Genomic DNA, 112,355 nt, shown 5'->3' with positions numbered 1-112,355 from the left:
ACCCCGGGGGAGCGAGCTGCGGTGCTGTTGCATATGGCCGACGTCATCGACGCGAATGTCGAGCTCTTCGCAGCCGTCGAGTCGTTGAACGTCGGCAAGCCGCTCGCAGCGGTAATGGAAGAGATCCCGGTCGCCTCCGACTGCCTTCGATTCATGGCGGGCGCGGTCCGCACCGCGCAGGCTCCGGCCACGGCCGAGTACGTGTCCGGTCACCTGTCGACCATCCGCCGGGAGCCCGTCGGAGTAGTCGGAGCAGTGGTTCCGTGGAACTACCCGCTGATGATGGCCGCCTGGAAGATCGCACCGATTCTCGCGGCCGGCAACACTCTGGTCCTGACGAATCTGGGCGCCCTATGGCGGAGCACCCGATGACGAGACATTCCAACGATTCGGGATGTCACGACCACGTTTCGTCGACAAGCTTTGGCAAAGCGTTCGAGACAGCGGATGCGGCCAGCATCTCGAAAGCCAACTCGCCCTTGCCTATCCCCGCCCAACGTTCCGCACACTGAGCCAGCACGATCCGACCAACACCACATCCGATTACGAAAGACCACTCCGGGTGCCGAACCCAGATCCACAAGTTGGTTCGGACTGAGTTCATCACCCGCCACAGTCAATCTTCGGATACTCCGCCGCCTTCCGACTCTGTCAACCGAACGCCCTCGCGCCGCAGTACAACCGGTGGTCACGGCGACGATCCAACACCACAAGGCCCTCGCCGCTACGGCGCAACTCTGTTTCATGGTGACTACGCCTACGGGACAGTTCCTCGACCGAAACGCCCACAACCTCGCGCCCCGTCTACCCGCCGACGTCACACCTTGCGCGAACCGTAACAGGATGAAAGAAGCGGTCCATGCCACTCCTTACCCTCTCGAGGGTAGGAAACCTACCCTCCGAGCTGTCCAGCTTTGTCGGTCGCCGAAGCGAAGTCTCCGAGGTCAAACACCTTCTCAGCGCATTCCGGCTCGTCACCCTCACCGGGTTCGGCGGGGTGGGCAAAACACGACTTGCGCTGCGAGTGGCTACGGACGTGAGCCGGGCCTTTACGGACGGGGTATGGCTGATCGAACTCGGTGAGCAGCAAGACGACACGCGGTTCACCGAAACAGTAGCCCGCGCCCTCGGTATCGAGATGCCATCGGCCACGATGCCGCTCGAAGCCTTAACCGAGTACCTCGCCCCCCGACAGCTCCTACTCGTGCTCGACAATTGCGAGCACGTGGTTGATGGAATCGCTGCCCCGGCGACGACATTGCTCCGGAAGTGCCCAAGACTTCGCATTCTCGCCACCAGCCGGGAGACTTTGGCAATTGCAGGGGAGGCCGCGCTTCCCCTGCGGCCACTGACTTTTCCAGACCCGAACCCATCCTGCTCAGCGCAAGATCTGTCAAGCTATGAGGCAGTGCGGCTGTTTACTGAGCGTGCGCGCGCCGCCGTCCCAGGGTTCGGCGTGACCGAGGATAACAAGGCCGTCATTGCACGGATCTGCCAGCGGCTCGATGGCCTGCCGCTGCCGATCGAGCTCGCGGCAGCGGGGTTGCGGGTGTTGTCGGCGCAGCAGATCTTGCTTCGCCTGAGCGATCGATACCGACCTCCGAGCATCACGAACCGGGGTACACCTGCTCGTCAACAGAGCCTGCGAAGGTGTATTGATTGGAGCCACGAGCTCTGCACGGCACGCGAGCGTGAGGTGTGGAGAAGGGTCTCGGTTTTCACAGGAGGATTCGAGCTGGACGGGGCGGAGGCGCTCTGCGCTGGGGAGTTCAGCCCGAACGAGCTGTTGGAGGTGTTGGCCGCGCTTGTCAACAAGTCGATCCTGATCCCAGAGCAGACACACGGTGTCATCCGGTACCGGATGCTGGAAACGGTTCGCGACTACGGGCGGGACAGGCTTCGGGAGAGCGGCGAGTACTCGACGTTTCAACGACGGCACCGGGACTGGTTCGAACAACTGACCGTGCGGGCACACGCCGAATGGCTCGGCCCCAGGCAGGCAGAGTGGACCACCCGGTTGGATCGCGAGCTCCCCAATCTTCGCGACGCGATGACGTATTGCCTTGCTGATCCGATCCACGCTCCGGTCGGCTTGCACATAGCCAACGCTCTTCGCCGCTTTTGGATCTCCCGTGGCCTCCTGAGCGAAGGTAGGCAATGGCTCCGTCGGGCATTGACCTCCCAGGTGGAGCAACCAACCACATCGCAGGTCACAGCGCTCTGCACCGAGGGCATGCTCGCCGCGATGCAGGGCGATGTCACCGATCCCGTCGCTCTGGTGGCGAAAGCGCGTCACTATGCCGCGGGCGTGGCGGACCCGGGACTGGAACAGTTGGTTACCCGCACCGAGGCCCAACTAGCACTCTCGAGCGGCGATGCGGCACTGGCTGTCACCCATTTCGAGAAGGTTCTCGACGCGTGCCGAGCATCCGAAGACCTCGATACGCAACTCGAGGTGCTACTCGGACTGGGAGTTGCGTGCGGACGGTGCGGGGATCGAGCACGAGCGATGACCTGCTTTGAAGAAATCCTCGCCATCACCGAGCCTTTGGGTGACACTGTCCACCGAGCGCAAGCCCTAGCAGCGCTCGGGTCGACCATCTCGTGCACCGACCCCGTTCAAGCGGCTCACCTGCTGACACGCGGCTTGCAACTGAGTCGTAGCCTCAACACGCCTGGGACCGCAACCAGCTGCCTCTACACATGCGCGTGGATCGCCGCCACCGAGCACCGAACCGAGCACGCCGCGGTGCTGATCGGAGCAGTGGAGAAGCTGGCGGAATCCACGGAGGCCCACTGGCTGAATGGATACACCATCGACACGGGTCAGGAATCGAGCCTGGCCCGCGTCCGTCTCGTACTTGGTGAGCGAGCCTTCAGTAAGGCCGTCGAACACGGTCGAGGTCTTACCCTCAGAGAAGCGGTAGCCTATGCGCTCGGTGAGAACACAGCAGCCGACGACCCATCAAGATCCGGTCCGAGCAAAGACCTGACACCGCGTGAACGGCAAGTCGCGGACCTCGTGGCGCAGGGGCTGACCAATAGAGCGATTGCGGACAAACTCGTGATATCCCAGCGAACCGCGCAGGGGCATGTCGAGCACGTCCTCGCCAAACTCGGATTTGGCTCGCGGGCACAGATCGCGGCGTGGGTTGCGCCGAACGCAGGTGAACGATAGCGGACGAACTCGCCCCCACCTTCGACTGTCCGCTGTTCCGTAAGACGACCGGCCAGCGGAACACCGCCGCTGCGAATCGCTCCCCTGCTCACCACTGTTCCGTTCGAGTGTTCCGCGTATTGTTCCGGTGAACCCCCGCCCTATGGAACGCTGGATGGATGGGTGAGCCGTTCCGCGTCGGATCCGCCCGATGCTCCACCGACGAACAGGATGTCGGGATCCAGACCGAACAGCTGCTCGCGCTCGCAGTGCCGCGCGAGCGGATCTTCATCGACAAGGGGTTCTCCGGCACGACCCGCAAGAACCGGGCCGGGCTGGACAACGCGCTCGCCGCGGTCACCTCCGCCGCCGCGGCCGTCACCGGCCGGCAGGTGGTGCTGACGACAACGAAATTCGACCGGTTCGCGCGCAACATGGCCGAGGCCGGCGAGATCCTGACCGGCCTACGCGAGCGCGAAGTGCTGTTCGGGCTCGGTAATTCGGTGTACGACTGGAACGACCCGTTCGGCAAGCTGTTCCTGCAGACGCTAGCGATGGTTGCCGAAGCGAACCTGAACCACCTGCGGACCCGCGAGGGCATGGCGAAGGCCCGCGCGAAAGGGCGCCTCAAGGGTAAGCAACCGAAACTGCCTCTCGCCGCACGCAAGACGATCCACCGCCGGTACCACGACCCCGACGACGACGCGAGCTTGGCGGACCTGGCCGACGAGTACAGCGTCGGTCGCTCCACCATCCACCGTATCGTCAGCGGCACCACACCGCGGGCGTAACTCCACCTCGAGGCCCATCGCGCCGCGGCGCCACGTCACGGCAACGTGGCGCTGTCGAATTCGAGGCGTGCCAGCAGAATGGCCCGGGCCGCGCTCTGCCTGTCGGCGCATCGCACAAGTAGATGCCGTTGCGGTGATGCGCCCACCAGCTAAGTCACCCCCGACCAGCGGCTACGCCAAATCCGCCCGTTTTTCGGCGGATACTACGGCGACCCGCACCGCCGACACGAAGGAGACGCGATGACCACTCCACCCATCCCCGCGGGCCGGTCGATCCGATCGGCGCCGACCTGTTCGCCCTTCTCAATGCCCTCAAACTCGGTGCCCTCAAGGACACCCTGCCCGAGCGACTCGCCCTGGCCCGCCAACACCAACTCAGCCACGTCGCCTTCCTGGAACTGCTCCTCGCCGACGAGGTGTCACGGCGGGAATCGCGCTCGGCCATTTTGCGTTCGATGAAGGTCGGGTTGGATCAGTCGATGCGGATCGACACCTGGAACGCTCTCGACGACCTGCGTTATGACCGATCCCTGCTGTCGGATCTGGTGTCGTTGCGGTTCGCCGAGGCCGGCCACTCGGTTCTGGTTCTGGGTCCGGTCGGAGTCGGCAAGACGCATTTGGCGACCGCCCTCGGGCACGTCGCGATCCGGCGGCGGATGACGGTGCTCTGCGCCCGGGCCGACAAACTGTTCGCCCTTCTGCGCGCCGCCCGGCTGGACAACTCGGTCGAGGCGGAGATGCGGCGCATCGCCACCGTCGATCTCCTGGTTCGACGATTTTGCGTTGCGGCCCCTGGGCGCCACCGAGACCAACGACTTCTACGAGTTGGTCACCTCGCGCCATCGCCGCAAGGCGACGATCGTCAGCTCGAACGGGGAGCCTTCTAAAGCGCACAGGTTCGTGCGAACGTGTGCACGGTGACGCCTGAAATCTCACAGGTCCGCGAGCAGGGTGCGATCGACACGGTCGGCGAAGTATGCCAGGACGCCCTCGGCGCTCATGCCGTAGGTGGTGGCAATCAGATGGGGATCGTGGCTGTTGGCCAAGGCCAGCAATCGGGAGGCGCGCAGCGTGGAGATCGTGGCGTCGGCGGGGTCGAGGAGGTGGTCGAGGTAGGGCTGGGACGCCCGGTGTCCGCCCGGATCGGGTTCGGCTGGTGACGATGACATGGGGATTGTAGGTGCCGGATGTGCGGTGCTCAAGGCATCGGGTCAGTGCGGCCCAGGTCGCCGGGTCCAGCGGGATCGGATGTGGGCGGCGGCCGAGCCGATTGTTTCGGACAGGATGTGGATCTTCGATCCCTTCTTGCCGCGGTCAACGGGACTGGGGCCCGCGGCTACCACGGCACCCCCACCACGACCTCAAAGCGGTGTTCTTCAAAAGCGCGGCTGGACAGCGGCAACGCCGTCGCACACCGCATCCTGGAATGCAGTGGCGGAGCGCTGTCCCATTTCGAGGAACTTCAAGGTGCACATTGCACCATCGCTTCCCAAAACCCTCTAGCTATTGGCGTAGATTCTCGCCGCCTGACGGGCGCAGGCTGAGATCCGGTCACAGCGACTGTGTCACAGCACACTGCGATGTTGCCGTGCCCCGATGAATTCGGAAGCCCTCGGCGCCCAAGGAGCGATGAAATGAATGCAGCGAAGTTTGACTACGACACGGTGGTCATCGGAGGTGGCTTTGCCGGGGTGAGCGCCTGCCGTGACCTTGCCGATCAGGGCTACTCCGTGCTGCTTCTCGAGGCACGTCATCGTCTGGGCGGTCGCACCTGGTCCGAACAGCGAACGGTCGGCGACTTCGAGGGTGTCATTGAGCTCGGCGGTCAGTGGGTCTGGCCGGACCGTCAGGTGAACATGATGGCCGAGATCGAGCGTTACGGACTCAACCTGACGCACAGCGCAATGCCCGAGCGCTACCCCACTTTCCTGGCAGGAAAGTACAACGAGGGACCGCTTCCTGTGCCCGTCGAGGACGTCTACGACTTCGAGAAGGCGGCTTTCAAGTTCCTGACCGATGCCCATCGAATCCAGCGTGGAGTCCCCCTGGATCGCCAGAACCTCGACGACCTGGACATCCCGTTCAGCGAGTACCTGGACAACCTCGGCGTCAGTGACGCCACGCGAGGCTTCTTCACCTTCTTCGGGACCGTGTTCCAGGGCCGTAACCCGGAGGATATCTCGGCGCTTTTGCCGCTCGCATTCATTGCCCAGATGGACCACAGTCTTATCGGCGCCTGGGGCATCCTCGATGCGTACATCGTCGAAGGCACGAGCGCCTTGATCAACGCCATGGCCGAGGATTCCGGTGCCGACATCCGCTTCGAGACACCGGTCGCAAGGGTCGTTCAGGACGAGGACGGTGTGACAGTGACGACTCAGGCGGGCGACGCGTTCACCGCACGGACCGTAGTCGTGGCCACACCCGTTGCATGCTGGGCGGACATCCAGTTCGAGCCGCCGCTGAGCGAGGTGAAGTTCATCGTCTCCAGCGATGGCGGCGTGGCTAAGGTCTGCAAGGTTTACGCGCAGGTGAAGAATGCGCCTCGACTTCCGTACATGATTGCGGACGCGCCAGCGGCCAACGGGGCCGCGATCATCTCCGGCGCGTATGACCTGGACGAGGACGGCCAACTCATGATCGGCTTCTTCATCGACGACCCCGACAACGTGGATCGGTTTGGCGCCGACTTCGCCGGTATCGAGCGATTCGTCAAGACGATGTGTCCCGAGGCCGAGCTCGTCGCCTATGAGTGCCACGAATGGGTGAGCGACCCCTGGGCGGGCTACGGCGGATATCCGGCGTACAAGCCTGGCCGGCTCAGCAAGGGGCATTCCGAGCTGACGCGGCCGGAGGGTCGGCTGTTCTTCGCCACGGCGGACATTGCCAACACTTTCATGGTCTGGATGGAGGGGGCCGTCGAGATGGGCAAGAAGGCGGCACTGGACTCCCAGCGTCGGATGGAACGCGACGCCTTGGAAATCAAGGTCCACGCACGAGCCCGAGCATCGAGCGATGCTGCGTCGGCGCGGAATAACGCGTGAGGAACGACGGCGAAGCACCGGTGGCGAAGCAAGGGAGCCCGAGCGAGGTCGAGCCGGTGTTCAACCGGGACGCGTTGAGGTCCGGCTTCACCACGCGAGCGCTGGAGGCGCTGGACTGGGCGCAGGCGCAGAGCATTCCGGTCGCGACACGCCCAGAGCACGTGCTGATGGCGTTGCTGGATCAGGACGCCACCATCGTCGAACCAGTGTTTGAAGCATTGGGTGTGGACGCAGATGACCTGCGGAGGTCCTCGCCCAGCGTCACGGTCCGGCGGGGCGCTGCCGCCTCCGCGGCCGCGCCCGGGATCGACGCCGACATGGCGTCCCTGCTTCGCGCCGCTGAACATGAGGCGCGTCAGTTGAGTGATCACCTGGTTTCCATCGAGCATCTGCTCATCGCACTCGCGGGCCGCCGCGACGGCGTCGGGGAGGCGCTGCGAGCCGCTGGTGCGGACAGGAGCTCGATGTTGGAGGCCGTGCGCCGCGTGCGTGGACCTGCAGCAGTCGTGGACGCGGAGCCTGAACGCACCTATCTGGGCGTCAGGTGGCGTCCGCCTGCGGTGTCGAGCCAGGTCCTTCGGTACAGCCGAGACCTCACCGAGCTCGCCTTCCGGGCCGAGCTGGACCCGGTGGTCGGCCGCGATGCCGAGATCGAACGCGTCATTCAGGTCCTGTCCCGGCGCAGGAAGAACAATCCCGTCCTTATCGGCGACCCCGGTGTGGGCAAGACCGCGATCGCCGAAGGTCTGGCGCAGCGAATCGTGGCCGGCGATGTCCCTGCGGCGCTGCTGAACCGGAGGGTGATCGCGCTCGACGTCGGCGCTCTGGTGGCAGGGGCCACGTATCGCGGTGAGTTCGAGGACCGCGTCAAGTCCCTCCTGAAGGACGTGGTGGGCGCCGACGGCGGAATCATCGTCTTCATCGACGAGCTGCACACGATCGTCGGCGCGGGCGCGGCCGAAGGCGCTGTCGACGCCGGGAACCTCTTGAAGCCGATGCTGGCCCGGGGCGAGTTCAGAACGCTGGGCGCGACCACCCTGGATGAGTATCGGAAGCATGTCGAATCCGATGGTGCGCTCGAGCGCCGCTTTCAGCCGGTCCGGGTCGACGAACCATCCTCCGCGAACGCGCTCGAGATGCTCCGAGGTCTCCGCAGCAGATACGAAAGCCACCACGGCGTGGCCATCACAGACGCTGCATTGTCCGCCGCGGTATCACTCAGCGACCGCTACATCGCTGATCGGTTCCTACCGGACAAAGCGATCGACCTGATCGACGAGGCCTGCTCGCGGCGCCGCATCCAGAGCGATTCGCTGTCATCCGTCACGCGCGGGGCCGGCTCGTGCACGCCGCCGCTGGTCGATGACGACGACATCGCGCGCCTCGTCGGGCAATGGACGGGGATCCCGGTCTCACGGCTGCAGGAGGAAGAGCTCGAGCGGCTGGTGCACATGGAACACCGCCTCGCAGAACGTGTCGTCGGTCAGGCCAAGGCGGTCGTCGGCGTCTCGGCGGCACTGAGGAACTCTCGCACTGGCCTGTCGGATCCCAACCGGCCCATCGCGTCGCTGATGTTCTGTGGTCCTCTGGGAGTGGGGAAGACGTACCTTGCCCGCGTACTGGCAGACGTCATGCTCGACAGCGGCGAGGCACTCGTCCAGCTCGACATGTCCGACTACGCCGAGAAGCATTCCGTCACGCGACTCGTCGGCGCCTCTCCGGGATACGTCGGATACGAAGAAGGTGGACAGCTGACCGATGCCGTCCGCCGCCGCCCATACTGCGTCGTCCTGCTCGACGACATCGAACAGGCGCACCCGGATGTTCACGGCTTGCTTCGCCAGGTGATCGACGACGGGTCTCTGACCGACGGTCAAGGCCGCGTGGTGAGCTTCCGCCATGTGATCCTTGTCATGACCTCGAGCCTGCCCGATCTGGGTGCCGTCAACCAGCATTTTCGCGCCGAATTCTTGACTCGACTCGACGATGTGCTCGAGTTCGCACCTCTCCGCCGGAAGGATCTCGAGCAGCTCGTCGACATTCAGGTTCGATCCGTTGCCGCCCGGCTGTCGGATCGCGGCATCGCACTCGAACTCACCCACGAGGCACGGGCGTTGATCGCCGAGCTGGGCGACGACTCCCGCCAGGGTGCGCGGCCACTCGTGCGCGTCGTGCAGAAGGAGTTGATCTCCGCAGTCTCCCGCAGCATCCTCCTCGGCGATGCCTGCCCCGGGGACACGATTCGCGTCGACCAAGAGGGGACGTCGGTCACGCTTACTGTGCTCTCACGTCCCGCCGAGGCTGTGCCCCAACTCAGCTGACCGCAGGTCGCCGCAGCGTCGGCAGAACTGCACGGATACAACCGGGCATGCCACCGCGACGCGACTCCGACGAGACGCGTTTCGACTCAGACGAACCGGCGAAGAAGCCCGAGACCGCAGGCCTCTTCGCCGGTTGGGCCAAGGCGGACCGGTTCGGGATCGTCGTGGCGAAGCCCCTTCGGTGCCCTCATTCTCATTCTGCTTGCCGTCTCGGACTTCCTCGCAGCGTGCGCTGACCGAGACGATGTCGCGCCCGTCCATCCTGAGATCGGGGGTCAAGGAACAACCGAGCGTATTGATGCCGAAATGTAAACTCGAGCAACGTCAGTCGTGAGCCGGTGAACGAGCTGAAGGTCCATGTTTTGCACCATCGCGAGAATGGATGTCAGTCGTGCGAGGAGACGAGTGGCGCGAGGAGACGAGTGCTGCGGCGGCATCAATATGATTGCAGCGGATTCCGTCGACGTCTTGTGCCTATCGGCCGAAACGCGACCCCGACGCCCCACAGATCGTGGAGGGATTTCTCGACGGTTGGGACCCATGGGAATCGGTGCGCTGACATCCACAACCACAGCGCCCCCGTGCAACCACAAGGGTGAGCCGACGGCGCCACATGCACGCATCACCTACTCGACGACGGATTCCAGGTGTTGCACATCGTCGTCGGAGTCCACCCATACAATCGCCGCGCCACATGATCGCCGGTGAGAGCGGATCCGAGTTGCGCTTCCGCTCGTGCCCGCACGTTGTGGATGCTTCGCAGCAAAACTCCACGGTCACGTAGCTCTGCACATGGGCGCCAGGGGCGACCTCGGAGCACACCTCGTCAACGGCGCATTGGCAGCGTTGAGCTGCGGGGGTAGCCGGCGATTATCGCGGCGGCCGCATCCGCAGCCCACCCTCGTCGACAACCTCCGCTGCCTGCAAACGGTAGGAGCTTCCGGCACTAGTTCGGCTCCCTCGCACACCCGCTGCGAGGGAGCCGAACACAGCTTGTCGAAAGCATTCACTGTGCGCCGCACGGCACGATGTGAGCCGACAGCGACAACGTCACTGACCGGATAGGCAAGAGCAGCGACCGGGTGCGCTCACTCCACAAATCACCACCGTGTGATCGTCCGCTTCAAAACCTACATTTCATTCGATCCCGATTGCCACGTGCGGCAACACTGATCGCCGCGCCGCGATGACCGCTGCGGACGACCTCACCGACACTCAGCCGGCACGTCCAGCTTCGTTGATCATTTGTTCGACAGCTGCCTCGTCGGCGTAGTAGACGTCGCGAATGATCTTCATCGACGTGGGATCGAAGGTGAAGAAGGAGCTGGTCAGCCACCGCACCTTCGTACCGTCTGGGGACGCCTTCTCATCGGTCGCGGGAAGTTCCACAGTCGTCTCGAACAGCATTCCCAGCGTTGTCTGCTCCAGATGCGCGGCGACCGGCCGTGGCGTGTACTCGGGAAACGACGCCCAGATGTCGTTCAAGAAATTGACGAGCTCCGCCTTACCGGGCACCGTAGTTCCTGTCACCCCGTTGACGAATACGCAATCCTCAGCGAAGTGGTCCAGGACGCCTTCGAGGTCCCGCGCGACAACAGCCATGCATACGCTTTCGATCCGTTCCACACAGGCTTCGGTGTCCACCCGGTTTTCCGTGTTGGTCATACGAACTCCTTATCCATTTGCCGCACCGTCCTTGATCGAGTGCGTTGGTCTATTGCGTGCTTCTGGCGGGCGAGTGTTATGCAGGTCGTGGGTGAGGGCGGCGGCCTTTACCGCTTCCGCGCGGATGGCGTCAACCACTCTCTATGGCATCGGACGCGAGCCTTGGTCCCGCAGTTGTTCGTTGGACCGGTATCTGCCCACAGCGCGACCACCCCTTCACAGCAAACACTGCGCCACTAACCGCTTGCGGGTTCGGCGCATCAGTCACCACGTACCCCCACCGAGACTGGAGACGCGCCAGTCCGAGACGCAGCCCGGTGCTCGATGACCCGTCGCCCCACTCAGGCTCGTCGCACGCGCATCTTGATCAGTAGGCGGGCACGGTGCACCAGGTCGTCCGACACCGCGCCGGGAGAGATGCGTGCCAGCGCATCCCGCACCTCTTCCGGTCAGCGACCGCACCCCGCCGAGGGCACCTCAGACATCGGTCCCCCCGCCGAGGTATGATCTGCACCATCCTCGACACAAAGTCATGACATGAAGGCGTGGAGATTTCCACCCGATGACTGGACGATGACGCGGAAGGAATTGCTCACCGACACAGGAGAGTAGCGGGCATGGTTCACCCCGTCGTCGCCACCGAAAGTCGACATCTGCGTCATCGGGGCAGGCAATACGTCACCGGCGCTGCGCGGAACCTCCCACAGCAGTTCCCCACACCATCGAATGTCTCCGCTGACCCGGCCCAGAGGTGGACGAATCCATGAACACCCGCGAAAATCACCTCTGGCGCCACGGCCGTCGCGCCGCGTCGATCACTACTTCAGTTCAGATCTTTGCGGCGGCCTGACGTGCCTCGAAGATGCTTTGCTCGATTCCTCGGGGCGCGTACGCGTCGCCGATCAGGTCGATGCGGAGGTTGGTGTCGCTCAGCTGATGGAAGAGTCCGTCTTCCGCGACGGGAGGGGCGACCCACACGAGACCGTCGAGTTCTTCGATTCGCAACTCCGTCTTTGAGAAGCCCGCCCGCAGTCGAACTGCTGACGGCTCGACTCCCACGATCTCGCTGACCGGGTGGAACTCGACTCCCGCTGCGACGAGATTCGCGTACTCGATGCGCCAGTTTGTCATTTCGAGCGAGCTTCCGGGATACGGCGTCGGCGAGATGTATTCGACCTTAGCGCCACGTGCCGCCAGAACATGGGTCAGGCTGATGCCGTGCCAGTCGCCGAAGCTGTCGAACACCGCGATGCGCCCGGTGAAACTTGGGGTCGATAGGACACTCTCGGCGTCGATGATGGGCAGCGAGTCGCCGGCGAACGGGTTCTCTGGCAGGCGCGATCCCGTGGCGAGGGCGACGATGTCGGGCGACAGGTCGAGGATGCTCTCTCGCGATGCCGTGGTGCCGATTCGGAATTCCACGCCGAGCTCCAGGCACTGTTCATGCAGCCACTCGGTGATCGAGGAGAGCTCACCGCGGGTCGGCGCTTTGGACACCGCGAGCGCCCGGCCGCCGATCCTGGACTGTTCGACGACGGTGACCTGGTGCCCCCTGCGCGCTGCTACCCGTGCGTACTCGAGACCGGCCGGGCCTGCACCGACCACGAGTACCGTGCCCGGCTTCGGTGACGAGCCGACGTCCTCCGATAGCTCCCCCTCGTGACCGACCGCGGGGTTGTGAATGCAGCGGATTCCGCGTCCTTGGTCGAGCCGGTGGAGGCAGTTCATCGCACCGACGCAGGGCCGGATCTGTTCGACCTTCCCGGTCTTCGACTTCTGCGGAAGGTAGGGGTCGGCGATGAGTGCACGAACCATCGCGACCGCATCACAGCTGTGCGACTCGATCATCTCTTCCGCGATCCGCGGATGGTTGATGCGGCCGACCATGAAGGTCGGTACCTCCAACACGCTCTTGATGGCACGACCGTATCGCTGCCAGAGGCCCGGAGGAAACGTCATGTTCGGGATGTTCCGTGCGGTGTTTAGCGCGTCGGAGTACCGCCCCATGGTCAGTGAGACGTAGTCGAGCAGATCCCAGGATCCGACGGTTCCGATGATCTCGGTGGAGTCCATGACCCCGGGATCATCGGGTTCGAGCCCGGTGGCTGTCATTCTCGCGCCGACGGCCACATTCGGACCCACTGCATTCCGAACGGCGTTCAGGACGTGTTCGGCGAATCGCAACCGATTCTCGAGAGGACCGCCCCATTCGTCGGTCCTGCGATTGGTCCGAGGCGAGATGAACTGTTCGATGAGATTCCCGTGACCGAGGTGAATCTCGATGACCGACACCCCGGCATCGCTGCACCGTCGAGCGGCGGCTGCGAATGCGTCGACGATCTGGAGTATTTCCCGTTCTGTCAATGCGTGCGGTACTCGCCAGCCGGCATGAAAGTAGTTAGACGGCACTCCTGAAGGACCGACATATACGTCGGTGCCGGTTCCTTCGTAGCTGCCCTGGCTACCCGGATGGTAGAGCTCGACGCCGTAGTGTGCGCCGAACTCACCGACAGCTCGAACGGCTTCTCGATACTGGGGAATGATCTCGTCCGACACATTGTGCATGTCGAGATACCCGGGGACTACGGAGTTCGCCTGCGACATGATCAGCGCAGCTCCGCCGCGTGCGCGCTCGCGATGATACTCGATCAGCTGCGGCGAATAGCCCTTGTCTCGTGCGAATCCCGTTTGATGCGGAGCGTTCACGATTCTGTTCGGCAGGTCAATCGGGCCGATTCGGAGGGGTGAGAACAGAAGTGGGAACTCTTCGGTCTCTTCGGCGATTCGATCTGCAGAGGCAGAAGCAGTCACTTCTCGTCCTTCCTGAGGATGTCGGTGTTGAGTCATCACCCTGCTCTCTCGGGATGTTGTGCGCTACTGAAAGGTGCAACGGTTGGAACGGCGTGTGGGTGAATTGTGCACACCTTCCGGAACGACGTCAGACTGCCGGATGCGCGGACCTGCGACGGCACTTCGGAGGGGTGCACCCTGCACCGGGCCGCGCAGGAATGTGCGCCAAATCGTAATCGCCTTCACGATGCTGCCTGGTGCAACATGCTTTACGTCACACCCCGACGGTGGGCGACGGAAGCGAATTGAACGCGCGGAGGCAGTTCGTGGCACGGCAAACCAGCCCCCCCGGGTGTGGTGGTCATCCCCGGACTCTCCGACGCATCCGATCTTCAGAACAAGGAACCGAACTCATGCTGACTTCTGACACCCTCACCGCGGCGCGCGACCGGATCAAGACCATGCGAGTAACACACTTCATCGACGGTGCCTTCGTTGAATCCGAGAGCGGCTGCGACACCACAGATATCGTCAATCCCGCTGACGAATCGGTTCTGGCGACAGCTCCCCGGGGAGGCCGCGAGGAAGTCGGCCGAGCCGTCGACGCCGCCCGACGGGCGCGCCGACGCTGGGCCAAGACCACCCCGGGGGAGCGAGCTGCGGTGCTGTTGCACATCGCCGACGTCATCGACGCGAATGTAGAGCTCCTCGCTGCCGTCGAGTCGTTGAATGTCGGGAAGCCGCTCGCAGCGGTCATGGAAGAGATCCCGGTTGCCTCCGACTGCCTCCGATTCATGGCGGGCGCGGTCCGCACCGCGCAGGCTCCGGCCACGGCCGAGTACGTGTCCGGCCACCTGTCGACGATCCGCCGGGAGCCCGTCGGAGTAGTCGGAGCAGTGGTTCCGTGGAACTACCCGCTGATGATGGCCGCCTGGAAGATCGCACCGATCCTCGCGGCCGGCAACACTCTGGTCCTGAAGCCGTCCGAGCTGACGCCGCTGTCGATGGTGCTCCTCGCCGAACTGGTGTCGGACGTCCTTCCCGAGGGCGTCCTGAACGTGGTGCTGGGCCCCGGCCGCGTGGTCGGCGACGCGCTCGGCCGGCACCCCGGTATTGACATGATCGCGCTCACCGGCAGCACTCGCGCCGGTCAGGAGGTTGCCGCGGGAGCATCGGGGACAGTGAAACGGCTGCACCTCGAGCTCGGCGGCAAGGCGCCGGTCGTCGTGTTCGACGACGCCGATCTCGAAGCGGCGGTCGAAGCCGTCGTCGCCGCAGGCTTCGTGAACGCGGGTCAGGAGTGCGGTGCGGCGACGCGGGTGCTGGTTCACCGAGATGTCCACGACGAGCTCGTTGAACGACTCAGCCGCGCCGCCGCAGCGTTGATCATGGGCGATCCGGCGGACGGGTCGTCGATCGAGCTGGGACCGATGGTCAGTGGCGCGCAACGGGCCCGGGTAGCAGCGATGGTCGAGCGCGCGATCGTCGCCGGCGCCGTTGCGGTTGCCGGCGGTGCGGTTCCAGAGTGCCGAGGCTTCTTCTATCCGGCGACGGTGCTCACCGGCATCGAGGCGGGCTCGGAGATGGCTCGCGAAGAGGTGTTCGGTCCGGTGGTGACGGTGGAGACCTTCGAGACGGAGTCGGAAGCGATCGCCAAGGCGAACGATGTGGTCTATGGCCTTGCTGGGTCGGTGTGGACGCGCGACCACGGACGCGCACTCCGGGTCGTCGACCAGCTCGACTTCGGCTCGGTGTGGACCAACGCGCACCTGATCTTCTCCAGTGAGATGCCGTGGGTCGGCTTCTCGCAGTCCGGCTACGGGCGCGACAACTCCACGTACGCGCTCGACGACTACACCCGTACCAAGCACATCACGATGTCGATGGGTATGCCCGCGGACCAGGCCCGCTAGCGGGCCGCACGGTTCCGGATTCGTGACACCCGAGAAGAAGAGGAAGAACTGACATGAAGGTGAAGGCAGCAGTTTTCGAACGGGTGGGGGAACCTATCCACGTCGAGGAACTCGATCTGGAAGACCCCAAGCGGGGCGAGGTTCTTGTCCGGCTCGAGGCCGCCGGCGTGTGCCACAGCGACTACCACGTCGTGAAGGGTGAGTGGGAGTCTGCCGGACCGCTGGTCCTCGGACACGAAGGCGCCGGCGTCGTCGAGAAGATCGGCCCGGGTGTCACTTCGGTGTCCGTCGGCGACCACGTCGTCCTGTCGTGGGTCCCGTACTGCGGCACCTGTGCATACTGCATGGCCGGCAAACCGGCCCTGTGCCCGAAGGTCGAGGAGACCGCCTACCAGAACGTCCAGTACGACGGCACGTCCCGACTCTCCCGCGGCGACGAATCGGTACCGAGCTACCTCGCGACCGGTGCGTTCGCAGATCGGGTCATCGTCCACGAAACCGGTGCGGTGCCCATTCGCAAGGACGCCCCGCTCGACCGCGCCGCCCTGGTCGGATGTGCTGTCGCCACCGGTGTGGGGGCGGTCTTGAACACCGCAGACGTCCAGCCCGGCGACACCGTCCTGGTGTTCGGCTGCGGCGGCGTGGGCCTGTCGGTGATCATGGGGGCCGGCCTCGTGTCGGCGGGTCAGATCATCGCGGTCGACATGAGCGACAAGGCCCTCGAGCTGGCGAAGTCGCTGGGCGCCACCGCCATTATCAATCCGTCGCGCGATGATGTCGCGACCACTGTCCGGGGGTTGGTCGACGAGCGCGGCGTCGATTGGGCGTTCGAGGCGATCGGTCTCAAGCCGACCATCGAGCAGGCGTACGAACTCATCAGCCCGGGCGGCACGGTTGTCGTCGTCGGCCAGTCCGCGGACGGTGTCACTATCGAGATCGACCCGATGGTGATGTCGGACCGGGAGAAGTCGATCATCGGCTGCAATTACGGAAGCAGCCGCCCCGCAATCGACTTCCCGCGTCTTATCGATCTCTACATGCAGGGCAAGCTCGACCTCGACCGTCTGGTGGGTCATACGAGTTCCATCAACGAGGTCAACGAAGCCTTCACGCGAATGGGGCAGGGCGAGGGCGGACGCACTGTCATCCTCTACGACCACGCGTAATCCTGCCGACCACGCGCACGAGGTGTGCGGAAGTTTTCTACGAACAAAGGACGTCTATTGACTGCCAAGTACATCGATTTCAGAATACGGCCGGCTGATGAGGCCACGTCCGTGGACCTCGCCGGAACCGACAGTGAGGGCTACACGCGGGTATACGGCCAAGGGTTCACCGGCGGTCGTTCGCTCGATCACCTCGTCGGCGAGCTCGAACAACACGACGTCGCCGGCGTGATGCAGGCCGAGTGGGAAGAGGACGATCCGGCAAAGGTCAACACGCGGGTGGCCGAGGCGATCGCCACACACCCGGACCACCTGGTGGCCGGCATCGCGACGACGGATCCACGACTGCCGAACGCGCTCGAGATCCTCAAGCACGCCCACGACGAGCAGGGACTGCGCGGATGGAACTTCCAGCCTGGATTCCTGAAGGTCGCGGCGAACGATCCGAGTGTCGCCCCGTTGCTCGACTACTGCCAGGAGAACGGCCATCCGGTCACGATCCACTCGGGCATCAACTTCAGCGAGACCGGCCCGATCAAGTTCGGGCATCCCGGGGCGCTGTGTGAGGTCGCGTGCGCCTATCCGGACCTGACGATCGTCGCGAGTCACGGTGGCTGGCCGTGGGTCACCGAGATGCTCGCGGTGATGTGGAAGCACTCGAACGTCTACGCAGACTTCGGCGCCATCGCCCCGAAGCGCATGGTCGGACCGAGGGGCGGCTGGGAGCCTATCGCGCACTGGATGAACACGATGGTGGCCGACCAGGTCCTCATGGCCACCGACTGGCCGATGATCCGGCACGAACGACTCCTCGCCGAGCTCGACTACCTGGAGCTGAGCGACGAGTCGCGGGCGAAGTTCACCTTCCTCAACGCGGCACGCCTGTTGGACAAGCACTGGGGAATCAAGCTGACGAACAACGACCAGGTAGGAGAACTCTGATGCCGATCAGCGAAGCACTCGCACCGGACGAGACCGGGCCCGGAATCTTCGACCTCACGGAACGACGAGTAATCGTCACGGGTGCGTCCCGCGGCCTCGGACGCCAGCTGGCGCGGGGTCTCGCGGCGTTCGGCGCCTCGGTGGCCTGCGTGGCCCGCGACCAGGCCGCCCTGGACGAGACCGTGGCCCTCATCGAGGCTCAGGGCGGGAAGGCATCGGCGTACGTTGCCGACCTGGGAGATCCCGACGCAGTGACATCGCTCATCGAGCGAGTCGCCATCGACATGGGAGGCATCGACGTCCTCCTCAACAATGCCGGTGTCGATCACGACTCGCCGATCGAAGAGACGAGCCTGGAGACCTGGGAAAAGGTGATCGAGGTCAACAATCGGTCGGTATTTCTGATGATTCAAGCCGCCTCCCCGTACCTCCGGGCCTCGGGCGGCTACGGCAAGGTCATCAATATCGCGTCGATCCTCGGCACCGTCGCGATGCGCGACAACTCCGCGTACGTCATGTCGAAGCATGCGGCGATCGGTCTGACCAAGTCGATCGCCCTCGAGTGGGGTCGTCGCGGCGTCCAGGTCAACGCACTGTGCCCCGGCTTCCTGGTCACGGACATGACCATCCACTCCGTCAGCGATGAAGCCTCCAGTAAGTGGATCACTTCGCGCACACCGATGGGGCGCTGGGGCCAGCCGAGCGATTACGTCGGCGCGGCAGTGTTCCTCGCATCACGAGCTTCGGACTTCATGACAGGCCAGACGCTGTACATCGACGGCGGCTGGACGGCCCAGTAGGTGAAAGCAGCGAGCACCGACCACGAAACGAACTACGGAGAAGGAATAGTCGTGGAAAACAACCCGCAACCCGTCGTCGCGATCCAGCAGGATCGGTACACCTTCGACAACGGTCCAATGAAACTCGAACTGCGCAGTGCGCGAACAGGTATCGACCAGCTGGCGGGAGGCATTCTGCGGTTCGACGACGGTGGTGCCGGCGAGCCCTGGAAGCTTCCGTACGACGAGATGCTGTACGTGATCACGGGAACCCTCCGGCTGCGTTTCGCCGACCAGATCCTCTCGCTGGCGCCGGGCGAGGTCGCGGCCATCCCCCGCGGCGCAGAAGTGGTCTACGAGGGTGAACCCGGCACCACGGCCTTCTACGCGCTGACGCCCGCCGACTGGCACGTCGAGCATCCGGACGGACTGTAGCCGCTCCACCGAGGCCATCCCGACTCTGACGAAAGGTACCGGAGTGTATCGGACAATTCTCAGCACTCTCGATGACGCCGTGGAGCGCGAGCCCGACACTCCAGCACTGGTCTTCGAGGGCCGCACGTACACGAACGAGCAATTGAAGACCGCCGCACTCGTGCGACTCGGCGCGATCCAGGCTGCGGGGCTGCTCCCGTCCACTCCGGTCCTGGTGATGCTCGACAACACCGACGAGGCGGTCATCACCTGGCTCGCGCTCGCACTGGGCGGGTACACGGAGGTCCCGGTCAACACCGCGTACATCGGGGAGACTCTTGCGCATCTGTGCCGGGACTCCGGTGCGCCCACGATCATCACGGAAGGCCGCTTCGTCGAACGCCTTTCGTCGACTCTGCTCGGCGATGTGACATCGATCCTGCTGGTGCCGACCGGAACCGAGGCGGCCTCCGGACTCGGGGAGGAATCAGTCCTCCGGGATGATCCCTCCTCGCTGGGCAGCATCGTGGTTCGGGACGAGCTGGACGAGACCGCGGTCATGTACACCTCCGGCACCACCGGACCGTCGAAGGGCGCGGTGATCACGGAGCGTCACGCCTACACGTATGCGAGTTCCGTCGCGGAGACGATCGATCTGAAGCGCGGCGATGTGTACTACGCACCGCTGCCACTGTTCCACATCGCGGGCCGGTGGGCCGTGGTCTACGCGGCTCTCCAGCGCGGTGCGTGCACCGTGTTGGTTCGGCGCTTCAGCATCACATCGTTCTGGCAGGACGTGCGCCACCATCAGGTCACTGCGACGTTCTTGCTCGGAGCCATGGCCCAGTTCGTCCTCAGCGCACCGCCGCGCCCCGACGATGACGACAACCCGTTGGAACGGGTGCTGATGGTGCCGCTGATCGAGGGCGTCGACGATTTTCGCGCTCGGTTCGGTGTTCAGGTGGCGACGTGTTTCGGGTCGACTGAAGCCAACGTGCCGCTGGCGTCGGGATGGGACGCGGGCATCGACGACGGGGTCGGCCGGCCACGGGCAGGCTTCCGACTCAGGCTCGTGACCGCGGAGGGTGAGGACGCTATCCAAGGGGAGCGAGGTGAACTCCTGGTGTCGACCGATGAGGACGGGATCTGCCTCGCGAGGTATCACCACAATCCGGACGCGACGAGCCGGGCGGTGATCGACGGCTGGCTGCACACCGGCGACATCTTCGTTCTTGATGAGCAGGCCCGATATCACTTCGTCGACCGGCTCAAGGACGCGCTGCGCAAGCGCGGAGAGAACATCTCGACGTTCGAGGTCGAACGAGAAGTGCGATCACATCCGGGGGTCGCGGAGTGCGCGGTCGTCGGCGTGGCATCGGAGCACACCGAAGAAGACGTAGTGGCGTTCGTCCAGTTGCGCTCGGAGTCCGGCCCGGTCACGCCGCAGGAGATCCGGGAGCACGTGCTGGCACGAGCGCCGAAGTTCCTCGCACCGGACCACGTGATCCTCGTGTCGGACTTTCCGACAACTCCTACCGGCAAGATTCAGAAGTTCGAGCTCCGGGAGACCGCGCACCGCATGATGGCCGCCCCGACGGCGGCGGCGGACTGACCGGCCGGCAGGCGTGTGCGAAGGAAATCCAACAAAGAAATTCGAGGTGTCAATCGGCATGGGCAAGACCCGGGTCGTCATTGTCGGAGCGGGAGTCGTCGGACTGTCCGCCGCGCTGCAGTTGTCCGAGGCGGGAAATTACGACATCACGGTCGCCGAGACCGATCACATCGGATCGGGCTCGTCCTCGCGCTCCGTCGGAATCGTCGAGACCCAGTACATCGAGCACTTCGACATCGAGGTGCGGGCGTACGGTCACCGATTCATCCGTGCACTGGCGGAGCAGTCGGATCTGCAGTTGCACATGAACGGGTATCTGAGGCTCGCGGATTCGGATGCGACGCTCGGCCAGTACGAGCTCAGCGTGGCGCGGCAGCGGGAATGCGGCGTGGGCGACGCCCAGGTCCTCGACGTCGACGACGTCAAGGCGCTGATTCCGTTCATGGAGATGTCCGACCGCGCCGGAGCCCTGCTCGGCGCGTCGGACTTCTATCTCGACGGATACCTGTTCGCCAACCTGATGGCGGCACGCGCCCGCGACAACGGCGTCACTGTGCTGCAGCGGGCGCGAGTGCTGGAGTGTGAGTGGACCGCAGACGGTGAAGCCGAGCTGCGCACGGAGCGGGGAACGCTCCACGCGGACCTGGTCGTCAATGCCGCCGGAGCCTGGGCAGGCCGGGTCGGCGAGATCCTGGGCGCCCCGGTGACCCTTTACCCCGAACTGCATCACGCGGTGACGGTCGTGTCGAAGACCGCTGCGGCCTCCCGCATCCCGTCCGTCATGGACTACGTGCCGGGCGACGGCGCCGAGGGCGTCTATCTGCGGCCCGAGGGGGAGTCGGAGTTCTTCGCCGGACTTCACTCGGAGCAGGCGAGCCGTTCCGCGGTCGACCTCGACGACGTCCCGCTCAGTGCCGTCGACGGTGACTTCGTCGCTGCACTCGCCGAATCATTCTCGACCCGGTTCCCTGGGCTCGAGGACGCACAACTCGGTAGCGGCTGGTCCGGACTGTTCCCGATGTCATTCGACAGCCGGCCGTTGGTCGGCCCCCATCCGGCGAACGAACAGGTCATCTGTGCTCTGGGAAGTGGGGGAAACGGGATTCAGCTCTCGCCTGCGATCGGGCGGACCGTCGTCGAATACGTTCGCGGCGAACGCCCGTCGATGGCCGCCCCCGGATCGGACTGGGACCCACAGCGAATGCCGGCAAACCCCGGCGACATAGCCGGCATCCAACAATCGACACCAACGAGTGGAGTTCGAGAATGAAAGCCGAGAGTCACGGCATCGAATTCATCCCGCAGTCTGAGCGCTACGGGCATCCGCGCAGACTGTTCAGCATCTGGTTCAGCGCGAACATGCAGGTGACGACCATGGTGGTCGGTGCGTTGGGCGTGGTCGCAGGCCTGGGCCTCACCTGGGTCGTCCTCGGGCTGGTACTGGGCAATCTGGTGGGCGGCATCTTCATGGCCGGGCACTCGGCGCAAGGCCCGCACCTCGGCATACCGCAGATGATCCAGAGCCGGGCGCAGTTCGGCGTGTACGGCGCGGGGATCCCGCTCGCCGCAGTGGTGGTTGCGTACGTGCTCTTCTTCGCGGCGAACGCGGTCATGATGCGCGACGCCGTGGAACGAGCGCTTCCCGTCGGGGACAACACTGCGCTCATCCTGTTCGGCACGGTCACCCTCGTCGTCGCCTTCTTCGGATACGAGCTGATACACCGCCTCGGTGTGGTCATGGCGTGGGCGTCAGGCCTGCTGTTCGCGGCCGTGTTCGTGATCGTGTCGCTGTCCGACGAGCCGGGGGCCGCGATCGTCGAGTCGATTCCCTCGACATCGTTCTCCCTCCCGATATTCCTTCTCGTCTTCACCCAGGCGCTGTCGTGGTCGCTCGGATTCGGCCCGTTCGTCGCGGACTACTCGCGGTACCTGCCGGAGACCGTCTCGTCTCGGGCGACGTTCATGTACAGCTACGCCGGCCAGGTGCTGGGTGCTTCGATCGTGATGGTGATCGGTGCGGTGGTGACTTCGGCGGCGGTCGATGTCCAGGCGAGCCCGGCTATCGGCATCGCCGCCCTGTTCGGACCGCTCGGCTCTGTCGGTCTCATCGTGCTTCTGTTGGGCGTGGTGATGTTCAACGTCCTGTGTCTGTACAGCGGCTTCATGTCGACAGTGACGATCTTCAGCAGCATGCGCGGGTCGAACACGATCCGTCCGGGGACGAAACTGCTCATCATGTCCGCGATAGCGGCTGTCGGAACGGTTGTTGCGATCGCCACCCAGCACGACTTCTACACGTTCTTCGGTGACATCCTCGTCGCCCAGGTCTACTTCCTCGTCCCGTGGACCGCGATCAACCTCGTCGACTTCTACGTGGTGAGGAAGGGCAAATACCGGATCCGCGATGTGTTCGACCCCGACGGGACCTACGGCAGGTTCAATGTCCCCACGATCGCGATCTTCGTGGTGAGCGTCCTCGCCCAGCTACCGTTCATGAATCTGAATGTGTACCACGGGCCGGCCGCCCGATGGATCGGCGCGGACATCAGCTGCGTCGTCGGTCTGGTCGTGCCCGTCGTCCTCTATCTGGCAATGGCACGCATCGGCCGGCTCGATTCGCGAGGCCCGGCCGATGACGTGAGCGCCGAATCCTCAGCTGTTCCATCACCGTGAATCGGAGGGTCAGATGACCGAGAAATCTGAATCAACAGAGATGCTCGACCGGTATTGCGCAGTGATCAGGGAGTTGTGCGATGCTGTCGCCGCTCACGACACCGACCACATGCTCCGCTACTTCGACGACTCCTGTGTGTTCGTCAACGGCGTGGACGGACGACACACCGCGAAAGACGGGTTGGTCGAGTTCTTCCAGCAAGTCTGGGAGTCGTTCCCCGATTACGCTCCGGTGCCCGTCGAGATGCACCTGAACGGGGATGTCCTCGCGGTGATCTTCCGGACGACGGCGACTGTTCGTGTCGGGGAATCCGAGCAGATCGTCAGCTGGCTGATGACGTCGTTCTCGACGTTCGACCCGGAGACCGTCACAATCGTGCGCGACGTCTATTTCGCAGACGAAGAAGCGCTCGAAGAGACGATTCAGCGCCTTCACGAGGCCGCGACGGTCCAGTGAACACCGATACCGATTTCGTTGACGTCATCGTCATTGGCGGAGGTCTTTCCGGCCTGACCGCTGCGCGTCGTCTGATCCAGGCAGGGATCACGTCTATTCGCGTCCTGGAAGCCAAGGACCGGGTGGGTGGGAGAACGCGTCTGCGTACGCTGGGCGGCGGGCGCGTCGTCGAGGACGGCGGGCAGCTGATCGGTCCCGAGTACCACCGGCTCCAAGCGCTCGGTGAGGAACGGGGAATCGAGACCTGGCCTCACTACGACGCCGGCAAGTCCATCATCGAGCGTGATGGACGTGTCCTCGAGTTCAGCGGGTCCATGCCCTGGAGCAGCGATCCGATCGGCTCGGCAGACTTCGCCCAGTCACTGCTTCGCCTCGGACGATTGGTGAAGAGTGCACCGGCCGATGACGAACTGGGCACACTCGAGGCGGCGCGACTCGACTCGACTCGATGACGTTCATGTCCTGGGTGACACGAACCACCAAGACCGTCTTCGCCCGGACGCTGTGGAGCATCATCGGAGCGTTGACGATCGGCTCCCAGCCGGGCGAGATGTCGCTGCTGTACGTGCTGCGACATGTGCGTGCACTCGGCGGAATGGACTCGTTGTTCGCCTCACTGTCTGGTGGCAATGAACGCTCCTTCACCGGCGGCTCTGCCCGGCTGGCCGAGATGATGGCAGCCGACCTGGGAGATCGCCTCGCGGTCGACTGCCCGATCTCTTCCGTTCGCTACCACGACCAGAGTGTCGAGGTGACGACAGTCGAGGGTGAGGTGCTTCGCGCGCGTCATGTCATCATTGCGATGAGTCCGGCGGATCGTGAGTCGATCCGGTTCGATCCGCCGCTACCTGCGGCACACCGGACGCTGGGCGAACGAATGAGCATGGCACATGCGTACAAGGTGCATGTCGTCTACTCCTCGCCGTTCTGGCGCGACCGCGGACTCAATGGTTCGATCATGACCGATACCGGTCCACTGATCCTCACCTTCGACGACACTCCGCCGGATTCGCAGGAAGGAGTGATCGTCGGATTCGGTCGAGCTGACGGGGGACCGAACTGCTATCTGCCCGACGCCATGCCGTCCGATCCGGCCGAACGTAAGCGAGCGGTGCTAGCGGGCTTGGCGCGCGCGTGCGGTGAGCAGGCTATGAGCCCCACCGAGTACCACGAGTTCGACTGGACGCAGGAGCCGTACACGGTCGGATGCATCCCTGTCTGGCCGCCGGGGTTGGTCACCGCGGTGGGAGCGGGTTTTACCGACCCCGTGGGTCCGCTGCACTGGGCTGGATCAGAACTGTCACCGAGGTGGGCAGGAACGATGGAGGGTGCGATCGTTACCGGCGAGCGGGCGGCAACCGAGGTCGTCGTGCGCATGTGCACTGGTTAGCCTTGGAGAACCCCGAGTATCCGCGTCGCTGAGCGACATTCTCGTCGTCCTGGACGGTGCAGATGTCGCTGAGCGACGCGGTCCTTGTCGGTGGCCGGGCACCGACCGCGAGGCGCTGTCAGTGGCCGGTGCGGATGTTCAGCAGCGTGAGTGCTGCGACGACTCCAGCGGGGTCGCTGGCCAACGGTTTCGGCAGCAACTCGTCGATGCGCGCGAGTCTGCGGTCGATGGTGTTGCGGTGCGTGTAGAGGCGTTCGGCTGCGCTCGACCGGTTGAACCCCGCCTGAACGCAGGTCAGGACCGTCTGGTGCAGAACCGGATCCGCATCCGCGAACTCACCGAGAACGTCCAGGACGTACTGGGCCGCGAGGGCCGGGTCGGCCGACATCAGATCGACCAGCTGTACATCCTCGTATCGCACGATCGACAGTCTGGAATTGAGACGGGCCAGCAGTCGCTGAGCCGCTGCTGCATCCATGTGAGTTCGCCGGAACCCCGCGACGCTGGCAGACATCCGGCCGAAGGCCACACGGATCCCTTTGATGTGCTTGATGCGGTCCGCCACGTCCGACACCTCGGGGACGAGTCGCGACGGCATCCACAACCACAACGCTGCGGTGCCGGCCACCACGGTCAAACGTGAGACGGCGCCGCAGGCGCGCATGATCTGCTCCGCGGCCGGTTCGAGACCACCCACGTCCTCTTCGGAGTCCGCCCAGATGATGGCGCCGACATGCGACCCGGTCAACGCGTATCCCAGTTGTGCCTCCGCACGCGACGGCTCGATGTTAGATCCGTGCAACAGCAGTTCGACAGTCGCGTATCGCTGGAGTTGTGGTCCGCCGGCGAGCTCCTCGCGGACCGCTTGGATGTAGTCGGCGAGAGCGGCGATCGAATCGTCGACGAACGCGGTCAGCGAGTTCGCCGACACCTCGACCAGTTCGTGGAGGACGTCTGTGTCGTCGGTCGCGGCGAAGCACTCATTGAGCCACCAGTGCCAGGTGACCCGATGGGTCGCACGCCACGAGGCGACGTCGTCGGTGGTCAGCTCGCGCAGTACCACATCGCGAGCGTAGATCTTGATCTCCTGGCTCGCATGGGTCGGGACTCGGCGGCCCGGGTCGGCGATGTTGGAGGTCAGCCAGTGCTTGAGATTTGCGACGCTGAGGCGGGCATCGGCCTCGGCGAGGACTGGATCGGCCGCAATCTCGTGGTAGCGCGGATCAGCGAGCGACGCGGCGACAAGCTCGTCGACGACCTCGTGGTAACGGGGGATCAACGATTCGGCGATGTCGCGAATCAGGGTTCGAACGCTTTCCGACGGCGTCGGCCAGAGTGCTTCGGTCACGCGCGTGCGGCCTTTCGATTAGAACGGGTGCTCATTGACGATTGTGGCCGAGAAGTACGGCATTCGTCGGGAAAATTGCCTCGCGACCCTCCGAGGACCAGGAGGGGATGAGGATGCGTCGAACACGCAAGATTCCGGGTGAGCACGACGTGCCGTGCTCACCCGGAATCTAGTGCGGATTCCCGAACGAATCCACTGCCCGCTACTCGGCGATGTGACGTGTCCTCGACACATTGATCCTGACGACGCCGAAGAGCAGGGCGATCGCCACGGGTGCGACCCAGATCATCGAGTCCGCCGGCGCCGGCGGCGGGTTGACCAGACCGTTCGTGTAGGCCCACGTCATCGTCGCAGCACCGGCGACGGCGGCGATCCACAGCCCCGGCCGGAACTCACGCAGCCGAATCGACAGCCTGATGGCACCCACGCAGATGATCACGTAGGGCACGACCCACATATACACGAGCAGCGTCGCGTTGGGCGTGTAGGCGGAGATGATGTCGCCTGTCCAGAGCAGCATCCCGGAGATCGTCAGGAACGCGCACAACGTCATCAGCAGGACGGCGGCGGAAGGACTCTTGTGCTTGGGATGGAGGCGAGAGAACACGGAGGGCAGGAGGCCGTCCTCGGACAGTGTCATCGTGAATCGGGCGGCGTAGTTCAAGAATCCGACCAGCGAGGCGAACGAGGCCGCGGCGAGAACCAGATCTGTGGCGGTTGCGACCCCGTGACCGAGACCTGAAAGTTGAGCCAGAGCAGCCGGAGCGGAGACACCGGCGGCCAGCTCGTCGGACGTCGCGATGAGCCCGGGGACCTGCAGAATCGTCACGATCGGGAACAGGCCGCCGAGGATTACCGGCACTGCCATGATCGCCGTGGGTACGCTGTGCTTGGGGTCCTTGGTCTCGGTGGCCAGTGCCGCGCAGCTCTCGAAGCCTACGAGGAACGCGGCGCCCACCGCGATCCCCTGGAACACCGGGCCCACTTCGAAGCCGGTGAAGCTGAATTGCGTGCCGAGGTCGAGTCCGGTGTGTGCGGCACTCGCCACGGTGATGATCAAGACCAGTGGAAGGGCGATCACCGCAAGCGTGACAGCGACCATGACGGACGTGTCGAGACCCCGGATGGCGACAGCGGCGGCAAGGACCAGCGCGAGTCCGAACACGATGACCTGAGTGTCGAAGTTCAATGCGCCGTGGATGCCCCTCGCGTGGAGGAAACTGCCGACGAACACGCCGACGACGGCGGCGAGCGCCGCGACGCCGACAATGAACCCGGCGAGTAGCGACGCGGCCGTGAGATGGCGGGCCCACGGGCCGAACACTTCACCGACGTACGAGTAGAGCGAACCGGAGGCGACGTAACGGCGAGCGAACGCGATCACTGCGCGACCGATGCAGATCACACCGATCGTTGCGAGCAGCGACGACTGCCATGCATTGGTGCCGCTCGTCGTGAAGACCAAGAAGGGCACCATCGCGAACGACACTGCGGGAAAGAATGAGGCGAGGGAGAGCGACACCAGCGCGGTGGGGCTGAGACGGCCGGTGTCTTCGGCGGAGGTCTCGTCGGCGGTGGCAGCAGTTGCGGAGGAATCGGCGATACCGGCGCCCATCGACTTCGATGGGGGATTGGTAGCGGACATGTCTCGAGATCCGATCTGTGAATTGAGGCCGGCGTCGATGGGCGTGTGATGCCGGCCCTTCGGCTCTTTTTCCGAAGCCCGGAATTCGGTGATGAGCGCCATAGTGTTGATCAGATATGGCGTGCGTCTCACTATGGACTCCGGGTTGCGGCGGGGCTACGTCAACTCTCAGCCCGCGTCCGGCGCTTGTGGTGCACATTGCACAGTTGGGCTCCTTCGTTGCCTGCGATAGATCCATTGACCTGGCGTTTCATTCATTCTTGTGCGAATTGCACCGGGGCGTCCGGTAACACGATGCATTGCGGTATGGCGTCCGACACGGCTCGAGGGCCAATGTGGTGAACCACGCAGAAAGCGACTGGTTCATTTAACGCAGGAGAGGACGACATGAGCATTCCGGTAGACGACGCGGATCGCTACGACGTGGTCATCATCGGCGGCGGCATCTCCGGAATCGGAGCAGCCGCCTACATCACACGGGAGTTTCCCAAGAAGAAGGTTGCTCTGCTCGAGGCCCGTGACTCCGTCGGCGGAACGTGGGACCTCTTCCGCTACCCGGGAATTCGTTCGGACTCCGATCTGCACACATTCGCGTACGAGTTCAAGAGTTGGCGTCACGAGACTGCAATCGCGCCGACCCGGTCGTGCTGGGCGAGCGGGTGGCGGACACGGCGAGCACCGCGACAGCGATTCCCGTCAACGCGACCTCGGACCCGTCGGGCGGCCCGCTGGCGCGATCGTCGTGATTGTTCGTCACCGCCCACTTCTCTTTCCGGATCCGAGAGACGAATCTCCGCCGCTAATGACTCCAATGTATGTACTTTAGAAAATTCGCAACTAATACTTGTGCTGTCGGATTCTGGTTGGGTGGGCCCCGTCAGCCCGCGGTCTCGCCCACCAAGGCGGGAGGTGCGGGAAGGTCCTCGAGCACCTCGGCCTGCCCGGCGACCACCCCCGTCAAAATCCCGCGCGCGACGCGTAGCAGCTCGGCGATGCGGGGGGACGTCAGCGCGTAGGACACCGACAGGCCCTCGCGGCGGGCGGTGACCAGGCCTGCGCGTCGGAGGATCGACAGCTGCTGGGACAGGTTCGCCGGCTCGATGCCCACCTCGGGCAACATCTCGGAGACGGCGTGTTCGCGTTCGCTGAGAAGCTCGAGGACTCGGATGCGTGCTGGGTGCCCCAACGTTTTGAAGAAGTCCGCCTTCATCTGATACAGCGGTTGGCGCGAGTTCGCGGCCATGGCTCCTCCTGTCGTCCGGGTCGATCACGGTGCCGGCGAGATGTGTTTGGCCACTCGATGCGGCGCCGGGCCTGCTGCCTCGCCTGCAACCTACAGCGCCTGCAGATTGTGTTACTTGCGTATCTTAGCAAGTTGCTGGGGTTCGCGTTGCAGGGCCCGTTGTCACCCCGATCACGCCGACCGACTGCCCGCGCAGCGAGTAAGAACCCCCGACAACAGGATTACGAGGCACGTGCAGCCCGACGCGATCGGTGTTCGCGGTCGCCACGTGCTGCACCACCGGTGGCTCGACGAGGATGTACTGCCGGTACACGGAAAGGATTCCGTCACTCGTCGGGTTCGCACCACTGGTGACTGGGCAGGAACCGTGATCGCATGGTCAGGAGAAAACCTATCGTCAACACGAAGACGGAGGCGACGATCTTCCACCATAACGGCTGATCGGACACGACGGCCCCGACAGTCCAGCAGAGGACGCCGGCCAGGGCCAGGCCCATCGAGACCTTGTGTGTGCCGGGGTGAGCGGACGGGTTCAATCCCCGGATCAAGCCGTCGCCCAGTCCTCCGATGCCGATGAGGCTGAGTCCGGCGAAGTACAGCGCGGTGCTCACTGTGGATCCTCCGATCGTGCGGCGCAGCCCACTTACGGCATCGCCGGGTCAGGCTGCGCCACCCTGCCGCGCCGGTAGCCCCGGCCCGCGCTATCCGCCGGTGGTGAGTGATGTGGTGGTGTCGGATCCGACGGAAGTCGTCGTTCTGGGGAGTCAGTCGCCGGGCTCACCGATGTCTCCCACCGTCCCCTGAAGATGTATTCGGCCATCGGACAGCTTGTAGGTGACGCCCGCGATGGCGCAGGTACCGACCTCGATGCGTCCGGCGATGATACGTGAGCGCTGCGCAAGAAGTTCGCCGGTCTCCACCACGTGACGGACTTCGAGTTCGTCTGCGGTGCAGAGCCCTTCGCGACGTCCCGTCATCACTGACGGTGCCACGCGTTCGACGACGGTGCGAATGAATCCGTCCGGCACCGCGCCGTTGTCGAGCGCGTCGAGCGTCGCCTTCACGGCGCCGCAGCCGTCGTGGCCGAGCACGATGATGAGCGGAACGTTCACGATTTCGACGGCGTACTCGATCGAGCCGAGAACGGCGTCGTCGAGGACGTGGCCTGCGGTGCGCACGACGAACACGTCACCGAGACCCTGATCGAAGATGATTTCGGCGGCCACTCGCGAGTCTCCGCATCCGAACAACATGGCGGTGGGGTGCTGCCCGTCGGAGAGCGCCGCGCGGTCCGCGATCCCCTGGTTGGGATGCAGTGGGGTTCCGTTGACGAATCGCTCGTTTCCCTGCCGCAGGACCCTCCATGCGGACGCGGGGGTCGTAGGGTGCGGAGAATCTGTGTGCACTGAGGCCTCATTTCGTTTCGACCGCGCTGGGTACTCGTGTCGCCGCGCCGGGCCCGGATCGGGCCGAAGCTCGAACATCACTGACGAGGCCACGGCTCGGGGTGGTCCAGTACCCACCAAGCTACCCAAGTTCTTGCAGCATGCAAGGCTTAGCTTCTGCAATACTTGAGCTATGCGCAAACGCGGCGGTGACGACGAGTCGGTGAGCACGAGTCCCGAGGATCTGCGAGCATTCGAAGTCGCCACCCGAGATCTCGTGGGTGTGGCGCTGCGCAGCATCGAGGGCGGCGACGTCGACGTCACGTTGCCGCAGCTGAGGCTGCTGATGGTGCTCAGCGAGGAGGGCACAGTGAGTTCGAGTCAGGCGGCGCGAGCACTGGATGTTGCCGCATCGACGGTCACCCGCCTCGCGGATCGCCTCCTCGCCTCCGGGCACCTCAGGCGAGGCGCGGATCGATCGAATCGCAGCGTCGTCACCCTGGAATCGACGGCGCGGGGGCGCGCCGTCGTCGAGCAGGTGAATGCTCGACGGCAAGGGGAGTTACGTCGCATCCTCGACCAACTCGACCCCACCGAGCGGTCCGATTGTGCGGCCACCCTGCGTCGCATACACGAGTGCCTCGACGGAACGTCGACCCCACCCGCGCTCAGCTCGCTTTTGCGGTGAACTGCCCGCTCCTGTGGTCACCGGCTGGTGCGAACAGGTCACACGTGCGTTCCGATGGCGCATCGAGCACGACCACCGGGAACTGAAACCCGTTCTCGGACTGGACCATTACGATGAGCCCTCCTGGCTCGGCGGACACCACCACGCCGCCCTGGTCACCGCCGCCCACCTCTTCCTCGCCACCCTGCGATTGACTCACCCAAATTCGGTTCGGCAGAACCGGCCCGCTACGCCACCCGCCGCGAACGTCCACGCGCACTGATTCGTTGGGTCGGTACCTGCCGACTGTGCCACCACACCGCTTGGCGCAGCCCTACTAGGGGAGCGGGTGGGGTACGGGCCCGATCTCGATCGTCGACGACGTTGCCGCCAGGCCGATCCGGGCCCATTCCACGGTCACCATGAGCGACACCGGCGCCGGGATTCCGTCTATCCAGTACCGCGGCGTAGTGCGGAAGTCGATCAACCGCGTCGTTCCGGTCGACAGGATCGGGGCCTGGTACGGGTCGGCCTCTCCTGTGAGATCCCCGGCGCGCACATGCGTTCGGAGGAACGACCACCGCGGCGACGGATCCCCGGGATCGGTCAGCGGTCGTGTTTCATAGCGTGCCTGCTGGGCCGCGTGCCCGTAAGCGGTGAGGGCAAGACGCAGTTCCACCCCGGCCGGGTAGCGAAGAAGGTCGATGAGTTCGACGGTGATCCCGAGGCCCGCGGCGAGAACGGAACGCCCGTGAACAATACCCACCCCGCGCCATGAGGGTGGGGGTGCGGCCGGCCAGCGTCTTCGCATACTCGTCATACTTCCACTGAGACAGAACCTCGACGTGAGAATCCCATCGGAGGAGGGCTTTTCGCGTCCCACGGCACGCAAACGACGTTGGCATCCGTGCCGTGGTGTGCACGACAATTGTATCAAGCAACACCTGTACCGGGCGGTCTCACCTGTGTGCTCGGTAGTGTGAGTGGGCCGGAACGACAGTGCCTCTCAGCTATGCGACTGGTGGTGGCAGGGGGGAGTGGCACTGGAGGGGGCACCACCAGCACCAGGCGGTGGGTCATCCTGGGGATGTCGAACTTTGGGTTCCACCCTCTTCGGTGAGGCCGTCGGTAATCCGCCGAACTACCCGCGGACAGGAAACGGCACTGACCCCACCGTCTTGCGATCCTGCGAGCACGGGTCCCATTCACTCAGCGGTACGGACGCTTCTGCGCCGCGGAGTCGTGTATCACCAGGTCAATGGTGGAACAGATGACCGCGCCGCGACGCGCACGACTTCCGAGCGCAGGCGGAACTTCGCGTCCGTTGGACAACGTTTCGTGGGTGGCTCGACGGGCTGCTGTCGCACGCGTTGTCCACGAGGGCACTGGGTGCTGTCACCCTGACCGCCCGTTGTCGAGGATCACTGTGGCGGTGGCAGGGTGGACGGAAAGATGTGTGCCACCCCCGGGTCTCACTCAGCCGTGTCGCACCCGGTCGCTGTCGCCGGTGCGGCGCGGCCGCACAGACTTGTCTCCTCGGTGGTGTAGTGCTCCGCCTTCGGACTCCCAGCGGTGTTGGGCGCGCAGTGCCAGCCGGCGATCCTCGGCCTCGCGTGCACCGATCGCCAGCAGTTCGTCGGCGGTGGAGACGTCGCGCGGACTCGCCGCCGTCATTATGGTCGCGTAGGCGAAGACCGGGTCGGTGTACGGAGGGACCACCAGCAGGACCAGCCGTCCGAACTTCTCGCCGGTGATCGCCAGTGTATTGCTCGACTGGTCGCTGGAGTGTCGTAGGTCCACCGTGTTGCCTGCGTGGTCGATACGCGACGGTGCTGGCGCCCAGCCGTTCTCGTCGTAGATGATCCGGTCGATGTGGCCCAGCCGCCGCGAGAGGGCCGTGAGTAGGGCCGGAAGTTCATCGGTGAGGTGAGTCGATCGTGGCCACCAGGCGCCCTGTACGAATCCGCGGGACTGGACGGGCTTGAGCCGCAATCGCAGACCTCGACTGGTTGAGGGTGTCGCCTTCGAGGCATCCACATGCAAGGTTGGTGTGGACATGAGTGGCCTCCCGCCTGTTGATGATTGGTGAAACGGTTGTCGTGGGATTTACGGATTGGGGTTTCGTCGGCATGCTGTGGGTGCAGTGCTGGGTCCTACGCGAGTGTTGCCCTGCAACACTGCGTCAGTGAGATGTGTGGTGTTTCGGCAGACATCCACACCACCTGCCGGCGGATTTCGCACGAGCGGCCCGGCGGTCGAGTTGTGGGGTTTCCCGCAACGGTTCTGTGAGCGATCGCCATGATCGTGGTCGGTGGCCTCGAGGCTCAGTGGACCGTCGGAGTCCACCACCGACTTCAGGCCGGCAACTTCGTTGTGCAGCCGCTCCATCTTCCTGTCGAGTCGGTGTGCGACGTCGGCGGCCTCGGTCAACTCCTGCAACAGTCGGCGAGGTACGGAGCGCTTGTACTTGTAGTAGATCTTGTGCTCGAGGCTGGCCCAGAAGTCCATGGCGATTGTCCGGATTTGCAGCTCGACGGGTACCTGGACAACTCGGTCGCTCAAGAACACCGGGATCTCGATTGCCATATGCAAACTTTTGTAGCCATTGGATTTCGGCTTCGCGATGTAGTCTTCGACCTCGAGCACCGTGACATCGGGCTGACCGCCGATAAGGTCCGCAACGCGGTAGGTGTCCGAGATGAGACCGCAGGTGATGCGGACTCCGGCGATATCGCGGATGTTCTGACGAATGTGGGAGACCGTGAGCGGGCAGCGCAGGCGCTGCGCTTTGGCCATGATGCTGTCGGGGGATTTCACCCGTGCTGAGACGTGCTCGATCGGGCAGTGTCGATCCAGATGGGTGAAACCCTTTCGCAGGATGTGCACTTTGGTGGTCATCGTCGAGATTGCGCATTGGTAGGGCAACACGAACTGGGTGAATTCGGGACCGAAGAGCTCGACCTGCGTCGTCATCGGTATGTCGGGATCGCAGATGGTGTCGACCGTCATCTCCTACCTCTGCTGTTGTGAAGCGGTTAGTATTTAACGGAAGCATATCCTTTAAATTGGTGGAATGAAAGGTGACGAGGTGGACGAGGCAAGCGATGCCCGGGGGCCGCGGCGAAATTTCCTGCCGCGCAACCGGCAACGGGAACGTGTTCTTCGGATGGTGCGTGAGCACGAGGGTGCGGTGGACGCCGTCGAACTGGCATCACAGATCGGTGTGCACGTGACGACGGTGCGGTTCCATCTGGACGCGCTGTGTGACGACGGTGCGATCACACGTACCCGGATGAACCGGCCGGGCGCGGGCCGGCCCCGTACCGGCTATCTGGCGATCGAGGAACGCGTGGACTACCGGACTCTCGCCGACGTCCTCGCGATGGAGTTGGGCCAGACGGTGCAGACGCGGGCTCGCCGCGCGGAGCATGCCGGGCACGAATGGGCCACGCGGATGGCGGCTTCTCGCAGCGCAGGCACCGGTGACGGCGGGCACACCCCGGAGTCGGATGCCGGTGATGCGCTCGATCATGCGGCGGCGCGCACCACGAATGCTTTCGCGCGGATGGGGTTCGGCCCCGAGCTGGTCTCGGCGCCGGACCCGTCGACACCGCCGTCGGCGGACAGCGGCGGCCCCGCGGGCGAACGTGAACGGATCATTCGCCTGCACGCCTGCCCGGTACGGGATCTGGCCCGGTCGCATCCCGAGGTGGTGTGCGGAGTGCATCGGGGGTTGCTGCAGGGTCTGCTGAACACGTCAACGACCGAGGGAAACCGAAAGCCGCATCAACCGGCCCTCTCTGCTCACCTTGAGCCGTTCGTCGAACCCGAACTGTGCGTGGCCAGGCTGGTGGCGGGGTGAGTCAGGTTGCCCGAAACGCGGCGCTGCTGGTGCCAGGGTCTGGGTCGAGGTGAGGGGGCGATGCCGTGATGATTGTGGCGATCGTTCTCCGGAACGCTCTGCGACAAGTTGCTTTGAGAGTGACTCGTGTTGCTTTGAGAGTGACTCGTGGATGATGTTCGACCTCGAAATCTGTCGGCCCCGAGTTTCTTTCGACAGGCATCCGGTGATGTGAGGCACTCGTGCCCGCCCGAGCCACACTGTGCACCACCCCTACCGATGCGGCCCGCGCGCGAATCTGCACAGATGGTCCCCGCGCCGGCCGCCGTGTGCCGACAGCGGTGATCTTGGTGTACGGGCGGGGGATTGTTACGACGCCGCCTCGTCGACGCTGTACCCGGAGAGGTCGGGGACGGTCCAATTCTCACCGTGTTTCTCGAGCGGGATGGTCGCCACAACGATGTCCGGATCCAGCGGCACCGCTCCCATGATCCGCGGAACCCACCGACCGGGCGTATCCGACGGTCCCGCCCTCTCGTCCCAGCGAACGTCGACGCCGGCATCGCGGAGTGCGTCCTGGTCGATCACAATCACCGCCAGGGGAAGATTGACGTCACCGTAGACGGTGGCGAGGACGTGCTCGAGTTGCTCCGCGGTCGCGGCGTGGATGAATCCGATCTGATCGAGTGTGTGGGCGCGGGTGGACGCTTCGTATTCTCCGAACCGTGCGGCGCCTTCCCAGTCGTCGGCGAGGGCTATGTGAAAGAGATGTTCGCTCATCGTGATGTCCTTGTGGAGGAATGTCCGTGGGAATGCAGGTGTCGGGCGCCGCCCCACGCCCGGGTCGACGGGGGTTTCGTGCGTGCCGGTGTTCAGGCCGAGGAACGTCGACGGCCGAAGTCGGCGGCGCGTGCGGAGGTGAGCGCGCTGCGCGTGACCGCTTCGCGCTGGGCGGCTGCTTCGTACAGTTGATGCGACAGGTCTGCCAGGGCGCGGGCAGCGGCCATGTCGTCGCTGACCTCCGGGACGTCGGTATGGTGCGGGTTGCGCCGTGCGAGTCCCGTTCCCACGAATGCGGCCCGGCCGCTGGTCCGCAGACGGGCCCTCGCTCGTGTCTGGGCCCCGGTCTCCGCCGATTTGTGTTCGTCGATGACGATATTCACCGACCATGTCTTCTCGTTCACGGTTGAAGCACTTCCTTTCGTATTCTGCGCCGCGGACCATCCGAGTCGACGCTGGCTACCCCGGGGGGCTTGTCTGCGGCCACTGTCTGGTCTGTTCGGCGCGGAGTGTGGTGGTCTTCCGGGAGATCCGTGGCCTCACCGTGCACCCGGCGATGAGACGCCGTTCCGTCATCGAGGTCACCTCCGGGGGAGCGATCAGATGGGTGGTCATCGCGGACCCGATGGGGTTCTCGGGTGGTGAGGGCATCGAGTTCGGCGGAGTCGGTGCCGGTCAGGTTGCGGTGCATCGCCCGGGCGATCCTGGTGGCGTGGACTGTGGCGTGTGCGGCGCTCGGACCGTGAAACATCTGCCCGACCGTGGTGGACCAGAGGGTGAGCCATCGGAGGAAGTGCCATGCCTCGAATCGATGCCGGGTGTGGACGCTCCGGTGCACCCGCCCGGCGCTGCCCTGATAGAGGCGGGCCCCGAACAGGACGGTCTCCCAGAAGTCGCACATGATCGGCAGGCGTGATTCGAGCCCGCTCTCCCGGATCTCGGCGAACGGGACGGCGAGGAGGTCATCGACGAGCACGCGCCCATAGAACCGGCGGAGCACGTCCTCGATGTCGGTGCGAGTGGCCAGATCCGTGCGCGTAGGTTCGCCTGGTGTCAGTGAAGGCATGAGGCCACCGCCCGAAACAGCTGGAAGATCAACGCGATCAGCAATGCGACCTTCGCCACCTCCAGTCCGATGTACACCAGGTGTATCCTCGATCGTGGCAGGTGCTCTCCGGCGAGGATCCGGTCCGATCGTTTACTCAGGGGCGGACGCACCACCGCGATCTGCACCACCAGCACCACCGTGACCAGCGCGAGCACCGTCAACGCGGTTGCGCCCGGTGGCGCGGCGACGCACGACGCCAACAACGCCAGTGCCAGAACCAGTTCCACCGCATTGAGCGCGAGGAAGACCTTCCGGCCGATCCCGAGCCCGATGGCCAGGGTCACGCCCGGGGCCCGAAATTTGATCGGCGCCTCGAGAAACGAAATCGCCACCACCATCCCGAGCCAGAAGACCGGCAGGATCAACTGCGTGTAGCGCGCCACCTCAGTCATGGGCCACCCACCTCAGTCATGGGCCATCCACCTCGCGAGGACGGTTCGGGTTCGGGTTCGGGTTCGCCGGACGGTCTCCGGTGGACGGGTGCAGCGGTGCCCGTGTGGTGGGGCTGGTCGCCGCCGAGGACGACGACCGTGCATGCTTGTCGGCCGCATCGGCTACGCGACACCGCAGGAAACTATAAGAACGATCGACGGTGTCACTCATCGCCGGCCCGCCTCTCGCTCGGGCCCGGAGACGGTGCCCGCGGTGACCGCGACCGACTTGGGCCGTCGACCGACGTACGTTTCGGCGCGCATCCGTTTCACCATGTGGGGATAGTGCAACTCGAACGCGGGACGCTCGGAACGGATTCGGGGCAGCTCGGTGAAGTTGTGCCGCGGCGGGGGACAACTGGTGGCCCACTCGAGCGAGTTCCCGTAACCCCACGGGTCATCGACCGTGACCACCTGACCGTACCGGTAGGACTTGAAGACATTCCACACGAACGGCAACACGGACCCGCCGAGGACGAACGAGCCGATCGTCGAGACCGTGTTGAGGGTGGTGAACCCGTCGGAGGGGAGGTAGTCGGCGTAGCGGCGGGGCATGCCCTCGGCGCCGAGCCAGTGCTGGACCAGGAAGGTGGTGTGAAAGCCGATGAACGTGGTCCAGAAGTGCCATCTGCCGAGGCGTTCATCCATCAGCCGTCCGGTCATCTTCGGGAACCAGAAGTAGATGCCGGCGTAGGTGGCGAACACGATGGTGCCGAACAGCACGTAGTGGAAATGGGCGACGAGGAAATAGGAGTCGGTGACGTGGAAGTCCAGCGGCGGGCTCGCGAGCAACACGCCGGACAGTCCACCGAACAGGAAGGTCACCAGGAAACCGATCGAGAACAGCATCGGGGTTTCGAAGGTGAGTTGCCCTTTCCACATGGTGCCGATCCAGTTGAAGAACTTCACCCCGGTGGGCACCGCGATGAAGAAGCTCATCAGCGAGAAGAACGGCAGCAGAACGGCGCCGGTGGCGAACATGTGGTGCGCCCACACCGCGGTGGACAGTGCGGCGATGGCGATGGTCGCGTAGACCAGGCCGGTGTACCCGAAGAGCGGCTTGCGGCTGAAGACCGGGAAGATCTCCGAGACGATGCCGAAGAACGGGATCGCGACGATGTACACCTCGGGGTGACCGAAGAACCAGAACAGGTGCTGCCAGAGCAGGGCACCGCCGGTGGCCGGATCGAACAGGTGCGCCCCGAGGTGCCGGTCCACGAGCAGGCCCAACAGTGCCGCGGCCAGAATCGGGAAGGCGATCAGCACCAGGATCATGGTGATGAAGATGTTCCAGGTGAAGATCGGCATCCGGAACATCGTCATCCCCGGCGCCCGCAGGCAGATGACGGTGGTGATCATGTTGACGCCGCCGAGGATGGTGCCCACACCGGCCAACGCCAGTCCCGTGATCCACACGTCGGCGCCCACCCCCGGCGAATGCACCGCGCTGGTCAGGGGGGAATACCCGGTCCAGCCGAAGTCCGCCGCCCCTCCCGGGGTGAGGAACCCGGACACGGTGATGATCGCGCCGAACAGGTACAACCAGTAGCTCAGCGCGTTCAGCCGGGGGAACGCCACGTCGGGGGCGCCGATCTGCAGCGGCAGAATGTAGTTCGCGAAACCGAACACGATCGGCGTCGCGTACAGCAACAGCATGATGGTGCCGTGCATGGTGAACAGCTGGTTGTACTGCTCGTTGGACAGGAACTGCAGACCGGGGACCGCGAGTTCGGTGCGGATCAGCAGGGCCATCAACCCGCCGACCATGAAGAACACGAACGAGGTGACCATGTACATCAGACCCAGCATCTTCGGGTCGGTGGTGGTGGCGGCCTTGTAGAGGAACGACCCCTTGATCCCGCGCCGTGCCGGGAACGGCCGGACAGGAACGACTTCCACGGTGAGGGGAGTCACGACGCACCGCCGCCGCAGGGGGACGCCCCGCCGGTAGCGGCGGGGCCCGAAGGCGGATACCCACTCACCAATTCGGTGTCGGCGGCGAGCGGACCGAGCTTGCCCGCCCCGCCCGGCATCCCCAGCGCCGCACTCGCACCGGGGAGCGGGCTGTGGAAGAACCGGGCGTTGTCGTCGGTAAACGCGACCCACCGGGCGGGCAGGTCGTCCTCGTAGAAGATGGCCTCCACCGGGCACACCGGCTCGCATGCGCCGCAGTCGATACATTCGTCGGGGTGGATGTACAGCGACCGGCCGCCCTCGTAGATGCAGTCCACCGGGCATTCCTCGACGCAGGCCCGGTCCAGCACATCGATGCACGGCTCTGCGATCACATAGGTCATGGCCACCTCCGGGAAGCTAAACCCTTTTTTTGAGGAATCCCTTCCTCTAAAGTCATACAGTATGGCGATACAAAAGGGAACCGGCGCGGAGCGCGCCGGGACGCACGCGGTGTTGGCCTCGCGCAGACGGGTCCAGCTGCTGGACGCTTTACGGGCCAGTCCGACGCCGATGGCCATCGGGGAACTGGCGGCACTGTGCGAGCTGCACGTGACCACGGTTCGCTTTCACCTCGATGCGTTGACCAGCGCCGGATTGGTCTCGGCCGAACCCGAGCGGAATCCGGCGCGCGGCCGCCCGCGTCGGCTCTACCGGGCGCTGGCCCCCCTCGAACCGGGCCACGCCGATTCCGGGTACCAACGGCTGGCTCGTGTGCTGGCGGCGCACTGGGCGAGCTCCGAGGACGACCCCGTGGCCCGGGCGGAGGCGGCCGGCCGGGCGTGGGCACGCGACGACCTCACCGAGACCCCCGGGTCCCCCCGATCGATCGAGGACGCCGCTAGCACCCTCACCACCCTGTTCGCGGAGATGGGATTCGACCCCGAGCTCGAGGCGTCAGAAGACGAGATGCGAATCCGGTTGCATGCCTGCCCGTTCGAGTCGGTCGCCCGGCAGAGCCCGAACGTCGTGTGCGCACTGCATCTCGGACTGATGCGCGGCGTCCTCGACCGGCTCGGCGCACCGGAATCCGACAATCGGCTGATCCCGTGGGAAACACCCCGGACCTGCGTCGCCCACCTGGCGCGACGCTAGCCCGCCCGGGATGCCCGGGCTGACCTCGATCGCGCACCGGGGGCGGTGTGGTCTCCGGTGGGCGGAGGTGGTGAGGCGATGTTGCTGTCCGTGGGACACGGCCGGCTCGGTCGGGAAGAACTGACGACACTGCTGAACCGCGCCGGTGTCGACGCGGTGGTCGACATTCGCCGGTATCCCGGCAGTCGCCGCAATCGCGATGTCGGCAGCGAGATGATGACGCACTGGTTACCGGACGCCGGAATCGGCTATCGCTGGGAGTCGCGACTGGGCGGTCGCCGCCGCCTGTCGCCCGGCGAGCCGCGTGAGGACCCCTGGTGGCAGGTCGATCAGTTCGCCGCCTATGCCGCCCACACCCGCACCACCGAGTTCGCCGTGGCGCTGACCGAGTTGCTGGATCGGGCGGCGCGGCAGCGAACGGCGATGATGTGCAGTGAGAGCGTGTGGTGGCGGTGCCACCGCCGGCTCGTCGCCGACGTCGCAGTCCTGCGGCGCGGGGTGAGCGTCGAGCACCTCATGCACGACGGCCGGCGCACCCCGCACCTCCCGGCGGAGGGCGCCCGGGTGCGGGCCGACGGCCAGGTGGTCTGGGACCGCCACCGGGCGCGGTCCTGATCGGCAGGCACCGGTGGCCCGCACTCGGGCCCGACGTCCGCTTCGGCTCGGCGCCGGGGCCGAGACCGCAACGCGGAGCGGCGAAGCACTCGGCGTGCCGCCCCGCCGAAGCGGTGACGGGCCGCGGGTCGTCTACCCGCCCGGTCAGGCGTGAACGCCGGCGAGAGCGAAGAATTCCTGGCGCGAACGAGGATCATCGCGCAACGCTCCCAACAGAGCGGAGGTGACGGTGGCCGATCCCACCGATTGCACCCCGCGCAGCGTCATGCAACTGTGCTCGGCCTCGATGACCACCCCGACACCCCGAGGATGCAGATGTTCGTCGAGCCAGCCCGCGATCTGCTTGGTGAGCCGTTCCTGAACTTGAGGCCGGCAGGCGAAATGCTCTGCCACGCGGGCGAGCTTGGACAATCCGATGATGCGGTCGCCGGGCAGATACCCGATGTGGACGGTACCGGCGAACGGCAGCAGATGATGCTCGCACACCGATCGCAGCGGGACGTTGCGGACCAGGACGAGCTCGTCGTAGTCCTCGTCGTTGGGGAAGGTGGTCAGATCGAAGGCGCGGGGGGTGAACAGTTCGGCGTAGCCGTGGGCCATGCGCCGGGGCGTCTCGCGCAGGCTTTCCGAGTCCAGGTCGATCCCGAGTGCGTCCAGGAACGCCGCTGCCGCCTCTTCGGCCGCAGCCAGGTCTCGTCCTGGTGCCTGGTGGAGAACGTGGAGTGTCGCGGTCGACGGCATGCCGGGGTCCTTCCGCAGTGTGTGGTGTGGCGTCCACCCGGCGAAGCGCAGTGGCCGCGGTGGGTGGACGACATGATGAGGGTGCCAGCCTCGCGCGCCCCGCAACGACGGGACGCGCGTCGGTGGCGGCTAGGCGGCACTCAGTTTCGGGGCGAGTGCGGTGCGCCGGTGCCAGGCCGGGTCGTACACGTAGGCCAACCGGCCGAGGGTGAGGGCGGCGAGCATCAGTCCGAAGTCACGCAGTGCAACGTCGTAGAAGCCGGGGTAGCTCAGCAGGTTGATGACGATTCCAGCGAGCCAGGCGGCGACGATGTAGGCCGCATATCGTGGTTTGATCGCGACGGCGATGCCGACGACGATTTCGATCACTCCGACGACCAGCATGGTTTGGTGCGCGCTGAACGGGCTGAGGTCGACGATCCACGGCGCCAGGTAGTCCTCCCAGGTGGTGAGCACGTTCGTGAACTTGTCGATGCCCATGACGATCGGGAGCACGGTGAATCCGATCCGCAGCAACAGGAACGCGCCGTAGGCGGGGTCACTGCGAGCGCGTTGCAGGGCCGTTCCGGGTGTGGGTGCGGTCGCCGACGAGTCAGGCGTGGGAGTAGTCATCAGAAACCCCTTTGTAAAAGTAATAGGAATTATTTTTAGAATCGTCCCTCCACACCTATTTGTCAATACTTTTTGGTGTTACAGTCGGGGTATGTCCACTCCGCGATCCGCTGCGCCGGCGGTTCTGGCGGCGTTGAGCAACCTGGATGATCCGTTGCGGCGCAGGCTGTATGACTACGTGACCGAAAGCGGCGCACCGGTCTCGCGGGAGCAGGCGGCCGCCGCCGTCGACGTCGGCCGGACCCTCGCGGCCTATCACCTCGACAAGCTGGCCGATGCCGACCTGGTGACGGTCAGTTACCAGCGGCCGGCCGGTCGCGGCGGACCCGGCGCCGGCCGCCCCGCGAAGCTCTACACCCGGGCCACGACGGAAATGACCGTCAGCGTGCCGCCCCGGGACTACGAGCTGCTCGCCCGGTTGCTCGTCACCTCGGTCGAACAGGACACCAGCGGAACCGTGCGGGCGGCGGTGAACGAGGCCGCACTCGACGCCGGCAAGCGGGCCGCCGCCGACACCGGGGGAGATCTTCTGGCGGCGCTCCGCGGCTGCGGATACCTGCCCCAGGTCGGCGACGACGGCCGCATCGACCTACGCAACTGCCCCTTCCACCATGTCGCCCGAGACCACCTGGACGTGGTGTGCGGGTTGAACTTACGCCTCGTCCAGGGCGTGATCGCCGGGAGCGCCGGACACGACGCGCACGCAGAACTGGACCCGCGGCCGGACCGATGCTGTGTCGTCGTCCACCACGCAGCGTCCGCCCATGCGCACTCGCCCCCGCCCCCGGGTCCCGCCCGCCCCTGACGGACACGAACCGGCATGAGGCGAGGCGCCGGATCGGCTCGCACGTCGATCGAAGGACCCGCGCAACCGACCACCGGCATCACGGCGCATCGCTGACCGCGACGCTCGTGCCAGGAAGCGCTCGTCGCGCATCACACCGCGAACCACCGGGACCGCATCAGGAAACCCCGCCGTTGGGGCCCTGACGCTCACCGTTCGTCATCTTCTTTTCGGTGACACCGTGGGCCAGGGCGGTCCGCATCGCTCAAAGCCATATCTGTGTAAGGGATTACATCCCATGGGTGTCTATCGAATCCTCTGGTGGGTGGTGACCGTGCCGCTGGGGTTGGTCGGCTTCGCGGTCGCGATCTTCACCGTCCACCCCGACGTCCTCGTGTCCGCGGCGTTCGCCGCTGCAGTGACCGGCGGCGGCCTGCCCGCGATGGTGGCCGACAGGTCCGCCGCCACGCCGCGTTCGTGGCTGCCGGCCGCCGCACTCCACGCCGCCACCGCGGGCGCGGCCCTGATCTGTGTTGTGGGCCTGATCGCACTGTCCGGCGCGGCGGCCGTGCCGCTGGTGCTCGTGCTGACGGTCACCGCCGGGCCGGTGGCGCGGCGGCTCCGACGCTGGCCGCCGTTGGCGCAGTTACTCTCCCCGCAGCCGGCGGCTCTGAGTGATCCGGACGAGGCGAGCGCTCCGGGGTCCCTGCCGACGCCGCCGAGCTGTGCGGAATTGTCCGATGATGCGCTGTGCCGCGGCTGGCGCACCAGTTTCGCGGAGCTGCAGAACGCCACGTCGGTCACCGACCGGCTGCAACTGGCCCGGATCCGCCGGCAATACCTCGACGAGATCGAGCGCCGCGATCCCCAGGGATTCGCGGCGTGGTTCACCTCCGGCGCCCGGGCGGGCAGCGATCCGTCGAAGTTTCTCGCCCCACGAGAACAACCCCCTACCGACCGGCAGTGACACGGCGTGCACGCGGGCAGAGCGCTGAGCGAAGTCGGCGTGAATGAGACGCCCGAACGACGAAAGGCACGATGATGACCAGATTCCCACCCGCACCGGTAGGGGCAACGGTGAGCCGGTTGCATCGCCTGTACCGTGAGCAGGGGCAAAGCCCGTGGTTGGACAACCTCACCCGCCCCTACCTGCGCGATGGCACCCTCGCCGAGTTCGTGGCCGCCGGAATACGAGGGGTGACGGCCAACCCCACCATCTTCGCGCGCGCCATCGCCGGCTCCGATGCCTACGACGCACAGTTCGCGGCACTCATCGCCCAGGGACGCGCGGTCGAGGACGCCTATTGGGAGCTCGCCGCGGCCGATGTCGTCGACGCAGCCGCGGTACTGCGGCCCGTCTACGACACCTCGGGCGGCACCGATGGGTTCGTCTCGATCGAGGTCGCCCCGGAACTGGCCCGGGACACCGACGCCACCATCGCCGCGGCCGGGCGACTGCACGAACGGATCGCCCGACCGAACGTGTTCGTGAAGATCCCCGCGACCGCGGAGGGAATACCGGCGATCGCGGACATGATCGGCAAGGGCGTCAGCATCAACATCACCTTGATCTTCTCCCTCGCCCGCTACGAACAGGTGATCGAGGCGTACCTGCAAGGTCTGGAAGCGCGTGCGGCACGGGGCGCGGATCTGGCCGCGGTGCGCAGTGTCGCATCATTCTTCGTCAGCCGCGTCGACACCGAGGTCGATAAACGTCTCGAGCACAGCGGCGACCCCGAGGCCCCGGCGTTGCGGGGTCGGGCGGCGATCGCCCAAGCACGCCTCGCCTACCGGATCTTCCAGGACCGCTTCACCGGAACGCGGTGGGAGACACTCGCCGCCCGCGGCGCCCGGGTGCAACGGCCACTGTGGGCATCGACCTCGACCAAGAACCCCGACTACCCGGACACCCGCTACGTCGACAGTCTCATCGGCCCGGACACCGTCAACACGCTGCCCGAGGCCACCATCACGGCATTCGAGGATCACGGCACCCTCACCCGCTCCATCGACACCGTCCCCGCCGGCGCGGCCGCCGTCCTGGACGAGCTCGCCGCGGCGGGCATCGACATGGACGACGTCGGCCGCACCCTCGAAGACCAGGGTGTCGCCGCCTTTCACCAGTCGTTCGCCGATCTGCTCACCGAACTCCGTGCCAAAGCCCACCAGCTGGCGCAACGATGACCTCCTGGCCGGCCGACCCGACCCGAACGGGCGCGCGATACGGACGGTGTGCGGTGAACAGGACACCGCGACCTGAGCCACAGCGCGCATGAAATCGGTCCTCACACCTGAAACACCTCGCATCAGAAGGACATGACATGGCCACTGCAGAGCAGACATTCGTCATCGTGGGCGCCGGACTGGCCGGCGCAAAGGCCGCTGAGGCGCTGCGCACCGGCGGGTTCGACGGAAGGATCGTTCTCATCGGCGACGAGACCGACCGCCCCTACGACCGACCCCCACTGTCGAAGTCCTACCTCCAAGGCACCACCGAGCGGCAGAAGATCTACATTCACCCGGCCGGGTGGTACACCGAACACGACATCGAGTTGCGTGTGGGGACCCCGGTCACCGCCCTCGACACAGCCGAACACGAGGTGGTCATCGACGGCGTGGAGCGGCTCGGATACGACAAGGTGCTGTTGACCACCGGTTCGTCGCCCCGCCGGCTGCAGGTGCCCGGCGCCGATCTGGGCGGGGTGCACTACCTGCGCCGGGTCACCGACTGCGAAACACTGAAGGCCGCGTTCGCCGCGGCGGACCGGGTCGCGATCGTCGGGGCGGGGTGGATCGGTTTGGAGACCGCGGCCGCCGCCCGAGCGGCGGGCTGCGACGTCACGGTGGTGGGGAGGTCGAAATTGCCGTTGCTGGCGGTGCTCGGCGCCGAGGTCGCCGAAACCTACGCCGCCCTGCACCGCGACCACGGTGTGGAGTTGCGACTGAACTCCGGGGTGCGCGAGATCGCCGGTAAGGACAACCAGGCCACCGGAATCCGCCTCACCGATGGCACCGTGATCGAAGCGGACACGATCGTCGTGGGGGTGGGCATCGTGCCCAACACCGCACTGGCCGAGACGGCCGGGCTGGCGGTCGACAACGGGATCGTCGTCGACGAACACCTGGCCACGACCGACCCCGACGTGTACGCCGCCGGGGACGTCGCCAACACCTATTACCCGCTACTGGGAACTCATCTGCGCCTCGAGCACTGGTCGGCCGCCCTCAACCAGGGACCGGTGGCGGCGGCGAACATGAGCGGCCGGGTCACCGCCTATGACCAGGTGCCCTACTTCTTCTCCGATCAGTACGACAGCGGGATGGAGTATTCCGGCTACGCCCCGCACGGTAGTTACGACTCGGTGGTGTTCCGCGGCGACGTCGCCGCCGGCGAGTTCATCGCCTTCTGGATGCGGGACGGGCGGGTGCTGGCCGGCATGAACGTCAACACCTGGGGTGTCACCGACGCCATCGAGGCGCTGGTGCGCTCCGGTGAGCGGGTCGACCCGGCGAAACTGGCCGACCCGGACGAGCTCTTGAGATACCTGGCCGATCCGGTGCCCGGTGGTGCGCGGTGACACTCACGCCCCAGCAGCAGGCACGGACGCGAACACCCGAGACACCGCCCCCGTCTCGGTGGTGGTGGTGTCGACGGCCCTGCTCGAACTCGTCCGAACTTCCTGGATTCACCGACGGCGCTTGCGGTTCGGCCGGACCTGATCGATCGGGTGCGCTGTCGCCGCAACGGCGGGTGGGCGCCTCGTCCGTGCACACGCGCCGGGAGGGATTCCCATGATCCGTTGGCTGGTCATCGCGGGCGCCTGGGTGCTGGGGGTGGCGTCGCTGCTGCTGATCTTCCTCGTGTCGAGCTGGTGGCTGCTCGTCACGGTGATCGCGGCGGCGATCGCGATGGTCGGCACCTGGGACCTGCTGCAGCGCAGGCACAGTGTGCTGCGGAACTATCCGGTGATCGGCCACGCCCGGTTCCTGCTCGAGCGGATACGCCCCGAGATCCAGCAATACTTCATCGAACGATCCACGGACGGAACACCGTTCGACCGCGACACCCGCACCACGGTGTACGAACGCGCCAAGGGCACCAAGGACGTGGAACCCTTCGGAACCGAACGGGACGTCACCGCCACCGGATACGAGTTCGTCACCCACTCGTTGCGCGCGCATACCGCCTCCGATGACACACCACATGTCCGGATCGGCGGTCCGCAGTGCACCATGGGGTACGACATCGCCTTGTACAACGTCTCGGCGATGAGCTTCGGATCCCTGTCGGGCAACGCCATCGAGGCGCTCAACGGGGGCGCGGCCCGCGGCGGGTTCGCCCACGACACCGGCGAGGGCGGTATCAGTCCTTACCACCTCGCGCATGGCGGCGACCTGATCTGGGAGATCGGATCCGGCTACTTCGGCTGCCGCGACCCCGATGGGCACTTCGATCCCGGCGAGTTCGCCGCCAAGGCCGCCCTGCCTCAGGTGAAATGCATCTCCATCAAGCTCTCCCAGGGGGCGAAACCCGGGCTCGGGGGAGTGCTCCCCGCCGCGAAAGTCAGCCCCGAGATCGCCCGAACCCGAGGGGTGCCGGTCGGGCAGACCGTGATCTCGCCGCCATCCCACAGCGCCTTCTGCACCCCGCTCGAGCTCATCGACTTCATCACCACACTTCGTGCATTGTCCGGCGGAAAACCCATCGGCTTCAAACTCTGCGTCGGTTCCCGCACGGAATTCCTCGCCATCTGCAAGGCCATGCTCGAGACCGGCATCACCCCGGACTTCATCATCGTCGACGGCTCCGAGGGCGGAACCGGGGCTGCCCCGCTCGAATTCGAGGACCACGTCGGGATGCCGCTCACCGAGGGCCTGATGCTGGTGCACAACGCGCTGGTGGGCACCGGGCTGCGGGACCGGATCAAGATCGGCGCCTCCGGCAAGGTCGCCAACGGAATCGACATCATCAAACGCCTGATCCAGGGAGCGGACTTCACCCTCGCCGCCCGCGCGATGATGTTCGCGGTCGGCTGCATCCAGGCCCAACGCTGCCACACCAACCGGTGCCCCGTCGGTGTCACCACCCAAGACGCCCGCCGGGCCCGCGCACTCCACGTGCCGGACAAGACGACCCGGGTATACAACCTCCAGAGATCCACCGTCGCGAGCGCCCAACAAATCCTGGCATCGATGGGGCTGGACGACTTCTGCGACCTCGATCCGTCGATGCTCAACCGGCGCATCCAGGGGCACCGCACGATGACCTACGCGGACCTACACGAGTGGCTGCAGCCCGGTGACCTGCTCACGGAGGACCCCCCGACGAGTTGGCTCCGCGACTGGACGAACGCCGACTCGTCAAGGTTTTGAGGCATCGCCGGGGTCTGTGGTGTTCGCCCGAGCACCCCCCAGACGGACCACTACACACCACGGTTGCGGCAACTCGTCGAGGACTCCCACAGACAATCGACCAGCAATTTTTTTCACCAACCGGCAATTGATGGGGACGGAGACGAGCGGGCAATCGACCGATCAGATCATCGGTCGCGGACCCGGGGGTCGACGAAGGACGCGAAGTCACGGGTCCTGAGGAGGGTCGTCCCAGATGGGTAACTCGAGGGTGGGTCCGAGGCGCAGCAGTTCGTCGCGGTGCATCGCACTCAGGCGTGCCAGGATCAGCTGCCCGTGCTCGGTCAATTCCACCCGTACCGCCCGCGCGTCGGACGGGTGCGGCGCGCGCTCCACGAGACCGTGCTTCTGAGCCCGGTCGACCAGCTCCACCACGCTGTGATGACGCAGCTGCAGGCGGTCGGCCAGTTCTCGCATGGTGGCCCATTCACGGCCGGGAAATCCCTTGAGTGCGAGCAGCAACTGGTAGTGCTGCGGGGTGAGGCCATGGTCACGGACCGTGTCCTCACTGAAGCGCAGATAGCGGCGGATACCGAAGCGGAAACGTGCCAGTGCCTCGAAATCCCGCTTCGTCAACGGCTCCGACTCCACGTGCTCGTCTGCAGTCACGGCAACGCGCCCCTTCAGTCGTCAGAACCGCCGCACTATATATCGCCATACGATACACCGGGTATGCTCTGACAATCATCACGCCTCAACGGGGCATTGCCCGAAATCGTGCGACGAGCCCTTGGAGACAGCCCCGACGTCGATGCCACGGCGACGAGTGCGTAACACCCCGCCGTGCGATCGGACGGCGACTCGGCAATGTCGACAAGTATCGCCGATTGGCGGTCGTGATTCCGGCGCAGACGATTTCCGATTCCCCAGAAGGACGCCACATGAGCTCATCATGTATCAGCACCGGCACTCCCACGCGCAGCGGAGCGATGAGCGTGGGTGGAAGTTTCCGCAACGAAAGCATCGAAGATTCGTTCGGGTGCAATTGCGACAGGATCGCCGTGGCCGAAAAGGGTCGTCGGGACGTTGTGAACCGTCGACGCGTCTCGAAATAGGGTCTGGGACAATTCTGTTGCGTGAGGGTCGTTCACCCGCGGAGCCACAGGGGCCGGCGGGCACGTGTAGCCTTGTGGGTGCCGAGGGCCCGAACATGCGCGGTCAAGCCATGTCGTCCTCGGCGCCCGACCCGGCCCGATGTCACAGGGCCGAGAACTGGAGCGCCGCCATGGCGTCGAACGCGACCTATGTGTCGAACCCTGAACGGGCACTGGAATCAACGCCGTCCTGCACGGCATGTCCGCACAGCCCGGATTCCCACGATGCGCTCGGTATTCGGTTTTGCGCCGCGACCTCGGACCGAAACCTCGACCGAAACTGCATCTGCGCCGGCGAACAGGCGACTGGACAGCACTACTCCCGGTACTGAACGAGAAGTTCAACTCGAAAAGCCAACCCAGGCATATCCGCCGATTCTCGACGAGTACTACCGCAACCCCTCTTCGCGCGGTGCGGGACCGGCACCCACGCGGCGACGTCACCGACCGCACCAATCGGTGACCGTCGCTAGAAAAAGGGATAGCGGCGGTACCACCACCTTTCCTGGCGCGCAATCACCTTCGCGTCCGGCAGCGGCCGGGCTTCCCGCGGTGCCGGATATCGACCGTGATTTTCGCGAAGTTCGCGCATACGGATCGAGCCACGCGACCGGATCTGTGCGCGACCGGATATGTGGTTCAGCGCGAACGTCTTCGCGCACGAAAAAGGGTCCACTACCGAACCACCGGCGAGGAGCGCAGTCAACCGGGTGGACGACGCCGCGCCTTCCGCGCTGCAAGCGAAACGTTTTTATCGTGATACGATATAAAAAGTGGTCGTCCCGGCACCAAGACCTCGCCGGGGGAGTCCGGGAGGTGCGCTGTGCTCAGCGACGATGAACGAAATGCTTTGTGCGAGATCGAACAACGGCTTCTCGCAAGCAGCCCGACGCTGCTCCGAGTGTTTCACGGCGTCACGCCGCGCCCACCATACGATCGCAGTGTGCGGACCCGACTGAGAGTGCTGGTGCTCGCGGTGACGCTCGGTGTGTGTGCACTGCGAGGTCCCCGCATTTTCAACGAAGCCGAGATCACCGTCCGGAAGAGTGCACCGACGCCACGAACAACACGGGCGGTGCCCACCATCAACCGTCTGGCCGTCGGTGGTTCCCATTCTGCGAGCGCGATTCCGGTCAACACCGACACCGTCCGAATCCTCGATCCATCGACCGCATCCGGTGCTGTGCTCATACCATGGCCGCCCCGCGGGGCGCCGGCACCGCAATGATTGGCGGACTCGGAAAGCCAACGCGCCGCACCTGATCGGACGCCTCCGCGAATCGAGGCGCTGCCCCGAGCAGCTAAGCGCGGAGACGTGACGTAACTTCATCGATTGGCAGCAAGCCCGTGGTGACCGGGTATCGGTAGAGGCCACGGGCGGATAGGAGAACACCATGATTCTCTATGCGGTGGCCGTCATAGTCGGTCTCGGCCTACTCGGCCTGAGCTCGAGCATTCGCGTCGTCACACAGTTCGAACGCGGCGTCGTGTTTCGGTTCGGGCGCGTCCAGCCCGCCGTCCGCGGACCGGGCCTGATGTTGCTGATCCCGATCGCCGACCGGCTCGAGAAGGTGAACATGCAGATCATCACGATGCCGGTGCCCGCCCAGGACGGCATCACCCGCGACAACGTGACCGTCCGGGTGGATGCGGTCGTCTACTTCAACGTCGCCGACCCGGTGCGAGTGGCAGTGGACGTGCAGGACTACGTCTCCGCGATCGGTCAGGTCGCACAGACGTCGCTGCGGTCGATCATCGGCAAGAGCGAACTCGACGACCTACTGTCCAACAGGGAGGGCCTCAACCAGGGCTTGGAGCTGATGATCGACAGCCCCGCGCTGGGGTGGGGTGTGCAGATCGACCGGGTGGAAATCAAGGATGTGGTCCTCCCCGATTCGATGAAGCGGTCGATGTCGCGCCAGGCCGAGGCCGAACGTGAACGGCGGGCCCGCATCATCACCGCCGACGGCGAACTGCAAGCCTCCGCGAAACTGGCCCAGGCCGCCGAGACCATGACGGAACATCCCGCAGCGCTGCAACTGCGGCTCCTGCAAACCGTCGTGGAAGTCGCGGCCGAGAAGAACTCGACCCTCGTGCTGCCGTTCCCGGTCGAGTTGCTCCGCTTTCTGGAACGAGCGACACCGCACACCGCCCATGCTCCGACGCGAACAGCCGAACCTACAACCACAACCACTCCGGCCAACGTAAACGACGAACCGTCGACCCGGCACACACAACACACGCCCGTCGACGCCCGCGGATTCGCCCTCGAACAATCACGATTCGGATAGGACCAATAGACCCCTCAGGCTCCAGGGCGGTGACCGCCGGTTCCGTTCGGGGGTGCTGGGTGGCAGGTGGTGTCGGGAGCTGTGTTTCATCCCGACACCACGGTGACCTCTGTTGCGGCGAGACTCGCGGCAGGGGGCAGGACCGTCACCCTGTGCCGTCCGGTTCCAGGATGTCGCCCTACGGGCCTGGGGGTCTGATTGCCCGCACTGACCTGCGACCGACCCGCCACTGCCCCGTGGACCACGGCCCCGTTCTGACCGCGGCCGGACGGCACGGCTCGATGTGCGGGCCGGAGGTTCATGGATGCGATGAGAGTTCAGCCCGACCTATGGGGATGTCAGAACTGATTCGAGATCCACTCGCGCAAGACCACGGCTTGGTTGTGCTCGAGGTCCTTCGCCGAATACAGCAGCACCACAGTCCCGTTCCGCGCCGCCTCGACGATCGGCTGGGCGGCAGTGCGATTGGTATCAAGTTCTTGAAGATAGCGTGTGCGGAACTCCGGAAACCGATCCGCCTGGTGGCCGAACCAGGTCCGCAGTTCCGTACTGGGCGCCACCTCCTTGATCCAGGCGTCGCAGTCGAGGTCCGCTTTCGCGATGCCCCGTGGCCAGAGTCGATCTACCAAGAAGGTTGGCGATGTCTTCTTGGTGCCGCGAGCGTCATAGGCTCGCACCAACTCGATCGGGCCCATAGATCGATCATGACACGAAATGACGGTGCCCACAACGAATGACAAACCCGCGGTGCACTGTGGCGGTGAAGATCGCGGACACCGCGCCGGCAACCGTGTCGTGGTGGCGGCGGGCGCCTTCGCCGGCCACGCCACGATGTCCATCGGGATGCTCGTGCACGAACTGTCGGTGCTCGTGGCCATCGTCAACCCGATGCGCCTGTTCGTCGGAGGGGTATCGGCTCCGCACATCACGCGGCGCCCCCGGCGCGCGAGAGGGTCCGAACCGGGTTTTCCGATCCGACGATCGAACCGCTGAGCTAGCCTGTGGACAATCCGAGACGAGCTCCCCGAAAACGTAATTGACGAGGTTGGAGTCGATAACCATGTCTGTCCCCATGAACAGCGAGGGCCCGGGTTCCGTAGCGCTACCGCCGGTCCCCGAAGGCGCCGTGATGGTCACGTTGAAGATTCGCCGTTTCAGCCCCGAGGACCCGGGCAAGGCCGGATGGGCGAGCTTCGAGGTTCCGTGCCTGCCCACCGATCGGTTGCTCAACCTGCTCACCTACGTCAAGGGGTATCTCGACGGGACCCTGACCTTCCGCCGCTCGTGCGCGCACGGCGTGTGCGGATCGGATGCAATGGTCATCAACGGAGTCAACCGGCTCGCGTGCAAGGTGCTCATGCGCGACATACTGCACAAAGACGGTAAGAACACCACCGTCACGATCGCACCCCTCAAGGGACTCCCGGTCGAGAAGGATCTCGTCGTCGACATGGAGCCGTTCTTCTCGGCGTACCGCCAGATCAAACCGTTCCTGATGACATCCGGTCAGGAGCCCACCCGCGAGCGGATCCAGTCCCAGGCCGATCGTGCCCGGTACGACGACACCACCAAGTGCATCCTGTGCGCGTGCTGCACCGAGTCGTGCCCGGTGTATTGGGCGGACGGTAGCTATTTCGGGCCGGCCGCCATCGTCAACGCCCATCGCTTCATTTTCGACAGCCGCGACGAAGGCGCCGGGGAGCGGATGGACATTCTCAACGGCATCGACGGCGTCTGGCGATGCCGCACCACGTTCAATTGCACCGACGCTTGTCCGCGCGGAATCAAGGTGACGCAAGCGATCACCGAAGTCAAACGCACGTTGCTGTTCAACCGCAAGGCAGTAGTGCGGTAGCCGCACGAGTTCTGCACCATCGCCAGGCCTTTAGCGGGTTCGTGAGGCCCTGGAGTGGCGGGAACGAAAAGGCGTCACCCTGTTGCTCGGGCCCGCGGCGCGGTGACCCGCTCGGCCAGGGTTGCTGGCCGGCGGTCGCTGCCCCGGTGGGTATGGCGAGCCGCTCAGGTGACGAGGAGCTGTCGCAGCACATATTGCAGTATCCCGCCGTGGCGGAAGTATCCCGCCTCCGCGGGGGTATCGATCCGCACGGTGGCGCGGAATTCCTGTACTTGACCATGGTGGTGGGCTCGGACGGTGACCTCGGTAGGGAAGTCCGCGCCCGGGTCGCCGCCTTCGAGTCCGGTGATCGAGTATTCCTCTTCACCGGTCAGGCCGAGGCTTTCGCGGGTGTGACCGGGCGGGAATTGCAGGGGCAGTACCCCCATGCCGATCAGGTTGGAGCGGTGGATGCGCTCGAACGACGTCGCGAGGACCGCTTTGACCCCGAGGAGCAGTGTTCCCTTGGCCGCCCAGTCGCGCGAGGACCCAGATCCGTACTCGGCGCCGGCGAGGATGATCAGCGCAGTGCCCTCGGCGGCGTAGGCGTTCGCGGCGTGGAAGATGCTCATCTCCTGCCCGTCGGGGAGGTGGCGGGTGACGCCGCCCTCCGTGCCCGGGGCCAGCAGATTCCGCAGGCGAATGTTGGCGAAGGTGCCGCGGATCATCACCTCGTGGTTGCCGCGACGGGATCCGTAGGAGTTGAAGTCGGGCGGTTCGACGCCATGCTCGCGCAGGTAGATACCGGCCGGGCTGCCGCGGCGGATCGTGCCCGCGGGTGAGATGTGGTCGGTGGTCACCGAATCCCCCAACATGACCAACACCCGGGCGCCGGTGATGTCGGAGATCGGTTGCGGTTCGGGCTGTATGCCGTCGAAGTACGGTGGCCGCCGCACATAGGTGGAGTCCTCGTGCCATTCGAATATCTCACCGGAGGCGACATCGAGGCCGCGCCAGTTGTCGTCGCCGGCGAACACATTCGAGTAGCCGTCGGTGAACATCTGTGACTGCAGGCATTCGTCGATGACTGCCTTGACCTCCTCGGTGCTCGGCCAGATGTCGCGCAAATACACCGGCCGCCCGTCCGACCCGGTCCCGATCGGATCATGCAGCACATCGGCGAGCATGGTCCCGGCGAGTGCGTAGGTGATGACCAGCGGCGGGGAGGTGAGGAAGTTCATCTTGCACTCGGCGTGGATACGGCCCTCGAAGTTACGGTTCCCGGACAGCACCGCGCAGGCGGTCAGATCGTGTCCGGTGACCGCGTCGCTGACCTGGGAGATCAGCGGACCGGAATTACCGATGCAGGTGGTACAGCCATAGCCAACGAGTCCGAAGCCCAGCCGTTCCAGATAGGGGGTCAGCCCGGCCCGATCGTAGTAGTCGGTGACCACCCGCGATCCCGGGGCCAGCGACGTCTTCACCCACGGTTTACGAGTCAGGCCCGCCTGCACGGCCTTCTTCGCCAGCAGGCCCGCGCCGATCATCACCGACGGGTTCGAGGTGTTGGTGCACGAGGTAATCGCGGCGATGACCACATGCCCGTGATCGACACTGTGCACCTCGCCGTCGAGGACCACCTCCACCGGGTCGGAGGGCCATACATGGCTCTTCCCGCACCGGCACGGCGCCGCCGGCCCATCCGATGCGCGGTCGTGGTCGACCGCGATCGGATCGCTGGCGGGGAACGACTCGCCGGACGCCTCGTCGAGGCCGGCATCCAGCGCAGTCGGCAATGGTTGGCCCGCCAGCAACGACCCAACGGCGTGCGGCGCACTGGCCAGCGGGATGCGGTCCTGGGGTCGTTTCGGGCCCGCGATGGACGGCTCGACGGTGGCGAGGTCGAGCTCGACGGTGTGACTGTAGGCCGGTTCTTGATCGGGGTCGTGCCACATTCCTTGTTCTTTGGCATAAGCCTCGACGAGTCGGACCTGCTGCTCGGGTCGCCCGGTCAGACGCAGATAGTTGAGGGTCTCGTCGTCGATGGGGAAGATGGCACAGGTCGAACCGTATTCGGGACTCATGTTTCCCAGGGTCGCCCGGTTGGCCAACGGGACGTTGGCGACACCAGGGCCGTAGAACTCCACGAATTTGCCGACGACCCCGGTCTTGCGGAGCAACTCGGCGATCGTGAGGACGAGGTCGGTGGCGGTGGTGCCCTCGGGTAGGGCGCCGGTGAGTTTGAGCCCGAGGACCTGCGGCAGGAGCATGCTCATCGGCTGGCCGAGCATGGCCGCCTCCGCCTCGATCCCGCCGACTCCCCAACCGAGCACGCCGAGGCCGTTGATCATCGGGGTGTGCGAGTCGGTGCCCACGAGAGTGTCCGGGTAGGCGAGAGGGCCGTCCGGTGTTTCCTGTGTGAACACCACGCGGGCCAGGTATTCGAGGTTGACCTGATGGCAGATTCCGGTATCGGGTGGCACGACCAGAAAATCGTCGAAGGCTTGCTGCGCCCACCGCAACAGTTGGTAGCGCTCCTTGTTGCGGGAGAACTCGAGGTCGGCGTTGACCCGGTAGGCGTCGGGCCGGCCGAAGACGTCCGCGATCACCGAGTGATCGATGACCAATTCGGTGGGAATGAGCGGGTTGATCTTTCGCGGGTCGCCGCCCAGCGCCGTCATCGCATCCCGCATCGCCACCAGGTCGACCACACACGGCACGCCGGTGAAGTCCTGCATAAGCACCCGGGCTGGGGTGAATTGGATTTCGGTGTGGCCGGGATTGCGCGGTGACCACGAGGCCAGGGCCGAGACCTGCCCGGCGGTGACCAGGCGGCCGTCCTCGTTGCGGAGCAAATTTTCCAACAGCACCTTCATACTGTAGGGAAGCTGCACGTCGGTCTCGATCGCATCCAGCCGGTAAATACCGTACGTCTGGTCTGCGACTGTCAGTGTGGAGCGCGCGCCGAAACTGTTGCCGCTCACGGTTCGGGCTCCCCTGTAGAGGTGTGGCCACTATGGTTCATCGCGTTCAGGGCCAGCGTGGAGTGCGCGAACGCACCACCGGCCCGCATTTCCGCCGCGACCCAGATGGCTTCCATGATTTCCTCCGGTTCGGCGCCCTTGCGGCGGGCCAGTTTGGTGTGCCCGGTGATGCAGTACGGGCACTGCGTCACATGGGCGACCGCGACCGCGATGAGCTGTTTCGTCTTCTCCGGCAGCGCACCGTCGGCGAAGACGGCGCGACTGAAATTCTCGAAGGCGTCGTGAATCCCGGGTGCGAGCGCCTTGCGACGTTCCGAAATCTCCGTCGTGGTGGGCTGATACAGCGACTCGGGCATACAGCTGTCCTCCTGTTTCAGCGTTGCCAGCCGTAGCACAGACACCGCAGCAGCAGCGCGGACCTTGCCTGCCACCATAGCCCGTCCGCATCAAATTGCCAGGGCCGAAGGTCCCCACCTCAACGACCGATCCGATCCCCAACGGTGCAGACGCAGTGGGTGATCGGCACGGCACTTGGGCCGATTGATCATCGACCCGATACGCTTGCCGCACTGCGCGGCGACATGGTGGCGGAGAACAATATTGGATGCGTGCGTTCCGATCCGCGCGACGAGACCAACCCACCCCGTGAGCGGTACGGTGAAGATAACGGACCGTCCGGGCGTAGGAGATGAAAATGTGCGCTGCCAAGGTTGCCTCGTCGGTGATGCAAGTGGCCGAGCTGGATCGGTCGGTGAAGTACTACTGCGACGTCTTCGGCTGCCGTGTCGCGGTGCGCGAGCCCGATGCAGCACTCCTTCTGACGCCGGACAACTTTCAGATCTACATGTATGCGAAGAAGGGGGCATCGACCCGTCGCGGGGTAAGCGTCATCGGCGTGCACTACGTCATGTGGGCCGCCGACACCGAGGACGAGTTGGAGCGGATCACCGAGCGGCTACACGCATATGACGCGACCACGTACACGCAGACGGTCGGCGGGGTGACGTTCGTGGATGGTTGCGACCCGGACGGCATCCGTGTCATCGTCGCCTACCCGGGCCCCGAGCAGCTACCGCGGGAGCTGATCGCGCAACGATTCCGCGGGTGACCACCGGCGTCGGTGCATCTGCCACGCCGGCGAGGAGGGCGTCTTTTGATCGAATGCGACCGCGCCGCCGTCTGGCTATTTCAGACGACGAGTAACGCACAACGGATCGCAGGCGCCGAGGTTGTGACCGCTCGAGGACACCGCCGAGTACAAGATGGGGTCATCGGCCCTTCATGAGGTACCGTGCACGGTTCGGTCAATTCCGCCGGACGATGCCCGATCGGCGTGTCCTGACGCTGGCGTGGATCAGCACCTACTAGTCGTGGATTTCGCCAATCACGGGGTGCCATTTGCTGATGAGAACCTTTGATACGAGGTTTGCCTGAGCGAATGGATCGTGCGTGAACAGACGTGTGACGGTGTCTTCGTCGGCAGCGTCGACGATGAACTGGACGCCGGTATGGTCGGCGAGGGGATCCGATGACAGCACCACTTTGCGGCGGACCAATTCGGCGAGCCACGCATGGTGGTCGGTTCGGTGATCATCACGACCGGAGGATGTTTCGGGGCTGTAGGTGTATTCGACGACGAACACGGGCATGCTCTTCTCGTTCTCTCGTAAGCCGATCTATTCAGTGTGCAACCCCGCTCGATTCCATACCCGTCCTTTCGCGCGATTCGTTATGACGGTTCATCAGGAGTGGGGGTCAGGTACGCCAGGCAGAGCGACGGCTCGACGAACGGCTCGAGCCGATCGGCCGCGAGCGGTGCCCGCACCTCGGCCAGCGCCCCGCGGATCAAGCCCAGGTGCAGCGAACACACCACGTCCCGGTGCCGCTCGGCTACCTCCCGGAACGGGCAGTGCCGCAACGGGATCACCGGTCGAGTGAGGTCGTCGACCACGCCCGGGGCGAAGCCGGACTCGGCCAGCACCGTCGACAACCGGCGGACCCCGTCGGCGGCGTCCACCCGCTGCGACGGGGCCGGCCGCTCCGCGAGGTAGCGGCCCCACGCCTCCCCGGCCGTCTCGGCGGCCTGGCCGGGTTCCGGCAGAGTGTCGCCGATAAGGCCGGTCAGCATCTCCGCCAGCAACCGATAGCTGCGCCGGCCGGTGGACGCATCCGAGGTGGTAGCGGCATAGACCATCCGGGGCCGACCCGGACGGCGGCGGTCCTCGGCTCGGCGCTCGGCCAGGCCCGTGTCGACCAATCCGTCCAGATGGAACCGGGCCGTATTCGGATGCAGGTCGACCCGTTCGGCGATGTCCTGTACGCCCATCGGTTCCGCCGCGACGCACAGCAGCTCCAGCACCCGGTTCCGGGTCTCGCCGAGCGCGGTCGCCGGCGTGGGGTCGGTCAACGTCTGCTCGCTCATGCCTCACTACTTTAGCCGAGACTGTTAGTAGAAACCATCCGTATCGACGAAGGATGCAGCGCGCGGTCGATCATCGGATCGTGCCAGGCCAAGCACCACTAGTGATGCTAGTCACACGCGTTTCACCTTACGCCGGACCACGAGTTTGCACTATTCTAATAGTAAATAATAGTTGTATGAGGTAAGTGCTAGCTTGCTCTCCTCGTCGCAGAGAGAGGACCTCGTCGTGAGCGCACCATTCGACATCACCGACACCATCATCGGCTCCGGTGCTCGGGCCGGTTCGGGCATTCGAGATGACGCTCACCGTCTGCTCCGCGAGTGTCGAGCGAAAGCCGCACTGGTGACCGAGTTGTCACTCGATGGCCCACTGTCGGCGAAGACGTACGCCGGGGTGAATCTCCCCGCCGCCCGCCGTCGACGGCATCCGGCCGCCAGCGAACCGCCGTGGGGCCGTGACGAGGTCGAGGCACTGCCGTCTGGTTCGGCGCTGCTCGTGGTCACCCGGGGGCCGAACCGCGGTGAGTGGTTCCTGCTCGATCAGCCGGTCACCACGATCGGTCGCCACATCGACAGCGACATCTACCTCGACGACACGACCGTCGGCCGTCGCCACGCCCAGATCCGGTGCGACAACGACACATTTCGGGTGACCGATGTCGGCAGTCTCAATGGCACCTACCGCAACCGGGCACCGGTCGACACTGCACTGCTCGCCGACGGTGACGAGATCAAAATCGGAAAATTCCGGCTCGCGTTCCTCATCACACCGCCTTCAGCGGCAACAGATCAATGACCCTGACCGAGTGAGTGATACGGCTTTCCCCGTCGCCGTGATCGCCCCGCAAGCTATGTCGTGGTGTCCTCGACCAGCACGAGGCACCGGAAGTCGATAGCCGGCTCATCCGGTGGGAAACTGCTCACACTTGCGTTGCCCGACCAGCGGGCCGGAGTTTTCGGTGCAGGTGGTGCGGCTGTAGCCGACGAGTCCATAGCGCCAGCTGCCGGTACGCAACCGGAGCGCGTCCAAGCCTTCCGCGGGCCGTAGGTCTCAACCTGCGAGCCACAGACGCCGCCGTGCCACTGCCTTCATCTTCTGCACAATCTCCGGTCGGAGCGGAGTTGGAGGGTTCGGGTGCAGCTGCGCGTTCAGGCAGCGGAAGAACTCGCCGGTATCCATACCGAGAACAGCGACTATCTCCGCCGCCGGGCCGCCGCGATGCGGGAACCAGTGAAGCGCGAAGGTCATCATCCGATTCACATTTTCCGTGTTTCCGGTCATCGTATTTCCTTTCCCTCACCGCTACCCGGCCCGAGTCGATGGCGGAGCGCCCCTATTCCAGTGGGTCGTCGCAATGGACTCCGTCGACGTGGTCGAGGACCGATAGTTGCGTCATCAGTTCGCTCAAGTTCGTGGTTCCATACAGTTCGAGTTCGACTTCGACGCCGCTGGCGAGTGGCATCGCAGTGTCCAGATTGTCGCGCAGACGGGTGAGAACGCCGCCGGCGCCGGCGTCGGCATCGGGGTGTCGGGTGGCGAAGCCCTGAACGGCGAGCCCGTGCTCCGTGCAAGCGGAGATGATGCGCCGGAGTGCGCCGGTGCCGTCGGCGTACCGCACGCGTAGCAGGTGCTGGCTGGACTTGCCGAGCCGGCTGTAACGGACGACGACCGGATACGCGAAGGCGATGACGAAGTGGCAGCCGGTGACGAACATCGCCGGAAGGATCAGCCCGGCACCGGATGCGGTCCCGATTGCGGCGGTGAGCCAGATCGACGCCGCGGTGGTCAGTCCGCGGACCTTGTTGCGGCGGACGAAGACCAGTCCGGCGCCGATGAAACCGATTCCGGAGACGATTTGGCCGGCCACCCGCGAGGGGTCGAGCGTGACCAGGCCTTCGGTGAGGACGTCGCTGAACCCATACTTGCTGACGATCATGAACAATGCAGCCCCGAGACCGACGAGGGTATGGGTACGCATCCCGGCGGACTTCTGCCGCAACTGCCGCTCCATGCCCACCGCCGTGGACAGCACCACGGCCACCGACAACACAGCCAGCATCTGCCACCAGGACGGGTACGAGGTCACTAGCATCGCGCGGATAATCCTTTGACGATAGAAGAAGAACGGCGCGAGCGTCGCGCTGGAACATGACGGTCCGCAAGCGTGGGGCCGGTGTTCTGAAGGTCGGGTCTATTTTGGTGCTGGACGGAATGTCGGACTTGCCATCACCAACAGTGAGTTGGAAGGCTCGCCGACGGAAAGATCGTTGGCCTCGAGGCACTCTCGGAACGTGGGCGTCATGCCGCGGCGACTCGGAACGGTGCGCCACACCTGCGTCTCGAACGGGAAGATCGACTCCAGCCGTCGGCGTTCGAGGTCCCTGACCGGCGTCACGACGGGCGAGGCATGCGGCGGCGCGACCGGTGTCGGTTTCAGTGGTGTCCTGGAGGGGCGACGACGTGAGACAACCTCGAGTAAGGCGACAGCGCCGATCGCGGCGGCAACCGCCACGGTGAACCCCCAGCGCTGCAAGTCCACCGGCGATGCCGCGACGGCCGCGTGGAGCGAGGTCACGAACAGCGCACCGGCGGCCGCAACCGACACGAGCGTGGACCGCCGTTCTCGGGCGGAGGCGACCGCGTGAGGCAGCAGACTGCTTTCAGCACTGTCACACAGCTTACCGAGTTCGGTATGCAGAAACGCGATCTCGTCGGCGGTGCGGTGCACCAGCGTTGATCGAAGGTGTGTCGATTCGATCCGTGGCGGGAGGCGGTGATCATCGGCGGGGTGTGCTTGCAGAAGCCGTGTCTCGATCATCCGTGTGCGGGCCGCCGCGATGTCGCCGAGGCCCGCGAGGGCGCCACCCTCGCTCAGTTGGCGGCGGTTGCGCAGGAGCGACAGGACGCGTCGGTGGTCCGCCGAGTGCTGTGCGCGCAGGGCGACCCAGCCGATGAGGCAGTAGAGCATCTCACGGGTGCCCCGATCGACATATTGGCGACCGATAACGGGGGCGCCGACGTCGACGGCGAGGGCTCGGGCGTCCTCGCGAATCGCGATCCCCGATCCGAGACGAGACGCCCTGTCGATCAGCGGGACCCGGTGCCAGCGCAAGAGTCCACGGTAGGAGCGGGACGCGGCCCCGCCGCAGGGTGAGGTGCCCGGTTCATCGACCAGTCGCCGTACAGTATCGACCCCGTCCGTGTGGACCTCGATGATCAGGCCCTCGAGGGTGTCCGAATCAGTCCGGTGAGGGCCGTGGATTGTCAGGCTGCGCAGCGGCCGGTAGACCGCGGAGCTGGGCAGTCGGGTGTTCAGCCGCGGGAAGACGTCCATCGGGCTCGCATCAGGCGTCAACCCGAAGGGGCGGAGGAATGCTTCGATGGCGGCCCAGAATTCGGGGCTACCGCCGCCGCGGAGCGGATCATGGTGCCGGTCGATCAGGCTGCCGGCGCGGTCGGGGGTGAGTTCCTCGCAGGCCAGCACCAGTCCGTTGCCGGGCACCTCCCACAGTGACAGGCACGTGGCCGGCGGGCCGACGTAGGGGCGACGCCGACCGTCAGGTGCGCGCTGTCCATCGAGTGCGAGGCCGAAGGTAACCGGGGGACTCCTGCGGTCGACGATGTGCCGGAACGCCAGCAACTGTGCTTGGGGTCCATCGTCTCCGGTGGCGGTGGGGGCGCTGATGCGGGCAGGCAGGAACGGTTCGACCTCGTCGACCGCGGGTACCGGGACCGGGTCGGCGCTTTCGACGATATCCAACGGCAGCAGGATGACGCGCAACATTGCCCGGCCTCTCTTCGACGACAGCGAAGCCGGGGCCGGCCGGCGGGTGACGAGTCCAGGACGATTCATTTTTTGTTCCATCAATTCTCGACACATCCGGCACTCCTGCACCGACCAATAGGTCGGCAGGGGAGACGGTCATCTCACCGGATGTTGTGTGCGTGCCCCTGGCTCGCTCACCCTGCTCTCGTTGGGAACACGCCCGTCCCGGCCCCTCCGCGGCCGGGACGGGCGTGTCAGAGGCCGGAAGTTGGCCCCCCGATCGGGTGGTCACACGCGGGGCGGACCAATAAGACTGCGGTGTGCTTCCTTCGAACTCGGCAGGGTTTTGTGAGCCTCGTTCGCCGCTGTAGGAAATTGGAAGAGAGTGCAGTCGATGATATTTCCAGGTTCCGAGCCGTTCTCTTCCGAATCTGGTACGTCTGATGTGGGCGCGGGTCAGGGCTGTGGGCCGAGTTCGCGGGGCAATATCATCGATGTTCAGGCAGCGAAGAGGGTGTCGGGGTGCGGTGTTGACGCCAGTGTCGCTTCAGCTCTTCCTCTTTCGGGTGAGTTGAGTGGACTCGAGCGCCTTCTCTCGCTTCTCCGCCCGGCGCTCCTTGAGGGCGCGTGCGGACTGTTTTGAACTCTTGACGGCGGACTTGTCAGCCATTGTCGGTCCTTTCCGAATCGGCAACCGCGAACTGACCTTGACCATACCCAACAAAAGAAACAAGTCCAGTTCAGCGGCCGATCAGAGGCGGTTGGTAAGGGCTTCATGACGACGGGGTCGTCGGCGGACTGTTCCCCGATCCGAAATTCTCCCCGACGCCAGCTGCGCCCGGTGCGGTCGTCGTGCCGTTGTCCGTCGGGAGTTTCCGAGGTGCAAGGCGCGCAGGAAATTTCACGGAACTTGCGAACTTCTTGCCGATGGCTATGGTGCAGGGCAGCGTTAGTGGCATCTAGTTGGAGGACTGAAATGTGAGTGCAGCTACCGATCGTCAGTGGGCGGTTCGTGACGCTGTTCTGCGTTGGCTTCTTGCGAAGACAACGGAGGGTTATCGCAGCCCGATTCTGGACGCGGATGCCATCGGAGCAGAGGTCGGGTGGGTGGCTTCGCCGCTCACCCGCGACGAAGTGGTCGACGCCTCGATGTTCCTGTTCAAGGAGAACTATGTGACAGGCGTGCCGGTGATGGGTATCGGGATTCCACGACCGATGCTGACTGTCGCGGGACGTCGGGTGGCCAAGGCCGGAAAACCGCTGAGGTACAAGGTCGACGCTCACGAGGCGAAGGTGCGCCGGCATCTGGGCGGAACCGCTGGCAGAGACATCCGCGACGACGACGGCGGCAGTGAAGTGAAAGAGAGAATGGCTCGACCGGTCACTCGACGATGAGTACGTGAGCCGGGTTGAGCGCGGAACCGCTAGCGGTCCGCGCCATCGTCTGGGCACACCACCCCGCACCGACGCGGTCACCAGTCCGGTCGCGTCCCACAAGGTAGGTGTCGCGCGTACGCGTACTGCGTCGCGAAGCCTCGACCCACCTTGGTCGACTATCTTTTAGTTTGCGATCGGTACGGTCTGGCCCTTATGTCGGCGCCGGCTGGCCAGGGTGAATCACCGAAAAAGTCGGAACGATAGCAGGATTCACTTTAGGTCCTATTCGACTCGAGGTGCTCCGGATATTGGAGCGTGGACGCTGGAAGGATCGGCCGAGGTGCGCAGAGCGACTTACAGTTTCGCCGGCCATCGCCGTTCGCGTGGTTCGGCGATGGGCACGTTGTTCGCTGATGAGGGTGTAACGGTCGACGACGGTTTCGCGGCCTTCTCGTGGGGTGACTGCATGCCCGCCGATGATCTGACCGATGGCACTCGGAGCCAACCAGCTACTTCTAGACGAAGGCAGGAATCGACGTCCATCATGAGTGTGACACCCGACCACAGGACATCGTCGACCCTCGCCGGTGCCCGGTCGATCAGTACCCCGGAGATCAAGGCCCGACTCGCCGGATGTGCGGTGACGACGACCCCGACCTTCCTTCGCCCTCGTTGCTGACCCCGCCGGGCTGCGAGCGAACTGAGCTCCACCACATCACGATCCGCACCGGCAGCAACATTCTGCCCCCCGAGAAGGACCTGTCCCGTGAACCTCAATGTCGCCCTGCTCTTGCTTGTTCTCGCCGGCGGAATCGGTGGCACCGCCGCCGTCCAGGCCGCGTGGCGCCGTGCCGCCGACCGCGGCCGGCGGCACGGCGTTCCACGTCAACGGCTGATCAAACGTTCTCGGAGCCCGGTCCAACGGGGTCAAGAGGACATGCGTGTGAGCGATCATGCGATGGGGTGGGTCTGGTACGGGCGCTCCCGCGGATCCCGTGCCGGCGCATTTGAAGTGCAAACGTGCCGCCGGGTGCGTGCGGTCCCGGACAGATGCCATGCCGACCTCGTCGATCCATAGCACTGAAAATCTCGCCACGATGGCGAACACCGCCTGCGCGGAGAGTGCCCGCGGTGCCGAAGGGGCCCTGCGCGACGTCGAGGTGCACCTCCAGGTTTGATCCCCGGAGACGTCGTCTGTGACAACGATATCGCGGGTGCCAGCGTCCGAAGTTGCCGCGGTGGCCAGTTGCCGACGACCGTTTGATCACTACCCCTGCGCCAGTCCGCACGTGGGTCTCCCGGATACGGCTGCGTAGGGGCGCGTCTCGTGTGGCGCCAGGACAGGCTGCAGCTGTGAGTGGCGGTGATGGAGACCAGGACGTTGAGATCGCTCGGGTCCTCCTCTTGTTTGCGGCCCGATCGCTACGGAGGCGAGCACGAGATCACCGGAGTGTTCCCGTCCGGGATGCACCCGACGAGGATCTCGATTGCCGTTGTTCCGATCGCCCTGCCGAACTTGCGTTTGATAGCTGCCCGCACCGTCGAGGCTGATGCACCCTGGTGCGCGCGGTACACCTGGTCTACGCCCCGCTGGATGTTCGCCGCTACGGTGGGCACCAAATCTGGCGCATACCCGATGTCTATGCGCACCGCAACCTCGACCCTCGTGTATCACCGCACGCTCACCTCGAGAGTATAAGAGACGCAGGATGACTCAGCACTATCCTACACTTTTGCCGAAGATTGTGGTGCATGTCGTTGTGGCTGGGATCTGTGGGCCGGAGGCTGAATTCAGCAGATCAGGCGCACTCATTCCGGTTCCTTGCTCGGGTCGAGAGCTTCCCGATCGACCAGGCGAGGGTGCATCGCACTGCTCTGAGCGGGTGCCGCGCCGGAGTCCGACCACTGCGACGAACACTTCACATCGATCGGCACCGCGCCGCCAAGGAATGCAACCGATCGATCGGTAGGGGCGTCAGCTATTGCCGCGGCCTGAGGGTTCATCGGATTTACTCCTGCACAACCAGAGTCATCCGCACCTTCGCCGAAGTGAACCGCTCGTAGACGCCAGGCGTGTCGGTGTCGTGCCACTCGGCTACGCCCGACGTGCGTGGTCCGCGACACAAGACCGAGCGCCCCATCAACGGTCTCATCCACGACACCTGCCTTCGCCTAGGTAAGGCCTAGGTAAAGGCCTGTGTTCTCCGGATGTCCGTTCCTGGAGACTGGAGTGACAGACCCAGACCAGGCGGAGTCAACAGTGTGACGCGAGACCTCGCCCCCGCGCCGACCTCACCTGTCCCGCTGTACGGGCCGATGTAGCGAAAGGACCCTCATGCCGACCGACACCTCCGCAGTACCCGGACGAGGACATTCGCCGCAGCCTGCGGACGCGCAGTTGCTGTCCGCCGCGGCGGCGGTCCTGGCCGAGCAACGCGCCTGTAGCGATGACGCCGGCTTCGATGCTCTCCTCGATGTGGCCCGCCGGAACCATGTCAGCGCCACCACCGCAGCTGTCCGTGTCCTGTCGTGGCCGTCTGCGGATCGCGGTGGCGGTGAGAAGCAGCATCCCGGTGCCACAGTGCTGCCGCGCCGCGACGCCGACGGTGTCAATGGATAGGAATCCGCCATTGCCGATCTTGAGGGAGCCGTTCCCGGCGGCGGTCACCGCTGATTCCGGTGAATGGCTGGCGTGCCGCGGCGCCGAACTGTCGGTGTTCCTTCTCCCCCGACGGTGAACGGCGCGGCGCTCCGGATCGGTGTGAAGCGCGGGCCCGGCAGATTTGTCAGGTGTGCCCCGGGCTGGTGCGGTGTCGCGATCACGCGCTGACCTCGGGTGAATCCTACGGCGTGTGGGGTGGCATGACCGAGTCGGACCGACGAAAGCACACCAACCGTTCCCGCCGAGGTGAGCGTCGACCGCTCGGGTCCTTCCAGGAGCGACCTGTGGGTGCTGCATCGGGAGTACGCGGGGCCACGTTCACCGGTTCGTATGGCGGTGCGTACACCGGTGGGGCGTCGAGGGGTCGCCCCACCGCCCGGTGACACCCCACGCCGACCTGGACCGGGGCGGATTCGCACCGTCGGACGCTTCGGCGAGGCAAAGAAGCACGGGGGCATGCGCTTCACGTACCGTCGACAGAGCCGAACGGGTACCGCAGGCTGCACCTGATCGTGCGGATTCCGGTGTCCCGTCGAGTGCAGACGGGTTCGTCGAAATCCAGATCCGGAGACCCTTGCGATGAGTTTCTGGGCGAGTTTCGTGCACAGGTCTCTTGCGAGCGAAGACCGCGGACACCGTCCCGGTTGACCAGAACTCCACCGGCAGTCTCCACCACGCGGTACCACCGCGCATGATGTACTGGATGCCATCCAATATCAACGGCAGCACTACTTCTCGGGTCACCTCCCGCGACCTGCCGAGCCACTGGTGCAGGAATCGCGAGTCGAGTGGCCCACTCTGCGTCGGTGACCGACGACGAGTACTCCGCGCAACCATGTCCCCGGGCACAACGAAATCGACGATGATGACATTGGGCTCCCGTTGGGTCGGTGATCTGGTGATCACCGACCCAATCAGGAGCCGATTCTCGGAGGCACAGGCGTGCCATATCGGGTTCTCAAACACCCTCTGGCGCAGCCGCTGGAATCGTCCGCATCCGATCATGGGGCGGCATGGACCGGCGTCGCATTCGGGCTTCGCGTGCTGGAGCTGCTGGGCATCCAAACGCGTTCGTTACGGCACTGAGCCTGAGGCGACCGGTGCCGATCGTTGGTCGCGGCCGCCTCCTCGTTCGCGCGGTGGACGGAGCTATCCGACGAGCACCTGTCCGAGCCGAGGGCGCTGGGCAGATGGTTGTGTGCTCTGGGCCTGCCACCTCCAGTGCAGTTGCTCGAGTCGGGCGGTGATGCCGATCAGCAGGTCCTGGGTGACCGGGTCCGCCTTCTCGGTGGACTCGATGGAAGCCCGCAACCGTGCGATGACGGCGGCCAGGTTCGCGGCGATCGTCTCGACCACCTCGCCGTCGGATGTCCACCCTTCGGCGAATCCCGTGGTACCCGCGTCCGCGGCGACGGTGGCCGCGCGGCCGTCGGGGCTGACGCCGATTGCGGTGGCCCGTTCGGCCGCCTCATCGGTGAATTTGCGTGCGACGGTGGCCAGCTCGTCGAGGGCGGGGTGTATCGCCAGGAAGTGGGGTCCGATGACGTTCCAGTGGGCCTGTTTGGCGATCAGGCTCAGGTCGATCAGGTCGACGACGGTGCCCTGCAGTGCCTTGCCGGCGATCCGTTGCTGCTCGGTGTCGAGGGTGGTGGTGATGGGGGTGGGGGTCATGGTTGCTCCTGTCGTTTCTTGGGTCGGTGTCGGGGTCCTTGCGATGGTCGAGACCGACCGAGGTCGTCCCGATCGTGCTGTCGGCATGGTGGGTGACCGTGTCGGTGTGATCGGTACCCACGCGTGCTGCGGGATGTCCGGGCGCTCTGCGATCTCAGGCAATGTCTGCGAGAGGCAGAGCCGTGTTCTCCTCAGCCTCGCTGAGCTGGTGTGCGAAAACTGAACCGGCGTTTTCGGGCGGGGTGCCGTGATCGGTCTCGGGGGCGAACATCACCTCGAGGTGGGCCTTGATCTGGCGGGTGCTCATCGATCCGCCGTGGGCGAAGGATCTGTGGATTGCGGCGGCGGGCGTGCGTGATCGATACATTCCTTGTTCTCTCTTTCTCGGCCTCCGGGCCGCTCGGCGCGGGGTGGGCCGTGCGTGCGGCGCAGCGTCACGGCAGGAGCCGCGACCAAAGTGCTTTCGGCCACAGCCAGGTCGGCCGTGGCCGCGGGCGGATCACTCAGCGTCGGGGCGATGCCGAAGCACCCTCATCGCGCACTGAGTTGCCGCGGTGCAGTGATCACCGCGGCGCGCTGTGGTCAATGAGGTTATGCCTCATCGACCACCGCCTATTCTCCAGCGGCAATGGACACCATGCGGGTGCCCGGTACGGTCTTGCTCAACGCGATCGCGATGCGGCGTTCGGATTCGTCTGCGAACGGGCCTGCGAGGGTGACGCAGCCCTCCTCGACCGTCACGTGCCAGCGTCCGTCCCCGGTGTAGTCGTCGAGGCGGCGTTGCGCGCCCACGGCGATCGTCTCGTCCGGTTTGAGCATCAGCCGCACCACGTCACTGCGGCTGAGGATGCCCACTACCCGACCGTCGATATCCACGACCGGCAGACTGCGTAGTCCCTGGTGAAGTAGCATCTTGCTCACATCGGCCACATATTGATACATCGGCGCAGCAACGGCGGGTGCAGTCATCACCTCGCCCACCGTCTCCGAGGACGCGGTACCGGCCCGCAACACGTCTCCGCTGTTCAACATCCCAACCAGCCGGTCGTGGTCGTCGACCACCGGCACCGCCGCGAACCCGTACTCGGCCAGTAGCACTGCGGCCGTGCGCATACTGTCGGATTGGCGCACCACTCGAACCGGTCGCTGCATCACGTTCAACACTCGCATCGTCACCACTCGTTTCCGTCGATCCCACACCCGGCACTAAAGTGCGCCGGAAGTTGACCCCCCGATAGGTCTCACGCGGATGCGGACCAATGACTTTCGCCGTACTTCCAGACAATTCTTCAGCGCTCCGTGTCCTTTTCCGATTCTGTATATGAGCGGAAAGAAGGAAGCCCGGCGAGGTCCTCACCCCAAGTAGCTGGAACCCGAAATTGCTAGTCCGTGATGGGGCGAGTCGGCTTTCTTGGCCGAGCTTCGGGTGCGACATTCGCACCCTCAGGCAGTGAAGAGGATGGCGGGGGAGGTGGCGATGCTCCAGGATGACGTCAGCTCTTACGCTTTCGAATGAACTGAGTCGATTCGAGGGCCTTCGCTCTCTTCTCCGCCCGGCGCTCCTTGAGGGCACGTGCGGACTGTTTTGAACTCTTGACGGCGGACTTGTCAGCCATTGTCGGTCCTTTCCGAATCGGCAACCGCGAACTGACCTCGACCATACCCAAGAAAAGAAATAAGTCCAGTTCAGCGGCATTTTTGAGGGAGCGGCACGTCTACCGTGTCACGTGCAAAGGGCCGGTTCGGAGTGCGTCGACGGTGACGGCGGGATCGGCCAGAACGTCGTCACCGGTCTGTTCCCGCGCGAGATGCCCTGCGCCTCAATGATGCCCGTAGCATCGTCTTGCAGTATCAACCGGGTGTGTTCTGAAATCCTAAGACGCGCAGAATAGTTCGATGCTTGCCTATTCTTTGCCGACGGCTATGGTGCAATCAGGAATCAACGGTATCGACGGCATCTACTGGAGGACTGAAATGTGAGTGCAGCTACCGATCGTCAGTGGGCGGTTCGTGACGCTGTCCTGCGTTGGCTTCTTGCCAAGACAACGGAGGGTTATCGCAGCCCGATCCTGGACGCGGATGCCATCGGGGAAGAAGTCGGATGGGCAGCGTCGCCGCTCAGCGACGACGAGGTGTACGACGCCTCGAACTATCTCTTCAAGGAAGGCTATGTGACAGGCATGCCGGTGAAGGATGTCGGAATTCCTCGACCGATGCTGACTCTTGTCGGACGTCGTGTGGCCAAGACAGGCAACCCCCTGCGGTCCAAGGCTAACGCTCGCGACGCTAAGCCGCGCCGGCGCCCGGGGACTTTCGCAGAGGCATCCGTGACGACAGCGGGCACAGCGAAGTAGTGAGGGCTCCGCCCATCATTCGACTACGCCACGGGGTCAGTCAAGCCCGTCGAAGCATTTCCGACCGTCACCACACCCGAAGGGAGGTTTGACATGTACACCAACGTGGCACTGCTGCTGGGGTTGCTCGCCGGAGGAATCGGCGGCACCGCGGCCCTGCAAGCACTTCTGAGACGGCCCGGCAGGCCGAACCATTGGGCACCCTCGGTAGTCCAGTTGGGCCATGTTTCCTAATGGCTTGAGCCACTCGGCGATGCTCGCAAGGAGGAATCCGGCTGGGTAAGTGAGGGCGAGTTTGTCGTAGCAGGTGGCCACCGCGCGCCACTGTGTCAGCCTTGTTGAAAGCCCATTCGACCATGATGCTCGGTTTCGGTGATGACGGATGTCGCCGTTGAGGCGTCGTTGCAGTATCGCCGCCGCCGGGTCGGCTGTGGAGTGCGGTGGTGTGGCCGAAGGTGGGCAATACCAGATGGCCGCGGTCCTCGATGGTGTCGCGGCGGGCGATGGTGCAATCGGAGATGTCGCCGTCCGCGGTGCCGCGACGGCCAAGGTCGGCAAGATGGCGGCGGTGTCGAGATCGACCGGCGCTGGGAGGGGAGCGCGGCCCGGGCGATGGCGTTGCTATCGCCCGAGCGAGTTCGAGCACCGTGTCGAGTAGATGACACGGTTCCGGGCCTATCCCGCTCTGCGACAGTGCCTGGGGCGTTGATGGGGGTGTCCGGGGGTGTCCACCGTTCGACCAGCGTGACTGCGCTGCACGCGATCACGGTTTCGTGACGCTGGCCTCGCCGGAACGTGCGCGGGGTAGTCGGGCGATCGCGGTGGCGGCGATGGCCAGCGCGGCGGCCGTCAGCGCGGCGATGGCGGCGGGCTGTGAGGTGAATCCGTCGCCGGTGGTCCGCGCGACGGCGATCCATACGAGGCCCCAGACGATGGCTGCTGTGACGGTGAAGCGTCCGTGACCGGCGACGGCGAGGACGACGGCGACCAGGGCGACTGCGGTAAGGACGAGCACGGCCCAGGTATCGGCGCCGAGAGCGAACGGATCGATCTCGGCGGCGGCCAGGGCGGCGGCGATGTTGGCGACCACCGCGACGCAGACCCAGCCGAGGTATACGAACGCGGTGGCGTCGACGACGATCGCCTCGGCACGACTGGACGGCTTCGTGTTGGTCAGGATGTGAAACACGACGACCAGCACCGCGAGTAACGCGAGAATGGTCAAAACGCTGAGCCACAGTTGTTCGAACTGCACGCAGGCTATCCATGCGGCGTTGAGGATCATCGCCGCGGCGAGCCACCACCCGGCGCGGCGTTGCCGAGGATCGGTGCGGTGCGCGGGCAGTGCCTGCCAGATCGCGAGCGCGAGGAACCCGAGGTAGATCAGGGTCCAGATGGAGAACGCGGGCCCGCCGGGGGCCACTGCGGTGGCGTCGGCGGCGAGGGCGCCGTCGGCGACCTGGGAGATCGGGGTTCCCACCAGCGCCCCCGAGCCGATGATCGAACCCACGACCGCCGCCACCGCGGAGAGGATCACGACGAGCACACGGGCACCGTCGTGAGGGGATGATTCGATCGTTCCGCTCATGGTCACTCCTTTGCGGGAGAAAGTCCGTTGTCGAGGATAGGAACTTCAGGAGCGCCGTCTGCCGGTTTACGGAGACACGTTCGCAGGTTCTGAGGGCGGAGCCGTGACGGGCGGTACCGGTTTCGCCGCGCACGCGTTCGTCACGTGCGCGAGCAGGTAGAGCGGTGGTGGTTGTGGTGCCGGAGCGGGTGTGGCGTCGCGGTGGCGGGCCGGGACGCGGGTGCGTCGGGTGTGGCGGGTGCGCTCGGTTTCGGACATGCCACCCCAGATGCCGTAGGTCTCGGTGGTGGTGAGGGCGTGGGCGCGGCACTGTGCGAGTACGGGGCAGTCCTGGCAGATCTGTTTGGCGGCGCGCTCACGCCGGGCGCGGACGTTGCCGCGTTCACCGTCGGGGGAGAAGAACAGGTTGGTGTCGGTGCCGCGGCAGGACGCGCGGTGTGGCCAGTCCCGGTCGGGGGAGTGGTGGAAATGATCAGGCACAGCGGGGTGGGTCGCTTTCGGAGTGGTGCGGTGGGCCGATCCGTCGGTAAGGGCGGAGCGTGCGTGGCTGGCGGGCCTGGGCTTGTTGCCGCGGTGTGCCAGGCGGATCGGTGTGGGTTGGCGTGGCCTCCCGGGAAACAACCACGGTTGTAGCTTCTTCATCCGAAGGTGTTGTGCGACATGACCCCTCGACACATCGCGGTGTCACTTCTGATGCCCGGGAGGCGGCAGTCGGGTAGCGGCAGTGACAGACCTGGGTCCGGGACTGTGATCGGTACGACACCACGTCCGCAGGGCGTGTCGGTGCATTTGATGCCTGGGCTCGACATCGGTGGGACCGGGGCAACCCGGATGATCCACACTCTGTCACCTCTAAAGAGGTGGTAAAGGGTGTGCTATTGATGGTAGCGACACGGCGAACGATACCGAAGGGTATCGCTTGAAAGTAACTGGCATCACATCCGCCGTCCCGTCCTCTAGCGTCGTCGGCGACCGGCGTGGGCGCCTGATCCGCTACGATTCCCGCCAACCGTGTCATCGACGAACCGTGGCGCACCGCGGTCACTGATGCCCTCTTCGCCCGCGTCACACTCCTCTCACGGACGGGGATGAACCCGGCGGACAACCCTCCGCCGCTGGCGTCGCGACTGCATCGCGCTGAGGACCTGCTACCACTGGCCGCCACCACGCCAGCGGCCGAGAGCGACACCGCGCGACGCAAGAAACTGATGTTCGCGCCCGGGCTCAGCCACGACGCTCTCGCCCGCCGCCGAACGGTCCGGATCGACCCGACCACCAAGACGCCCGCCGGCGATACCCAGATCGTGCACCTCAGCCCCTCCCACGCCGAACCCGAGTAGGGGAGAGCGGAGCATCGGTCAACATGAAATTGACCTGGGGAAATGACACGTCCCCCATTTCGTGTCACGTCGAGAAGGGGACTTCATGAGCATCGAAAGCTGGCTGGCACTGGGGATCCTGGCGGTCGCGGGCGTAGGGGCCGCCCGTCTCGTTCTCTCCCGCAAGTGGCGGCACACCGCGCCCGAACGCAGAGTCCAGTACGTGCCGAGCGGGGACGCCTCCAACGAGGAGGCGCCACACTTTTCGCAGCATTCACAGATTCAAGAACAACGAATTGCCAAAGGGGGGGAGAGGCTTGTGAGCACGGCGGGCCGTGATCGTGGATTCCGGTGTCAGAGGCGAGGAGGAGGCTATGGCTATGACGGGCACCAATGAGGACACACCAATGACTCGGCGGCCTGCACGTCGGATCTCAGTGCTCCAGGCCATCACTGAAGGCATTCCGACGTCGTCACGGTGGGGACGCGTGGATGTCACCCCGCTGCAGATCGCGCAGCAGCAGCGGTCCATCCGGGCAACGCTCTCGATCTACCCGCCAGGCGTGACGTCGCGCGAGCGAACCTTGATGCATCTGCGCAAGCTCGGAACGACCTGGGTGGGACTCCTCGGATACCTGGCGGTCCTCGTCGTCGCTGGCATTGTCCTCGGGGTTCTCGGAGCTGCGATGGCAATTGCCGTGCTCATCGCGCTCTGGGCCGGCATCGCCCTGGCCACTTCCGGCGTCAACAAGGACACGCGATGCCTCCGCATCTACGCGCGGCCAGGAAGTGTAGGAGGGGAGATGGCCCGGCTGGAGGAGATTGCAACCGAACTCGATGCCCTCGACACGGCGAACCTTGATCCTGTGTCGTACGAAGCGGAATGGGGCCGCATCTATCGGCAGCTCGCATGATGACGAGGTGGGTCACCAGCGGTTCAGGAGCGCTACCCTTCCGCCACGACCGGCGTCCGTCTGGTCGCCGACGCGATGAAGTGACGAACGCAGAAATGCTTCTCGCTCGGCCCGGCCAGTTTTCTCCTCGGGGCCCTGGTGGGAGTTGTGATTGCCGGTAGCGTGATGCGAGTGGGCACACGTGAGCTGGGGTCGTGGACAGCGCACCTCGCCGACACCGCGATGGCCCGTCTGGACGAACGCCTGCCCTGATCCACCGCGGTCCCTCCAGACCGGGAGCGTCCGATGAGCGGAGCTGGGAATCGGCTGATCACGCCGATGCTGGCCACACCGGGTGAACCACCGGTGGAAATGGACGGGTGGGCAGCCGAAATGAAGTACGACGGCTTCCGCCTATTAGCTGGGGTCGGTGGCGCGCATCCGGTGCTGTGGACCCGCAACCTCAACGTTGTCACTTCCTCCTACCCGGAGGTGACCGAGGCGCTGACCGAGGCATTCGGTGGTCACGGGCGCATCGTCTTCGACGGTGAAATCGTCGCCCTCACGCAAGGTCGGCCTTCGTTCGCACGCCTGCAGAAGCGGGCGAACACCCTGCGCCCGACCACCACCCTGCGTCGGCAGGTACCGGTCACCTTCCTGCCGTTCGACGTGCTTTACCGGACTAGCGAACTCGGACACCCGCGACTTGTGTGGTTGTTGCTCCGCGACGCCCATTTTCGATGCGCATCGGCTGACTCTGGTTTGTTGGACGTCGACTGGCGCGTCCCCGGAGTCAACGGGTAGGGCTTTGGGCGCGCCCCCTCGGGTATGAACTCGCCTGCGACCGCTTCCGGTGTATCCCACCCGGTAGCTGGGTACAGCTGCACGACGGGGCAGCGGCGAGGCCATCAAGGAAGGGGGCGGGCGGGTGTGGGGTAAGCGCGACGGCTTCGTTGTCCATGACCGTGCGCCTTTCAATGCGGAACCGTCCCGGTCGGCACTTGCCGAGGGCGCGATCACCGCGATCGATACCTTCTACAGCCGCAATCACGGGCCCGTCCCGGACATCGAACGGCGGGAGTGGCGGCTGGTGGTCACGGGCCTGGTCGGGCAGGACCTGACCCTGACCTTCGACGAGCTGACCAGCCGATTCATCCCACGCAGTGTCGTGGCGACACTGCAGTGCGCCGGTAACGGCGGGCCGGTCTCGCCGAGGTCCGGGAAATCCCCGGCGAGGATCCGTGGGGTCCGTGTGCGACCTCGACCGCGGAGTGGCGGGGTGTTCGGCTGTGCGATGTGCTGGATGCGGCGGGCGCCCATACCGGTGACGACCTGCATGTGGCGTTCACCGCCCCGGATGTCTCCTCTCTGGCCGACCCGCCGCAGCCGTACGGCAGCTCGATCCCGGCGGCGAAGGCGCGGTCGGATGAGGTGCTGCTGGCGTGGGAGATGAACTCCGCACCGTTACCGCGGGTGCACGGCGGTCCGGTCCGGGTGGTGGTGCCCGGCTATATCGGTGCCCGCAGCGGCAAATGGGTCACCGGGATCACCGTGCAGCCGCACCCGTCGGACAACTACTTCCAGGCCACCGCCTACCGGATCCTGCCGCCCGACGCCGACCCGGACACCGCCGGCCCCGGGGACGGGATCTCGCTGTCTTCGGTCGCGTTGAACTGCGACATCCTCGAACCCGACGACGGTGCCACCGTGCCGGCCGGGCCGCTGACAGTGCGGGGTTATGCGTTCGCCGGCGACGACCGCGGCGTCGCCCGGGTCGATGTGTCTCTCGATGGTGGCCGCACGTGGTGTCAGGCGGACCTCGAGCCGGAGCAGAGCCCGTGGTCGTGGCGGCTGTGGTCGCTGTGCGCCACCGTTGCCGGTCCGGTGACGATCACCGCCCGGGCCTGGGACACCACCGGTGCCATGCAACCCGAATCTGCTGCGGCACTGTGGAATCCGAAGGGTTACGCCAACAATTCCTGGGCGCGGGTGCACCTGCACGCGAACTGACGTGGGCCTGCGCGGTGCGGTCGACACTTGCGCCCGGGTATACCCCCTGGGGTACGGTGGGGAAGTCCTCGGAGATACCCCCTCGGGTATGAAGGAGTTGGAGATGCGTGAGGTAGACCTCGATGAATTCGCCGTGCGCTGGGCCGACGGCGTTCCGGTCGTGGATGTGCGCGAGCGGTGGGAGTACGTCGACGGACACGTTCCGGGGGCGTTGCTGATGCCGCTCGGGCAACTCGCCGCCCGCACCGCGGAGATTCCCGCGGGGGAGGTCGTCTACGTGATCTGCGCGTCCGGCAACCGCAGCCGCGAGGGGGCCCGGATCGTCGAGGCCGCCGGCCGCGGCGCGGTCTCGGTCGCCGGGGGCACCTCCGGCTGGGCCGCCCACGGCCGGCCCCTCGACAGGGGCGACGGATCCTGAGCCCGTCACCTGCAGCAGACCCGCCGCCCGGACTGACCAGCACCTTCCCTCCGACATCACCTCGAGGAGCATTCGTATGACCCGCAGTACGGCATTGGGCGGCGACGCCCCGCCCGCCGACACGATCACCGCCGGTGGTGTCCTCGGCCGGATGGGCGCGGCCATGGCCGGGCACGCGAAATGGGTGTTCGGCATCTGGTTGATCCTGCTGGTCGTGCTCGGCGCCGCGGCGCCGTCGGTGTTCAGCTCCCTGGCCGGCGCCGGGTGGCAGGCCAACGGCTCCGAATCGGTGCAGGTCCGCGAACTCGCGCAGCAGCACTTCGGCGGCAACTCCTCCGCCGCCGTGCAGGTGGTGGTGCACTCGGACACCCAAACCATCGACGGCCCACAGATGCAACAGACGCTCGGCGAGGTCGGGGCCGTCTTCGCGGGCGACCCCCGGTTCGGCGCGGTGATCGCACCGCAGCCGGGGATGTCGATCAGCCCGGACGGGCACACCGGCATCCTGATCGCCGGCGCGAACGCGAGCACCGACGAGATGGTCAAGGCCGTCGACGACCACAAAGCCGCGCTGACCGCGCTGACCGGGGACGGGATCGAGGTGTACCCGACCGGGGCGTCCGCGCTGTGGAGCGATTTCAACAAGGCCAACCACGACGCGATGATTCAGGCCGAATTGTTCTCCTGGCCGGTGACGTTGGCGATCATGGTGCTCGCGTTCGGCTCGCTGGTCGCCGCTGGACTGCCCCTGCTGCTGACCCTGGCCGGGCTCGTCGCTTCGGCCGGTGGGCTGGTGTTGCTCAACGAGATCACCCCGATCTCGGTGTGGGCGATGAACTTCGCGATGATGTTCGCCCTCGCCCTCGGTATCGACTATGCACTGTTCATCGTCGCCCGGTTCCGGGACGCACTGACGAACGGCGGTGGCCCGCGAGCGGCGGTGGCCGAAACGATGGACACCGCGGGTAAGGCCGTGGTGCTGTCCGGAATCACGGTGCTGGTCAGCTTGTCTGCGGTGCTCCTGGTTCCCGCGCCGGCGGTGCGGACGATGGCGGTCGGGATCATGCTGGCGGTGTTCTTCGTGCTGGTGGCGTCGATGACGCTGCTGCCCGCGGTGCTGGGCGCACTCGGCGGCCGAGTCAACGCCGGGTCCCTGCCCTACGCCAAGCGGCAACAGCACCGTTCGCCGCGGTTCGCCGCCTGGGGTGAGCTGCTGCACCGACACCCGTGGCCGTTCGCGATCGGTTCCCTGCTGGTGCTGATCGCCCTGGCGGCCCCGGTGCTCGGGCTGAAGGTGGCGATGCCCTCGATCGAGGTCGTCCCCACCGATGCCCCGGTCCGCCAGGGCTACGAACTCGTCCAGGCCCAGATGGGTGAGGGCGCACCGGGGATGCTGCAGATCATCGGCCCCGCCGGCGAGGGCACCGATGCCGCCGCGGCGGCCGCGGCGACGGACGGCATCGCCATGGTCACCCCGCCGCAGCCTGCACCCGATGGCAGCGACTATGTGATGCTCCAAGCCATGCCGACCGTCGACCCTTCCGACGGGCAGATGGGCACGATTGTCGACGCCCTGCGCGCCGGCCTGCCCGACGGCGCGGTGGTCGGCGGGGCTCCGGCGGAGAACCTGGATCTGCAGCAGGCGCTGAACGACTACCTTCCGCTGATCGTCGGCATCATCCTGATTCTGGGGTTCGTGCTGTTGCTGGTGGCGTTGCAGGCCCCGTTGATCGCGGTCCTCGGCACGGTGGTCAGCCTGCTCTCGACCGCCGCCGCGTTCGGGGTCGCGAAGCTGATCTTCCAGGACGGTCACGGTGCGAGCCTGCTCGGTTTCACCCCGCAGGGCTTCCTGGACGGGTGGGGGCCGGTGTTCTTCTTCGCGATGATCTTCGCGATCGCCATGGACTACACCGTGTTCCTGCTGGCCACGGCGAAGGAGCACTATGAACGGTCGGGGGATCCGAAGGTCGCGCACGTCGACGGTCTGGCGCATTCGGGTCGGGTGATCTTCGCTGCGGCCGCGGTGATGGTGGCGGTGTTCTTCACCTTCGCCCTCGCGGATCCGTTGCCGCCGAAGGAGATGGGCATCATCCTCGGTGTCGCGGTGCTGCTCGATGCGGTGCTGATCCGGTTGGTGCTGCTGCCGGTGCTGTTGCGGTTGACCGGGCACGCCGCGTGGTGGTCACCGGCCTGGCTGCGCAAGGTCCTGCCGAACATCAGCTTCTCGCACTAAAGCGCCGGTGCGGGGTGGGCCGGCGCAGTCGGGCAACCCCCGAGACGATACCCCCGGGGGTACAGTGATAGGAGGTCTAGGAAAGGAAACCGCCATGGTCGGCGACGAAGACAGCATCGCATTGGTACTCAACCGGCTCCGCCGCGCCCACGGGCAGCTCGCCGGCGTGATTTCGATGATCGAGCAGGGCCGCGACTGCAAGGACGTCGTCACCCAGCTCGCCGCGGTCTCCCGCGCCCTGGACAAGGCCGGGTTCAAGATCGTCGCCACCGGCCTGCGCGAATGCCTGACCGGGGAAGCCCCGGAAGGCAAGGAGCCGATGACCGAGGCCGAGCTCGAGAAACTGTTCCTCGCGCTCGCCTGAGACACCCGTGCAGATCCACCGACCGGAGAGGCAACCATGACCGACGCACTGCACGCCCCCCGATGGACGATCGAGCGGGTGGTCCCGTTGCTGGCCGGCACGGTGGTGCTCGCGAGTCTGGCGCTGACACTGGTGTTCTCGTCGGGGTGGCTGCTGCTCACCGGGTTCGTCGGCGCCAACCTGCTGCTGTTCGGCGCGGTGGGATGGTGCCCGGCGAGCCTGCTGCTCCGGCGCCTCGGTGTGCCGCGCCGCACCGCGTCGTGTCCCGCCCCCGCGGGGCGCTGACCGGCGCCGACCGCCACCGCTCACCCCTAGTACTCGACGGAAAGGCAGAACACGCTCATGACACTCGCACTGTCGACCACCCTGCACACCTCGTTCGCCGACGCGGTGGACCGCACCCGCAAGGCCCTGGCCGATCAGGGTTTCGGTGTGCTCACCGAGATCGACATGAAGGCCACCCTGAAGGCGAAGCTGGGTGAGGACATGGAGGACTACCTGATCCTCGGTGCCTGCAATCCGCCGCTCGCGCACCGCGCGGTCACCGTGGACCGGCAGATCGGGCTGCTGCTGCCGTGCAACGTCGTCGTCCGCGCCGACCCGAATAATCCGGGTGCGGTGCTGATCGATGCGATGAACCCGCAGGTGATGGTCCAGGTGGCCGACCAACCCGGACTCGGCGGCGTCGCCGACGACGCCACCGCCGCATTGCAGGCCGCCATCGACTCCTTGGGCGCGGGCGCAGCGAAGGACTGACACCGCACCTGCCCATTCCCGTTGACGGAAAGGAGGATCGGTGACTCTGACCGTCGCGCTCGCCCTCGGAGCGATCATCGGCGTGCTGCTCGGACTCCTCGGCGGCGGCGGATCAATTCTGGCGGTCCCGGCCCTGGTCTTCGGCCTCGGACTGGGCCTCGAGGAGGCCATCCCGATCTCCCTGATCGTCATCGGTGTCGCCTCCCTCGTCGGAGCCATCCCGAAAATTCGGGAACACCAGGTGAATTGGCGCATGGCCGGGGTATTCGCCGCCTGCGGCATTCCCGCCACCTTCGCCGGCAGCGCGGTCGGGCGCCTGCTGCCGCAACCGGTGGTCATGATCGGTTTCGCCGCGGTGATGATCGTCGCCGGGATCCGGATGCTGATGGATCGTGGTGACACCGGCACCGCCTGCGAGGTCGGGGACTCGGGGATCGACTGGCGCCGCTGCGCCCCCCGATCCATCCCCGCCGCGGCCCTGGTGGGCTTTCTGACCGGCCTGTTCGGTGTCGGCGGCGGCTTCCTGATCATCCCCGCACTGGTGCTGATGCTCGGCCTCGAGATGCCGGTCGCGATCGGCACCTCCCTGGTCATCATCGTCGCGAACTCCGCGGCCGGTCTCATCTCACACCTGAGCGGCGCGAGCATCGACTGGGCGATCACCGCCGCGTTCGCCGGCACCGCGATCGCCGGGTCCCTGATCGCCAGTCATTTCGGCACCAGGGTCGACACCGACCGGCTGCAACGGTGGTTCGCTTATCTCGTCTTCGTCGTCGCCGCATATGTGCTGGTCGACACGATCCTTCTCCGCTGACGAGGGCGGGAGCCGACCACCACACCGTTTCACCTATGCCCTCCCGGGTATGCGAACACCAGAGAACATGTGAGGAAGGTACGAGAAATGGACGTGTCGATCATCGAGACCTCGAGCCTGGGCGATCGCAGCTACCTGATCAGCGACGGCGCCGTCGGCGTCGTCGTCGACCCGCAACGCGACATCGACCGGGTACTGGCCCTGGCCCGCGACCGCGGCGTGCGGATCACCCACGTCCTCGAAACCCACATCCACAACGACTACGTCACCGGCGGCCTCGAACTCTCCCGCACCACCGGCGCCGAGTACGTCGTCCCCACCGGTGACGACGTCGGCTATCAGCGGCGAGCCGTGTCCGACGGTGACCTCATCGACGCCGGCCCGATCCTCCTGCAGGTCCTGCACACCCCCGGCCACACCCACCACCACGTCAGCTACGTGCTGCGGGAGACCACCGGCGGCATCCGCGGCGTCTTCACCGGCGGATCGATGCTCTTCGGCACCACCGGCCGCACCGACCTCCTCGGCAAGGAGCACACCGAGGAACTGACCCACGCCCAGTACCACTCGGTGCGCCGCCTCGCCGACGAGCTGCCCCCGGACACCGAGGTGTACCCCACCCACGGGTTCGGCAGCTTCTGCGCCGCCACCCCCGCCACCGGGGACTCCTCCACCGTCGGCGAACAGAGCAAGACCAACCCGGCGCTGACCCGGGACGAGCAGAGCTACGTCGACGAACTCCTCGCCGGCCTCGCCGACTACCCCGCCTACTACGCCCACATGGGCGTGCTCAACACCGAAGGGCCGCCCCCGGTCGATTTGTCACTGCCCAAACCCGTCGACCCGGACGAGCTGCGCCGCCGCATCGAGGACGGCGAATGGGTGGTGGACCTGCGCGAGCGCACCGCCTTCGCCGCCGGCCACCTCGGCGGGACCCTCGGCTTCGAACTGTCGGACTCGTTCGTCACCTACCTCGGCTGGCTCTACACCTGGGGTGCACCTTTGACCCTGATCGGCGACAACGAAGACCAGGTCGCCGACGCCCGCCGCGAACTGGTCCGCATCGGCATCGACGACCTCGACGGCGCCGCGGTCGGCGAAATCCACACCCTCGTCGCCGGCACCGCACTGCGGTCCTACCGGGTAGCCGACTTCGCCGCCCTCTCAGAGGCGCTGCGCGAGAAGGACATCACCGTCCTCGACGTCCGGCAACGCAACGAATACGACGACAGCCACATCGACGGGGCGATCAACATTCCACTCCACGAACTCGCCGACCGACAGAGCACCCTCCCCAACCGCGAGATCTGGGTGCACTGCGCCTCCGGCTACCGCGCCTCCGTCGCCGCCTCGATGATCGACCGACCCGACCGCACCACCGTGCTGATCAACGACGAATTCGACAACGCAAACGACACCGACCTCACCAGCACCACCTAGCCGCCCGAACACCCCCGGGCGGGAACGTCTCCACCCATCGCCCGGGCACCGCCAGCAAGCGCCGACCCAAAGGATGAACGACATGGTCGCACCCCAACGTGAGACGACCGCCATCCCCGCCCGGGGAATCGGGTTGCCCGGCATCATCCTCGGCATCGGACTCGGCGGCTTCGTCGACGGGATCCTGCTGCACCAACTGCTGCAATGGCACCACATGCTCACCAGCACCGACACCGACAACGTCGGAATCGACACCTACCCGGCCGACACCGTGCACGGACTCGAGATCAACACCGTCTGGGACGGGCTGTTCCACACCTTCACCTGGCTGGCGGTCCTCATCGGCCTCGGGCTGCTGTACTCCCGCGTCACGCACTCGCACGGCCGGATCTGGGCGTCGCGGGTCCTCTGGGGATGGGTGCTGGTCGGCTGGGGCCTGTTCAACCTCGTCGAAGGCGTGATCGACCATCACCTCCTCGGCATCCACCACGTCCGCGGCGGCGACCACCAACTCTGGTGGGACCTCGGCTTCCTCGCCCTCGGGGCCGTCCTCGTCGCCGGCGGATGGCTGCTGCAACACAGCGCCGCACCGGCGCAACCGAGTGCGGACACCACCGCCCCGCGATGATCTCCGCACACGACGCGCACACCACCGGCACCCTCGGGTCGGGCACCGTCGTGGCCCTGCTCCTGATCGCCGCCGTGGCCGCCGGCTATCTCGTCCTCGCTGTGCGGCGGCGCCGCGAGGCCCGCGGCTGGAGCATCTGGCGGAGCGCCAGCTTTCTCACCGGCATCGCCCTGCTCGCGCTGGCCGTCACCCCAACCCTGTCCCCGTACCCGGTCGGCGACTTCCGCGGCCACATGCACCAACACCTGCTGCTGGGAATGTACGCACCACTCGGGTTGGTCCTCGGCGCACCGATCACCCTGCTGCTGCGTTCGATTCCACCGAGACACGGCCGCCCGATCGGCCGGGTGCTGCGGTCACGCCCGGCACATTTGCTCGCCCACCCCGTCGTGGCCCTGACCCTCTCCGTCGGCGGACTCGCCGCCCTGTACTTCACCCCGCTCTACACCGCGACCACCACCGACGAGGCCTTGCACCTGCTCGTGCACACCCATTTCCTGCTGGCCGGCTACCTGTTCGCCTGGGTCATCGCCGGCCCGGACCCCGCCCCCCACCGCCCGTCGGTCCCGGTCCGGCTGGTGGTGCTCGGTGTCGCGATCGCCGGACATGCCGTGATCTCCCAACTGATGTACGCCGGGCTCTTCGTCCAGATCCCCGTCCCACCCGACCAGCGTCAGGGAGCCGGGGAGCTGATGTACTACGGAGGCGACGTCGCCGAACTACTCCTCGCCGTCGCGCTGCTGCTCACCTGGCGGCCCGACCGTCATCGCCCAGCGCGCCCGACAGACCAGATCTCCGCGCCTACCGCAGCGACATGATCGTCCAGACGGATCACCCGACGCGGATCGCGCCGCGCCTCGCGCCTCGCGCCTCGCGCCTCGCGCCTCGCGCCTCGCGCCTCGCGCCTCGCGCCTCGCGCCTCGACAATCTCGCCCATTCTCGGCGCGATTTACGTCGAACTCGTACGAGTTCGACGTGCCGGATGACCGAGAATCGACGAACTCGCACGCTTTTGGCGCCTGGGGACACGGTGATGCTGCACCCGCAAGGGGTCTCGAAGTTCAAAATCAAAATTCTCTCCATCGATGAGGACGGCCATGCACTCATCGAGTCCTTGCTCGCCAGTCCGGGCACCTATCCGTTCAGCGTCCAGACGAAGTTTCTGGTCCCGGCCGATTCCTAGCAGTCAGCGGTCTCGTCCCGGCTGCGCTTCATCGACGCCCGCGGGATGCGTGGTCCGGGCACGAGAGGCCCGGTGCAACGGTCCATCCCGCTGCGGTGAGCCATCGTTCGACCGGCTTGGTCAGGTCGCAGTGCCGCGCCTCTTCTGCGAGCGCGCCGGCGAGGATGGGTCCGTCGCCACAAATGCTGCAGGCGATATCGAATGCCGGTTGCCCTGGTTCGCAGTGCCGACAGTGGTGTCGACTGATCAGCGTTCCACGGTGTTGGGGATCAGGATGAAGCCAGGTCACCGCGAGGTCGGCGCGTTGATGCGCTGCCTCGGCGCGAGTGGTGGGTTCGTGCCCGCACGTCGGGCAGATGCGAGAGGACCGAACAGGTGGCGTGGGCTCGGACGGCGCTGCATGTGGAGGTCGACGAGCCTTCTTGTCCAGATGCCCATACACCGTGGTCCGCGGCACTTTCAGCATGTCCGCGATCTGGACGACGGTGTGATCGCCTGCGTCGTACAGACGTTGGGCGAGTTCAATCTGGTCCGGGCTGAGCTTCGAAGGACGGCCACCCTTCCGGCCGCGGGCGCGGGCGGCGGCCAGTCCGTCACGGGTATTGGCGACGATCAGCTCGCGCTGGAACTCGGCCAGGACCGACAGCGTCCCGAACATGGCGCGGCCCTCTGCGGTGGCGGTATCGATGCCCTGCTCGAGGACCTTCAGACCGATGCCGCGCTCGCGCAGGTCGGCGCCGAGAGTGATCAGGTGCAACATCGACCGACCGAGCCGGTCCAGCCGCGTGATCACCAGGACGTCGTCCCCGCGGAGCCGCTGCAGCACCAGATCGAGTTGGGGACGTGAGGCCTTCGCCCCGCCCGCGTGGTCGATGTGGATGTTCTCGGCTGCCACGCCGGCGCGGCGCGGCGCATCGACCTGGTGGTCGGGGTGCTGGTCTGCGGTGGAGACCCGTGGCGTGGCCGATCATCATGTGTCGACAACACCCCGGCTGGGGTTTTTTGACATAGTTTCTCGGCACGGGCTGCCGACGCCCTTTCCGGGCGATTTTTGCATTTAGTAGCGGTTGACGGATAACCAACGATTCTCGACAGAATTGACCGTCACCCGGTGAAGCGATCCTGGTGAGTAGCATCGGAGTGGTAGTGCAGTGGCGGAGGGGCTCGCCATCCAACTGCGGAGTGATTCCGCCAACGGTCCCTACCTTCGCACGACGCATGCGCAAAGGTAGGTGCCCGCCATGACCCTCCATCGACACATCCCACGTTTTCTATGCACCCCGAAGCGGGTGGCGCTGGCCGGGGATTGGCACGCCAACACCGACTACGCAGTGGAAGCCATCGCGCACGCCCGCAGGCGCAACGCCGATGTGGTGATTCATCTCGGTGACTTCGGGTTCAACTTCAAGCCCGACTATCTGAACGCGCTCGACCGCGCGCTCGCCCAGCATCATCTGGTGCTCGGATTCGTCGACGGCAACCACGAGAACTTCGACTGGCTGCTGGCCCAGCCCGTCGCCGCGGACGGGTTGCGGTACCTGCGGCAGCGGATCGTGCACCTGCCGCGGGGCCTGAGGTGGCGGTGGGGGAACACCCGGTGTCTGGCCGTCGGTGGTGCGCATTCGATCGACACTTTCCTGCGGACGCCGCAGGTGACGTGGTGGCCGCAGGAGGAGATCACCGCTGAGCAGGCCCGCAGCATCACCGACGGCGGTCAGGGTGTGGATGCGATGTTCTGCCACGACTGCCCGGCGGGGATCGCGGTTCCCGGGATGGAGCGGGACCGATACGGGTTCCCTGCCGAGGCGGTCGCCGCCTCCGAACACCACCGTCAGGTGTTGCGCGGAATCGTCGACGGTGTGCAGCCGATCCGGTTGTGGCACGGTCATTTCCACCACCGCTATCAGGCGGTCCTCGACGGCGACGGATACCGGGCCGTGATCGACGGACTCGGCCGGGACAAGGACCCGATCGACAACAACATGGTCGTGGTGAACCTGGCTGCCCTCGGCAACCATCAGGCGGCCTCCCGCGACGGGCAGATCCGACCCGAACACGCAATCCTGTACCCCGAGGAGGAGGGCGAGCCCCCGACCCTGTCCGCCGTGCCCGGATGAGCCCAGAGGGCTGAACCGGGTCACCGGACCGCCGGGGCGGGATCGACTCACCCCCGCGAACGGTCAGGGCGGTTTCTGGTCATAGAGGTCGCGACGTGCCAGGCGCCGTCGGTAGGTGAGTTTGGTTCCGGCAGGCGGTGCGGTGCCCGATGTCGGTGAGAGTGGGATCCAGTGGGCCAGCAGGGCCTCGGTTGACCGCGTCGTGGGAGACCAGAACCGCCGGCCAGGTGTCGGCTCAGGTTATGCTCGTGGCGGCGATGGATCTCCGCCGAGACCGCCCTGCGAAGGGGTTGTCTGAACCGCCCCGGGCTGATGGCTCCTTTCCCTTTTGTGGAAGGAGTCTGCCCGTGGACGGTCGCCGCGACCCGAATCCCACCCTGCCGGTCGATCCCGACACCGCGCCTCGCACCCCGGGCCCGCTGCACGTGCGCCCGGCCGCGATCGCCGCGGTCGGTGCCGGCGGGCTGATCGGCGCCCCGCTGCGCTACCAGTTCGGGGTGTGGTTTCCCCAGGCCGCGGGTGGCTGGCCGGTGACCACGTTCGCGATCAACATAGTCGGGGCGTTCCTGCTCGGGCTTCTGCTCGAGGCACTGACCCGCCTCGGCCCGGACGACCGGTGGCGCCAACGCGTGCGCCTGGGGGTGGGCACCGGGGTCCTCGGCTCGTTCACCACCTACAGCACCCTCGCCGTCGACACCGATCTGCTGTTGCGTAGCCACCAGTGGTGGGAGGCCGGCAGCTACGCGGCCGGCACCGTGCTGGTGGGTTTGGTGGCCACCACCGCCGGGATCGCGGTCGGTGCGCAACTTCGGTCGCGGCGCACGGAGGCCGAGCGATGGTGATGTTGTGGATCGCCTGCGCAGGCAGTGCCGGGGCGATCGCCCGGTTCGTGATCGACGGGGCGATCAAACACCGGAAGGCGTCGGAATTCCCCTGGGCGACGGCGACGATCAACGTGACCGGGTCGCTGCTCCTCGGGTTCGTCACCGGCCTGATCCTCTTCCACGGTGTTCCGCGGGAAATTCAGCTGATTGTGGGTGTGGGCTTCTGCGGCGGGTACACCACCTTCAGCACCGCGAGTTTCGAGACCGTGCGGCTGATTCAACGCCAGAAATACGCCGCCGGGATCGCGAACGCGGTCGGCACCCTGACGGTGACTGTCATCGCCGGCGGTGCCGGTCTCGCTCTGGCTTCGGTGTGAGGAGAAGAGCAATGACCAAGAAGGAAAATCACCACGCCACCCGGGACAATCTGCGGGACTGGCGCACCCCGCTGCGCGTGGACGGACCCACCGCCCCGCAACCCGCGGTGTGCCATCTGGTCGTCGGCTTTGACCGGCATCCCGCCAGCCACGCCGCCCTGACCTACGCGATGGACCTCGCCGGCCGACTCGATGCTTTTCTGCACGTCGCCCACATCGTCGACGTCGACGACATGCCGGTCGAACCCGACCGCGACGACTGGGAACAACGCTTCGCCGACGCCGTCGAAGCCGAGCGCACCGAGGCCTGCACCATGCTGGCCACCCTGCCCGGGAACTGGACCTACTACTCGCGGGAAGGAAACCCGGCACAGCTGCTGACCACGATCGCCGAAGCCAACGACGCCCTGATGATCATCATCGGCACCTCCCGCGGCGGTGTGATGTCCCTGTTCGAGCGGTTCCTCGGCGAATCGGTGTCCTCGAAACTGGTCCACCACGCCCGCCGCCCCGTCCTGCTCGTCCCTGTTGCGGGGTGAGAGCGGTGCGTGGCCGACATCGACGATGGGGGACGCCGTGGGGTGACGGTCAGTGGTGCCGCCACACCTTGACCGCCGATGCCAGCAACAGCAACATCAGCAGCGGGATCAGCACGGTCTCCGGCACCACCCCGAGCAACAAGCCGCCGATCACGGTTCCGATGATCGACCCGAGGGACATCGCGATCACGAAGCGCCCGTTCGCCTTCAGCACGCCGAAGCTCCGATCTCGGCTGTAGCGGGCAAAGGCCACCAGCATCGTCGGCAAGGACACCGCCAACGACAAACTCCCGGCGATCTTGATGTCCACCCCGTAGAGAAGCACGATCGTCGGGATGAGGAGTTCACCGCCCGCCACACCCATCAACGCCGCGACGACCCCGATGCCGAATCCGGCGATCAACCCGGCGATCGTCCGGGAGAGCGGGCCGAGGTCGAGTGTGCCGAGTTCACCGAAGTGGCTCGCCCCCAACGCGATCGCGATCACCACCAGCAGCACGGCCAGAACCTTGTAGAGCGTGGCCGACCGCATTTTCGTCGCCCAGGTCGCCCCCACCCAGGCGCCGACGAGACTGCCGCACAGCAGGTTGACCACGACAGACCAGTGCGGGACCAGGTCGGCATACGGAACCGACATGAGCCTGGCCGGGAGCGCGGTGAGGACCACAATCAGGCTCATCGCCTTGTTCACGATCACGGCTTGCAAGGCGACGAAACCGAACAATCCGATCAACACCGGCAACCGGAACTCGGCACCGCCGAGACCGATCATGCCGCCGAGCACACCGATCGAGGCCCCGGTGGACACCGCCCATGGCAGCGACCTACGCGCCGACGATATGCCGGCGCCGACCGAGTCCCTGGCAGGTGAGCTCATCGCACTGCGCACCGGCGCCGACGGTTTCTCATCCGCCCAACGTACTGCGAGACCAACAGGTCGCCGGAACGAGATGACCGTGTGCCCGCCCGTATCGCCAACCGTCGACACCGACCGGCCTCCGGCCGAGCCAATTCGCACTCTACCCTCCCGTTAGGGTAGAGTCTCGGTGTTTCGGTGCTGCCGACGCAGTCTTTCTGCGTGGGCCGGTCGTGAGCAGTGGTGCTTCGGCTGTGGTTGCCGCTCGATCCTTTGTGACGCCGGTCGGGCGTCGATGTCTAGGCATCCGTGTGTGCGTCGGGTGCGAACGGAGCTTTTTGATGCCAGTACAACTCGATTTGCCGCCCGAGGACGTCTCGGTCCGGGCCGCCCTGCGGTCACCACGCCGGTTGAAGACCGAGATTCTTGCTGGTGTGGTGGTCGCACTGGCGCTGATCCCGGAGGCGATCTCGTTCTCGATCATCGCCGGGGTCGATCCGCGTGTCGGGTTGTTCGCCTCGTTCACGATGGCGGTGACCATCGCGATCGTCGGTGGTCGTCCCGCGATGATCTCCGCGGCCACCGGGGCGATCGCCCTGGTCGTGGCCCCGCTCTCACGCGAATACGGGTTGGACTACCTGATCGCCGCCGTCCTGTTGGCCGGGGTGCTGCAGATCGTCCTGAGTCTGCTCGGGGTGGCGAAACTGATGCGGTTCGTCCCGCGCAGTGTGATGGTCGGCTTCGTCAACGCCCTGGCGATCTTGATCTTCACCGCCCAGTTGCCGCACCTGATCGACGTCCCCGTCCTGGTGTACCCGATGGTCGCGGTCGGGCTGCTGATCATGGTGCTGCTGCCGAAGGTCACCACCGTGGTGCCGGCGCCGCTGGTGGCGATCGTGCTGCTCACCGCGGCGACCGTGCTCTTCGCGCTCAACGTCCCGAACGTCGGCGACGAGGGCGAACTCCCCTCGAGCCTGCCGTCCTGGCTGATCCCGGACGTGCCGTTCACCATGGACACCCTCTCGATCATCGCCCCCTACGCGTTGGCGATGGCACTGGTCGGGCTGCTCGAATCGTTGATGACCGCCAAGCTGGTCGACGACATCACCGACACCCACTCGGACAAGACCCGCGAGGGCTGGGGACAGGGCATCGCGAACCTGGTCACCGGCCTGTTCGGCGGTATGGGCGGCTGCGCGATGATCGGCCAGACCATGATCAACGTCAAGGTCTCCGGGGCCCGCACCCGCATCTCCACCTTCCTGGCCGGGGTGTTCCTGCTGATCCTCGTCGTCGGCCTCGGCGACGTGGTCGCGTTGATCCCGATGGCCGCCCTCGTCGCGGTGATGATCATGGTCTCGGTCGGCACCATGGACTGGCACTCCATCGCCCCGAAGACGTTGCGGCGCATGCCCCGCAGCGAAACCACCGTCATGCTCGCGACCGTCGCGGTCACCGTCGCCACCCACAACCTCGCCTATGGGGTGATCGTCGGCGTGATCACCGCGATGGTGCTCTTCGCCCGCCGGGTCGCGCATCTGACCGAGGTCGTCGATATCGCCCACCCCGACGAGAACACCCGCGTTTACGCCGTCCGCGGCGAACTGTTCTTCGCCTCCAGCAACGACCTGATCTACCAGTTCGACTACGTCGGAGACCCGGAAAACGTGGTCATCGACCTGTCCGACTCGCACATCTGGGACGCCTCCACCGTCGCGACCCTCGACGCGATCACCACCAAATACGCTGCCAAGGGCAAGACCGTCACCATCGTCGGTTTGAACGCGGCCTCCTCCGAGCGGCACGTGCGCCTGAGCGGGCAGATGGGCGCCGGTCACTGACATCATGGTCCGGAAAGCAGGGACAGGCGGAGGAGTGACGAGATGACAGGTCGCGTCGAGGTGTCGACGGATCGGCACATGCAGATCGGTGAGGTCGCCGAACGCACCGAACTGTCGATCAAAACCATCCGCCACTACGACGAGGTCGGCCTGGTCACCCCGTCCGAACGCAGCGCCGGCGGCTTCCGGCTCTACACCGACGCCGACGTCCAGCGGCTGCTGGTGATCCGGCGGATGAAACCGCTGGGCTTCACCCTCGACGAGATGCGCCAGCTCCTCGACTCCCTCGACATCCTCGACACCACCGGATCCGGTCACGACCGAGTCGCGGCGCAGGCGTTCGTGACCGACTGCCACACCCGGGCGGAGGAGAGCTGCCGCAAACTGCGCAAACAGGTCGCCTACGCCGAGGAGCTGACCGCGCTGCTCGCCGACCACGCCGCCGGCGAGACAGCCGCCGCGGCAGTGGTCGACGAGCCCTGAGTTTCAGAGGGTTCCGAGACCGTCGATGCCGCACGCCGCGGTACGGGACTGCGCCCGTAGAATGATGATCGTGCAGCTCAAGTATGCGACCGCCCGGAGCGGGTCGGATGCTGCGCTCGCGCACTCGGATGTGTCGGCGGCCGTGGGCACCCCGGGCACGTTCCACGAGCCGTCGATGGTGTTCTTCGAGGAGAACCTGCGCCCGGGCGGCACCAACGGATACACCACCTCGTGGGGAACGAACGCGCACGGCAAACTCGCCGGCTGCCCACCCTCAGCTCACTGACCCGTCCACACACCACACGCGCCGATCACCGATCGACGTGTGCTGCACCGCACCCGTGTCGTGGATCTCTCGCCTGCCCTCGTGCGAACCGCCCCGTGCCGCGGGTCGTTGTCTGCGCACTCACCCTGAGAGGTGGGTGCGCCCAGCCGAAAGTCAGTGATGAACGCACCCTTGTCCCGTCTGCCGTTGCTCTCCCGCGGGTCCTGGCCGGAGACCGCGCGAGTCGCGGAAATTCTCCGCAAGGAAACCGTCGGCGGTGTCCTGTTGCTGATCGCCGCGGCCGCCGCCCTGATCTGGGCCAACACCCCCTGGTCGGACGCCTATCACTCGCTGCGCGAGGTGACGGTCGGCCCGCCCAGCCTGCACCTGAATCTGACCCTGGGCACCTGGGCCGCCGACGGGTTGCTGGCGATCTTCTTCTTCGTCGTCGGTCTCGAACTCAAACGCGAATTCGTCGCCGGCGACCTGCGTGATCCGCGCCGGGCCGCGCTGCCGGTGATGGCCGCGATCGGCGGCATGATCGCCCCGGCCCTGATCTTCGTCGCGATCAACCTCGGCACCGGCGGCGGCGCGTTGAACGGGTGGGCGATCCCCACCGCCACCGACATCGCGTTCGCGGTCGCGATCCTGGCCGTCATCGGCACGCACCTGCCGGCCGCGCTGCGCACATTCCTGCTTACCCTCGCCGTCGTCGACGACCTCCTCGCGGTCACGGTCATCGCGATCTTCTATACCGACGATCTCGACTTCACCTACCTCGGTTTGGCGCTGATTCCTTTGGCGGCGTTCGGTTTCGCGGTTCAGAAACGGATCCGGTCGTTCTGGATTCTGCTGCCGTTGGCGGCGGCGACGTGGTGGCTGGTGCACGAATCCGGGGTGCACGCCACCATCGCCGGAGTGTTGCTCGGGTTCACCGTCCCGGTGGTGCGCAGCGCCGCCGCCGGCGGGCCCGACGCCGGCCCAGGTTTGGCCGAACACTTCGAACACCGCATCCGGCCGCTGTCCGCGGGGTTCGCGGTGCCGGTCTTCGCGTTCTTCGCCGCCGGGGTCACCATCGGCGGCCTGGACGGATTCGTCGACACCCTCGGCGACCGGGTCGCCCTCGGGATCGTCGCCGGCCTGGTCATCGGCAAGGTCGTGGGCATCACCGGGATGAGCGTGCTGATCGCGAAATTCACCCGAGCCGAGCTCGACGAGGATCTGAGCTGGCTGGACGTGATCGCGGTGGCCATGCTCGGCGGCATCGGATTCACCGTCTCGCTGCTCATCGGGGAACTCGCCTTCGCCGGAGACGTCCTGCGCAGCGATCACGTCAAGATCGGGGTGCTCACCGGCACCCTCACCGCCGCCCTGCTCGCCGCGATCCTGCTGCGGCTACGGAATCGGGCCTACCGTCGCATCGCCGACCGCGAAACCGCCGACATGAACCACGACGGCATCCCCGACATCTATCAGTAGCCCGTGCCGCGCCGCTGTGCGGTGGCCTCGCCTGTGCGGAATTCGTCCATGAACGCATGCACGCCGAGCAGGCTCTCCCCACGCGCGCGACACCCTCTGGCTCAAACCCGCGTTCGGAGCGCGCTTCGTCGAGGATGGGCAGTCAGCCGCCCCAAAGTGGTGGGATCGGCACCACCACCGTGGGGTCAGTTCACCGGCATCGTCTGCGCAGCTCCGACCATCGCCGTGAGCGCATCGACCCCGACCGGGTCGGTGGCCAGTTTCGGCACCACCGAGAACCGGGGGTGCGCTGCGGTGACGGCGCCGATCTCCTCGAGTTCGGTCGCGGCCCGTTGCCGCAGCAACGGCGACGTCGGTGCCGCGGCGGCGAGGGAGTTGTTGACCACCCACGCCCACGGCGCAATCCCGGCGCGCTGCAGGTCGGTCTGCAGGCCTTCGGCCTCGAGGCGGGGGGTGGTTTCGGCGAGGGTGACCAGCAGAACCTTCGTCTCCTGCGGGTTCTGCAACCGCATCAACGGGGTGGTGAAATTCGAGTTGTCACCCATCTGCCGGGCGATCTCCCGGTGGTAGGACCCGGTGGCGTCGAGCAGGAGCAGGGTGTGGCCGGTGGGGGCGGTGTCGACGACCACGAACTTCCTCCGTGATTCGTGGATGATCCGGGAGAACGCCTGGAAGACGGCGACCTCCTCGGTGCACGGGGAGGCCAGGTCCTCGGCGAGGGTGGCGCGGCCTTGCTCGTCGAGGGCGGCGCCCTTGGTGGCCAGCACCCGCTGCCGGTACGCGTCGGTGGCCTCGGCGGGGTCGATCCGCGACACGGTCAGGCCCGCGAGGTTTCCGTCGAGGGTGTCGGTCAGATGCGCAGCCGGGTCGGTGGTGGTCAGGTGCACCTGGTGGCCACGCTGGGCGAGGGCGACAGCAATTGCGGCGGCGAGGGTGGTCTTGCCGACCCCACCCTTGCCCATACACATGATCAGGCCGTGCCCGTCGTCGGCGAGTTCGTCGACCAGAGCGGACAGCGGTGCCTCCGGCACCGCGGGGGCGGGCGCCGAGTCCGGCTGCGGGGTGTCGGGGTTCGTGGTGAACAGGCCCTCGAGTGCGCTGATGCCGACCATGTTGGTGGCCTTGAGCTCGACCAGGTCGAGCGGCAGCCCGGCCAGTTCGGTGGGCAGGTCGGCGAGCGCGGCCTGCTCCCGCTGGTGAATGGCGGCGGCCAACTCGTCCCCACCGGTGGGGGTGGGCAGGACACCGTTGATCACCACATGTTGACGGGTGAGACCGATGTCGGCGAGTTCGGTGTGGGTGCGGGCGATCTCGGCGAGCGGGGACCGCTGCGCCCGGGCGACCAGCACCAGCCGGGTGCGCTGCGGGTCGGCGAGGGCGGCGACGGCGCCCTCGTAGATGCTGCGCTGCTTGTCGAGCCCGGACATCGGGCCCAGGCAGGACGCGTCGCCCTTGCCCTCGTTCAGGAAGTCGGTCCACGACCCGGGCAGTTGCAGCAGCCGGATGGTGTGCCCGGTGGGGGCGGTGTCGAAGAGCACGTGATCGAAGTCTGCAAGGGTGTCGTGGTCGGTGAGCAGGGCGGTGAACTCGTTGAACGAGGCGATCTCGGTGGTGCACGACCCGGACAGTTGCTCGGTGATCGACGCCAGTTCCTTCTCCGGTAACAGCCCGCGGACGGGTCCGATGATGCGTTCCCGGTAGGCGTCGGCGGCCTGCTCGGGGTCGATCTCCAAGGCCGACAGGCCCGGAACGGTGAGGACTTCGGTGACGGTGTTGCCGATGGTCAGCCCGAAGACCTGCCCGACGTTGGAGGCCGGGTCGGTGCTCACCAGCAGCACCCGCTTGCCCGCGCGGGCAAGCGTGATGGCGGTGGCGCAGGCGATCGAGGTCTTCCCGACCCCGCCCTTACCGGTGAAGAACAGGAAGCGGGGCGGGGCGAGAAGAAACTTCATGAGCGGTTCAAAGCCTTTCAGCAGCAGCTGGTGCTGCCGGTGTCGGTGGGGGCGCAGCAGGACCCGGCGTCGGTGGTGTCGGTGAGCCCGAGCGTGGAGATCCCGGCCGGTGCGCCTGCGTACGGGGTGTCGGTGCCGATGCCGGCCCACTTGGCGAGCTGGGCGCGGTCGGGGTAGCGGCCGGTCTGCGCGGTCACCCCGTCCACCAGCACCAGCGGCAGGCCCTCGGATCCGGCGACCTGAAGGAACCCCTTGACGGGTTCGCGCTCGGCGAACGCGAGGGGTTCGCTGGCCAGGTTGAACCGGGCGATGTCCCCGCCCTGGGAGCGGACCCAGTCCATGTCGGCGGAGAAGGTGACCAGCGCCTGGTCGACGTCGTCGCCGCAGACGCCGGTGTTGCAGCACAGGGCGGGTTCGAAAATTTCGATGGTGCTCATGGTGTTCTCCTCGGCCGATCTCAGGACTGGTGGGTGGTGCGGAGTTGGGCGGCGAGCTGATTCACGCGGGCGGTGATGTCGTCGCGGACCAGCCGCATCCGCTCGATCCCGTCGATGCCGCGCTCGGACGGCTCAATGGTGTCCCAGTTCTCGAACCGGGTGCCGTCCACCGGGTCGACGCGGGCCTCGCGGCCCAGGGTGACCACCAGATCGACGTCGCGGACCAGTTGCGGGTCGATCAGCTTCGGGGTCTCCCCGGTGATGTCGACACCCACCTCGAGCAGAGATTCGGCGGAGAGGGCGTTGACGGCGGTGCCGGGTTTGGTGCCGGCCGAATACACCTCGACGGTGTCACGGGCGGCCTTGCGCATCAGTCCGGCGGCCATCTGGGACTTGCCGCCGTTCTTCACGCACACGAACAACACGGAGGGTGTGCTCATCGTCTCGTCTCCGTCTCTCAGGCGGTGGCGGGGACGAGTTCGGCGATCAGCGCCTGCACCTTGGCCTTGATCTCGTCACGGATCGGGCGGACCGCGTCGACGCCCTGACCGGCCGGATCCTCGAGGACCCAGTCCCGGTAGCTTGTGCCGGGGAAGACCGGGCAGGTGTCACCGCAGCCCATGGTGATGACCACGTCGGAGGCCTGTACCGCGTCGACGGTGAGAATCTTCGGGGACTCGGCGCTGATGTCGATGCCGAGTTCTGCCATCGCCTCGACGGCGGCCGGGTTCACCTGATCGGCTGGGGCGGATCCGGCGGAGCGGACCTCGATCTGATCACCGGCGAGGTGGGTGAGGAATCCGGCGGCCATCTGGGAGCGGCCGGCGTTATGGACGCAGACGAACAACACGCTCGGGGTGGTGGACATGAACGGAGGTCCTTTCGGGGGAACGTGAACAGAACGTCGGTGGGCCCGGCCGGTTCGGTCAGGCGGGGACGGTGGTGAGCTCGCGCAGCAGCTGTCGCACCCGGGTGTCGAGATCGTCGCGGATCACCCGCACCGCCTCGAGGGGTTGGCCTTCGGGGTCGTCGAGGGCCCAGTCCAGGTATCGCTTACCGGGGTAGACCGCGCAGGCGTCGCCGCAGCCCATCGAGACCACCACGTCCGCGGCGGCGACGACGTCGTCGGTCAGCGGCTTGGGGTACTCGGCGCCCAGGTCCAGACCGAGTTCGGTCATCGCCTCGGCCACGGTCGGGTTGATCGCGTGGATCGGTGCCGAGCCGGCGGAACGAACATGCACCCGCCCCTGCGCGTGGTGATCGAGCAGGGCGGCGGCCATCTGGGAGCGGCCGGCGTTGTGGACACAGACGAACAGCACCTCCGGCACATCCTTCGGTGCCGCACCGCGGGATTGGGCCAGGGCGGTGAGCCGGTCGGCGGCGAACCGGCCCGCCAAGGTGGTCAGGTGCGTGTGCACCCTCGCGGTCCGGCGCAGCGCGGTGTAGGACTCGAAGACGTACCGCTCCACCGTCTGCGGGGAGAACACCCCGGTGTACTTGGCGGCCAGATCCTCCGCGGTGCGGGACAGGACCGCCTGCGGCATCAACAGTTCCGGCTGCGCCCGATGGACCTGGGAGCGCAGTTCCTCATCGAGCGGGTTCTCGGACATCAGGACTCCTTCGTCACAGATGCGGATGCGGGGGTGTCGGTGAAACCAGCGGAATGGGTGAACCGTGTGCGCAGCGCCAGGGACACGTAGACCAGCCCGACGAGGACGGGGACCTCGATCAGCGGTCCGACGACACCGGCCAGGGCCTGCCCGGAAGTGGCGCCGTAGGTGGCGATGGCGACGGCGATGGCGAGTTCGAAGTTGTTGCCCGCGGCGGTGAACGCCAGGGTGGTGGTGCGCTCATACCCGAGGCCCATGGTCGCGCCGAGGGCGTAGCCGCCGCCCCACATGATCGCGAAGTACGCCAGCAGCGGGACCGCGATCCGGACGACGTCCCACGGCTGGGAGGTGATCCGGTCGCCCTGCAGGGCGAAGAGGATCACGATCGTGAACAGCAGGCCGTACAGCGCCCAGGGCCCGATCTTCGGGATGAACTTGGTTTCGTACCAGGTGCGGCCCTTGGCTTTTTCGCCGAAGCGGCGGGTGAGGTAGCCGGCGAGCAGGGGGATGCCCAGGAAGATGAGCACCGACTTCGCGATCTGCCACGGGGAGGTGTCGATGGTGGTCTGCTCGAGGCCGAGCCAGCCGGGCAGCACGGACAGGTAGAACCAGCCGAGGACGGCGAACATGATCACCTGGAACACCGAGTTGATCGCGACCAGCACGGCGGCGGCCTCGCGGTCACCGCAGGCGAGGTCGTTCCAGATGATGACCATGGCGATGCAGCGGGCCAGGCCGACGATGATCAGCCCGGTGCGGTACTCGGGCAGATCCGGCAGCAGCAGCCAGGCCAGGGCGAACATCAGGGCGGGTCCGAGCACCCAGTTCAGCACCAATGATCCGATGAGCAGTTTGCGGTCGCCGGTGACGGTGTCGAGTCGGTCGTAGCGGACCTTGGCGAGCACCGGGTACATCATGATCAGCAGGCCGAGGGCGATCGGCAACGAGATGCCGTCGATCTCGACGGCGCTCAGGGCGTCCCCGAGCCCGGGAATCATCCGGCCGAGGAGCAGTCCGCCGACCATGGCGACGCCGATCCACACCGGCAGGAACCGGTCGAGGGTGGAGAGTTTGCCGACGACGGCGGGGTGATCGGTGGTGGTTTCCTCGCTCATGCCGGAACCTCCGTGGAGGTGCAGGTCTCGGACGGGACGACCGGTCCGCTCTCGGTCAGCAGCACAGCGGACAGCTGCTGCAGCGCCGACGGGATCACCCAGTAGTACACCCAGGTGCCGCGACGCTCGCAGTCCAGCAGGCCGGCGGCGCGCAGCACCTTCAGGTGATGGGAGATCGTCGGCTGGGATAGGTCGATCGTGGCGGAGATGTCGCACACGCAGGCCTCGCCGCCGGCATGGGAGGCGATCAGCGACAGCAGGCGAAGGCGGACCGGGTCACCGAGCGCCTTGAACATCCGGGCGAGATCCCCGGCCCAGTCCTCGGTCAGGGGTTCGCGTGCCAGGGGTGAGCAGCAGGCACCGCTCTCCGACACCTCTTGTTTCGACATACGTCGATATTGACAGAGGTCGAATCAGGAGGCAAACGAACATCGGTGAACGCCCCCATGCGAGGTCGACGTCAGACGTGTGCGGACTTGACTCGGTAGTGGGGTACGGGGTTGAGAATGGCGGCATGCGTAGCAGTGAGGTCGCCGCCCGCACCGGGGTGAATGTGCAGACGCTGCGGTACTACGAGCGCCGCGGCCTGTTGACGCCGCCGCCGCGGTCGCCGGCCGGGTATCGGGCGTATCCGGCCGACGCCGTGGCGGTGGTCCGATTCGTCAAACGGGCTCAGGGGCACGGGTTCAGCCTCGACGAGATCGAGGACCTGTTGCATCTGGCCGAGGGCGGACCGGATGACTGCAATACGGCGCGGGAACTCGCCGAGGCCAAGCTCGCTCAGCTGGCCGAGAAGATCGCCGACCTGCAACGCATGCAGCGGTCCCTCTCCGATCTCGTCGCCACGTGCGAGCGGCCACGCACCGACCGGTGCTGCCCGCTGCTGCACACCCTGCACACCGAAGGAGATGACCGATGAGGCTGGAAATCCTGCAGGTTCCCGGTTGCCCCCACGTGGCGTTGCTCGAGCAACGGCTCGAGAATGTTCTGGCAGGACAGCAGTCCGAGGTGGAGATCTCGCATCGGGTGATCGATGACCCGGCGGTCGCCGCCGACGCCGGCATGACCGGCTCACCCACCCTGCTCGTCGACGGCGCGGACCCTTTTGCCGCGCCCGGGCTGGTGCCGAGTGTGTCCTGCCGGCTCTATCCCGCCGAGGGTGGCGGGGTCGGAGGCGCCCCGTCGGTGGCGGCGTTGCGGCAGGCGCTGCACGCGGCGGCGGCCGACACGGCGGACGAGCCCGCCGACGGCCGGGGCGGCTGCTGCTCAGCGGGTACTGCGGCGGAATCGCCGCTGGCCGGATTGGGTGGATGGCGCGATGCGGCGCGGCCGCGGACTCCGGCCGAGCGGGCGATCCATTACGCGATTCTGCGGGCGTTCGCCGACCGCGGAGCGCCACCCGAGCACGCCGAACTGGACTCGGTGGCAGCCGAATTCGGTGAGCCAGGTCGGCGGGTCCTGGCCCGGTTGCACACTGCGGACGTGATCCGGCTCGATCCGGCCGGGCGGATCGCCTCGGCCTATCCGTTCTCCACCTCGCCGACCCCGCACCGGGTGCGCATCGGGGGCGGGGCGGGCGTGTACGCGATGTGCGCTGTGGATGCGCTGGGGATGTCCGCGATGCTCGCCGCCGAGGTGGTGATCGAATCGGCCGACCCGGTCACCGGTGAGCACATCACCGTGACCGTGCACGGTGAGAGCGCGGTGGCGACCCCGGCCACCGTGGTGGTGTTCGTCGGCGCAGACGCCGGGCACGGCCCCTCCGCGGACACGTGCTGCACCACCTTGAACTTCTTCACCGACCGCGGCACCGCCCGGTCGGGGGCCGACGAGCACCCGCAGGTCGGCGGCATCGTCGTCGACCTCGCCGACGCCACCCGGCTCGGGGCGACAATCTTCGGCGGCGCGCTCACCACCTGATGGCGGGGTGCCGGTGTGCTCAGCCGAGGGTGAGCTGGTCGCGGTGGAAGTCGAAGTGCTTACCCGGATATCGATACACCTGCTCGGCGGTCATGACCTCGTCGAAGAACGGATCCCACCGCACCGGGAACGCCATGCTGCGCCGCAGGTTCGTCTCAGACTCCTTGGCCAGGGAGCGCTGCAGCTTGGCGATGACGCGGTCGCAGTGCCGGCCCATCCGGCGGCGGTCGAACACGGTGGCCGCCGCGCACGAGCCGAGGTAGTTGATCTGGTGGAACACCGGGGTGGTCGCGTCCAATGCCCGCGCGAAGCCGCGGCCGACCCGGTCGGGCAGCCGGGAGAAGACCCGGACCAGCACCAACAGTCGGCGCACCACCATGTAGCCGAACACCATGTGGAACAGCAGCTGTTCGTTGGTCCAGCGGGTGCCGTTCGAGCGGCGCTCGAAATCCGCCGCCGTGGCGTGATCGAGGAGCTCGTGCAGTGTCCGCCGGGCCCGGTCGAGGTCGGCCGCGATCTCGGCCCGGTCCACCGGCTGTTTCTCGGGCATGGGCGAACCTCCCTACCGACCGTCGTGGCCCACCCTCCGAGGCTCATTGTCCGCCCATTGGGTGAAGCCGAGCCAGCGGCGGCGGAAGTGCAGGTCCGGCTCAGGCCGGTGCCGGAGAGGTATCCGTGGCCGCGGGCAGCAGGCGCGGCACCAGGCGGACGTAGACGACCATGCCGACGACCTCGACCAGGGTCTGGGTGACCACGACGACCGCGGCGACCGCCAGCTGGTCGGGCAGTGCCAGAGCCAGCGGGAGCACGACCAGGGAGTTGCGGGTGGCTCCGCTGAACACCACCGCCCGCCCGGACGGCGGGTCCAACCGAAACAGCCGGGCGACCAGCATTCCCGCGAACGCCATCACCACCAGGAACACCACGTAGAAGGGCACCACCGCGGCCACATCGGCGACCCGGCCCTCGAGCTTGGGCACCTGGGAGGCAACCACCACCAGCAGGGTGGCGGCCATCAGCGGCACCATCAGCGAGGTCGCCGCCTCCGATGTCCTCCGCCCGGATTCCGCACGCGACGCCCAGAACTGGGTGGCCCACGCCAGCGCGAGGGGGATGACGATCAGGACGATGAACGCGGTGACGAACGGGCCGACCTCGACGATGTCGGACAGGTCCGAACCCAGGAACAGCACGAGAAACACCGGGAGCAGCAGCATCTGGGTGAGCAGCAGCAGCGGGGTCGCGGCGAGCAGGCGGCGGCTACTGCCGCCCGCCAGCCCGGAGAAGACGATCACGTAGTCCACACACGGGCACAGCAACACCAGCAGCACCCCGATCCGCACGGCCTGATCGGCGGGGAGGAAGGTGAACATCGCGGCGACAACGAGCGGAACGACCACGAAGTTGACCGCCAGGATGGCCGTCAGGAACCGGCCGTCGCGCAGGGACCGCAGCAGTTCGGCGACCGGCACCTGCAGGAACGTCACAAACAGCAGCGCACCGAGGACCGGGTTGATCGCGTGCTCGAGACCGGGTCCCGCTGCCGGTGCGGCCCAGCCGATCCCGGCGCCGGCGACCATCGCCGCGAGGTAGATCGCCACCTGGTGATGTTCCATTCGTGCGACCACACCCTGCGGCTGCGTCACTGCCTCGTCTCCCTCATCGGTTCGGTTTCCGCACCCGCGCTCGCTTCCGCCCGGGTGCCGTCATTGTCGCCCACCCGGTTCGGCGACCGGTCATCGTGGCTCGGGTGCGGTCCGCTCCTCCAGGGCGCCGGGAATTGTGGGCATCGGCAGATCCGCGGCCGGCGCGGGCGGGCAGGACGCGGGTGCGGAGCGTCGACGACGGAGCGTCCAGCCCAGTGCGACTGCGGCGACGAGCGCCACCACGGCCAGGGCAGGCACCCACAGCGCCCCGAGCGCGAACGCCGCTGTCAGTCCGCCCAGGACCGACAGGATCGGTCCCGCGCAGCACACCGCGCACGCCCCGACCGCGGCGCCGCCCACCCCGACTGCCTTCCACCGCGCGGCCCCGGGTCGGCCGGTCGCCGTCATGCCCGCACTCCGAACAACTCGGTCACCAGCGGCTCGGCCGCCCCGGGGGCGCGCACACTCAACACCAGGGCATCGGGAGTCAGCTGCATCGTGAAGTCGAAGAACGCGCAGCAGCCCTGCTCGGCCGCGGCGAGGCGCGCCACGTCGGCGACCAGGTCCGGGTCGGCGGGGAACCGCAGCCGGAGCCCGCCGTCGATGTCCTCACGGCCTGTCGCCGAGTCCAGCACCTGCCGCCACTGCTGGATCCGCTCGCCCTGCTCGTCACCGCCCAGGGTGCAGGCCACCGGCATCTCCGGTCTGCCGTCGCTCTTCGGTACCGGGTCGGGTCGGGTCCGGGTGAAGGCGACCGCGACCGGTGCCGCCGGGGCGGTGGAAAGGCAGCCGCAGTCGGGTCCGCAGGCCCCCGCCGGCGGCGGCTGCGACAGTTCGGTGCGGACCCGGGTCAGGTGCGCCGAGAACGCGGAGAGTTCGGCGATCCGGCGGTCCGCATCGGTGATGCGGTCGGTGATCATCGGCAGCATCCGCTGCCGCACGTGCGCGCAGACCCCCTGTTCCCACACCTCGAGCAGCTCCCGGATTTCCTCGAGCGGCAGCCCGAGATGTTTCGCCGAGGAGATGAACTCCAACCGGTCCACCGCGGCGTCGTCGTAGACCCGGTAACCCGACGCGGTCCGCGCCGCGGGCAACAGGCCCGCGGTCTCGTAGAACCGCAGGGTCGTGGCCGGCACCGCGGAGAGCTCCGCGAGCTGGGAAATCCTGTACGTGCTCATGCCACCGACGGTAAACCTTCAACTCGACTCGAAGGTCAAGTCGAAAGATGCGTGAGACCGCCGGGTGCTCTCAGACTGTCAGGGCGCTGCGGCGTTCGAGGAAGACGGTGTCGCGCCAGATGCCGTCGAGTTGGGCGATGCGTTCGCGGACGCCGATGGTGCGGAATCCGGCGGAGTGGTGCAGGGCGATGCTGGCCCGGTTTTCCGGGAAGATCGAGGTCTGCAGCGTCCAGATACCTGCCTCGTCGGCGGCGATGACCTGGGTGCGCAGCAGGGCCTTGCCGACGCCGCGCCCGCGCATCCCGTCGGCGACGTAGATCGAGTTCTCGGCGACACCCTGGTAGCAGTCCCGCCCGGAGGTCGGGGTCAGCGCCGCCCAGCCGACCACGACGTCGTCGATCTCGGCGACCCACCGATGCCTGGGCAGCCACTGCGCGTCCAGGGTTTCCCGGGTGGGGACTTCGGTGGTGAAGGTGGCGGTGCGGGTGGCGATGCCCTCGCCGTAGATCCGGCGCACCGCCTCCCAGTCCTGCTCACGCATCGGGCGCACGGTCACGTCGTCGGGGAGGTCGTCCGGGCAGCACGGGCGCGGGGTGAGCACCCCCATCACCGCATCGGCGGCGTGCGGGAGGCCGGTGCAGCAGGACGGGTTGACCACGACGACGGTGCTGGTGCCGTTCTTTTCGGCGGTGACGAATCCGACGTCGGCGAGCTTGCGGACGTGGTGCGAGACGGTGGGCTGCCCGATTCCCAGGGCCTCGGCCAACTCACCGACGGTGATGCCCGCGGGATGGGAGGCGACCTGATGCAGCAGCCGGACTCGGGTCGGGTCGGCCAGGCAGGCGAACCACCCGGCGTAGGTGGCCGCATCGTCCGGCGCCAACGCATCCACGGAGTCCACCGCGGCGGTGCGGACGTCCGGCATGTCCAGGGAAGTCATGGGTTCACTATATCGATATACGTCGATGGTTGCATTCATCGACACATGTCGATACTCTCCCAACTTAGAGGATCGATGAACGTCGATGGAAGGATTTTCGAGATGAACACCTTGCCCGTAGTCGTCGTAGGGGCCGGACCGGTCGGCCTCGCCGCCGCCGCACAGCTGCGTGAACGAGGCCTGACGGCGCTGGTCTTCGAACGCGGGGAGAGCGCCGGTGCGGCGATCGCGGAGTGGAATCACGTGCGGCTGTTTTCCCGCTGGGGTGAACTGATCGACCCCGCCGCCCGCCGCCTGCTCGACGCAACCGGCTGGATTGCCCCGGACGACGACGCGTACCCGACCGGCCAGGACTGGACCCGCGACTACCTGGTCCCCTTGGCGAACGCGCTCGGCGACGACATCGTGCAGCTGAACACCGAGGTGGTCGGGGTGGCCCGCCGCGGCCGCGACCGGGTCGTCGACGCCGGCCGCGACACCGAACCACTGTCGGTGCACCTGCGCCGCGCCGACGGCACCGAGGACCGCATCACCGCCCAGGCTGTCATCGACGCCTCCGGAACCTGGACCACCCCCAACCCCCTCGGTGGGGAGGGCCTGCCCGCCCTCGGCGAGCGCGACGCCGTCGATGTCATCGAGTACCGGGTCCCGAACCTCGCCGACGAGGCAGTGCGAGCGAGGTATGCGGGCAAGCACATCGTGATCGCCGGCAGCGGGCACTCGGCGATGACCGCCATCGTCGCCTTGGCCGACTTGGAGAAGCAGACGCCGGGCACCCGAATCAGCTGGGTGCTGCGCCGCGGCGACGTCGGCTCCACCTTCGGCGGCGGCGACGACGACCAGCTGCCCGCCCGCGGCGCCCTCGGCCTGCGCGCCAAGGCGGCCCTGGACGCCGGACTGCTGACTGTGGTTCCCGGATTCCGCACCGCCACCATCGAACCCGCCGACGACGATGACCGGGTGGTGTTGGTCTCCGACACCGGTGCCCGCATCGACGACGTCGATCGGGTGGTGGTGCTCACCGGGTTCCGGCCCGATCTGTCCTGGTTGTCGGAGATCCGCCTCGGCCTCGACCCGGTGCTGCAGGCCCCGACCCAGTTGGCGCCGTTGATCGACCCGAACGTGCACTCCTGCGGCACCGTCTACCCACACGGCGTCGCCGAACTCTCGCATCCGGAGCCGAATGTGTTCCTGGCCGGGATGAAGAGCTACGGCCGCGCCCCGACGTTCCTGGCGATGACCGGCTACGAGCAGGTCCGCTCCATCGCCGCCACCCTCGACGGGGACCATGACGCGGCCGCCCGGGTCGAGCTCACGTTGCCCGAGACCGGGGTGTGTGGCGGGGCGGGGGTGTTCGACGATCCCGACACCCCCGCCGACGCCGTGGATGCCCCCGCTGGGTGCTGCCCCGCTCCGGACCTGGCACTGATCAGCCTCACCACTACCCGCGCGGGCGGATAAATCGGTGGCCGACACCAGTGCCCTGCCGCAGACCACTCCGACGCTCGATCGGGGTGGTCTGCGGCGGGTCCTGACGGTGCTGTGCCTGACCGAGATCACCAGCTGGGGCATCCTGTACTACGCGTTTCCGGTGCTGTCGGTGTCCATTTCGGCGGACACCGGGTGGTCGCTGCCGGTGATCGTGGCGGCGTTCTCCCTGTCCCAGCTTGCCGCCGCCCTGACCGGGATCCCGGTGGGGCGGATCATCGACCGGATCGGGCCGCGGGCGGTGATGACCGCCGGATCCGTCCTCGCCGTCCCGTCGCTGCTGGTCGTGGCGGCCGCCCCGAACCTGCCGATCTTCTACGCCGGCTGGATCGCCGCCGGGATCGCGATGGGCGCGGTGCTGTATCCGCCGGCGTTCGCAGCGCTGACCCGCTGGTACGGCGACGGCTACGTGAAGGCGCTGATGATCCTCACTCTGGCCGCGGGTTTGGCCAGCACCGTGTTCGCCCCGCTGACCGCGGCGTTGGTGGACCTGTACGACTGGCGGGCCACGTATCTCGCGCTCGCCGCCATCTTGGCGGTGGTCACCGTGCCCGGGCACCTGCTGGGTTTGCGGGGGCGGTGGCCGCACCCACTCGTCCCGACCGGGACGCATCCGGTCGATCACCGCGATGCCTCCCGCTCATGGGCGTTCCTCGCCCTCGTGATCGCACTGAGTTTGGGGGCGTTCGCCGCGTTCGCCGGGGTGTTCAACCTGGTGCCGCTGCTGATCGAGCAGGGCTTCTCCCCGTCCCTCGCGGCCCTGACGTTGGGGTTGGGTGGGGCCGGGCAGGTCCTCGGCCGCATCGGCTACCTGCCGCTCGCGGCGCGCACCACCGCCCGCACCCGGATCGTGATGATCCTCGCCGCGACCGCGGTCACCACCGCGCTGCTCGGGATCGTGTCCACGATGGTCGCGCTGATCGCGGTCGCCATCGGCGCCGGGCTGGTCCGCGGGATCTTCACCCTGATCCAGGCCACCGCGATCACCGACAGGTGGGGTGCCACCCATTACGGGCGCCTCAACGGGCTGATGTCCGCGCCGGTCGTCATCGTCATGGCCCTCGCCCCGTGGGCCGGGACCGCGTTGTCAGCGTGGACGGGCAGCTACGCCCACGCGTACCTGATCCTCGCCGGCGCAGCCGTGCTCGCCGCCATGGTGGCAACCGCGAGCATCCCCCGCGTGGGCGAAAGGGGCAGGGGCAGAAGGGTCCTCAACCCGGCACGCGAACTGCCCGAGGTGACTTGACTACTCGCCGTGATCCGCAGGTGGGTCGGCGACGTTGCGGAGCCCACGGCTGTGGTCAACCAGGTTCGGGCGTTTCGCAGCCGCTGTGGATTCACTCGCTTCGGCATTCTCGCCGGCGTGTGTTTCCTCGCAGATTTACTTCTCCCAGTATGCATCCGATCGTGCCCGCGGCACCCACAGAACGCTCATGCGATGTCCTCTCGGTGTGTAGGACGAGAGGAGATCGCTCCACCAGTCACGTATTTCGCGCGGGTGGGGGACTCTGTTGCCACCGTGCAGTGCCTCATCGGTGTCTTTCCTTTGTACGCCTCGGGGGTGAGGTCTGTCGCACCCAACTGGTCAGGTCGGCGACCCGCCCGGGGCGCTCGGATGCACGTCCATTGCCTTAATGGGATATGCGGGGTAGACCTGAGGTACGGATCCACGGCAGACCAAGGTCGAACCGGAAGAGAAGATTCCACCTCTCGGTCGTGGCACCCAGCACGAGTTGTAGGCACCGACGCAAAAAGCACGGCCCACTAACTGGGCTCAGCGCGGTGGGCCTGCGTCAGGACGAGGGGGTTCTCTGACGCCGAGGCCACATTTGACCCCGCGCAACCATGCAGCTTGGTAACCAGATGTTCGTGCTCGCGGGCGGCGCCCCTTCATCAAGGGCGCCGCCCGACGTATGTCTGGGGAACCTCCGCGTAGCTCCGCCGCCGTGCAGGTCACCTGCTTCGGTGTTGCGTCGACGCAATCACCGGCGACAGAATTGGGTGCCCGAGGCAGTAGCTGAGGGAAGTGGTTCGTGTAGGAGGTCTCCGGGGCGTAAGCACCCCTGTCGGCAGCCCTATCCAGCGGTTTCCAGCCTTGCGCGCCCACCCACCCACAACGAACGCTCCTCGCTTCGGCAGTGGGGCGTTCTGTGCTCGCAGCTGCGCGATCGCAGCAAAAGTGACCACCTCCGCCATGCGCCGAAAACCAATATTACGTCAACTAGTTATCTAAACTCCCTCTACCCCAGTGAGTTTCGAGTTTGATGGCGACCTTGGTGAACCAGCAGTCGAGACGGCTGTGGCCATTACTGGTCGTGGTCGGCTTCGAGTTGACGTTGTTCGACGAGTATCACAGCGCACAGCAGAAGATAGGCGCCGGGGATGATGAGGATGGCGGTGGTCAGGGCGACGATGATGGCTAGTATTTCCATGGCTGCTCCACGGGCAGGGGCTCGGCGAGGGGAGGGGCCCGGATCGGCGGCGATACCGGATGAAGGGCGTCTCTCACGGTAGACGCCTGCGGTGACGATCAGGGTAACCACCACGTGAACATGGTCGGGATCGGTCACAGCCACCCCACCGAGGGCGGACGCCGTCGTACTCACCCATGATGACGGACGCGGCATCGAGGCCTCCTGATCCGAGCGTTCCACCGCCCCTGGTCTGTCTACCAGTCCGCCCACGATGTGGCGGCGACTGGAAACGTCACGCCGGACCCGGACCCGGACCCGCCCAGAGTGTCCGCTCCAGCCCGAATTTACGGGGTGCGTCGCTTCAGGTCACTGATCGATCGAGGCTCTATTCGCTCGATCTGATTTGACTCCGATGACGCCAGTTTCGAGTCTTACGTTCCGGCCTGAGCGTGCGCGCGACGGGCAGCCTCTATCAGAGCTTCGGCGGCACGTTCGGCGCGCTTCGATTCGGTGCGGCTCGTCGGCATATCGGTGTAACCGGACCGCGTCTTGAGGCCGAGCAGCACGCTGAGGTGTTTCGCCGTGGTCGGGTCGACGGACCCGAGCACCGTGACGGCATCCTTGTGGTCCTCGCCCTGCGCATGCTTACCCAGTCGCGCGCAACAGATGACATCCGAGGCTGCGATGCCCGCGTGCACCCACAAGGTCACGACCGCATCGTCGACACCGTCCGGCTCGTCGGCGAAGTCGCGACCGATCTCGGCCAGGTGAAAGAACTGTTCGGCTTTTTTCAGCCGGCCTCGGCGGACCGCCTGGTCACACGGCCGCGTCCGCCCCATTACCGATTACCCCGACGCAGCAACCGGGTGAAACCGGCCCGTGAACCGGCCACCGTCAGCCCCTCCTTCACCACATCCCGCAGGACCGGCTCGTCCGTGCCGCGGCCGGCGATCTCGCTCTGCGCGAACTGCAGATCCCGCGCATCGTTGCCGGTCCATCTGGTCACTTCGGCCATCAGCTCCGCCACCTGTTCATCCCACTCCTCTTCTGCGACGTCGTCCGGCCGGACCAGGAAGATGTCGATGTCACTGTCGATCGTCATCGTTCCGCGCGCAGCCGAACCGAACACAGCGGCATACACCGGGGGAATCTCCCAGCCGGCCAACCGCGCCTCCAACCTGCGCAGGAACTCGCCAGACAAGTCGGCAAGACCCACGACATGAGGGAAGGCCAGGTGCTCACGATTGAGCTGGTACACGAACGCGTTTCCCACCCTCGAAGACAGCACCGTGCCCTGCTTGCTCAAGCGTTGCAACACCTTCCGTATCCCCTCCTCCGAATGGTGGTGCAGCACCCGGTGCAACTGGCCCGTCGTGAATGTCGCCTCAGATGCGGCCGCCAGCGCAGAGAGCACATCACCGTCAAGCGTGGGCGTCACTGTCTGCAGCGGCCGAATCAGATCCATAATTCCGTTCCCTCAAGGCCTCAAGGCTCACGCACTATTGTACGTCTACCCGTACTATAGTACGGGATAGGATCTCGTGGTTGCAGAAAGCGACCTTCGCGCATGCGCTCGTCGGACGGCGGGCGAACCTCGGGGGCGTGCCGATTTCTCACCACACCGCCCACCGTGCAGCCGAGTACTGACTCCAGTGCAGCCGACTCTCGAAACTGACAAGCTCCTCGATCAACACGATTGGTTTACAAAGTATTTGGTTCATGTCTGCCTGACTAGTCGCGCGGTCCCCGTTTCGATCCGGTCGTGTTCAGGTCAGCTATTCCTGGGACCGTTGCCGCGCACCTCGGCGATCGGGCGGATCACGCGCGCGAGGCGGCCTCGTGCTGCCCACTCCCGAGTGGTATCGCTGGTGATACCATGCCGGCGTGTCGAAGTAGACGAAATTCCTCGCGAGGATGCGCGCCAGTCCGCAGAGCGTGACCTACACCGAGCTGTTCAACTTCTGCTGCGACGTCTTCGGGGATCCACGTCAGAACGGCATTTCGCATGCGGTGTTCAAGACGCCGTGACCCGGGGACCCCCGGGTGAACATTCAGAAGAGCAAAGGTGGCAAGGCCAAGCCTTACCAGGTCGACCAGGTCCTCGCCGCTTACGACAAGGTCGTGAAGGAGGCAGACAATGGCTGACGGATCGCATTACACCTATCGGGTGACCTGGTCGGAACCGGACAGCGAGTTCGTCGGCATCGTCGCCGAATTCCCCTCGCTGTCCTGGCTCGCGGAAACCCAGAATGAGGCCCTCGACGGCATCGTCGCCGTCGTCCGCGACGTCCTCGAGGACATGGCGAGTACCGGCGAGCAGCCGCCCGTGCCGATCGCTGACCGCTCCTACAGCGGCATCTTTACCGTGCGGACCTCTCCGCGGGTGCACCGCACGCTGGCGGTCGAGGCCGAGGAGCAGGGTGTCTCGCTGAATCTGCTGGTCAACCAGAAACTCTCCGCTCCCGTCGGCGGCCGCACGGGAGCCGAAACGAAGGCGGGGTGAGGGTGCCGGAGGGTATGCCGAAGTGGACGTGGTTGCCGTAGAACAGGGTCTGGTCGGGCAGGGCGGCGCGGTGTAGTTCGGGGAAAGCTTCGGCGAGTGTGTCCGACAGAGGTCGGCGACGCGGAATTCGTAGCGCATGTGCACTCATTTCTCGACGGCCGTGACGTGGGTCGACCATGTCGATCTTCTGCGTCAACCTGCTATTCGGGTTGTTCGAGGGCGTCGGTGATGCGGTCGTGGACCGGAGGTTTCGAGGTTCTGGCCGGCGGTGTGGGCGGCGGCGTGGGCGCGGGTGTATTTGTCGTTGCTGAGTCGGATGGGGATGCGGTGGGCGGGGCCTGGGGTGGGCTGCTGGGCCAGTTCGCGTCTGAGGTGCTCATGCATCTCGCTGATGGGCAGGGATGCGAGGTCGGTGAGGATTTGAGTGCCGGTGGAGGCGGGGTCGTCGAGCAGGGCCAGGAGGAGGTGGTTGGTGCCGATCTTCTCGTGCCCGAGCAGGGTGGTCTGGCGCAGGCTGGCTTCGAGGACCTTCTTCGTCTTCGCCGGTGTTCGGGATGTGCCCTGCGGCAGGGGCGGAGCCTGCCGGTGCGCTGGCACCCTCGAGCTTGCTCTCGAGTGCCGGCGCGGTGACACCCCACGAGGTCAGCGCTGCCGCTCCGCGGCCGCCGGCCTCGAAGATCCCGACCAGCAGGTGTTCGGTGCCGACGCCAGTTCTGGTGGGTGGTGCGGGCGGCGCCGGCGGCGAGGACGACCACTTGACGGGCTTGATCGGAGAATCTCTCGAACACCATGACGCGCTCCCTCCCAGGCGTCGCCGCGAGCTACGCGAACTACTGCTGAATTCCCTGCTGCCCATTCTGGGCGGTGCGTAGGTGGTTAGGGGTGGGATCGATGCGACCTCGGCACCGGTGGGCGTAATAGTGCTGTGACCTGGTGTGATGGCATGCCCCCGGTTTGTGATGTGGGGGTCGCCGGCGACCTGTTCGGGGAGTGGCGGCGCCGGGGTTCCGGCGGGCGCGCGGGTGTCTGTTGCGTCCGGTTTTGAGTCGTTTTTGAAAGACGTTGATTTGCAACATGTTTCGGTAATTAGTTGGTGAGTAGGTCTTTACGTGTTTTGTGCACAAACCCCAGCTTGTAAGGTTCGGAAGTTGTTGTCGATCAATAGATTTGGATGATTTGAGGTTTTCGATGTTTTGGGTTGTGTGGGGGTGGGTGGTATGCTGTGGGTATGATATGGAGCGGCACAGGAAGGCGAGTGGGCGGCGGGTCGGGCGCACCACCCCGTCTCCCCAGCCTCGTTCGTCTGTGGGGGACCGGATCAAACGTGCCGATGAAAATATTTGGTGAGAGCCTAATCTCGGAAACTCAGAGGAGCGAAGCGACTCGATCGTCGGCAACGGGAGTGGACCCACTGCGAGCCGCGCAGCGGCTCCCTGGCGGGGAGCGCAGCGACTCGCCCCGTCTCCCGGCGCGGAGCGCCGGGAGCAGCGCCGCG

The 112,355-nt window shown here is 66.1% G+C and carries 113 protein-coding genes and 7 pseudogenes (1 of these 120 running past the window's edge); 66 read left to right on the top strand and 54 right to left on the bottom strand.

Annotation, left to right across the window (positions count from 1 at the left end):
* The 4 genes from ROP_RS00570 to ROP_RS00555 form a co-directional block, all read left to right on the top strand.
* A protein-coding gene (locus ROP_RS00570; RefSeq protein WP_231868829.1) for an aldehyde dehydrogenase family protein crosses the window boundary here: on the top strand, window positions 1-372 show its 3' portion. Its footprint begins 228 nt before the window's first position; the window shows 372 of its 600 coding nt (coding positions 229-600); its start codon lies off the left edge, out of view; the stop codon is at window positions 370-372.
* A gap of 487 nt (window positions 373-859) precedes the next feature.
* Window positions 860-3,178: an ATP-binding protein gene (locus tag ROP_RS00565; RefSeq protein ID WP_012687378.1), complete on the top strand. Its 2,319-nt coding sequence runs from the start codon at window positions 860-862 to the stop codon at window positions 3,176-3,178.
* 158 nt (window positions 3,179-3,336) lie between these two features.
* Complete coding sequence (locus ROP_RS00560; RefSeq protein ID WP_012687377.1) at window positions 3,337-3,948, top strand: recombinase family protein; 612 nt, start codon at window positions 3,337-3,339, stop codon at window positions 3,946-3,948.
* 200 nt (window positions 3,949-4,148) lie between these two features.
* On the top strand, window positions 4,149-4,835 hold the full coding sequence (locus ROP_RS00555) for an ATP-binding protein (RefSeq protein ID WP_331457998.1): 687 nt from the start codon (window positions 4,149-4,151) through the stop codon (window positions 4,833-4,835).
* A 45-nt stretch (window positions 4,836-4,880) separates the two neighbouring features.
* On the opposite strand, the gene ROP_RS40835 is transcribed toward ROP_RS00555, so the two are convergent.
* Complete coding sequence (locus ROP_RS40835; RefSeq protein ID WP_012687375.1) at window positions 4,881-5,117, bottom strand: hypothetical protein; 237 nt, start codon at window positions 5,115-5,117, stop codon at window positions 4,881-4,883.
* Window positions 5,118-5,582: 465 nt separating this feature from the next.
* On the opposite strand from ROP_RS40835, the gene ROP_RS00545 reads away from it, so the two are divergent.
* Window positions 5,583-6,992 carry a flavin monoamine oxidase family protein gene (locus ROP_RS00545; protein ID WP_012687374.1) on the top strand — a complete coding sequence of 470 codons (1,410 nt, stop codon included), beginning with the start codon at window positions 5,583-5,585 and terminating at the stop codon, window positions 6,990-6,992.
* Complete coding sequence (locus ROP_RS00540) at window positions 6,989-9,313, top strand: ATP-dependent Clp protease ATP-binding subunit (RefSeq protein WP_050785025.1); 2,325 nt, start codon at window positions 6,989-6,991, stop codon at window positions 9,311-9,313. Before ROP_RS00545 ends, ROP_RS00540 begins: the two co-directional genes overlap by 4 nt.
* A gap of 1,215 nt (window positions 9,314-10,528) precedes the next feature.
* Here the strand turns inward: ROP_RS00540 and ROP_RS00535 are convergent.
* Window positions 10,529-10,978 carry a nuclear transport factor 2 family protein gene (locus ROP_RS00535; RefSeq protein ID WP_012687371.1) on the bottom strand — a complete coding sequence of 150 codons (450 nt, stop codon included), beginning with the start codon at window positions 10,976-10,978 and terminating at the stop codon, window positions 10,529-10,531.
* A gap of 828 nt (window positions 10,979-11,806) precedes the next feature.
* Window positions 11,807-13,825: an NAD-binding protein gene (locus ROP_RS00530; protein WP_080512423.1), complete on the bottom strand. Its 2,019-nt coding sequence runs from the start codon at window positions 13,823-13,825 to the stop codon at window positions 11,807-11,809.
* Window positions 13,826-14,181: 356 nt separating this feature from the next.
* Here ROP_RS00530 and ROP_RS00525 point away from each other — a divergent pair, with 356 nt between their 5' ends.
* From ROP_RS00525 to ROP_RS00475, 11 genes are all read left to right on the top strand, one after another.
* Window positions 14,182-15,681, top strand: a complete 1,500-nt coding sequence (locus tag ROP_RS00525) for an aminobutyraldehyde dehydrogenase (RefSeq protein WP_012687369.1) — start codon at window positions 14,182-14,184, stop codon at window positions 15,679-15,681.
* A 53-nt stretch (window positions 15,682-15,734) separates the two neighbouring features.
* Window positions 15,735-16,847 carry a Zn-dependent alcohol dehydrogenase gene (locus ROP_RS00520; RefSeq protein WP_012687368.1) on the top strand — a complete coding sequence of 371 codons (1,113 nt, stop codon included), beginning with the start codon at window positions 15,735-15,737 and terminating at the stop codon, window positions 16,845-16,847.
* A 111-nt stretch (window positions 16,848-16,958) separates the two neighbouring features.
* Window positions 16,959-17,789, top strand: coding sequence for an amidohydrolase family protein (locus ROP_RS00515; protein WP_012687367.1), 831 nt, complete (start codon window positions 16,959-16,961; stop codon window positions 17,787-17,789).
* A complete protein-coding gene (locus tag ROP_RS00510) occupies window positions 17,789-18,589 on the top strand; it encodes an SDR family NAD(P)-dependent oxidoreductase (RefSeq protein ID WP_012687366.1) in 801 nt (266 codons plus the stop codon). The genes ROP_RS00515 and ROP_RS00510 overlap by 1 nt, the downstream gene beginning before the upstream one ends.
* Before the next feature lie 51 nt (window positions 18,590-18,640).
* Complete coding sequence (locus tag ROP_RS40315; RefSeq protein ID WP_148222425.1) at window positions 18,641-19,003, top strand: hypothetical protein; 363 nt, start codon at window positions 18,641-18,643, stop codon at window positions 19,001-19,003.
* A gap of 43 nt (window positions 19,004-19,046) precedes the next feature.
* Window positions 19,047-20,594, top strand: coding sequence for a class I adenylate-forming enzyme family protein (locus tag ROP_RS00500; RefSeq protein WP_012687364.1), 1,548 nt, complete (start codon window positions 19,047-19,049; stop codon window positions 20,592-20,594).
* Between the two features lie 58 nt (window positions 20,595-20,652).
* A complete protein-coding gene (locus ROP_RS00495; RefSeq protein ID WP_012687363.1) occupies window positions 20,653-21,864 on the top strand; it encodes an NAD(P)/FAD-dependent oxidoreductase in 1,212 nt (403 codons plus the stop codon).
* Window positions 21,861-23,267 carry a purine-cytosine permease family protein gene (locus ROP_RS00490; protein ID WP_012687362.1) on the top strand — a complete coding sequence of 469 codons (1,407 nt, stop codon included), beginning with the start codon at window positions 21,861-21,863 and terminating at the stop codon, window positions 23,265-23,267. The genes ROP_RS00495 and ROP_RS00490 overlap by 4 nt, the downstream gene beginning before the upstream one ends.
* A 13-nt stretch (window positions 23,268-23,280) precedes the next feature.
* Window positions 23,281-23,724 carry a nuclear transport factor 2 family protein gene (locus tag ROP_RS43690; protein ID WP_012687361.1) on the top strand — a complete coding sequence of 148 codons (444 nt, stop codon included), beginning with the start codon at window positions 23,281-23,283 and terminating at the stop codon, window positions 23,722-23,724.
* Window positions 23,721-24,176: an FAD-dependent oxidoreductase gene (locus ROP_RS00480; protein WP_012687360.1), complete on the top strand. Its 456-nt coding sequence runs from the start codon at window positions 23,721-23,723 to the stop codon at window positions 24,174-24,176. The genes ROP_RS43690 and ROP_RS00480 overlap by 4 nt, the downstream gene beginning before the upstream one ends.
* Window positions 24,173-25,114, top strand: coding sequence for a flavin monoamine oxidase family protein (locus ROP_RS00475; protein ID WP_012687359.1), 942 nt, complete (start codon window positions 24,173-24,175; stop codon window positions 25,112-25,114). Before ROP_RS00480 ends, ROP_RS00475 begins: the two co-directional genes overlap by 4 nt.
* Window positions 25,115-25,232: 118 nt before the next feature.
* Here the strand turns inward: ROP_RS00475 and ROP_RS00470 are convergent, their stop codons facing one another.
* Both ROP_RS00470 and ROP_RS00465 read right to left on the bottom strand, forming a co-directional pair.
* Complete coding sequence (locus ROP_RS00470) at window positions 25,233-26,462, bottom strand: PucR family transcriptional regulator (RefSeq protein ID WP_012687358.1); 1,230 nt, start codon at window positions 26,460-26,462, stop codon at window positions 25,233-25,235.
* Window positions 26,463-26,664: 202 nt separating this feature from the next.
* Window positions 26,665-28,107: an APC family permease gene (locus ROP_RS00465; RefSeq protein ID WP_012687357.1), complete on the bottom strand. Its 1,443-nt coding sequence runs from the start codon at window positions 28,105-28,107 to the stop codon at window positions 26,665-26,667.
* Window positions 28,108-28,494: 387 nt separating this feature from the next.
* On the opposite strand from ROP_RS00465, the pseudogene ROP_RS40830 reads away from it, so the two are divergent.
* Window positions 28,495-28,740: pseudogene (locus ROP_RS40830) on the top strand (FAD-dependent oxidoreductase); the annotation flags it as partial.
* On the opposite strand, the gene ROP_RS43120 reads toward ROP_RS40830, so the two are convergent.
* The 4 genes from ROP_RS43120 to ROP_RS00450 form a co-directional block, all read right to left on the bottom strand.
* Window positions 28,709-28,864 carry a hypothetical protein gene (locus tag ROP_RS43120; protein ID WP_158306498.1) on the bottom strand — a complete coding sequence of 52 codons (156 nt, stop codon included), beginning with the start codon at window positions 28,862-28,864 and terminating at the stop codon, window positions 28,709-28,711. The pseudogene ROP_RS40830 and the gene ROP_RS43120 sit on opposite strands and share 32 nt — an antisense overlap.
* A 120-nt stretch (window positions 28,865-28,984) precedes the next feature.
* Window positions 28,985-29,350 carry an ArsR/SmtB family transcription factor gene (locus ROP_RS00460; RefSeq protein ID WP_012687355.1) on the bottom strand — a complete coding sequence of 122 codons (366 nt, stop codon included), beginning with the start codon at window positions 29,348-29,350 and terminating at the stop codon, window positions 28,985-28,987.
* Window positions 29,351-29,676: 326 nt separating this feature from the next.
* Complete coding sequence (locus ROP_RS00455; protein WP_012687353.1) at window positions 29,677-29,961, bottom strand: hypothetical protein; 285 nt, start codon at window positions 29,959-29,961, stop codon at window positions 29,677-29,679.
* A gap of 153 nt (window positions 29,962-30,114) precedes the next feature.
* Complete coding sequence (locus tag ROP_RS00450) at window positions 30,115-30,756, bottom strand: carbonic anhydrase (RefSeq protein ID WP_012687352.1); 642 nt, start codon at window positions 30,754-30,756, stop codon at window positions 30,115-30,117.
* Window positions 30,757-30,928: 172 nt separating this feature from the next.
* Between ROP_RS00450 and ROP_RS00445 the strand changes: the two genes are divergently transcribed.
* Complete coding sequence (locus ROP_RS00445) at window positions 30,929-31,423, top strand: MarR family winged helix-turn-helix transcriptional regulator (protein WP_012687351.1); 495 nt, start codon at window positions 30,929-30,931, stop codon at window positions 31,421-31,423.
* 52 nt (window positions 31,424-31,475) lie between these two features.
* Window positions 31,476-31,685 (top strand): annotated as a pseudogene (locus ROP_RS43875) (hypothetical protein); the annotation flags it as partial.
* A gap of 54 nt (window positions 31,686-31,739) precedes the next feature.
* On the opposite strand, the gene ROP_RS00435 reads toward ROP_RS43875, so the two are convergent.
* From ROP_RS00435 to ROP_RS00425, 3 genes are all read right to left on the bottom strand, one after another.
* Window positions 31,740-32,168 (bottom strand): hypothetical protein, encoded by a 429-nt coding sequence (locus ROP_RS00435; protein ID WP_012687349.1) that lies wholly within the window; start codon window positions 32,166-32,168, stop codon window positions 31,740-31,742.
* Window positions 32,169-32,878: 710 nt separating this feature from the next.
* Window positions 32,879-33,394 carry a DUF5994 family protein gene (locus ROP_RS00430; RefSeq protein ID WP_043823968.1) on the bottom strand — a complete coding sequence of 172 codons (516 nt, stop codon included), beginning with the start codon at window positions 33,392-33,394 and terminating at the stop codon, window positions 32,879-32,881.
* Window positions 33,395-33,508: 114 nt separating this feature from the next.
* Window positions 33,509-34,411, bottom strand: coding sequence for a GTP pyrophosphokinase (locus ROP_RS00425; RefSeq protein ID WP_012687347.1), 903 nt, complete (start codon window positions 34,409-34,411; stop codon window positions 33,509-33,511).
* Between the two features lie 157 nt (window positions 34,412-34,568).
* Between ROP_RS00425 and ROP_RS00420 the strand changes: the two genes are divergently transcribed.
* The gene (locus ROP_RS00420; protein ID WP_080512555.1) at window positions 34,569-35,264 is read left to right on the top strand and encodes a helix-turn-helix transcriptional regulator; all 696 of its coding nucleotides are present in this window, start codon (window positions 34,569-34,571) and stop codon (window positions 35,262-35,264) included.
* A gap of 348 nt (window positions 35,265-35,612) precedes the next feature.
* Here ROP_RS00420 and ROP_RS00415 read toward each other — a convergent pair whose 3' ends face one another.
* From ROP_RS00415 to fdxA, 6 genes are all read right to left on the bottom strand, one after another.
* Complete coding sequence (locus ROP_RS00415) at window positions 35,613-36,023, bottom strand: DUF952 domain-containing protein (protein WP_012687345.1); 411 nt, start codon at window positions 36,021-36,023, stop codon at window positions 35,613-35,615.
* Between the two features lie 92 nt (window positions 36,024-36,115).
* Window positions 36,116-36,427: a dsRBD fold-containing protein gene (locus tag ROP_RS00410; protein WP_012687344.1), complete on the bottom strand. Its 312-nt coding sequence runs from the start codon at window positions 36,425-36,427 to the stop codon at window positions 36,116-36,118.
* Entirely contained in the window at window positions 36,424-37,089 is a 666-nt protein-coding gene (locus tag ROP_RS00405; protein ID WP_012687343.1) for a group III truncated hemoglobin, read from the bottom strand. The genes ROP_RS00410 and ROP_RS00405 overlap by 4 nt, the downstream gene beginning before the upstream one ends.
* Window positions 37,077-37,523 (bottom strand): hypothetical protein, encoded by a 447-nt coding sequence (locus ROP_RS00400; RefSeq protein WP_012687342.1) that lies wholly within the window; start codon window positions 37,521-37,523, stop codon window positions 37,077-37,079. Before ROP_RS00400 ends, ROP_RS00405 begins: the two co-directional genes overlap by 13 nt.
* Window positions 37,524-37,730: 207 nt before the next feature.
* Window positions 37,731-39,476 carry an aa3-type cytochrome oxidase subunit I gene (ctaD, locus tag ROP_RS00395; protein ID WP_012687340.1) on the bottom strand — a complete coding sequence of 582 codons (1,746 nt, stop codon included), beginning with the start codon at window positions 39,474-39,476 and terminating at the stop codon, window positions 37,731-37,733.
* Complete coding sequence (fdxA, locus tag ROP_RS00390) at window positions 39,473-39,859, bottom strand: ferredoxin (RefSeq protein WP_012687339.1); 387 nt, start codon at window positions 39,857-39,859, stop codon at window positions 39,473-39,475. Before fdxA ends, ctaD begins: the two co-directional genes overlap by 4 nt.
* A gap of 61 nt (window positions 39,860-39,920) precedes the next feature.
* On the opposite strand from fdxA, the gene ROP_RS00385 reads away from it, so the two are divergent.
* Together ROP_RS00385 and ROP_RS00380 are read left to right on the top strand one after the other, a co-directional pair.
* Window positions 39,921-40,610, top strand: coding sequence for a helix-turn-helix transcriptional regulator (locus ROP_RS00385; protein WP_012687338.1), 690 nt, complete (start codon window positions 39,921-39,923; stop codon window positions 40,608-40,610).
* Between the two features lie 78 nt (window positions 40,611-40,688).
* Window positions 40,689-41,225 carry a DUF488 domain-containing protein gene (locus ROP_RS00380; RefSeq protein ID WP_043826100.1) on the top strand — a complete coding sequence of 179 codons (537 nt, stop codon included), beginning with the start codon at window positions 40,689-40,691 and terminating at the stop codon, window positions 41,223-41,225.
* A gap of 144 nt (window positions 41,226-41,369) precedes the next feature.
* On the opposite strand, the gene folE is transcribed toward ROP_RS00380, so the two are convergent.
* Window positions 41,370-41,966, bottom strand: coding sequence for a GTP cyclohydrolase I FolE (gene folE / locus ROP_RS00375; protein WP_012687336.1), 597 nt, complete (start codon window positions 41,964-41,966; stop codon window positions 41,370-41,372).
* A gap of 129 nt (window positions 41,967-42,095) precedes the next feature.
* Window positions 42,096-42,578, bottom strand: a complete 483-nt coding sequence (locus ROP_RS00370) for a DoxX family membrane protein (RefSeq protein WP_012687335.1) — start codon at window positions 42,576-42,578, stop codon at window positions 42,096-42,098.
* Between the two features lie 91 nt (window positions 42,579-42,669).
* Between ROP_RS00370 and ROP_RS00365 the strand changes: the two genes are divergently transcribed.
* From ROP_RS00365 to ROP_RS00345, 5 genes are all read left to right on the top strand, one after another.
* Window positions 42,670-43,383, top strand: coding sequence for a helix-turn-helix transcriptional regulator (locus ROP_RS00365; RefSeq protein ID WP_012687334.1), 714 nt, complete (start codon window positions 42,670-42,672; stop codon window positions 43,381-43,383).
* A 277-nt stretch (window positions 43,384-43,660) separates the two neighbouring features.
* Window positions 43,661-44,329: a hypothetical protein gene (locus ROP_RS00360; protein ID WP_043823966.1), complete on the top strand. Its 669-nt coding sequence runs from the start codon at window positions 43,661-43,663 to the stop codon at window positions 44,327-44,329.
* A gap of 71 nt (window positions 44,330-44,400) precedes the next feature.
* A complete protein-coding gene (gene tal / locus ROP_RS00355) occupies window positions 44,401-45,546 on the top strand; it encodes a transaldolase (RefSeq protein ID WP_012687332.1) in 1,146 nt (381 codons plus the stop codon).
* Window positions 45,547-45,683: 137 nt separating this feature from the next.
* Window positions 45,684-46,940 carry an NAD(P)/FAD-dependent oxidoreductase gene (locus ROP_RS00350; protein ID WP_012687331.1) on the top strand — a complete coding sequence of 419 codons (1,257 nt, stop codon included), beginning with the start codon at window positions 45,684-45,686 and terminating at the stop codon, window positions 46,938-46,940.
* Window positions 46,941-47,154: 214 nt separating this feature from the next.
* Window positions 47,155-48,735 (top strand): FMN-binding glutamate synthase family protein, encoded by a 1,581-nt coding sequence (locus tag ROP_RS00345; protein WP_005261843.1) that lies wholly within the window; start codon window positions 47,155-47,157, stop codon window positions 48,733-48,735.
* Between the two features lie 207 nt (window positions 48,736-48,942).
* Here ROP_RS00345 and ROP_RS00340 read toward each other — a convergent pair whose 3' ends face one another.
* Window positions 48,943-49,383: a MarR family winged helix-turn-helix transcriptional regulator gene (locus ROP_RS00340; protein WP_005261844.1), complete on the bottom strand. Its 441-nt coding sequence runs from the start codon at window positions 49,381-49,383 to the stop codon at window positions 48,943-48,945.
* A gap of 142 nt (window positions 49,384-49,525) precedes the next feature.
* Here ROP_RS00340 and ROP_RS45005 point away from each other — a divergent pair, with 142 nt between their 5' ends.
* The 3 genes from ROP_RS45005 to ROP_RS00330 all read left to right on the top strand — a co-directional run bounded on the left by ROP_RS45005 (window position 49,526) and on the right by ROP_RS00330 (window position 52,159).
* Entirely contained in the window at window positions 49,526-50,200 is a 675-nt protein-coding gene (locus tag ROP_RS45005; protein ID WP_317612036.1) for an RGCVC family protein, read from the top strand.
* A gap of 491 nt (window positions 50,201-50,691) precedes the next feature.
* Window positions 50,692-51,096 (top strand): DUF3040 domain-containing protein, encoded by a 405-nt coding sequence (locus tag ROP_RS00335; protein ID WP_037205890.1) that lies wholly within the window; start codon window positions 50,692-50,694, stop codon window positions 51,094-51,096.
* 166 nt (window positions 51,097-51,262) lie between these two features.
* A complete protein-coding gene (locus tag ROP_RS00330) occupies window positions 51,263-52,159 on the top strand; it encodes an SPFH domain-containing protein (RefSeq protein WP_005261846.1) in 897 nt (298 codons plus the stop codon).
* Window positions 52,160-52,497: 338 nt separating this feature from the next.
* Here the strand turns inward: ROP_RS00330 and ROP_RS00325 are convergent, their stop codons facing one another.
* The gene (locus tag ROP_RS00325; protein WP_005261847.1) at window positions 52,498-52,854 is read right to left on the bottom strand and encodes a DUF488 domain-containing protein; all 357 of its coding nucleotides are present in this window, start codon (window positions 52,852-52,854) and stop codon (window positions 52,498-52,500) included.
* A 19-nt stretch (window positions 52,855-52,873) separates the two neighbouring features.
* Between ROP_RS00325 and ROP_RS00320 the strand changes: the two genes are divergently transcribed.
* Window positions 52,874-53,152, top strand: a complete 279-nt coding sequence (locus ROP_RS00320) for a hypothetical protein (RefSeq protein ID WP_005261848.1) — start codon at window positions 52,874-52,876, stop codon at window positions 53,150-53,152.
* Between the two features lie 67 nt (window positions 53,153-53,219).
* Window positions 53,220-54,014: a succinate dehydrogenase iron-sulfur subunit gene (locus tag ROP_RS00315; RefSeq protein ID WP_012687329.1), complete on the top strand. Its 795-nt coding sequence runs from the start codon at window positions 53,220-53,222 to the stop codon at window positions 54,012-54,014.
* A gap of 164 nt (window positions 54,015-54,178) precedes the next feature.
* Here the strand turns inward: ROP_RS00315 and ROP_RS00310 are convergent, their stop codons facing one another.
* Window positions 54,179-56,977, bottom strand: a complete 2,799-nt coding sequence (locus ROP_RS00310) for an aconitate hydratase (RefSeq protein ID WP_012687328.1) — start codon at window positions 56,975-56,977, stop codon at window positions 54,179-54,181.
* Window positions 56,974-57,333, bottom strand: coding sequence for a carboxymuconolactone decarboxylase family protein (locus ROP_RS00305; protein WP_005261852.1), 360 nt, complete (start codon window positions 57,331-57,333; stop codon window positions 56,974-56,976). The genes ROP_RS00310 and ROP_RS00305 overlap by 4 nt, the downstream gene beginning before the upstream one ends.
* A 338-nt stretch (window positions 57,334-57,671) precedes the next feature.
* Between ROP_RS00305 and ROP_RS00300 the strand changes: the two genes are divergently transcribed.
* A complete protein-coding gene (locus ROP_RS00300) occupies window positions 57,672-58,085 on the top strand; it encodes a VOC family protein (RefSeq protein WP_005261854.1) in 414 nt (137 codons plus the stop codon).
* 256 nt (window positions 58,086-58,341) lie between these two features.
* On the opposite strand, the gene ROP_RS00295 is transcribed toward ROP_RS00300, so the two are convergent.
* Both ROP_RS00295 and ROP_RS00290 read right to left on the bottom strand, forming a co-directional pair.
* A complete protein-coding gene (locus ROP_RS00295) occupies window positions 58,342-58,626 on the bottom strand; it encodes a YciI family protein (RefSeq protein WP_005261856.1) in 285 nt (94 codons plus the stop codon).
* Between the two features lie 80 nt (window positions 58,627-58,706).
* Window positions 58,707-59,399: a helix-turn-helix transcriptional regulator gene (locus ROP_RS00290; RefSeq protein ID WP_012687327.1), complete on the bottom strand. Its 693-nt coding sequence runs from the start codon at window positions 59,397-59,399 to the stop codon at window positions 58,707-58,709.
* Window positions 59,400-59,625: 226 nt separating this feature from the next.
* Between ROP_RS00290 and ROP_RS00285 the strand changes: the two genes are divergently transcribed.
* Window positions 59,626-60,195: an FHA domain-containing protein gene (locus ROP_RS00285; RefSeq protein WP_005261859.1), complete on the top strand. Its 570-nt coding sequence runs from the start codon at window positions 59,626-59,628 to the stop codon at window positions 60,193-60,195.
* Between the two features lie 255 nt (window positions 60,196-60,450).
* Here ROP_RS00285 and ROP_RS00280 read toward each other — a convergent pair whose 3' ends face one another.
* From ROP_RS00280 to ROP_RS44760, 4 genes are all read right to left on the bottom strand, one after another.
* Window positions 60,451-60,681: a hypothetical protein gene (locus ROP_RS00280; RefSeq protein ID WP_005261861.1), complete on the bottom strand. Its 231-nt coding sequence runs from the start codon at window positions 60,679-60,681 to the stop codon at window positions 60,451-60,453.
* 52 nt (window positions 60,682-60,733) lie between these two features.
* Window positions 60,734-61,492, bottom strand: a complete 759-nt coding sequence (locus ROP_RS00275) for an MgtC/SapB family protein (RefSeq protein ID WP_012687326.1) — start codon at window positions 61,490-61,492, stop codon at window positions 60,734-60,736.
* Between the two features lie 99 nt (window positions 61,493-61,591).
* The gene (locus ROP_RS00270; protein ID WP_043823964.1) at window positions 61,592-63,253 is read right to left on the bottom strand and encodes a hypothetical protein; all 1,662 of its coding nucleotides are present in this window, start codon (window positions 63,251-63,253) and stop codon (window positions 61,592-61,594) included.
* A gap of 460 nt (window positions 63,254-63,713) precedes the next feature.
* A complete protein-coding gene (locus ROP_RS44760; RefSeq protein ID WP_269454428.1) occupies window positions 63,714-63,836 on the bottom strand; it encodes a hypothetical protein in 123 nt (40 codons plus the stop codon).
* Between the two features lie 308 nt (window positions 63,837-64,144).
* Here ROP_RS44760 and ROP_RS00265 point away from each other — a divergent pair.
* The 3 genes and pseudogenes from ROP_RS00265 (at window position 64,145) to ROP_RS43870 (ending at window position 67,588) form a co-directional block, all read left to right on the top strand.
* Window positions 64,145-64,526: pseudogene (locus tag ROP_RS00265) on the top strand (serine recombinase).
* A gap of 2,352 nt (window positions 64,527-66,878) precedes the next feature.
* Window positions 66,879-67,163: a hypothetical protein gene (locus tag ROP_RS42410; RefSeq protein WP_043823958.1), complete on the top strand. Its 285-nt coding sequence runs from the start codon at window positions 66,879-66,881 to the stop codon at window positions 67,161-67,163.
* A 161-nt stretch (window positions 67,164-67,324) separates the two neighbouring features.
* Window positions 67,325-67,588, top strand: coding sequence for a WhiB family transcriptional regulator (locus tag ROP_RS43870; RefSeq protein WP_331457997.1), 264 nt, complete (start codon window positions 67,325-67,327; stop codon window positions 67,586-67,588).
* Window positions 67,589-68,354: 766 nt separating this feature from the next.
* Here ROP_RS43870 and ROP_RS00250 read toward each other — a convergent pair.
* The 3 genes from ROP_RS00250 to ROP_RS00240 all read right to left on the bottom strand — a co-directional run bounded on the left by ROP_RS00250 (window position 68,355) and on the right by ROP_RS00240 (window position 70,046).
* Window positions 68,355-68,876: a Dps family protein gene (locus ROP_RS00250; protein ID WP_012687319.1), complete on the bottom strand. Its 522-nt coding sequence runs from the start codon at window positions 68,874-68,876 to the stop codon at window positions 68,355-68,357.
* 154 nt (window positions 68,877-69,030) lie between these two features.
* Entirely contained in the window at window positions 69,031-69,183 is a 153-nt protein-coding gene (locus tag ROP_RS00245) for a hypothetical protein (RefSeq protein ID WP_231868826.1), read from the bottom strand.
* Between the two features lie 305 nt (window positions 69,184-69,488).
* Window positions 69,489-70,046, bottom strand: coding sequence for a CBS domain-containing protein (locus ROP_RS00240; RefSeq protein ID WP_012687317.1), 558 nt, complete (start codon window positions 70,044-70,046; stop codon window positions 69,489-69,491).
* 806 nt (window positions 70,047-70,852) lie between these two features.
* On the opposite strand from ROP_RS00240, the gene ROP_RS40805 reads away from it, so the two are divergent.
* Window positions 70,853-71,230 (top strand): hypothetical protein, encoded by a 378-nt coding sequence (locus ROP_RS40805; protein WP_012687316.1) that lies wholly within the window; start codon window positions 70,853-70,855, stop codon window positions 71,228-71,230.
* A gap of 763 nt (window positions 71,231-71,993) precedes the next feature.
* Here the strand turns inward: ROP_RS40805 and ROP_RS00230 are convergent.
* Window positions 71,994-72,818 (bottom strand): tryptophan-rich sensory protein, encoded by an 825-nt coding sequence (locus ROP_RS00230; RefSeq protein ID WP_012687315.1) that lies wholly within the window; start codon window positions 72,816-72,818, stop codon window positions 71,994-71,996.
* A gap of 140 nt (window positions 72,819-72,958) precedes the next feature.
* Window positions 72,959-73,298: pseudogene (locus ROP_RS00225) on the bottom strand (WhiB family transcriptional regulator).
* A gap of 608 nt (window positions 73,299-73,906) precedes the next feature.
* On the opposite strand from ROP_RS00225, the gene ROP_RS00220 reads away from it, so the two are divergent.
* The 14 genes and pseudogenes from ROP_RS00220 to ROP_RS43790 all read left to right on the top strand — a co-directional run bounded on the left by ROP_RS00220 (window position 73,907) and on the right by ROP_RS43790 (window position 84,876).
* Window positions 73,907-74,158, top strand: a complete 252-nt coding sequence (locus ROP_RS00220) for a hypothetical protein (protein WP_005264372.1) — start codon at window positions 73,907-73,909, stop codon at window positions 74,156-74,158.
* Between the two features lie 359 nt (window positions 74,159-74,517).
* Entirely contained in the window at window positions 74,518-75,051 is a 534-nt protein-coding gene (locus tag ROP_RS00215) for a DUF6611 family protein (RefSeq protein WP_012687313.1), read from the top strand.
* A gap of 285 nt (window positions 75,052-75,336) precedes the next feature.
* Window positions 75,337-75,705 (top strand): annotated as a pseudogene (locus ROP_RS00210) (hypothetical protein); the annotation flags it as partial.
* 232 nt (window positions 75,706-75,937) lie between these two features.
* A pseudogene (locus tag ROP_RS45000) lies at window positions 75,938-77,040 on the top strand (sulfite oxidase).
* A gap of 103 nt (window positions 77,041-77,143) precedes the next feature.
* Entirely contained in the window at window positions 77,144-77,458 is a 315-nt protein-coding gene (locus tag ROP_RS00200; protein WP_005264366.1) for a rhodanese-like domain-containing protein, read from the top strand.
* 76 nt (window positions 77,459-77,534) lie between these two features.
* Complete coding sequence (locus ROP_RS00195) at window positions 77,535-79,691, top strand: MMPL family transporter (RefSeq protein WP_012687308.1); 2,157 nt, start codon at window positions 77,535-77,537, stop codon at window positions 79,689-79,691.
* Window positions 79,692-79,785: 94 nt separating this feature from the next.
* Window positions 79,786-80,055 carry a metal-sensitive transcriptional regulator gene (locus ROP_RS00190; protein WP_005264363.1) on the top strand — a complete coding sequence of 90 codons (270 nt, stop codon included), beginning with the start codon at window positions 79,786-79,788 and terminating at the stop codon, window positions 80,053-80,055.
* A gap of 36 nt (window positions 80,056-80,091) precedes the next feature.
* Window positions 80,092-80,340: a YgaP family membrane protein gene (locus ROP_RS00185; RefSeq protein WP_012687307.1), complete on the top strand. Its 249-nt coding sequence runs from the start codon at window positions 80,092-80,094 to the stop codon at window positions 80,338-80,340.
* A 57-nt stretch (window positions 80,341-80,397) separates the two neighbouring features.
* Window positions 80,398-80,811: a DUF302 domain-containing protein gene (locus ROP_RS00180; protein ID WP_012687306.1), complete on the top strand. Its 414-nt coding sequence runs from the start codon at window positions 80,398-80,400 to the stop codon at window positions 80,809-80,811.
* Window positions 80,812-80,851: 40 nt separating this feature from the next.
* Window positions 80,852-81,625, top strand: a complete 774-nt coding sequence (locus tag ROP_RS00175) for a sulfite exporter TauE/SafE family protein (RefSeq protein ID WP_012687305.1) — start codon at window positions 80,852-80,854, stop codon at window positions 81,623-81,625.
* Between the two features lie 87 nt (window positions 81,626-81,712).
* Window positions 81,713-83,065: an MBL fold metallo-hydrolase gene (locus tag ROP_RS00170; protein WP_012687304.1), complete on the top strand. Its 1,353-nt coding sequence runs from the start codon at window positions 81,713-81,715 to the stop codon at window positions 83,063-83,065.
* Window positions 83,066-83,147: 82 nt separating this feature from the next.
* A complete protein-coding gene (locus tag ROP_RS00165; protein WP_012687303.1) occupies window positions 83,148-83,693 on the top strand; it encodes a DUF2243 domain-containing protein in 546 nt (181 codons plus the stop codon).
* Window positions 83,690-84,511, top strand: coding sequence for a cytochrome c oxidase assembly protein (locus ROP_RS00160; protein WP_012687302.1), 822 nt, complete (start codon window positions 83,690-83,692; stop codon window positions 84,509-84,511). The genes ROP_RS00165 and ROP_RS00160 overlap by 4 nt, the downstream gene beginning before the upstream one ends.
* Window positions 84,508-84,876, top strand: a complete 369-nt coding sequence (locus ROP_RS43790; protein WP_197535782.1) for a hypothetical protein — start codon at window positions 84,508-84,510, stop codon at window positions 84,874-84,876. The genes ROP_RS00160 and ROP_RS43790 overlap by 4 nt, the downstream gene beginning before the upstream one ends.
* Window positions 84,877-84,904: 28 nt before the next feature.
* Here ROP_RS43790 and ROP_RS00155 read toward each other — a convergent pair whose 3' ends face one another.
* On the bottom strand, window positions 84,905-85,771 hold the full coding sequence (locus ROP_RS00155; RefSeq protein ID WP_012687300.1) for a recombinase family protein: 867 nt from the start codon (window positions 85,769-85,771) through the stop codon (window positions 84,905-84,907).
* Between the two features lie 346 nt (window positions 85,772-86,117).
* Here ROP_RS00155 and ROP_RS00150 point away from each other — a divergent pair, with 346 nt between their 5' ends.
* From ROP_RS00150 to ROP_RS00135, 4 genes are all read left to right on the top strand, one after another.
* A complete protein-coding gene (locus ROP_RS00150) occupies window positions 86,118-86,993 on the top strand; it encodes a metallophosphoesterase family protein (protein ID WP_012687299.1) in 876 nt (291 codons plus the stop codon).
* 347 nt (window positions 86,994-87,340) lie between these two features.
* The gene (locus ROP_RS00145; protein WP_012687298.1) at window positions 87,341-87,835 is read left to right on the top strand and encodes a fluoride efflux transporter FluC; all 495 of its coding nucleotides are present in this window, start codon (window positions 87,341-87,343) and stop codon (window positions 87,833-87,835) included.
* On the top strand, window positions 87,829-88,194 hold the full coding sequence (crcB, locus tag ROP_RS00140) for a fluoride efflux transporter CrcB (protein WP_012687297.1): 366 nt from the start codon (window positions 87,829-87,831) through the stop codon (window positions 88,192-88,194). Before ROP_RS00145 ends, crcB begins: the two co-directional genes overlap by 7 nt.
* 11 nt (window positions 88,195-88,205) lie before the next feature.
* On the top strand, window positions 88,206-88,733 hold the full coding sequence (locus ROP_RS00135; protein WP_012687296.1) for a universal stress protein: 528 nt from the start codon (window positions 88,206-88,208) through the stop codon (window positions 88,731-88,733).
* Between the two features lie 49 nt (window positions 88,734-88,782).
* Here ROP_RS00135 and ROP_RS00130 read toward each other — a convergent pair whose 3' ends face one another.
* Window positions 88,783-89,610, bottom strand: coding sequence for a sulfite exporter TauE/SafE family protein (locus tag ROP_RS00130; RefSeq protein ID WP_080512420.1), 828 nt, complete (start codon window positions 89,608-89,610; stop codon window positions 88,783-88,785).
* Between the two features lie 320 nt (window positions 89,611-89,930).
* Here ROP_RS00130 and ROP_RS00125 point away from each other — a divergent pair, with 320 nt between their 5' ends.
* The 4 genes from ROP_RS00125 (at window position 89,931) to nhaA (ending at window position 93,657) form a co-directional block, all read left to right on the top strand.
* Complete coding sequence (locus tag ROP_RS00125) at window positions 89,931-91,430, top strand: SulP family inorganic anion transporter (protein WP_012687294.1); 1,500 nt, start codon at window positions 89,931-89,933, stop codon at window positions 91,428-91,430.
* A 42-nt stretch (window positions 91,431-91,472) separates the two neighbouring features.
* Window positions 91,473-91,913, top strand: a complete 441-nt coding sequence (locus ROP_RS00120) for a MerR family transcriptional regulator (protein ID WP_012687293.1) — start codon at window positions 91,473-91,475, stop codon at window positions 91,911-91,913.
* Window positions 91,914-91,977: 64 nt separating this feature from the next.
* Window positions 91,978-92,199 (top strand): hypothetical protein, encoded by a 222-nt coding sequence (locus ROP_RS00115; protein WP_394855815.1) that lies wholly within the window; start codon window positions 91,978-91,980, stop codon window positions 92,197-92,199.
* 159 nt (window positions 92,200-92,358) lie between these two features.
* A complete protein-coding gene (gene nhaA / locus ROP_RS00110) occupies window positions 92,359-93,657 on the top strand; it encodes a Na+/H+ antiporter NhaA (RefSeq protein WP_043823952.1) in 1,299 nt (432 codons plus the stop codon).
* Window positions 93,658-93,842: 185 nt separating this feature from the next.
* Here the strand turns inward: nhaA and arsA are convergent, their stop codons facing one another.
* The 7 genes from arsA to ROP_RS00075 are packed head-to-tail and all read right to left on the bottom strand — an operon-like array spanning window position 93,843 to window position 99,160.
* Window positions 93,843-95,609, bottom strand: coding sequence for an arsenical pump-driving ATPase (gene arsA, locus ROP_RS00105; protein ID WP_012687290.1), 1,767 nt, complete (start codon window positions 95,607-95,609; stop codon window positions 93,843-93,845).
* Window positions 95,610-95,626: 17 nt separating this feature from the next.
* On the bottom strand, window positions 95,627-96,046 hold the full coding sequence (gene arsD / locus ROP_RS00100; RefSeq protein WP_012687289.1) for an arsenite efflux transporter metallochaperone ArsD: 420 nt from the start codon (window positions 96,044-96,046) through the stop codon (window positions 95,627-95,629).
* Window positions 96,047-96,066: 20 nt separating this feature from the next.
* Window positions 96,067-96,486 carry a low molecular weight phosphatase family protein gene (locus ROP_RS00095; protein WP_012687288.1) on the bottom strand — a complete coding sequence of 140 codons (420 nt, stop codon included), beginning with the start codon at window positions 96,484-96,486 and terminating at the stop codon, window positions 96,067-96,069.
* 17 nt (window positions 96,487-96,503) lie between these two features.
* Window positions 96,504-96,914, bottom strand: a complete 411-nt coding sequence (locus tag ROP_RS00090) for an arsenate reductase ArsC (RefSeq protein WP_012687287.1) — start codon at window positions 96,912-96,914, stop codon at window positions 96,504-96,506.
* Between the two features lie 58 nt (window positions 96,915-96,972).
* On the bottom strand, window positions 96,973-97,656 hold the full coding sequence (locus tag ROP_RS00085; protein ID WP_012687286.1) for an arsenate reductase ArsC: 684 nt from the start codon (window positions 97,654-97,656) through the stop codon (window positions 96,973-96,975).
* Window positions 97,656-98,771, bottom strand: coding sequence for an ACR3 family arsenite efflux transporter (gene arsB / locus ROP_RS00080; protein WP_012687285.1), 1,116 nt, complete (start codon window positions 98,769-98,771; stop codon window positions 97,656-97,658). The genes ROP_RS00085 and arsB overlap by 1 nt, the downstream gene beginning before the upstream one ends.
* Window positions 98,768-99,160, bottom strand: coding sequence for an ArsR/SmtB family transcription factor (locus tag ROP_RS00075; protein ID WP_012687284.1), 393 nt, complete (start codon window positions 99,158-99,160; stop codon window positions 98,768-98,770). The genes arsB and ROP_RS00075 overlap by 4 nt, the downstream gene beginning before the upstream one ends.
* Window positions 99,161-99,285: 125 nt before the next feature.
* Between ROP_RS00075 and ROP_RS00070 the strand changes: the two genes are divergently transcribed.
* Both ROP_RS00070 and ROP_RS00065 read left to right on the top strand, forming a co-directional pair.
* Window positions 99,286-99,690, top strand: coding sequence for a MerR family transcriptional regulator (locus tag ROP_RS00070; protein ID WP_043823949.1), 405 nt, complete (start codon window positions 99,286-99,288; stop codon window positions 99,688-99,690).
* Window positions 99,687-100,691 (top strand): alkylmercury lyase family protein, encoded by a 1,005-nt coding sequence (locus tag ROP_RS00065; RefSeq protein ID WP_012687282.1) that lies wholly within the window; start codon window positions 99,687-99,689, stop codon window positions 100,689-100,691. Before ROP_RS00070 ends, ROP_RS00065 begins: the two co-directional genes overlap by 4 nt.
* A 19-nt stretch (window positions 100,692-100,710) precedes the next feature.
* Here ROP_RS00065 and ROP_RS00060 read toward each other — a convergent pair whose 3' ends face one another.
* From ROP_RS00060 to ROP_RS00040, 5 genes are all read right to left on the bottom strand, one after another.
* Window positions 100,711-101,241 (bottom strand): DinB family protein, encoded by a 531-nt coding sequence (locus tag ROP_RS00060; RefSeq protein WP_012687281.1) that lies wholly within the window; start codon window positions 101,239-101,241, stop codon window positions 100,711-100,713.
* Between the two features lie 100 nt (window positions 101,242-101,341).
* Window positions 101,342-102,307: an arsenic resistance protein gene (locus ROP_RS00055; protein ID WP_148222545.1), complete on the bottom strand. Its 966-nt coding sequence runs from the start codon at window positions 102,305-102,307 to the stop codon at window positions 101,342-101,344.
* Between the two features lie 120 nt (window positions 102,308-102,427).
* Complete coding sequence (locus tag ROP_RS00050; protein WP_012687279.1) at window positions 102,428-102,745, bottom strand: hypothetical protein; 318 nt, start codon at window positions 102,743-102,745, stop codon at window positions 102,428-102,430.
* A complete protein-coding gene (locus ROP_RS00045) occupies window positions 102,742-103,515 on the bottom strand; it encodes a MerR family transcriptional regulator (RefSeq protein WP_012687278.1) in 774 nt (257 codons plus the stop codon). Before ROP_RS00045 ends, ROP_RS00050 begins: the two co-directional genes overlap by 4 nt.
* A gap of 70 nt (window positions 103,516-103,585) precedes the next feature.
* Entirely contained in the window at window positions 103,586-104,455 is an 870-nt protein-coding gene (locus tag ROP_RS00040) for a helix-turn-helix domain-containing GNAT family N-acetyltransferase (RefSeq protein ID WP_043823946.1), read from the bottom strand.
* Between the two features lie 102 nt (window positions 104,456-104,557).
* Here ROP_RS00040 and ROP_RS00035 point away from each other — a divergent pair, with 102 nt between their 5' ends.
* Both ROP_RS00035 and ROP_RS00030 read left to right on the top strand, forming a co-directional pair.
* A complete protein-coding gene (locus ROP_RS00035) occupies window positions 104,558-105,916 on the top strand; it encodes an FAD-dependent oxidoreductase (protein ID WP_043826080.1) in 1,359 nt (452 codons plus the stop codon).
* A 4-nt stretch (window positions 105,917-105,920) separates the two neighbouring features.
* Window positions 105,921-107,189 (top strand): MFS transporter, encoded by a 1,269-nt coding sequence (locus tag ROP_RS00030; RefSeq protein ID WP_012687275.1) that lies wholly within the window; start codon window positions 105,921-105,923, stop codon window positions 107,187-107,189.
* 1,060 nt (window positions 107,190-108,249) lie between these two features.
* On the opposite strand, the gene ROP_RS44750 is transcribed toward ROP_RS00030, so the two are convergent.
* The 3 genes from ROP_RS44750 to ROP_RS00020 form a co-directional block, all read right to left on the bottom strand.
* Window positions 108,250-108,375, bottom strand: a complete 126-nt coding sequence (locus ROP_RS44750; protein WP_269454427.1) for a hypothetical protein — start codon at window positions 108,373-108,375, stop codon at window positions 108,250-108,252.
* 413 nt (window positions 108,376-108,788) lie between these two features.
* Window positions 108,789-109,196 (bottom strand): hypothetical protein, encoded by a 408-nt coding sequence (locus ROP_RS00025; RefSeq protein WP_012687274.1) that lies wholly within the window; start codon window positions 109,194-109,196, stop codon window positions 108,789-108,791.
* Window positions 109,196-109,822: a nucleotidyltransferase domain-containing protein gene (locus ROP_RS00020; protein WP_012687273.1), complete on the bottom strand. Its 627-nt coding sequence runs from the start codon at window positions 109,820-109,822 to the stop codon at window positions 109,196-109,198. The genes ROP_RS00025 and ROP_RS00020 overlap by 1 nt, the downstream gene beginning before the upstream one ends.
* Window positions 109,823-110,494: 672 nt before the next feature.
* On the opposite strand from ROP_RS00020, the gene ROP_RS00010 reads away from it, so the two are divergent.
* Entirely contained in the window at window positions 110,495-110,860 is a 366-nt protein-coding gene (locus tag ROP_RS00010) for a type II toxin-antitoxin system HicB family antitoxin (protein WP_012687272.1), read from the top strand.
* A 192-nt stretch (window positions 110,861-111,052) separates the two neighbouring features.
* Here ROP_RS00010 and ROP_RS00005 read toward each other — a convergent pair whose 3' ends face one another.
* Window positions 111,053-111,457 carry a Clp protease N-terminal domain-containing protein gene (locus ROP_RS00005; RefSeq protein WP_012687270.1) on the bottom strand — a complete coding sequence of 135 codons (405 nt, stop codon included), beginning with the start codon at window positions 111,455-111,457 and terminating at the stop codon, window positions 111,053-111,055.
* Between the two features lie 52 nt (window positions 111,458-111,509).
* Window positions 111,510-111,716: pseudogene (locus tag ROP_RS44995) on the bottom strand (hypothetical protein); the annotation flags it as partial.
* Between the last annotated feature and the right edge of the window lie 639 nt (window positions 111,717-112,355).

The organism is Rhodococcus opacus B4 (assembly GCF_000010805.1).
GTDB lineage: Bacteria > Actinomycetota > Actinomycetes > Mycobacteriales > Mycobacteriaceae > Rhodococcus_F > Rhodococcus_F opacus_C.
The sequence above is the reverse complement of the archived record's forward strand: the minus strand, read 5'-3'. Positions and strand labels throughout refer to the sequence as shown.

Bases quoted from the DNA above. Each gene is read 5' to 3' on its own strand.
- ROP_RS00565 (WP_012687378.1), top strand. From the start codon at position 860: ATGCCACTCCTTACCCTCTCGAGGGTAGGAAACCTACCCTCCGAGCTG.
- ROP_RS00560 (WP_012687377.1), top strand. From the start codon at position 3,337: ATGGGTGAGCCGTTCCGCGTCGGATCCGCCCGATGCTCCACCGACGAA.
- ROP_RS40835 (WP_012687375.1), bottom strand. From the start codon at position 5,117: ATGTCATCGTCACCAGCCGAACCCGATCCGGGCGGACACCGGGCGTCC.
- ROP_RS00545 (WP_012687374.1), top strand. From the start codon at position 5,583: ATGAATGCAGCGAAGTTTGACTACGACACGGTGGTCATCGGAGGTGGC.
- ROP_RS00535 (WP_012687371.1), bottom strand. From the start codon at position 10,978: ATGACCAACACGGAAAACCGGGTGGACACCGAAGCCTGTGTGGAACGG.
- ROP_RS00530 (WP_080512423.1), bottom strand. From the start codon at position 13,825: ATGACTCAACACCGACATCCTCAGGAAGGACGAGAAGTGACTGCTTCT.
- ROP_RS00525 (WP_012687369.1), top strand. From the start codon at position 14,182: ATGCTGACTTCTGACACCCTCACCGCGGCGCGCGACCGGATCAAGACC.
- ROP_RS00520 (WP_012687368.1), top strand. From the start codon at position 15,735: ATGAAGGTGAAGGCAGCAGTTTTCGAACGGGTGGGGGAACCTATCCAC.
- ROP_RS00510 (WP_012687366.1), top strand. From the start codon at position 17,789: ATGCCGATCAGCGAAGCACTCGCACCGGACGAGACCGGGCCCGGAATC.
- ROP_RS00495 (WP_012687363.1), top strand. From the start codon at position 20,653: ATGGGCAAGACCCGGGTCGTCATTGTCGGAGCGGGAGTCGTCGGACTG.
- ROP_RS00490 (WP_012687362.1), top strand. From the start codon at position 21,861: ATGAAAGCCGAGAGTCACGGCATCGAATTCATCCCGCAGTCTGAGCGC.
- ROP_RS43690 (WP_012687361.1), top strand. From the start codon at position 23,281: ATGACCGAGAAATCTGAATCAACAGAGATGCTCGACCGGTATTGCGCA.
- ROP_RS00475 (WP_012687359.1), top strand. From the start codon at position 24,173: ATGACGTTCATGTCCTGGGTGACACGAACCACCAAGACCGTCTTCGCC.
- ROP_RS00465 (WP_012687357.1), bottom strand. From the start codon at position 28,107: ATGTCCGCTACCAATCCCCCATCGAAGTCGATGGGCGCCGGTATCGCC.
- ROP_RS00460 (WP_012687355.1), bottom strand. From the start codon at position 29,350: ATGGCCGCGAACTCGCGCCAACCGCTGTATCAGATGAAGGCGGACTTC.
- ROP_RS00445 (WP_012687351.1), top strand. From the start codon at position 30,929: ATGCGCAAACGCGGCGGTGACGACGAGTCGGTGAGCACGAGTCCCGAG.
- ROP_RS00425 (WP_012687347.1), bottom strand. From the start codon at position 34,411: ATGACGGTCGACACCATCTGCGATCCCGACATACCGATGACGACGCAG.
- ROP_RS00420 (WP_080512555.1), top strand. From the start codon at position 34,569: ATGGTGCGTGAGCACGAGGGTGCGGTGGACGCCGTCGAACTGGCATCA.
- ROP_RS00415 (WP_012687345.1), bottom strand. From the start codon at position 36,023: ATGAGCGAACATCTCTTTCACATAGCCCTCGCCGACGACTGGGAAGGC.
- ROP_RS00405 (WP_012687343.1), bottom strand. From the start codon at position 37,089: ATGCCTTCACTGACACCAGGCGAACCTACGCGCACGGATCTGGCCACT.
- ROP_RS00400 (WP_012687342.1), bottom strand. From the start codon at position 37,523: ATGACTGAGGTGGCGCGCTACACGCAGTTGATCCTGCCGGTCTTCTGG.
- fdxA (WP_012687339.1), bottom strand. From the start codon at position 39,859: ATGACCTATGTGATCGCAGAGCCGTGCATCGATGTGCTGGACCGGGCC.
- ROP_RS00385 (WP_012687338.1), top strand. From the start codon at position 39,921: ATGGCGATACAAAAGGGAACCGGCGCGGAGCGCGCCGGGACGCACGCG.
- ROP_RS00380 (WP_043826100.1), top strand. From the start codon at position 40,689: ATGTTGCTGTCCGTGGGACACGGCCGGCTCGGTCGGGAAGAACTGACG.
- folE (WP_012687336.1), bottom strand. From the start codon at position 41,966: ATGCCGTCGACCGCGACACTCCACGTTCTCCACCAGGCACCAGGACGA.
- ROP_RS00370 (WP_012687335.1), bottom strand. From the start codon at position 42,578: ATGACTACTCCCACGCCTGACTCGTCGGCGACCGCACCCACACCCGGA.
- ROP_RS00365 (WP_012687334.1), top strand. From the start codon at position 42,670: ATGTCCACTCCGCGATCCGCTGCGCCGGCGGTTCTGGCGGCGTTGAGC.
- ROP_RS00360 (WP_043823966.1), top strand. From the start codon at position 43,661: ATGGGTGTCTATCGAATCCTCTGGTGGGTGGTGACCGTGCCGCTGGGG.
- tal (WP_012687332.1), top strand. From the start codon at position 44,401: ATGATGACCAGATTCCCACCCGCACCGGTAGGGGCAACGGTGAGCCGG.
- ROP_RS00350 (WP_012687331.1), top strand. From the start codon at position 45,684: ATGGCCACTGCAGAGCAGACATTCGTCATCGTGGGCGCCGGACTGGCC.
- ROP_RS00345 (WP_005261843.1), top strand. From the start codon at position 47,155: ATGATCCGTTGGCTGGTCATCGCGGGCGCCTGGGTGCTGGGGGTGGCG.
- ROP_RS45005 (WP_317612036.1), top strand. From the start codon at position 49,526: ATGCCACGGCGACGAGTGCGTAACACCCCGCCGTGCGATCGGACGGCG.
- ROP_RS00330 (WP_005261846.1), top strand. From the start codon at position 51,263: ATGATTCTCTATGCGGTGGCCGTCATAGTCGGTCTCGGCCTACTCGGC.
- ROP_RS00325 (WP_005261847.1), bottom strand. From the start codon at position 52,854: ATGGGCCCGATCGAGTTGGTGCGAGCCTATGACGCTCGCGGCACCAAG.
- ROP_RS00320 (WP_005261848.1), top strand. From the start codon at position 52,874: ATGACGGTGCCCACAACGAATGACAAACCCGCGGTGCACTGTGGCGGT.
- ROP_RS00315 (WP_012687329.1), top strand. From the start codon at position 53,220: ATGTCTGTCCCCATGAACAGCGAGGGCCCGGGTTCCGTAGCGCTACCG.
- ROP_RS00305 (WP_005261852.1), bottom strand. From the start codon at position 57,333: ATGCCCGAGTCGCTGTATCAGCCCACCACGACGGAGATTTCGGAACGT.
- ROP_RS00300 (WP_005261854.1), top strand. From the start codon at position 57,672: ATGTGCGCTGCCAAGGTTGCCTCGTCGGTGATGCAAGTGGCCGAGCTG.
- ROP_RS00295 (WP_005261856.1), bottom strand. From the start codon at position 58,626: ATGCCCGTGTTCGTCGTCGAATACACCTACAGCCCCGAAACATCCTCC.
- ROP_RS00290 (WP_012687327.1), bottom strand. From the start codon at position 59,399: ATGAGCGAGCAGACGTTGACCGACCCCACGCCGGCGACCGCGCTCGGC.
- ROP_RS00280 (WP_005261861.1), bottom strand. From the start codon at position 60,681: ATGACCGGAAACACGGAAAATGTGAATCGGATGATGACCTTCGCGCTT.
- ROP_RS00275 (WP_012687326.1), bottom strand. From the start codon at position 61,492: ATGCTAGTGACCTCGTACCCGTCCTGGTGGCAGATGCTGGCTGTGTTG.
- ROP_RS00270 (WP_043823964.1), bottom strand. From the start codon at position 63,253: ATGAATCGTCCTGGACTCGTCACCCGCCGGCCGGCCCCGGCTTCGCTG.
- ROP_RS44760 (WP_269454428.1), bottom strand. From the start codon at position 63,836: ATGGCTGACAAGTCCGCCGTCAAGAGTTCAAAACAGTCCGCACGCGCC.
- ROP_RS42410 (WP_043823958.1), top strand. From the start codon at position 66,879: ATGCCGACCGACACCTCCGCAGTACCCGGACGAGGACATTCGCCGCAG.
- ROP_RS00250 (WP_012687319.1), bottom strand. From the start codon at position 68,876: ATGACCCCCACCCCCATCACCACCACCCTCGACACCGAGCAGCAACGG.
- ROP_RS00245 (WP_231868826.1), bottom strand. From the start codon at position 69,183: ATGAGCACCCGCCAGATCAAGGCCCACCTCGAGGTGATGTTCGCCCCC.
- ROP_RS00240 (WP_012687317.1), bottom strand. From the start codon at position 70,046: ATGCGAGTGTTGAACGTGATGCAGCGACCGGTTCGAGTGGTGCGCCAA.
- ROP_RS00230 (WP_012687315.1), bottom strand. From the start codon at position 72,818: ATGAGCGGAACGATCGAATCATCCCCTCACGACGGTGCCCGTGTGCTC.
- ROP_RS00220 (WP_005264372.1), top strand. From the start codon at position 73,907: ATGAACCCGGCGGACAACCCTCCGCCGCTGGCGTCGCGACTGCATCGC.
- ROP_RS00215 (WP_012687313.1), top strand. From the start codon at position 74,518: ATGACGGGCACCAATGAGGACACACCAATGACTCGGCGGCCTGCACGT.
- ROP_RS00200 (WP_005264366.1), top strand. From the start codon at position 77,144: ATGCGTGAGGTAGACCTCGATGAATTCGCCGTGCGCTGGGCCGACGGC.
- ROP_RS00195 (WP_012687308.1), top strand. From the start codon at position 77,535: ATGACCCGCAGTACGGCATTGGGCGGCGACGCCCCGCCCGCCGACACG.
- ROP_RS00190 (WP_005264363.1), top strand. From the start codon at position 79,786: ATGGTCGGCGACGAAGACAGCATCGCATTGGTACTCAACCGGCTCCGC.
- ROP_RS00185 (WP_012687307.1), top strand. From the start codon at position 80,092: ATGACCGACGCACTGCACGCCCCCCGATGGACGATCGAGCGGGTGGTC.
- ROP_RS00180 (WP_012687306.1), top strand. From the start codon at position 80,398: ATGACACTCGCACTGTCGACCACCCTGCACACCTCGTTCGCCGACGCG.
- ROP_RS00170 (WP_012687304.1), top strand. From the start codon at position 81,713: ATGGACGTGTCGATCATCGAGACCTCGAGCCTGGGCGATCGCAGCTAC.
- ROP_RS00165 (WP_012687303.1), top strand. From the start codon at position 83,148: ATGGTCGCACCCCAACGTGAGACGACCGCCATCCCCGCCCGGGGAATC.
- ROP_RS00160 (WP_012687302.1), top strand. From the start codon at position 83,690: ATGATCTCCGCACACGACGCGCACACCACCGGCACCCTCGGGTCGGGC.
- ROP_RS43790 (WP_197535782.1), top strand. From the start codon at position 84,508: ATGATCGTCCAGACGGATCACCCGACGCGGATCGCGCCGCGCCTCGCG.
- ROP_RS00150 (WP_012687299.1), top strand. From the start codon at position 86,118: ATGACCCTCCATCGACACATCCCACGTTTTCTATGCACCCCGAAGCGG.
- crcB (WP_012687297.1), top strand. From the start codon at position 87,829: ATGGTGATGTTGTGGATCGCCTGCGCAGGCAGTGCCGGGGCGATCGCC.
- ROP_RS00135 (WP_012687296.1), top strand. From the start codon at position 88,206: ATGACCAAGAAGGAAAATCACCACGCCACCCGGGACAATCTGCGGGAC.
- ROP_RS00130 (WP_080512420.1), bottom strand. From the start codon at position 89,610: ATGAGCTCACCTGCCAGGGACTCGGTCGGCGCCGGCATATCGTCGGCG.
- ROP_RS00125 (WP_012687294.1), top strand. From the start codon at position 89,931: ATGCCAGTACAACTCGATTTGCCGCCCGAGGACGTCTCGGTCCGGGCC.
- ROP_RS00120 (WP_012687293.1), top strand. From the start codon at position 91,473: ATGACAGGTCGCGTCGAGGTGTCGACGGATCGGCACATGCAGATCGGT.
- ROP_RS00115 (WP_394855815.1), top strand. From the start codon at position 91,978: ATGATCGTGCAGCTCAAGTATGCGACCGCCCGGAGCGGGTCGGATGCT.
- nhaA (WP_043823952.1), top strand. From the start codon at position 92,359: ATGAACGCACCCTTGTCCCGTCTGCCGTTGCTCTCCCGCGGGTCCTGG.
- arsA (WP_012687290.1), bottom strand. From the start codon at position 95,609: ATGAAGTTTCTTCTCGCCCCGCCCCGCTTCCTGTTCTTCACCGGTAAG.
- arsD (WP_012687289.1), bottom strand. From the start codon at position 96,046: ATGAGCACCATCGAAATTTTCGAACCCGCCCTGTGCTGCAACACCGGC.
- ROP_RS00095 (WP_012687288.1), bottom strand. From the start codon at position 96,486: ATGAGCACACCCTCCGTGTTGTTCGTGTGCGTGAAGAACGGCGGCAAG.
- ROP_RS00090 (WP_012687287.1), bottom strand. From the start codon at position 96,914: ATGTCCACCACCCCGAGCGTGTTGTTCGTCTGCGTCCATAACGCCGGC.
- ROP_RS00085 (WP_012687286.1), bottom strand. From the start codon at position 97,656: ATGTCCGAGAACCCGCTCGATGAGGAACTGCGCTCCCAGGTCCATCGG.
- arsB (WP_012687285.1), bottom strand. From the start codon at position 98,771: ATGAGCGAGGAAACCACCACCGATCACCCCGCCGTCGTCGGCAAACTC.
- ROP_RS00075 (WP_012687284.1), bottom strand. From the start codon at position 99,160: ATGTCGAAACAAGAGGTGTCGGAGAGCGGTGCCTGCTGCTCACCCCTG.
- ROP_RS00070 (WP_043823949.1), top strand. From the start codon at position 99,286: ATGCGTAGCAGTGAGGTCGCCGCCCGCACCGGGGTGAATGTGCAGACG.
- ROP_RS00065 (WP_012687282.1), top strand. From the start codon at position 99,687: ATGAGGCTGGAAATCCTGCAGGTTCCCGGTTGCCCCCACGTGGCGTTG.
- ROP_RS00060 (WP_012687281.1), bottom strand. From the start codon at position 101,241: ATGCCCGAGAAACAGCCGGTGGACCGGGCCGAGATCGCGGCCGACCTC.
- ROP_RS00055 (WP_148222545.1), bottom strand. From the start codon at position 102,307: ATGGAACATCACCAGGTGGCGATCTACCTCGCGGCGATGGTCGCCGGC.
- ROP_RS00050 (WP_012687279.1), bottom strand. From the start codon at position 102,745: ATGACGGCGACCGGCCGACCCGGGGCCGCGCGGTGGAAGGCAGTCGGG.
- ROP_RS00045 (WP_012687278.1), bottom strand. From the start codon at position 103,515: ATGAGCACGTACAGGATTTCCCAGCTCGCGGAGCTCTCCGCGGTGCCG.
- ROP_RS00040 (WP_043823946.1), bottom strand. From the start codon at position 104,455: ATGACTTCCCTGGACATGCCGGACGTCCGCACCGCCGCGGTGGACTCC.
- ROP_RS00035 (WP_043826080.1), top strand. From the start codon at position 104,558: ATGAACACCTTGCCCGTAGTCGTCGTAGGGGCCGGACCGGTCGGCCTC.
- ROP_RS44750 (WP_269454427.1), bottom strand. From the start codon at position 108,375: ATGGAAATACTAGCCATCATCGTCGCCCTGACCACCGCCATCCTCATC.
- ROP_RS00025 (WP_012687274.1), bottom strand. From the start codon at position 109,196: ATGGGGCGGACGCGGCCGTGTGACCAGGCGGTCCGCCGAGGCCGGCTG.
- ROP_RS00020 (WP_012687273.1), bottom strand. From the start codon at position 109,822: ATGGATCTGATTCGGCCGCTGCAGACAGTGACGCCCACGCTTGACGGT.
- ROP_RS00010 (WP_012687272.1), top strand. From the start codon at position 110,495: ATGGCTGACGGATCGCATTACACCTATCGGGTGACCTGGTCGGAACCG.